Annotated in this window: 113 protein-coding genes, 2 tRNA genes and 2 pseudogenes (2 of these 117 running past the window's edge); 47 read left to right on the plus strand and 70 right to left on the minus strand. The window is 63.1% G+C overall.

The features are described 5' to 3' along the window. On the plus strand, positions 1–151 hold the end of the coding sequence (locus FJ941_RS16890; RefSeq protein WP_140507285.1) for a hypothetical protein. Its footprint begins 257 nt before the window's first position; 151 of the gene's 408 nt are visible here — the last part of the coding sequence; its start codon lies beyond the left edge, outside the window; the stop codon is at positions 149–151. 100 nt (positions 152–251) lie between these two features. Here the strand turns inward: FJ941_RS16890 and FJ941_RS16895 are convergent, their stop codons facing one another. Further along, a complete protein-coding gene (locus FJ941_RS16895) occupies positions 252–2,297 on the minus strand; it encodes an NADH:flavin oxidoreductase (RefSeq protein WP_140507286.1) in 2,046 nt (681 codons plus the stop codon). 56 nt (positions 2,298–2,353) lie between these two features. On the opposite strand from FJ941_RS16895, the gene queF reads away from it, so the two are divergent. Continuing rightward, on the plus strand, positions 2,354–2,815 hold the full coding sequence (queF, locus tag FJ941_RS16900) for a preQ(1) synthase (RefSeq protein WP_140507287.1): 462 nt from the start codon (positions 2,354–2,356) through the stop codon (positions 2,813–2,815). Positions 2,816–2,823: 8 nt separating this feature from the next. Here the strand turns inward: queF and FJ941_RS16905 are convergent, their stop codons facing one another. The 5 genes from FJ941_RS16905 to FJ941_RS16925 form a co-directional block, all read right to left on the minus strand. Beyond that, positions 2,824–3,432 (minus strand): hypothetical protein, encoded by a 609-nt coding sequence (locus tag FJ941_RS16905; RefSeq protein ID WP_140507288.1) that lies wholly within the window; start codon positions 3,430–3,432, stop codon positions 2,824–2,826. Between the two features lie 4 nt (positions 3,433–3,436). Next, the gene (locus tag FJ941_RS16910) at positions 3,437–3,916 is read right to left on the minus strand and encodes a DUF3828 domain-containing protein (protein WP_140507289.1); all 480 of its coding nucleotides are present in this window, start codon (positions 3,914–3,916) and stop codon (positions 3,437–3,439) included. A 145-nt stretch (positions 3,917–4,061) separates the two neighbouring features. After that, the gene (locus FJ941_RS16915; RefSeq protein ID WP_140507290.1) at positions 4,062–6,044 is read right to left on the minus strand and encodes an FAD-dependent oxidoreductase; all 1,983 of its coding nucleotides are present in this window, start codon (positions 6,042–6,044) and stop codon (positions 4,062–4,064) included. Between the two features lie 117 nt (positions 6,045–6,161). Further along, entirely contained in the window at positions 6,162–7,811 is a 1,650-nt protein-coding gene (locus FJ941_RS16920) for an ABC transporter substrate-binding protein (RefSeq protein ID WP_140507291.1), read from the minus strand. Positions 7,812–7,857: 46 nt separating this feature from the next. After that, positions 7,858–9,408, minus strand: a complete 1,551-nt coding sequence (locus tag FJ941_RS16925; RefSeq protein WP_140507293.1) for a trimethylamine methyltransferase family protein — start codon at positions 9,406–9,408, stop codon at positions 7,858–7,860. Between the two features lie 91 nt (positions 9,409–9,499). Here FJ941_RS16925 and FJ941_RS16930 point away from each other — a divergent pair, with 91 nt between their 5' ends. Both FJ941_RS16930 and mutL read left to right on the plus strand, forming a co-directional pair. Further along, positions 9,500–10,402 carry a LysR substrate-binding domain-containing protein gene (locus FJ941_RS16930; protein ID WP_140507295.1) on the plus strand — a complete coding sequence of 301 codons (903 nt, stop codon included), beginning with the start codon at positions 9,500–9,502 and terminating at the stop codon, positions 10,400–10,402. 43 nt (positions 10,403–10,445) lie between these two features. Further along, on the plus strand, positions 10,446–12,335 hold the full coding sequence (gene mutL / locus FJ941_RS16935) for a DNA mismatch repair endonuclease MutL (RefSeq protein ID WP_140507297.1): 1,890 nt from the start codon (positions 10,446–10,448) through the stop codon (positions 12,333–12,335). A 22-nt stretch (positions 12,336–12,357) separates the two neighbouring features. Here the strand turns inward: mutL and FJ941_RS16940 are convergent, their stop codons facing one another. Next, a complete protein-coding gene (locus FJ941_RS16940) occupies positions 12,358–13,176 on the minus strand; it encodes a hypothetical protein (protein ID WP_140507298.1) in 819 nt (272 codons plus the stop codon). 50 nt (positions 13,177–13,226) lie between these two features. Continuing rightward, positions 13,227–14,120: a DMT family transporter gene (locus FJ941_RS16945; RefSeq protein WP_140507300.1), complete on the minus strand. Its 894-nt coding sequence runs from the start codon at positions 14,118–14,120 to the stop codon at positions 13,227–13,229. 90 nt (positions 14,121–14,210) lie between these two features. On the opposite strand from FJ941_RS16945, the gene FJ941_RS16950 reads away from it, so the two are divergent. Continuing rightward, on the plus strand, positions 14,211–15,137 hold the full coding sequence (locus FJ941_RS16950; RefSeq protein ID WP_140507302.1) for a LysR substrate-binding domain-containing protein: 927 nt from the start codon (positions 14,211–14,213) through the stop codon (positions 15,135–15,137). 62 nt (positions 15,138–15,199) lie between these two features. Here FJ941_RS16950 and FJ941_RS16955 read toward each other — a convergent pair whose 3' ends face one another. Further along, complete coding sequence (locus tag FJ941_RS16955) at positions 15,200–15,802, minus strand: hypothetical protein (protein WP_140507303.1); 603 nt, start codon at positions 15,800–15,802, stop codon at positions 15,200–15,202. A gap of 114 nt (positions 15,803–15,916) precedes the next feature. Here FJ941_RS16955 and FJ941_RS16960 point away from each other — a divergent pair, with 114 nt between their 5' ends. Further along, the gene (locus tag FJ941_RS16960) at positions 15,917–16,150 is read left to right on the plus strand and encodes a DUF2093 domain-containing protein (protein WP_027143200.1); all 234 of its coding nucleotides are present in this window, start codon (positions 15,917–15,919) and stop codon (positions 16,148–16,150) included. On the opposite strand, the gene lpxK is transcribed toward FJ941_RS16960, so the two are convergent. The 6 genes from lpxK to FJ941_RS16990 all read right to left on the minus strand — a co-directional run bounded on the left by lpxK (position 16,147) and on the right by FJ941_RS16990 (position 21,739). Then, positions 16,147–17,172 (minus strand): tetraacyldisaccharide 4'-kinase, encoded by a 1,026-nt coding sequence (gene lpxK / locus FJ941_RS16965; protein ID WP_140507305.1) that lies wholly within the window; start codon positions 17,170–17,172, stop codon positions 16,147–16,149. The genes FJ941_RS16960 and lpxK overlap by 4 nt on opposite strands. A 1-nt stretch (position 17,173) precedes the next feature. Next, the gene (gene waaA / locus FJ941_RS16970; RefSeq protein ID WP_027143202.1) at positions 17,174–18,490 is read right to left on the minus strand and encodes a lipid IV(A) 3-deoxy-D-manno-octulosonic acid transferase; all 1,317 of its coding nucleotides are present in this window, start codon (positions 18,488–18,490) and stop codon (positions 17,174–17,176) included. Then, entirely contained in the window at positions 18,487–19,278 is a 792-nt protein-coding gene (locus FJ941_RS16975) for a lysophospholipid acyltransferase family protein (RefSeq protein WP_140507306.1), read from the minus strand. Before FJ941_RS16975 ends, waaA begins: the two co-directional genes overlap by 4 nt. 5 nt (positions 19,279–19,283) lie before the next feature. Next, positions 19,284–19,529 (minus strand): DUF4170 domain-containing protein, encoded by a 246-nt coding sequence (locus tag FJ941_RS16980; protein ID WP_015318348.1) that lies wholly within the window; start codon positions 19,527–19,529, stop codon positions 19,284–19,286. A gap of 76 nt (positions 19,530–19,605) precedes the next feature. Next, positions 19,606–20,409, minus strand: a complete 804-nt coding sequence (locus FJ941_RS16985) for a 3'(2'),5'-bisphosphate nucleotidase CysQ (protein ID WP_140507308.1) — start codon at positions 20,407–20,409, stop codon at positions 19,606–19,608. After that, complete coding sequence (locus tag FJ941_RS16990; RefSeq protein WP_140507310.1) at positions 20,396–21,739, minus strand: TldD/PmbA family protein; 1,344 nt, start codon at positions 21,737–21,739, stop codon at positions 20,396–20,398. The genes FJ941_RS16985 and FJ941_RS16990 overlap by 14 nt, the downstream gene beginning before the upstream one ends. 173 nt (positions 21,740–21,912) lie before the next feature. On the opposite strand from FJ941_RS16990, the gene FJ941_RS16995 reads away from it, so the two are divergent. Then, the gene (locus FJ941_RS16995; protein ID WP_140507312.1) at positions 21,913–22,323 is read left to right on the plus strand and encodes a VOC family protein; all 411 of its coding nucleotides are present in this window, start codon (positions 21,913–21,915) and stop codon (positions 22,321–22,323) included. 25 nt (positions 22,324–22,348) lie between these two features. On the opposite strand, the gene epmA is transcribed toward FJ941_RS16995, so the two are convergent. Next, positions 22,349–23,395 (minus strand): EF-P lysine aminoacylase EpmA, encoded by a 1,047-nt coding sequence (gene epmA, locus FJ941_RS17000; RefSeq protein ID WP_140507314.1) that lies wholly within the window; start codon positions 23,393–23,395, stop codon positions 22,349–22,351. 183 nt (positions 23,396–23,578) lie between these two features. Here epmA and efp point away from each other — a divergent pair, with 183 nt between their 5' ends. Continuing rightward, a complete protein-coding gene (efp, locus tag FJ941_RS17005; protein WP_084636569.1) occupies positions 23,579–24,148 on the plus strand; it encodes an elongation factor P in 570 nt (189 codons plus the stop codon). Between the two features lie 119 nt (positions 24,149–24,267). On the opposite strand, the gene FJ941_RS17010 is transcribed toward efp, so the two are convergent. The 7 genes from FJ941_RS17010 to FJ941_RS17045 all read right to left on the minus strand — a co-directional run bounded on the left by FJ941_RS17010 (position 24,268) and on the right by FJ941_RS17045 (position 34,269). Beyond that, on the minus strand, positions 24,268–26,946 hold the full coding sequence (locus FJ941_RS17010; protein ID WP_140507315.1) for a class I SAM-dependent methyltransferase: 2,679 nt from the start codon (positions 26,944–26,946) through the stop codon (positions 24,268–24,270). Next, a complete protein-coding gene (locus FJ941_RS17015; protein ID WP_140507317.1) occupies positions 26,943–27,719 on the minus strand; it encodes a TylF/MycF/NovP-related O-methyltransferase in 777 nt (258 codons plus the stop codon). Before FJ941_RS17015 ends, FJ941_RS17010 begins: the two co-directional genes overlap by 4 nt. Positions 27,720–27,887: 168 nt before the next feature. Further along, on the minus strand, positions 27,888–28,751 hold the full coding sequence (locus tag FJ941_RS17020; RefSeq protein ID WP_140507319.1) for a patatin-like phospholipase family protein: 864 nt from the start codon (positions 28,749–28,751) through the stop codon (positions 27,888–27,890). Then, positions 28,748–30,133, minus strand: coding sequence for a pitrilysin family protein (locus tag FJ941_RS17025; protein WP_140507497.1), 1,386 nt, complete (start codon positions 30,131–30,133; stop codon positions 28,748–28,750). The genes FJ941_RS17020 and FJ941_RS17025 overlap by 4 nt, the downstream gene beginning before the upstream one ends. A gap of 122 nt (positions 30,134–30,255) precedes the next feature. Next, complete coding sequence (locus tag FJ941_RS17035) at positions 30,256–31,644, minus strand: pitrilysin family protein (protein WP_140507322.1); 1,389 nt, start codon at positions 31,642–31,644, stop codon at positions 30,256–30,258. A 118-nt stretch (positions 31,645–31,762) separates the two neighbouring features. After that, positions 31,763–32,317, minus strand: a complete 555-nt coding sequence (rsmD, locus tag FJ941_RS17040; protein ID WP_140507324.1) for a 16S rRNA (guanine(966)-N(2))-methyltransferase RsmD — start codon at positions 32,315–32,317, stop codon at positions 31,763–31,765. Beyond that, a complete protein-coding gene (locus tag FJ941_RS17045) occupies positions 32,314–34,269 on the minus strand; it encodes a pseudouridine synthase (RefSeq protein WP_140507326.1) in 1,956 nt (651 codons plus the stop codon). Before FJ941_RS17045 ends, rsmD begins: the two co-directional genes overlap by 4 nt. A gap of 180 nt (positions 34,270–34,449) precedes the next feature. Between FJ941_RS17045 and FJ941_RS17050 the strand changes: the two genes are divergently transcribed. After that, positions 34,450–34,899 carry a nucleoside deaminase gene (locus FJ941_RS17050; RefSeq protein ID WP_140507328.1) on the plus strand — a complete coding sequence of 150 codons (450 nt, stop codon included), beginning with the start codon at positions 34,450–34,452 and terminating at the stop codon, positions 34,897–34,899. A gap of 36 nt (positions 34,900–34,935) precedes the next feature. Here the strand turns inward: FJ941_RS17050 and FJ941_RS17055 are convergent, their stop codons facing one another. The 3 genes from FJ941_RS17055 to FJ941_RS17065 form a co-directional block, all read right to left on the minus strand. Next, the gene (locus FJ941_RS17055) at positions 34,936–35,613 is read right to left on the minus strand and encodes a hypothetical protein (RefSeq protein ID WP_140507330.1); all 678 of its coding nucleotides are present in this window, start codon (positions 35,611–35,613) and stop codon (positions 34,936–34,938) included. A 302-nt stretch (positions 35,614–35,915) separates the two neighbouring features. Continuing rightward, positions 35,916–38,900: an isoleucine--tRNA ligase gene (gene ileS, locus FJ941_RS17060; RefSeq protein WP_140507332.1), complete on the minus strand. Its 2,985-nt coding sequence runs from the start codon at positions 38,898–38,900 to the stop codon at positions 35,916–35,918. A 281-nt stretch (positions 38,901–39,181) separates the two neighbouring features. Beyond that, positions 39,182–39,994 (minus strand): MipA/OmpV family protein, encoded by an 813-nt coding sequence (locus FJ941_RS17065; protein WP_140507334.1) that lies wholly within the window; start codon positions 39,992–39,994, stop codon positions 39,182–39,184. Positions 39,995–40,182: 188 nt separating this feature from the next. Here FJ941_RS17065 and FJ941_RS17070 point away from each other — a divergent pair, with 188 nt between their 5' ends. Next, a complete protein-coding gene (locus tag FJ941_RS17070; RefSeq protein ID WP_140507336.1) occupies positions 40,183–40,737 on the plus strand; it encodes an HdeD family acid-resistance protein in 555 nt (184 codons plus the stop codon). A gap of 30 nt (positions 40,738–40,767) precedes the next feature. Here FJ941_RS17070 and FJ941_RS17075 read toward each other — a convergent pair whose 3' ends face one another. After that, complete coding sequence (locus tag FJ941_RS17075; protein ID WP_140507499.1) at positions 40,768–41,748, minus strand: bifunctional riboflavin kinase/FAD synthetase; 981 nt, start codon at positions 41,746–41,748, stop codon at positions 40,768–40,770. 6 nt (positions 41,749–41,754) lie between these two features. Further along, positions 41,755–42,615: a TIGR01459 family HAD-type hydrolase gene (locus FJ941_RS17080; protein ID WP_140507338.1), complete on the minus strand. Its 861-nt coding sequence runs from the start codon at positions 42,613–42,615 to the stop codon at positions 41,755–41,757. Between the two features lie 258 nt (positions 42,616–42,873). On the opposite strand from FJ941_RS17080, the gene FJ941_RS17085 reads away from it, so the two are divergent. Both FJ941_RS17085 and FJ941_RS17090 read left to right on the plus strand, forming a co-directional pair. Continuing rightward, the gene (locus FJ941_RS17085; protein WP_181169840.1) at positions 42,874–44,868 is read left to right on the plus strand and encodes a TadE/TadG family type IV pilus assembly protein; all 1,995 of its coding nucleotides are present in this window, start codon (positions 42,874–42,876) and stop codon (positions 44,866–44,868) included. 124 nt (positions 44,869–44,992) lie between these two features. Next, positions 44,993–45,625 (plus strand): LysE family translocator, encoded by a 633-nt coding sequence (locus tag FJ941_RS17090; protein ID WP_140507340.1) that lies wholly within the window; start codon positions 44,993–44,995, stop codon positions 45,623–45,625. A 4-nt stretch (positions 45,626–45,629) separates the two neighbouring features. On the opposite strand, the gene FJ941_RS17095 is transcribed toward FJ941_RS17090, so the two are convergent. Further along, entirely contained in the window at positions 45,630–46,454 is an 825-nt protein-coding gene (locus tag FJ941_RS17095) for a DUF2189 domain-containing protein (RefSeq protein ID WP_140507342.1), read from the minus strand. Positions 46,455–46,684: 230 nt separating this feature from the next. On the opposite strand from FJ941_RS17095, the gene FJ941_RS17100 reads away from it, so the two are divergent. Beyond that, entirely contained in the window at positions 46,685–47,908 is a 1,224-nt protein-coding gene (locus tag FJ941_RS17100; RefSeq protein WP_140507344.1) for a TadE/TadG family type IV pilus assembly protein, read from the plus strand. A 78-nt stretch (positions 47,909–47,986) separates the two neighbouring features. Continuing rightward, a complete protein-coding gene (locus tag FJ941_RS17105) occupies positions 47,987–48,502 on the plus strand; it encodes a CAP domain-containing protein (protein WP_140507346.1) in 516 nt (171 codons plus the stop codon). Positions 48,503–48,512: 10 nt separating this feature from the next. On the opposite strand, the gene FJ941_RS17110 is transcribed toward FJ941_RS17105, so the two are convergent. From FJ941_RS17110 to FJ941_RS17130, 5 genes are all read right to left on the minus strand, one after another. After that, positions 48,513–49,490: a 2OG-Fe(II) oxygenase family protein gene (locus FJ941_RS17110; RefSeq protein ID WP_140507348.1), complete on the minus strand. Its 978-nt coding sequence runs from the start codon at positions 49,488–49,490 to the stop codon at positions 48,513–48,515. A gap of 119 nt (positions 49,491–49,609) precedes the next feature. Further along, on the minus strand, positions 49,610–51,145 hold the full coding sequence (locus FJ941_RS17115; protein ID WP_027143226.1) for a DHA2 family efflux MFS transporter permease subunit: 1,536 nt from the start codon (positions 51,143–51,145) through the stop codon (positions 49,610–49,612). A 302-nt stretch (positions 51,146–51,447) separates the two neighbouring features. Beyond that, positions 51,448–52,623 (minus strand): HlyD family secretion protein, encoded by a 1,176-nt coding sequence (locus FJ941_RS17120; protein WP_140507350.1) that lies wholly within the window; start codon positions 52,621–52,623, stop codon positions 51,448–51,450. Further along, positions 52,620–53,099, minus strand: coding sequence for a MarR family transcriptional regulator (locus FJ941_RS17125; protein ID WP_140507352.1), 480 nt, complete (start codon positions 53,097–53,099; stop codon positions 52,620–52,622). The genes FJ941_RS17120 and FJ941_RS17125 overlap by 4 nt, the downstream gene beginning before the upstream one ends. A gap of 113 nt (positions 53,100–53,212) precedes the next feature. Next, a complete protein-coding gene (locus FJ941_RS17130) occupies positions 53,213–54,238 on the minus strand; it encodes a LacI family DNA-binding transcriptional regulator (RefSeq protein WP_140507354.1) in 1,026 nt (341 codons plus the stop codon). Positions 54,239–54,432: 194 nt separating this feature from the next. Between FJ941_RS17130 and FJ941_RS17135 the strand changes: the two genes are divergently transcribed. The 6 genes from FJ941_RS17135 to FJ941_RS17160 all read left to right on the plus strand — a co-directional run bounded on the left by FJ941_RS17135 (position 54,433) and on the right by FJ941_RS17160 (position 60,425). After that, entirely contained in the window at positions 54,433–55,464 is a 1,032-nt protein-coding gene (locus FJ941_RS17135) for a Gfo/Idh/MocA family oxidoreductase (protein WP_140507356.1), read from the plus strand. After that, positions 55,461–56,369, plus strand: a complete 909-nt coding sequence (locus FJ941_RS17140; RefSeq protein ID WP_140507358.1) for a sugar phosphate isomerase/epimerase — start codon at positions 55,461–55,463, stop codon at positions 56,367–56,369. The genes FJ941_RS17135 and FJ941_RS17140 overlap by 4 nt, the downstream gene beginning before the upstream one ends. A 97-nt stretch (positions 56,370–56,466) precedes the next feature. Further along, a complete protein-coding gene (locus FJ941_RS17145) occupies positions 56,467–57,474 on the plus strand; it encodes a substrate-binding domain-containing protein (RefSeq protein WP_140507360.1) in 1,008 nt (335 codons plus the stop codon). Between the two features lie 86 nt (positions 57,475–57,560). After that, on the plus strand, positions 57,561–58,358 hold the full coding sequence (locus FJ941_RS17150) for an ATP-binding cassette domain-containing protein (RefSeq protein ID WP_140507362.1): 798 nt from the start codon (positions 57,561–57,563) through the stop codon (positions 58,356–58,358). After that, positions 58,355–59,407 carry an ABC transporter permease gene (locus FJ941_RS17155; RefSeq protein ID WP_140507364.1) on the plus strand — a complete coding sequence of 351 codons (1,053 nt, stop codon included), beginning with the start codon at positions 58,355–58,357 and terminating at the stop codon, positions 59,405–59,407. The genes FJ941_RS17150 and FJ941_RS17155 overlap by 4 nt, the downstream gene beginning before the upstream one ends. Before the next feature lie 184 nt (positions 59,408–59,591). Further along, entirely contained in the window at positions 59,592–60,425 is an 834-nt protein-coding gene (locus FJ941_RS17160; protein ID WP_140507366.1) for an AraC family transcriptional regulator, read from the plus strand. A gap of 7 nt (positions 60,426–60,432) precedes the next feature. Here the strand turns inward: FJ941_RS17160 and FJ941_RS17165 are convergent, their stop codons facing one another. From FJ941_RS17165 to FJ941_RS17180, 4 genes are all read right to left on the minus strand, one after another. Continuing rightward, on the minus strand, positions 60,433–61,383 hold the full coding sequence (locus FJ941_RS17165) for a helix-turn-helix domain-containing GNAT family N-acetyltransferase (RefSeq protein WP_140507368.1): 951 nt from the start codon (positions 61,381–61,383) through the stop codon (positions 60,433–60,435). 73 nt (positions 61,384–61,456) lie between these two features. Beyond that, on the minus strand, positions 61,457–62,602 hold the full coding sequence (locus FJ941_RS17170; RefSeq protein WP_140507370.1) for an alanine racemase: 1,146 nt from the start codon (positions 62,600–62,602) through the stop codon (positions 61,457–61,459). Between the two features lie 2 nt (positions 62,603–62,604). After that, positions 62,605–63,900, minus strand: a complete 1,296-nt coding sequence (locus tag FJ941_RS17175) for a D-arabinono-1,4-lactone oxidase (protein ID WP_140507502.1) — start codon at positions 63,898–63,900, stop codon at positions 62,605–62,607. Positions 63,901–63,905: 5 nt separating this feature from the next. Beyond that, positions 63,906–65,093, minus strand: a complete 1,188-nt coding sequence (locus FJ941_RS17180; protein ID WP_140507372.1) for an MFS transporter — start codon at positions 65,091–65,093, stop codon at positions 63,906–63,908. A gap of 124 nt (positions 65,094–65,217) precedes the next feature. On the opposite strand from FJ941_RS17180, the gene FJ941_RS17185 reads away from it, so the two are divergent. Continuing rightward, positions 65,218–65,844 (plus strand): TetR family transcriptional regulator, encoded by a 627-nt coding sequence (locus FJ941_RS17185; protein ID WP_140507374.1) that lies wholly within the window; start codon positions 65,218–65,220, stop codon positions 65,842–65,844. Between the two features lie 17 nt (positions 65,845–65,861). Here FJ941_RS17185 and FJ941_RS17190 read toward each other — a convergent pair whose 3' ends face one another. Beyond that, the gene (locus FJ941_RS17190; protein WP_140507376.1) at positions 65,862–66,713 is read right to left on the minus strand and encodes a hypothetical protein; all 852 of its coding nucleotides are present in this window, start codon (positions 66,711–66,713) and stop codon (positions 65,862–65,864) included. Between the two features lie 88 nt (positions 66,714–66,801). On the opposite strand from FJ941_RS17190, the gene FJ941_RS17195 reads away from it, so the two are divergent. From FJ941_RS17195 to groL, 3 genes are all read left to right on the plus strand, one after another. After that, positions 66,802–67,599, plus strand: a complete 798-nt coding sequence (locus tag FJ941_RS17195) for a class I SAM-dependent methyltransferase (protein WP_140507378.1) — start codon at positions 66,802–66,804, stop codon at positions 67,597–67,599. Positions 67,600–67,763: 164 nt separating this feature from the next. Next, positions 67,764–68,060 carry a co-chaperone GroES gene (gene groES / locus FJ941_RS17200; RefSeq protein WP_006203049.1) on the plus strand — a complete coding sequence of 99 codons (297 nt, stop codon included), beginning with the start codon at positions 67,764–67,766 and terminating at the stop codon, positions 68,058–68,060. A 65-nt stretch (positions 68,061–68,125) separates the two neighbouring features. Beyond that, positions 68,126–69,781 (plus strand): chaperonin GroEL, encoded by a 1,656-nt coding sequence (gene groL, locus FJ941_RS17205; RefSeq protein ID WP_015318388.1) that lies wholly within the window; start codon positions 68,126–68,128, stop codon positions 69,779–69,781. A gap of 100 nt (positions 69,782–69,881) precedes the next feature. On the opposite strand, the gene FJ941_RS17210 is transcribed toward groL, so the two are convergent. Further along, complete coding sequence (locus tag FJ941_RS17210) at positions 69,882–70,490, minus strand: TetR/AcrR family transcriptional regulator (protein WP_140507380.1); 609 nt, start codon at positions 70,488–70,490, stop codon at positions 69,882–69,884. Between the two features lie 98 nt (positions 70,491–70,588). Here FJ941_RS17210 and FJ941_RS17215 point away from each other — a divergent pair, with 98 nt between their 5' ends. From FJ941_RS17215 to FJ941_RS17225, 3 genes are read left to right on the plus strand one after another with little or no spacing between them, the layout of a single operon-like run. Continuing rightward, positions 70,589–71,602, plus strand: a complete 1,014-nt coding sequence (locus FJ941_RS17215; protein ID WP_140507382.1) for an NAD(P)-dependent alcohol dehydrogenase — start codon at positions 70,589–70,591, stop codon at positions 71,600–71,602. A 30-nt stretch (positions 71,603–71,632) separates the two neighbouring features. After that, positions 71,633–72,067, plus strand: coding sequence for an OsmC family protein (locus FJ941_RS17220; protein ID WP_140507384.1), 435 nt, complete (start codon positions 71,633–71,635; stop codon positions 72,065–72,067). Positions 72,068–72,087: 20 nt separating this feature from the next. Then, complete coding sequence (locus tag FJ941_RS17225) at positions 72,088–72,474, plus strand: nuclear transport factor 2 family protein (protein ID WP_140507386.1); 387 nt, start codon at positions 72,088–72,090, stop codon at positions 72,472–72,474. A gap of 105 nt (positions 72,475–72,579) precedes the next feature. On the opposite strand, the gene FJ941_RS17230 is transcribed toward FJ941_RS17225, so the two are convergent. The 7 genes from FJ941_RS17230 to FJ941_RS17260 form a co-directional block, all read right to left on the minus strand. Beyond that, positions 72,580–73,191 carry a LysE family translocator gene (locus FJ941_RS17230; RefSeq protein ID WP_140507388.1) on the minus strand — a complete coding sequence of 204 codons (612 nt, stop codon included), beginning with the start codon at positions 73,189–73,191 and terminating at the stop codon, positions 72,580–72,582. Between the two features lie 88 nt (positions 73,192–73,279). After that, positions 73,280–73,615 carry a YkgJ family cysteine cluster protein gene (locus FJ941_RS17235; protein ID WP_246672747.1) on the minus strand — a complete coding sequence of 112 codons (336 nt, stop codon included), beginning with the start codon at positions 73,613–73,615 and terminating at the stop codon, positions 73,280–73,282. 52 nt (positions 73,616–73,667) lie between these two features. Beyond that, positions 73,668–73,826 carry a hypothetical protein gene (locus FJ941_RS17240; protein WP_140507392.1) on the minus strand — a complete coding sequence of 53 codons (159 nt, stop codon included), beginning with the start codon at positions 73,824–73,826 and terminating at the stop codon, positions 73,668–73,670. 1 nt (position 73,827) lies between these two features. After that, positions 73,828–74,235 carry a hypothetical protein gene (locus FJ941_RS17245; protein ID WP_140507394.1) on the minus strand — a complete coding sequence of 136 codons (408 nt, stop codon included), beginning with the start codon at positions 74,233–74,235 and terminating at the stop codon, positions 73,828–73,830. Beyond that, entirely contained in the window at positions 74,235–74,462 is a 228-nt protein-coding gene (locus FJ941_RS17250) for a hypothetical protein (RefSeq protein ID WP_140507396.1), read from the minus strand. Before FJ941_RS17250 ends, FJ941_RS17245 begins: the two co-directional genes overlap by 1 nt. 343 nt (positions 74,463–74,805) lie before the next feature. Then, positions 74,806–75,015: a cold-shock protein gene (locus FJ941_RS17255; RefSeq protein WP_010915421.1), complete on the minus strand. Its 210-nt coding sequence runs from the start codon at positions 75,013–75,015 to the stop codon at positions 74,806–74,808. A gap of 264 nt (positions 75,016–75,279) precedes the next feature. After that, positions 75,280–75,948 carry a glutathione S-transferase family protein gene (locus tag FJ941_RS17260; protein ID WP_140507398.1) on the minus strand — a complete coding sequence of 223 codons (669 nt, stop codon included), beginning with the start codon at positions 75,946–75,948 and terminating at the stop codon, positions 75,280–75,282. A gap of 165 nt (positions 75,949–76,113) precedes the next feature. On the opposite strand from FJ941_RS17260, the gene FJ941_RS17265 reads away from it, so the two are divergent. Further along, positions 76,114–76,293 carry a CsbD family protein gene (locus FJ941_RS17265; protein ID WP_140507400.1) on the plus strand — a complete coding sequence of 60 codons (180 nt, stop codon included), beginning with the start codon at positions 76,114–76,116 and terminating at the stop codon, positions 76,291–76,293. A 33-nt stretch (positions 76,294–76,326) separates the two neighbouring features. Here the strand turns inward: FJ941_RS17265 and FJ941_RS17270 are convergent, their stop codons facing one another. Continuing rightward, positions 76,327–77,460, minus strand: a complete 1,134-nt coding sequence (locus FJ941_RS17270; RefSeq protein ID WP_140507402.1) for a metallophosphoesterase — start codon at positions 77,458–77,460, stop codon at positions 76,327–76,329. A gap of 133 nt (positions 77,461–77,593) precedes the next feature. Further along, positions 77,594–78,226, minus strand: coding sequence for a TetR/AcrR family transcriptional regulator (locus tag FJ941_RS17275; RefSeq protein ID WP_181169842.1), 633 nt, complete (start codon positions 78,224–78,226; stop codon positions 77,594–77,596). 148 nt (positions 78,227–78,374) lie between these two features. Between FJ941_RS17275 and FJ941_RS17280 the strand changes: the two genes are divergently transcribed. Further along, entirely contained in the window at positions 78,375–79,136 is a 762-nt protein-coding gene (locus FJ941_RS17280) for an NIPSNAP family protein (RefSeq protein ID WP_140507406.1), read from the plus strand. Here FJ941_RS17280 and FJ941_RS17285 read toward each other — a convergent pair whose 3' ends face one another. Both FJ941_RS17285 and choX read right to left on the minus strand, forming a co-directional pair. Beyond that, positions 79,137–79,970, minus strand: a complete 834-nt coding sequence (locus FJ941_RS17285; RefSeq protein WP_181169844.1) for an alpha/beta hydrolase — start codon at positions 79,968–79,970, stop codon at positions 79,137–79,139. It abuts the gene before it with no gap. Beyond that, positions 79,967–80,905, minus strand: a complete 939-nt coding sequence (choX, locus tag FJ941_RS17290; RefSeq protein ID WP_140507408.1) for a choline ABC transporter substrate-binding protein — start codon at positions 80,903–80,905, stop codon at positions 79,967–79,969. The genes FJ941_RS17285 and choX overlap by 4 nt, the downstream gene beginning before the upstream one ends. 81 nt (positions 80,906–80,986) lie before the next feature. On the opposite strand from choX, the gene betI reads away from it, so the two are divergent. Next, positions 80,987–81,625 carry a transcriptional regulator BetI gene (gene betI / locus FJ941_RS17295; protein WP_140507410.1) on the plus strand — a complete coding sequence of 213 codons (639 nt, stop codon included), beginning with the start codon at positions 80,987–80,989 and terminating at the stop codon, positions 81,623–81,625. Positions 81,626–81,662: 37 nt separating this feature from the next. Here the strand turns inward: betI and FJ941_RS17300 are convergent, their stop codons facing one another. Then, entirely contained in the window at positions 81,663–82,652 is a 990-nt protein-coding gene (locus tag FJ941_RS17300) for a LysR family transcriptional regulator (RefSeq protein WP_348640748.1), read from the minus strand. Between the two features lie 91 nt (positions 82,653–82,743). Between FJ941_RS17300 and FJ941_RS17305 the strand changes: the two genes are divergently transcribed. The 4 genes and pseudogenes from FJ941_RS17305 (at position 82,744) to FJ941_RS17320 (ending at position 85,968) form a co-directional block, all read left to right on the plus strand. Continuing rightward, positions 82,744–83,223, plus strand: coding sequence for a cupin domain-containing protein (locus tag FJ941_RS17305; protein ID WP_140507414.1), 480 nt, complete (start codon positions 82,744–82,746; stop codon positions 83,221–83,223). A 151-nt stretch (positions 83,224–83,374) separates the two neighbouring features. Then, positions 83,375–84,772 (plus strand): class II fumarate hydratase, encoded by a 1,398-nt coding sequence (fumC, locus tag FJ941_RS17310; RefSeq protein WP_140507416.1) that lies wholly within the window; start codon positions 83,375–83,377, stop codon positions 84,770–84,772. 236 nt (positions 84,773–85,008) lie between these two features. Further along, positions 85,009–85,425, plus strand: a complete 417-nt coding sequence (locus tag FJ941_RS17315; protein WP_140507418.1) for a DoxX family protein — start codon at positions 85,009–85,011, stop codon at positions 85,423–85,425. Positions 85,426–85,547: 122 nt separating this feature from the next. After that, positions 85,548–85,968 (plus strand): annotated as a pseudogene (locus FJ941_RS17320) (DoxX family protein). On the opposite strand, the gene ppx reads toward FJ941_RS17320, so the two are convergent. Next, positions 85,969–87,504, minus strand: coding sequence for an exopolyphosphatase (ppx, locus tag FJ941_RS17325; protein WP_140507422.1), 1,536 nt, complete (start codon positions 87,502–87,504; stop codon positions 85,969–85,971). Then, entirely contained in the window at positions 87,504–89,696 is a 2,193-nt protein-coding gene (locus tag FJ941_RS17330; RefSeq protein ID WP_140507424.1) for an RNA degradosome polyphosphate kinase, read from the minus strand. The genes ppx and FJ941_RS17330 overlap by 1 nt, the downstream gene beginning before the upstream one ends. 168 nt (positions 89,697–89,864) lie before the next feature. On the opposite strand from FJ941_RS17330, the gene FJ941_RS17335 reads away from it, so the two are divergent. From FJ941_RS17335 to FJ941_RS17350, 4 genes are all read left to right on the plus strand, one after another. Next, positions 89,865–90,110 carry a zinc-finger domain-containing protein gene (locus FJ941_RS17335; RefSeq protein WP_015318409.1) on the plus strand — a complete coding sequence of 82 codons (246 nt, stop codon included), beginning with the start codon at positions 89,865–89,867 and terminating at the stop codon, positions 90,108–90,110. Between the two features lie 10 nt (positions 90,111–90,120). Further along, positions 90,121–91,380 carry an FAD-dependent monooxygenase gene (locus FJ941_RS17340; protein WP_140507426.1) on the plus strand — a complete coding sequence of 420 codons (1,260 nt, stop codon included), beginning with the start codon at positions 90,121–90,123 and terminating at the stop codon, positions 91,378–91,380. A 33-nt stretch (positions 91,381–91,413) separates the two neighbouring features. Then, complete coding sequence (locus FJ941_RS29750) at positions 91,414–91,575, plus strand: BrnT family toxin (protein WP_348640749.1); 162 nt, start codon at positions 91,414–91,416, stop codon at positions 91,573–91,575. A gap of 181 nt (positions 91,576–91,756) precedes the next feature. Further along, positions 91,757–91,951: a BrnA antitoxin family protein gene (locus tag FJ941_RS17350; protein WP_210243280.1), complete on the plus strand. Its 195-nt coding sequence runs from the start codon at positions 91,757–91,759 to the stop codon at positions 91,949–91,951. 17 nt (positions 91,952–91,968) lie between these two features. On the opposite strand, the gene FJ941_RS17355 is transcribed toward FJ941_RS17350, so the two are convergent. The 7 genes from FJ941_RS17355 to FJ941_RS17385 form a co-directional block, all read right to left on the minus strand. Next, positions 91,969–92,634: a TIGR02117 family protein gene (locus tag FJ941_RS17355; RefSeq protein ID WP_140507428.1), complete on the minus strand. Its 666-nt coding sequence runs from the start codon at positions 92,632–92,634 to the stop codon at positions 91,969–91,971. Positions 92,635–92,752: 118 nt separating this feature from the next. After that, positions 92,753–93,556 carry an amino acid ABC transporter ATP-binding protein gene (locus FJ941_RS17360; protein WP_013532420.1) on the minus strand — a complete coding sequence of 268 codons (804 nt, stop codon included), beginning with the start codon at positions 93,554–93,556 and terminating at the stop codon, positions 92,753–92,755. Positions 93,557–93,581: 25 nt separating this feature from the next. Then, positions 93,582–94,739, minus strand: a complete 1,158-nt coding sequence (locus tag FJ941_RS17365; RefSeq protein WP_140507430.1) for an amino acid ABC transporter permease — start codon at positions 94,737–94,739, stop codon at positions 93,582–93,584. 4 nt (positions 94,740–94,743) lie between these two features. Next, positions 94,744–95,931: an amino acid ABC transporter permease gene (locus FJ941_RS17370; RefSeq protein WP_140507432.1), complete on the minus strand. Its 1,188-nt coding sequence runs from the start codon at positions 95,929–95,931 to the stop codon at positions 94,744–94,746. A 62-nt stretch (positions 95,932–95,993) separates the two neighbouring features. Continuing rightward, on the minus strand, positions 95,994–97,022 hold the full coding sequence (locus FJ941_RS17375) for an amino acid ABC transporter substrate-binding protein (RefSeq protein ID WP_027144474.1): 1,029 nt from the start codon (positions 97,020–97,022) through the stop codon (positions 95,994–95,996). 437 nt (positions 97,023–97,459) lie between these two features. Beyond that, entirely contained in the window at positions 97,460–98,320 is an 861-nt protein-coding gene (locus FJ941_RS17380; protein WP_140507434.1) for a DUF2182 domain-containing protein, read from the minus strand. 9 nt (positions 98,321–98,329) lie between these two features. Next, complete coding sequence (locus FJ941_RS17385; RefSeq protein WP_140507436.1) at positions 98,330–98,965, minus strand: DUF1326 domain-containing protein; 636 nt, start codon at positions 98,963–98,965, stop codon at positions 98,330–98,332. 344 nt (positions 98,966–99,309) lie between these two features. On the opposite strand from FJ941_RS17385, the gene FJ941_RS17390 reads away from it, so the two are divergent. The 5 genes from FJ941_RS17390 (at position 99,310) to FJ941_RS17410 (ending at position 103,548) form a co-directional block, all read left to right on the plus strand. Further along, complete coding sequence (locus tag FJ941_RS17390) at positions 99,310–100,497, plus strand: cystathionine beta-lyase (protein ID WP_140507438.1); 1,188 nt, start codon at positions 99,310–99,312, stop codon at positions 100,495–100,497. A gap of 207 nt (positions 100,498–100,704) precedes the next feature. Then, positions 100,705–101,784: an HPP family protein gene (locus FJ941_RS17395; protein ID WP_140507440.1), complete on the plus strand. Its 1,080-nt coding sequence runs from the start codon at positions 100,705–100,707 to the stop codon at positions 101,782–101,784. Positions 101,785–101,910: 126 nt separating this feature from the next. Then, positions 101,911–102,597, plus strand: a complete 687-nt coding sequence (locus FJ941_RS17400) for an RNA polymerase sigma factor (RefSeq protein ID WP_181169846.1) — start codon at positions 101,911–101,913, stop codon at positions 102,595–102,597. Between the two features lie 106 nt (positions 102,598–102,703). Next, positions 102,704–103,228, plus strand: a complete 525-nt coding sequence (locus tag FJ941_RS17405) for a DUF4142 domain-containing protein (RefSeq protein ID WP_027144478.1) — start codon at positions 102,704–102,706, stop codon at positions 103,226–103,228. Further along, positions 103,225–103,548 (plus strand): cupredoxin family copper-binding protein, encoded by a 324-nt coding sequence (locus tag FJ941_RS17410; RefSeq protein WP_181165964.1) that lies wholly within the window; start codon positions 103,225–103,227, stop codon positions 103,546–103,548. The genes FJ941_RS17405 and FJ941_RS17410 overlap by 4 nt, the downstream gene beginning before the upstream one ends. A 21-nt stretch (positions 103,549–103,569) precedes the next feature. Here FJ941_RS17410 and FJ941_RS17415 read toward each other — a convergent pair whose 3' ends face one another. The 5 genes from FJ941_RS17415 to FJ941_RS17435 all read right to left on the minus strand — a co-directional run bounded on the left by FJ941_RS17415 (position 103,570) and on the right by FJ941_RS17435 (position 108,799). Beyond that, the gene (locus FJ941_RS17415; RefSeq protein ID WP_027144480.1) at positions 103,570–104,796 is read right to left on the minus strand and encodes an anion transporter; all 1,227 of its coding nucleotides are present in this window, start codon (positions 104,794–104,796) and stop codon (positions 103,570–103,572) included. A gap of 151 nt (positions 104,797–104,947) precedes the next feature. Next, entirely contained in the window at positions 104,948–105,910 is a 963-nt protein-coding gene (locus tag FJ941_RS17420; protein ID WP_140507444.1) for a glycosyltransferase family 4 protein, read from the minus strand. 211 nt (positions 105,911–106,121) lie between these two features. Beyond that, positions 106,122–106,910 (minus strand): GGDEF domain-containing protein, encoded by a 789-nt coding sequence (locus FJ941_RS17425; RefSeq protein WP_140507446.1) that lies wholly within the window; start codon positions 106,908–106,910, stop codon positions 106,122–106,124. Positions 106,911–107,110: 200 nt separating this feature from the next. Then, complete coding sequence (locus FJ941_RS17430) at positions 107,111–107,332, minus strand: hypothetical protein (RefSeq protein ID WP_140507507.1); 222 nt, start codon at positions 107,330–107,332, stop codon at positions 107,111–107,113. Positions 107,333–107,926: 594 nt separating this feature from the next. Next, positions 107,927–108,799: a ferritin-like domain-containing protein gene (locus tag FJ941_RS17435; protein WP_140507448.1), complete on the minus strand. Its 873-nt coding sequence runs from the start codon at positions 108,797–108,799 to the stop codon at positions 107,927–107,929. Between the two features lie 80 nt (positions 108,800–108,879). Here FJ941_RS17435 and FJ941_RS17440 point away from each other — a divergent pair, with 80 nt between their 5' ends. Next, positions 108,880–109,188: a hypothetical protein gene (locus FJ941_RS17440; protein ID WP_140507450.1), complete on the plus strand. Its 309-nt coding sequence runs from the start codon at positions 108,880–108,882 to the stop codon at positions 109,186–109,188. A 77-nt stretch (positions 109,189–109,265) separates the two neighbouring features. Continuing rightward, positions 109,266–110,461: pseudogene (locus FJ941_RS17445) on the plus strand (IS481 family transposase). A 37-nt stretch (positions 110,462–110,498) separates the two neighbouring features. Here the strand turns inward: FJ941_RS17445 and FJ941_RS17450 are convergent. Then, positions 110,499–110,575 (minus strand) — tRNA-Arg (locus FJ941_RS17450). Positions 110,576–110,622: 47 nt separating this feature from the next. Beyond that, entirely contained in the window at positions 110,623–110,928 is a 306-nt protein-coding gene (locus tag FJ941_RS17455; protein WP_015318428.1) for an ETC complex I subunit, read from the minus strand. A 124-nt stretch (positions 110,929–111,052) separates the two neighbouring features. Here FJ941_RS17455 and FJ941_RS17460 point away from each other — a divergent pair. Then, a tRNA-Pro gene (locus FJ941_RS17460) sits at positions 111,053–111,129 on the plus strand. A 121-nt stretch (positions 111,130–111,250) separates the two neighbouring features. Next, positions 111,251–111,532, plus strand: coding sequence for a hypothetical protein (locus FJ941_RS17465; protein WP_140507452.1), 282 nt, complete (start codon positions 111,251–111,253; stop codon positions 111,530–111,532). A 30-nt stretch (positions 111,533–111,562) separates the two neighbouring features. Here FJ941_RS17465 and FJ941_RS17470 read toward each other — a convergent pair whose 3' ends face one another. Both FJ941_RS17470 and FJ941_RS17475 read right to left on the minus strand, forming a co-directional pair. Continuing rightward, complete coding sequence (locus tag FJ941_RS17470) at positions 111,563–111,946, minus strand: type II toxin-antitoxin system VapC family toxin (protein WP_140507454.1); 384 nt, start codon at positions 111,944–111,946, stop codon at positions 111,563–111,565. Continuing rightward, positions 111,943–112,020: the 3' end of a type II toxin-antitoxin system prevent-host-death family antitoxin gene (locus FJ941_RS17475; protein ID WP_140507456.1), read on the minus strand. 180 nt of this gene lie beyond the right edge of the window; the window shows 78 of its 258 coding nt (coding positions 181–258); its start codon lies beyond the right edge, outside the window; it ends in the stop codon at positions 111,943–111,945. The genes FJ941_RS17470 and FJ941_RS17475 overlap by 4 nt, the downstream gene beginning before the upstream one ends.

The following is a 112,020-nucleotide window of genomic DNA, read 5'->3' on the forward strand; positions in this document are numbered from 1 at the left end:
CGCGCTTGTGGGCTCCTCCAGCAGGCAGCTAGCCGGCGCCGATGCCGCAACCCAAACAGAGCTGCGCGCAAAGATGACCAGGGGCGAACGCATCGCCGGCGGGCTGCTGGTCATCACCGTGCTTTGCATGGCGACCGCCAAGATGTTTTAGAATCGCACGGCCGGTGAAAGCCGACCATGCGCGGCGCGCAAAGGACCAGAGCGGTAGGTGGCTCTCCTTGCAAAGGCCGTTGCGCGCCATCTGGTCGTGATCAAATCCTGATCCCGAACCTTATGCCGTCATAGATGGCGGCGTGGATGTTGCGCGAGGCGACCGCATCCCCGATGCGGAACACGACGAAACCACCTTCCGAATTGCGTGATGGGAAGATATCGCCGCCGCTCACCAGCCGCTCATAATCGATCGCGCCGCCATTCCTCGACAGCGGCTTTAGCGACAGATAGAGGTCGTCAAGCGGCGCCGTGCCGTGCTCGACCACCACCTGGTCGACCCTGCGCTCCCCGCGCCAGCCATCGGCAAAATCCGAAGCGAGTTCCGCGACCAATTGATTGCCCTCGCGCCGCACAGAGCGCAGGCGTGTGTTGATGGTGATGGTGACGCCCCTTTCCTGGAAGGCGCGCATGTACGGCACGTGGTTCATGCCGCCCATTTCGGGGGCGAAGAACCGCTCTGGCGAAACCAGTTCCAATTTCGAGCCGCCGTTGGCAATCAGTTCGGCCGCGCCCATGCCCTGATGGCCGCCATTATCGTCAAAGAGAAGAACATTCTCGGCCGGCTTGACGCTGCCGGCCATGATATCCCAGCTCGAGATGACGAGATTGTCGCCGGAGGCCAGCGGCGGGTTCTGCGGCAGGCCGCCGGTGGCGACGACCACCACGTCAGGGCCCAGGGCCAGGACGTCGTCCTGCTCGGCCCAGGTGTCGTAGCGGATCTCGACGCCGAGCCGTTCGAGCTCGGCCAGACGCCAGTCGATGATGCCGATCAACTCCTTGCGGCGTGGGTTCTGGGTCGCCAGGCGGACCTGGCCACCCGCTTGTGATGATGCTTCCAGGATCGTGACCTGATGGCCGCGCTCGGCCGCGACGCGCGCCGCCTCCAGTCCGCCGGCGCCGGCGCCGACGACCACGACTTTCCGCCTAGGCCCTTCCGTCTTGGCGATGATATGTGGGATATCCGCCTCGCGGCCGGTCGCCGCATTGTGGACGCACAGCGCCTCGCCGCCTTCGTAGATGCGATCCAGACAATAGGTGGCGCCGACACAGGGACGGATCTCGTGCTCGCGGCCCTCCATCACCTTCCTGATGATGTGCGGATCGGCGATGTGGGCGCGGGTCATGCCGACCATGTCGAGCTTGCCGGTGGCGATCGCATGGCGCGCGGTGGCGACATCGGAAATGCGCGCCGCGTGGAAGGTCGGGAATTTCGTCGCCGCCCTCACCTCGCCGGCGAAATCGAGATGCGGCGAAGACCGCATGCCGGTCACCGGGATCACCTTTGTGAGCGCCGCATCGGTCTCGATCGAACCACGGATGATGTTGAGGAAATCGACCTTGCCGGAGCCGGCCAGCCACCTGGCGATCTCGACGCCCTCCTCCTTCGACAGGCCTTTCTCGAAATCCTCGTCGGCGACCATGCGGATGCCGACGACGAATTTCTCGCCGACCGCCGCTCGCACCGCATCAAGCACCATGTTGGTGAAGCGCAGGCGATTGTCGAGCGAACCGCCATATTCGTCACCGCGATGATTGGTGGCAGGCGACCAGAAGCCGTCCATCAGATGGCCGTAAGATTCGAACTCGATGCCGTCGAGCCCGGCTGCCTGGCAGCGCTGGGCCGCCGATGCATAGTCGGCGACGATGCGCTCGATATCCCACTCCTCGATGCTCTTGGGGAAAGCACGATGCGCCGGCTCGCGCACCGGCGAGGCTGACAGCACCGGCAGCCAGTCGGCCTTGTTCCAGCCGGTGCGGCGGCCAAGATGGGTGATCTGGATCATCACCTTGCAATCGTGCTCGTGGCAGGCGTCAGCGAGTTCGGCCAGCCACGGCACGATGCGGTCGTCATAGACATGCAAATTGCCGAAGGCGGCTGGGCTGTCGCGCGAAACGATGGCCGAGCCTGCGGTCATGGTCAGCGCCATGCCGCCCTTGGCCTTTTCGGCATGGTAGAGCCGATAGCGCTGCTTCGGCATGCCGTCCTCCGAGTAGGCCGGCTCGTGGCTGGTCGACATCACCCGATTCTTCAGCGTCAAATGCTTGAGCTGGTAAGGTTGGAGAAGCGGGTCGTTGCTGATCATCGTCTTCCTGCCGTTTTAATTTGTGCTAATGAGCGGCAAATCCAAGGAAACCGCTTATGATCGATACCAAAACCCTCACCCAGCTCGGCACGCACGTCGAGACGCCACAGAGCCCCGAAGCTGCGGTCCTGGAAACCGTGCCGTTTTCTCGCGGCGACGGACCGCCGGCGATCGTGCGCTTCACCTGCCCGGAATTCACCTCGCTCTGCCCGGTGACCGGACAGCCGGATTTCGCTCATATCGTCATCGACTACGCACCCGATGCCGCCCTGGTGGAATCGAAGTCGCTGAAGCTGTTCATGACCTCGTTTCGCAACCATGGCGCTTTCCATGAAGACTGTACGGTGATGATCGGACGTCGCATCGTGGCCGCGACCAAGCCGCTCTGGTTGCGCATAGGCGGCTATTGGTATCCACGCGGCGGCATTCCGATCGACGTGTTCTGGCAAACCGGCTCTCCGCCGGAAGGCGCCTGGCTGCCGGACACCGGCGTCGCCCCCTATCGCGGGCGCGGCTAGTTCGGCCATCATTCGCACTGGTACTGGCTTAACGCCCATTCGCCAGTCACCGACAAAAGGTCCGATATCTTCCATTCGCCGCCGACCTTCTTAAACTTCCATTCGAGGCGGTGCGGGTTGCCGCCGACGACGAAGGCGACGATGACCTTGGCCTGATCGCCATTGATCGCTTCGAGCGTCTTCAGGCTTTTGTCGATCTCGGCCTTGTCGTAGTCCGCATTGTCGAGCGCCATGTTGGGGTCCAGGCACTCGCCCTGCCCGGATTTGCGCAAGGCATCGCTCTTGTCGAGCACGGTTTTAGCCGGGTCGGTGAAATGGCCGCGCTGGGCCGGATCGACCTCCAGGCCGACCTGATCGTAAAACGGCCGCACCACCGCTGTCGGCGATCCCGGCTGGATGGGGGCGGCAGGCTCGCTCGGCGGCCATGCGACGGGCGGCGTCGCCGGCTCCGCGGCTCCGCCAGGCGCGGTTGCCGGCGGTGTCCGGCCGTCATCAGGCGCGGTCCCGGCAGGCGCATTTGCCGGCGGCGCGCCCAACAGGCCCTGAGCGGATGCGCCGTTCAAGCCAGCCGCCAGCAGGCACATGGCCGACAATGACAGGAGCGCGCGACCGGCCATTGCTTCACTCCGGATCTTGGCCCGCCATGCATTCGAGCTGGCTCAGCGTCCAGTCGCTGGTCTTCGATGCAATGTCCGATATCTTCCATTTGCCGTCGACCTTCTTCAGCGACCAGTGCATTTCGCGCTGCGCATCGTCTCCTTCCGGAAAAAGACTGAAGTTCGCCACCACTTGCGCCGTGTCGCCATCCACCGTCTCGGACAGCTTCAGTGTCTTGGAAAGGGTCTTTTGGTCGAAATCCTGCGCATCGAGGCCGGGGTCGAAGTCGATACAGGCGACCTGGTCCGGATTCTTCTTGGTCGCCTGGTCGTTGAGGTCGAACAGTTTCGTCACCGGCTCGGTGAAGCGATCGCGGTATTGTGCGTCGGCCTCGAACTTGACCTGCGGGACATAGAAGAACTTCACGGCGTCGGAAGCCGGACCGGCCACGGCGGCGGCGGGCAAGGCTATCGAAAGGGCGGCAAGGAGCACTGTCAGTCTCATGCAGAATCTCCGGCTTTTCATGGCTTGAAGCAACCAATACCACGCATCCTGCATATCGGCTTTTTTGCGGTTCATGAAGCCCGCCTGCGCACGCATCACGGCTGAAGCGGGTCATCTCGACGGGACGTGCAGGCGAAGCTTGCATTCAGAGGCCGAGCGCTGCCTTGCGTCCGTCATGGATGGCGAATGCCACCTGCCTGGAAGCGGTACAATCACCGATCGAAGTGTGGGCAATCTTGCGCCTTTCGAGTTCAATGGAAAGCATGTTGGCGGCCATATTCGTCGTGGCGAAGACCAGCGCATCGGCTTCGATCTCCTGCTCCGTTTCATCGAGCAGCGAAGCGACCCTGGCCATCCTGCCATCCCAGTGAACGACGGCGCTCTCGGTCACAAACCGCACCTTCAGCTTGGCGAGCGCCCGCCGCAGCGGCGCGTCGACGGCCATTCGCTGAAGCTCTTTGCCAACCAGGGCGTCCGGTGTCACAAGCGTCACATTGTGACCGTCCTCGGCGAGTTTCCAGGCGGTGCCGCAGCCTTTCCAATTGCCGCCATCGTCCAGCAACAGAACATTTTTTCCCGGCCTCGCCTCACGGGCCATCACCGCTTCGGCCGAGAGCACCGGCCCGCCGCCTGGAATGCTGTCCCACTGTGGCAAGGCCCGCTGGAAAGCGCCGTCTGGCGGCATCGAGCCGGTCGCGACGATGACGTGATCCGCGCCTTCGCGCTCGACATCGTCGGCTTCGACATACTGTCCGTAGCGGATGTCGACCTGAAGCTGGCCGAGCTGGCGCTCGTACCAGTCGATCAGATCCACAATCTGGGCACGGCGCGGCTGCAGTCCCGCAAGACGGAACTGCCCCCCAAGGCGGTCGGACGCCTCGGCCAGTGTCACCCGGTGTCCGCGCTCGGCCGCGGCGCGCGCCACTTCGAGCCCGGCCGGGCCGCCGCCGACGACCAGCACGCGCTTCGGCTGGGCGGCCGGAGCGAAGCGATCTCCGCCCCACTCCCATTCCCGCCCCGCGGATGGATTGATGACGCAGCTGATCCAGTAATCACGGCTGCGCCGGCCCCAGCACATCTGGTTGCACGACAGGCAGCCGCGAATGTCCTGCGGCCGTCCGGCGGCGGCCTTTGCCGCAAGGTGCGGATCGGCGATCTGCCCGCGCACGATGGAAACGAGATCGGCGCGGCCTTCGCTCAACACGCTCTCGGCGTTCTCGGCGGTGCGGATATGGCTCTCGGCGGTGATCAGCGCATGACGCACGGTGGATTTGAGCACGGACGCCAGGTCGGCACCGAGCTTTTCGGGATAAACAAAGGTCGGCATGATCTTGTAGAAGTCGAAGTAGGAACCCGTTCCGCAAGTCACATAGTCGATCAAGGTATCGCGGTCGTGGAGGTCGATTATTTCGGCCAGCGCTTCGCGCTTCAGCGCCACTTCGACTTCCGGCTCATCACTGATCGCAAGACCGATGATGAAATCATCGCCGCATTCCCGGCGAATCCTGGTCATCACCTCACGGCTCATCCGGGTGCGGTTTTCAAGGCTGCCGCCCCATCGGTCGTCGCGGCGGTTCGACCAGGGTGTCCAGAACTGGTCCAGCATCGAATGGTACGCCGCCCAGACCTCGACGCCGTCGAAGCCGGCCTCGCGGCAACGGCGCGCCGCCTGGACAAAGCCGTCGATCGTTTCTTCAATCTCGGCTTCGTACATCCGATGCGAACCGTCGGAATCGTGGTAGCTCGGCAGGCCGGAAGGCGACCAACCGGGGTGAAACGAGTTGTCCGCGTCCGCGTGCTGGCCGACGTGGTAGAGCTGCTGGATGGCGACGGCGCCGTTGCCGCGAATTGCCTCCGTCACCTTGCGAAAATGCGGGATGACGCGGTCATCGGACGGGCTGAAGTTGCCACGGGTAAGCACGGCGGCCTGATGCACGGGCATTGGCTCGACCACGATCATGCCGGCGCCGCCGATGGCGCGCTCCGCGTAATAGCCGACATGCCGCGCGGTCGGCAGCCCCTCCACCGCCATGTTGGCGGTATGGGCTCCGAATACGATCCTGTTGCGTAACGTCTTGCCGCGCAGAGTGGCCGACGTGAACAGCCGGTTGAAGACCCGCCCAGACATGCACCGCTCCTTCAAAGCTTTGGCGGCGGCACCCAGGCGCCAGCGCTCGCAACCAAAGTCGATTCTTGCCGGAAAGCCGGCACCTCGGGGGTGCCGGCTTTGCCGCGATCCTTGAAGCTAGGCGTCCAGCCAGACGTTCTGGAGATCCATTTCGAAGGTCTGGTGGACGCCGTAGTTCTTCACCTTCTTGTTCGTATGGCTGTAGAGCTTCTGCCAGAACGGCTGGATGATGACGCCGGAGTCCTGCAGGATCTGCTCGACATCCTTCATCACCTCCTTGCGCTTGGCGACGTCGATCAGCGAGAGCGCCTGCTTGAGCTTGGCGTCGAAATCGGGATTGGAATAAGCCGATTCATTCCACGCCTCGCCGGTGCGATAGCCCAGCGCCAGCACCTGGACGCCGAGCGGGCGCATGTACCAGATGGTCATCGAATAGGGATATTTCGTCCAGTCATTCCAGAAGGTCGAGCCAGGCAGCACGGTGCGCTTGACCTTGATACCGGCGTCGCGCAGCTGGCCGGCGATCGCATCGCCGGTGTTCTTCTGCCAGTCGTCCTCGATGGTGATCAGCTCGTGCTCGAAGTCGGCTTGGCCGGCGTCCGCCATCAGCTTCTTGGCGCCCGCGGCATCGCGCTCCTTCTTGGGCAGGGCATAATATTCGGGATGGATCGGGCTGACATGGTGGTTCTCGCCGACCGTGCCCCGGCCATTATAGCCGAGTTGCAGCACCGCGTTGTTGTCGACCGCCATCTGCAGGGCATTGCGAACGCGCTGGTCGTCATAAGGCTTGTGCGTGATGTTGGTGCGGGCAACCAGCGTGGTGGCGGTCGCGACCTCCGATTTCTGCAGCCCCATCTTGTCGAGTATGTCGATGAAGTCGGCGGGCGACTCGAAGTTGAGGTCGATTTCACCGGAATCGAATGCATTGACCGTGGCGTTGAAGTCGGTGCCGTAATCGATGAACTCGACGCTGTCGAGCGGGGCTTCGCCACCCCACCACTTGCCGTTCTCGCGGCGCTTGACCACCGCCTTCTGGCCGACGTCGTAAGAGACCAGCTCGAACGCTCCCGTGCCGATCGGCTTCTTGATCGGATCGGCGCCATCGGCATCGAAATTCCGGTGCACGATAAGGGCGGGGTAATCGGTGAAGTTCGGAATGAGCGAAATGTCGGGCTCGCTGAGCTTCAGCTTGACCGTATTGTCGTCGACCTTGGTGATGGCACCGTCCCTGGCCTTGCCGGTCTTGGCATCGATCAGCGCACCGACGCGCGCCGCCATCGAGTTGCCGGCGACGCCCTTCTCGCACCAGCGCGTCACATTGTGCACCACGTCATCGGCGTTGAAGGCATCGCCATTGTTCCAGGTGACGCCCTTGCGCACATGCAGCGTGTATTCGGTGGCGTCGTCGTTGATGTCCCAGCTTTCGAGCAGCACCGGCTCGAAGGTGAATTGTCTGGTGTAGCGAACCAACGGCTCCAGCCAGCTGCGCGAGATGTTGGCCAGTTCCACCCAGTCGTAAGTGCGCGGATCCTTCTGCGCCTTCACCGCCATCGAGACGTGCAGCGTCCCGCCCTTCTTCGGCTCCTCGGCCAGAGCTTGCGTCGGCGCGGCGAGGCCGATCATGCCATAGGCAAACGCCGTCGATGCACCAAGCGCGCTGGCCAGCGCCAGGAACTCGCGCCGGTCCAGGCGACCCGCCCGCGCCTCCGTTGCCATCGCTTCGATAGCCTGCGGCACACGATCGCCATTACTTTTGAAAACCGTCATGTCACTCTCCCCTTGTTGTTCCCGTCAGGTCTTTGTCTGTTGTTTTTCAACTAACGCTGTCGGGCAATTTTTCCTCGCGCCGCGCGATCATATCCTTGAGACCGTCGGCGATGCCTTCGTCGAGTTTCGGCTCCTCATAATCGGCGAGCATGTTGCGCGCCTTCTCGCGGCCGCGCGTATCGTGGTCCTTCGCCCCTTCCGCCTTCCATTGTTCGTAGGAGTTGAAGTCCATGATGCTCGGCATGAAGAAAGCCTTCTCGAAATGCTCGAGCGTGTGCTGGGTGCCGAGGAAATGGCCTTGCGGCCCGACCTCGCGGATCGCCGCCATCGCCTCCTTGAAATCGTCGAAAGGCAGGCCGCCCGCGTATTTGTACCAGCCGACGAGCTGTTCGCAGTCGGTGGCGAATTTCGAGTAACCGCAGGTGAGACCTGCTTCCAGCCAGCCGGCCGAATGCCAGATGTAGTTGGCGCCGGCAAGGATGGCGGCATGCATCAGCATGTTCGCCTCGTAGCCGGCCTGGGCATCGTTGAGCTTCGAGCCGACATGGAAGCCTGACGTGCGCCAGGGCAGTTTGTATTTCCGCGCCAGCGCACCCATCAGATACATCATCTGGGCGGCCTCCGGCGTGCCGCCCATCGGAGCGCCGGTCTTCATGTCGACCGTGACCATGAACTGGCCGTAGATCTGGGGTGAACCCGGGCGGATGAGCTGGGTGAAGGCCACCCCGGCAAGCGCCTCGGCGTTGACCTGCGCAACCGCGCCGACGGCCGACGCCGAGGTCGAGGCGCCGCAGAGCGCGAAGGGCGCCAGGATCAGCGGCTGATTGTGGCGCGCATACACCCTCATGGCGTCCAGCATGGTGGCGTCCCAGACCAGCGGCGAATTGCAGTTGGTGATTGCAACCAGCACCGGATTGTCGCGGACGAACTCCTCGCCGAACACGATGCCGGCCATCGCCATCGTATCTTCCGCCCGCTCCTTGGACGTCACAATGCCCATGAACGGTTTGTCGGAATATTTCAGCGCCGAATGGATGATGTGCAGGTGCCGCTTGGGCACGGCAATTTCCATTGGCTCGCAGATGATCGAACTCGACGAGTGCAGCGCCGGCGCCATGTAGGCGAGCTTGTGGAAATTGTTCAGGTCGGCAAGCGTGCCGTAGCGCCTGTTGTTGTCGAGGTCGCGCACATAGGGCGCGCCATACATCGGCACGAAGATCGAGTTCTTGCCGCCGACGCGCACCGTGCGCTGGGGATTGCGCGCGTTGAGCGTGAACTCGGAGGGAACCTTGGAGACGAGTTCCATCAGCAGCGCGCGATCGATGCGGACCCGCGTTTCCCGGACATCGGCACCGGCCGCCTTCCACAAGGCGATGGCCTCGTCGTCGCGGAATTCGCAGCCGACCTCTTCCAGGATCGAAAGCGACTCCTCGTGGATCAGTTCCACCGCCTCATCCGGAACCATCTGGTACACCGGGATCTGACGAACCAGGGTTGGGAACGAGGCGACCGGTGCCCCACGGAGCGCCTTGCGCCCGAGACGGCCACCGCCACGGCGATGGGTCGGTTCGGTCAATTCAGCGGCGGGTGCGTTCATGAGACCTCCTGGCGTCCGTTCCAGCCAAGTTAGCGAGGCGAAACATGGCTGTGACGCTGGAAAATCCTGATCTCTTGTATAAGCTGTGCTTATGCGAAGCCTGCGCCACCTCCTGCCGTCCGCCGGCAGCCTGATCGTCTTCGAGGCGGCGGGCCGGCTGTCGAGCTTCACCGCCGCCGGGCGGGAGCTTGGCATGACGCAGGCGGCCGTCTCCTATGCGGTGCGCGGGCTGGAAGAACAGCTCGGCGCCAAGCTGTTCCAGCGCCGCCACCGGCAAGTCAGCCTGACGGAAGCCGGCGAGCGGTTCCATGCCGACGTCTCGCTGGGCTTGTCGCATATCCGCAAATCCGCCGAGGATCTGCGCCTGCAGGCGACCGGTGGCCATGTGACGCTTGCCGCCTCGACCGCTTTTGGCTCCTTCTGGATGATGCCGCGCCTGCAGCAGTTCCGCGACGAATTGCCGGGCATCGACCTGCGCATCCAGACCGCCGACCGTGATCTCGACATCATCGCCGAAGGTATCCCGCTGGCGGTGCGCGGCGGCGAGCCCAGGGAATGGCCGGACTACCACTCGCTGCCGCTCGCCGATGAGGAGATCTTCCCCGTCGCCGGAACCAGCTACTTGGCCAAGTTCGGCATGCCGGGAACCGTCGAGGAACTGGCCACGCACCGTCTCATTCACCTCGAGGAGCCGTATCGTGAAGCGGCAAGCTGGGACGAATGGTTTCAGTCGGCCGGCGGCAGCCTCAGCAATACCGCGCGAGGCCTGCGCATCAATGATTATGGCCTGGTGATCCAGGGGGTCATGGAGGGGCAAGGCATTGCGCTGGGCTGGCGGCACCTTGCCGAGCGGCTGCTGGCGACGGGCCTGCTGGTACCGGTGACGAACCACGTGCTCAAGACCGGCAAGGCCTTCTATGTCGTGTGGCCGAAGAACCGCGAGCTCTCGGACAATGCCCGCAAGGTAAGAGACTGGCTGGTCGCGCAGGCGTAAAGTAGCCTCGCACGCACCGACCGAATCCGTGTAAGATCTGATCATGCCCATCCGACAGCTTTCCGAAACGATGATCAACCAGATCGCCGCCGGCGAAGTCATCGAGCGTCCGGCGAGCGTGGTCAAGGAACTGGTCGAGAACGCGCTCGACGCCGGTGCGAGCAAGGTAGAGGTCGTCACATCGGGCGGCGGGCTGAACCTTATCCGCGTCACCGACGACGGCTCCGGCATTCCGGAGCAGGAGTTGGCGCTGGCGATCGCGCGTCACTGCACGTCCAAGCTTGCCGAGGACATCCACGACATCCGCTCGCTTGGTTTTCGCGGCGAGGCGTTGCCGTCGATCGGCTCGGTGTCGCGGCTGTCGATCCGCTCGCGTACGGCTTCGGGCGACAGCGCCGCCGAGATCGGCATCGAGGGCGGCCGCGTCCTGCCCATCAGGCCGGCTGCAGCCAATCGCGGCACCACCGTCGAGGTGCGCGACCTGTTCTTCGCCACGCCGGCACGGCTGAAATTCATGAAAGGCGAACGCGCCGAAAGCTCGGCCATCAGCGACGTGGTCAAGCGCATCGCCATCGCCTTCCCCACAGTGCGTTTCACCCTGGCCGGGTCCGACCGCACGACGCTGGAACTGCCGGCGACCGAGGACAGCGCGGAAGGCAGCCTGCGCCGGATCGCGCAGGTGATGGGCGCCGACTTTCCCGACAATTCCATTGCAATCGACGCGATGCGCGAAGGCGTGCATCTGACCGGCCATGTGTCGATCCCGTCCTTCACCCGCGCCAACGCGCTGCAGCAATACGCCTATGTCAATGGCAGGCCGGTGCGCGACAAGCTGATCGCCGGCGCCATTCGCGGCGCCTTCGCCGATGTCCTGCCGCGCGACCGCCACGCCGTGACCGTGCTGTTCCTTTCGCTCGATCCGACCATCGTCGACGTCAACGTCCATCCGGCCAAAGCCGATGTCCGCTTCCGTGATCCGGGCCTCGTGCGCGGCCTGATCGTCGGCGCGATCCGGCAGGCGTTGGCCGATGCCGGCATCCGCTCCGCCACCACGGGTGCCGCAGGCATGATGGCTGCGTTCCGTCCGGGCGCCGCGCCCTATGACCACGGCGGCCCGACAAATGGCCATCGCAGCTACGAAGCAGCTTTCCGCGCGTCCGGCCCCGCGGGTTTCGATCCTTCTCGCTCACCGCAGCGGCCGCTCGACATGCAATTCGCAGGAGCAGCTTTTGAACGCGGCAACGCAAGAACCGGCGGCTTCGGTGAACCCGACCAGGGGGCATTCGATGCCGGCCCGCTCGCCAGCGCCGATGCGCGCGCCGGGCAGAATGAGGCAACCGAGACGCTGCTCGGCGCGGTGCTGGGTGCCGCGCGCGCCCAGGTGCACGAGAACTACATCGTCGCCCAGACCAGGGATTCGCTCGTCATCGTCGACCAGCACGCGGCCCATGAGCGGCTGGTCTATGAAGCGCTGAAGAACGCCCTCCACTCGCGGCCAGTGCCCTCGCAGATGCTGCTTCTGCCCGAGATCATCGACTTGCCGGAAGAGGACGCCGAGAGGCTCGCCATGCATTCCGAAACGCTCGCCCGCTTCGGCCTCGGCATCGAGCGTTTCGGCCCGGGCGCGGTTGCCGTGCGCGAGACGCCGTCGATGCTGGGCGAGACCAATGTCCAGCAATTGGTGCGCGACCTCGCCGACGAGATCGCCGACAACGACACGGTCGAGACGCTCAAAGGTCGGCTGGACAAGATCGCGGCGACCATGGCCTGCCACGGCTCCGTGCGCTCCGGCCGGCTGCTCAAGGCCGAGGAGATGAACGCGCTGCTGCGCCAGATGGAGGCGACGCCGGGCTCAGGCACCTGCAATCATGGCCGCCCCACCTATATCGAGCTGAAGCTGGCGGATATCGAAAGGCTGTTCGGGCGGCGGTGAACCGGCCCCAACGGGCCAGCTCTCATTTCCTCTGCTGATATTTCCTTGTCCGTGAATTGAAGACGTAATCGACCGCGGTTCCGGCGCCGCCGCCTTGAAAATTCACGGAAATGATGTCCTTGCCTTGTTCCACCCATTTCTGGACGTTCATGTAGATGGTCGTCATCAGCATACCGGCACTGCAAACGTCGTCATCGGCGAAGGTAATTTCCTGGACAACCTTGCGGCTGCTCTTTTTGATGACCTGCACTTTTTCCATGCAAAGACCGGCGCTGGTATTCGTGTAGATTCCCGAAAACCTGTCGGTGGCTGTCTGCGCCCAAAAGGGAATCTCGACAGTGCCGTCGATCTTTGCCTCGCCGGTGTCATCCAGGCTCGCTATTTTCTTGAGGGTGACGGGATATCTGTCCGTGCCTTTGCTCCAGCTTCCTGTCACAGCGTTTCCCTTGAGATCGAGGGAGAATGGGCACCTTGCAGCGTTGATGGGGGGACTCTGATAAAATTCCTCGTCGTTTGAAAACTCGCAAAGCACGAACCTGGTGCCGCTGACCGTGCCATACAGCGCAATCGGGATTTGCTTCGCGTCGTAGAAATAGCTTCCATCGACCTTCGGCGCGCTGCCTAAGCTGTCATATGTCTGGATGGAGAAATGGATAGGAGATGCCCCGAGGAAACCCTCGTAGTTTTCCACGTGGTACCAACCCGCAACGGCTTTTGCGTTGAGCAGCAACAAGCAAACGACCGTTGAGATAAAACGTCTTCCCATCCCAACCCCGCTGCGCTCCGCGACGGCAATCCGCCAAGACTGCGTGACAGTTGCCTGCGTCGCGGCAGCCGTCAACTGAAATCCGTGGTTCCTGATAAGTCAGGGAAAGATCGCAACCTTTTGAATTAGCGTTTCAAATTCACCACGATAACGCCGCCGAGCGCCAGCGCGCCGCCGAGAATGCCGAGCAGCGTCGGCACCTCGCCCAGCCAGAAGAAGCCGATCAGTGCCGACATCGGCGAGACGAGATACAAGAAGTTCGAGGCACGCGCCGCCGGCAGACGCGACAGCGCAGTCGCCCAGGCCGCATAAGCGATCAGGCTCGGCACGATGCCGAGATAGATGACGGCGCCGAGGCCGGCGGTGTCCGCGACCGCGGCCTGCTGCAGAGCAGCGGGCAGGAAGGGCGCCAGGCAGAGCGCGCCGAGCACCATGTTGGACGCCGCGATGGTCAGGGGATTGTGGCGGGCAAACAGCGGCTTCTGGACGATGGTGTTGACGGCCGAGCAGAGTGCCGAGCCAAGCACCAGCAGCGCGCCGGCATTGAAATGAAGGCCATGCCCGTCGGCGATGGCGATGATACCGATGCCGGCGAAGGAAATGACGGTACCGATCCAGGCCAGGCCTGAGAAGCGCTCGCCAAGCAGGGCCATCGCCATGATGGCGGTGAAGATGGGACTGACATTGATGATGAAGCCGGCTGCTCCGGCCGAGACGGTCTGCTCGCCAAAATTGAGCATCGCCGTGTAGAGCGCGACGAAAATGGCGCCGCCGAAGGCGAAGCGCCAGAAATCGCCGATCCTGGGCAGCGCCGGACGCTTGACGGCAAGGAAGATGGCAGCCGGCACGGCGGCTATGGCAAAGCGCAGGGCGCCAAGCTCCAACGGCTGGAAAGCGGCGAGCCCGGCCCGGATCGCCGGGAAGGCAGAGGCCCAGCCGATCACCGTCAGCGCCACGGCGATGGCGGCCGTGGTGTCCATCCGCTGTGTCGAATTCAACGTGCCTGTGGTTGCGCTCATCTCATTGCCCTCGGATACTTCGGTCTCGGCAGCAGAAAACGCCCTTTCAGGTCAATTGACAAACGACCAAATCAAGGGTCACCTGTGAGCATGGATCACATCTCGAACAGTATGCTGCCGCTGGAGACATTGCGCGCCTTCGACGCGGCGGCCCGGACGGGAAGCTTTTCGGCCGCCGCTGAAAAACTCAACCTCACCCATGGCGCCGTCAGCCGGCAGATCGCCAAGCTCGAGGACTGGCTTGGCCTGAAGGTTTTCGAACGCGGCGCGCGCGGCGTGTCGCTGACCAGCGAAGGCAATCGCCTGCATCTCAGGACCACCGAAGCCTTCGCGCTGATATCGGTCAATTCGGATCGGTGGGTGGAGCCGCGCGGCACCGCCGTGGTGCGCCTGGCCTCCATTCCATCGGTGAGCGGCTTGTGGCTGATGCCGCGCATGGCAACGCTGGAAAACGACCCTACCCGCCTGCGCATCGTGCTCGACGTCGACAACCGCCAGGCCGATCTCGCCGACGAAGGCATCGATCTGTCGGTCCGCTGCGGTCGCGGCCGCATTCCGGGCCGCGTCTCGGTGCAACTGTTCGAAGAACATCTCTTCCCGATCGCCTCGCCGGGCCTTGCAAGAGAGATCGGCGCTGGCGACCCGGCCCGGTTGCTCAAATTCCCGCTGATCAACGATTCCGACGCTTCGGGCTGGCGCGCCTGGTTCGCCGCGCAGGACATGGATTACCGGCCGCGCCCGCAAGACCGCCGCTTCGAAGACTACAATCTGGTGCTCGATGCCGCAGCCCATGGCCTCGGCATCGCGCTGGCGCGGCCGCCGCTCACCGAGCACCAGATAGAATCGGGGCGCCTCGTCGCCGTCGACGATCGCACCGCGCTCAATCCCGTTTCCTACTGGCTGGATCGTCCGGTCGGCCGACCGCGCGCGGCCGCCGCCGATCTCGCCAGGCGCATTGCCGAACAGGCCGGGCTTGCTTCGGCAAGGCTGGAAGCTTTCCTGCAGGATGACGATTAGGCTGCGACACGTCTCGGAGACAATGCGTGGCGGTCCCCTGTCGGAAATCGCGTGATACCTGCTTAACGGAACAGAAAAAGCACAATCATGGTAGTCACGGCCGAGACGATGGCCGTCACGATCGATATCGTCCACAGCGACGACGGAGCTGGCTCGGATCGTGGAGCATGGCCCGCCGGTCGGATGGAGGCGCCGCGCGGTTGCGGCGCGTTGGCGTTGGCCGCGACCAGCACCGCGGCGGAAGCGACCGCGGGCGAAAATGTGGACGAGGCCGAGGCCGGCGCCAGTTTGGGTGTGCTGTCGGTGACCGTTAGCTGCGGCGGGGCGAAGCCGCGCGAAGCCTGATCGGTGTCCGTCCCTGTCCCACCCGTCGAGGCTCGTGGCGGTGCATGGTGGGTGGCGGCGTCAAGTTCCATGACGGCCCGGTAAGCATCCTCGATCTCGGAGGATGACAGGCGTTGCGACGTCTGAGCGGCCGGTCGCGGCAGCGAGCCTTGCAGCGCCTGGGCGGCGAACTGCGCCGATTGCACCATCGCGGGCGCCGGCGGCTGGACGAGCGCCTTGACCAGCGCCGCGGTCGTCGGGTCGGCCTTGAGGGAAGGCACCGGCTGGGGCGTGAGTGCTTCTTTCAGCAAAGACGGCATGCTTGCATTGGCGATGTCCATGGCGCTTCCTGACAACCATTGTGCCGAAGGGCAATATTACATGAGCATTGCGCCAAGCTTGACCTTGCCCACGATTTATGGCGATTGAATCCCAATGAACTCAAGTACCACCGCATGATGAACCGTTTCGAAGGCCCGGGCGGCAAGGAAGCCCGCATCCGCTATCTCGATGGCGATTTCCAGGTCACCAGCCCCGGCTCGTTCGTGCGCTGCGCCGTGACGGGCGAAAACATCCCACTGGACGAGCTGAAATACTGGAGCGTTGCCAGGCAGGAGCCCTACGTGAACGCGAGCGCATCGCTGCGCCGCGAAATCGAGGTGCATCCGGAACTGCGCAAGCGGGGTTAGCCTCTCAGCTTACGCTGGCGCCAGGCATCGAGCGTTTCCTCGATAATGCGCTCGGGAACGTGATCAAGCTCGAAAATCGTGTCGATTTCCAGCACGTCGAGACGGTCGAGAAAATCCTGCGGGGCGCCATGGCGCAACCGGGCGGCGTCCTTGGCGGTGGTGATCAGGCCAAGGCCTTCGGCCCGCGCCGTCGCGGCCAGTTCGGCGAGCTCGTCCTCGGCGTAGAAGTGATGGTCCGGAAAGGGCCTGGACAGGATCACTTCGCCGCCGGCCTCGCGCACCGTGTCGAAGAACTTTTCGGGATGACCGATGCCGGCAAAGGCCAGAAACCGCTTTCCGGCAAGCCCCGCCTCGCTGCTCGGCTCCGTGTGGGCCTCGAAGATCGGCCGGCCGGCACGCGCTGCCCGGCGGACCACGGCATCGGCGGCGGTGCCCTCGCCCATCTTCAGCAGCCCGCTGGTGAAGACCAGTTGGTCGACGATTTTGGCCCTGAGCGGACCGCCCGGGATGACGCGGCCATTGCCGATCCCATAACGGGCATCGACCACGACCAGCGCATAATCGATGTGAATGCGCGCGCTCTGGAAGCCGTCGTCCATGATCAGGAAATCACAGCTGTGCTTTTCCAGCAGCAGCCGGGCGCCGGCGGCACGGTTCGGCGTCACTGCAACCGGGGCATGTTCAGCCAACAGAAGCGGCTCGTCGCCGACGTGCTTGGCGCTGTCATGACTGATATCGACGACATGCGGTTCGGCGAAGGAACCGCCATGGCCGCGCGACAGGAAACCGGGCTTCAGCCGCATGCGCTTGGCCTGTTGGGCGAGCGCGATCGCCACCGGCGTCTTGCCGGTGCCGCCAACGGTGAAATTGCCGACGCACAGAACCGGCGCCTGGATCTTCTCGCGTCGGGCCCGCCGCATGCCGCGACCGGCGACCAGCGCATAGACAGCCGACAGCGGCGATAGCGCCAAGACTTTCCAGTCCGGCTCTTCCCACCAGAATGGTGGTGCTTCCGAGGCCACGCTAACGCCCGTTCGCGCCCTTCAGGCGCGCCTTGACCACCAGCGGCTGGATATAGGGTTCGAGCGATTTGAGTGTGCGTGCCAGTGCGCCGCGCATCTCATCGACAGTCGCGATTCCCGCCGCCATCATCTCGTGGCGAGCCACTTCGTTAGTCAGGAGGAAATTGACGGCGCCAGCCAGCATGTCGCGGTCGCGCACCAGCTTGGCGCCGCCGCTGTCGAGCAGGCGTTGATAGGCCTCGCGAAAATTCTGCACGTTGCGACCGGCGAGAACCGCCGTGTCGAGCATGGCCGGCTCGAGCGGGTTCTGGCCGCCTTCGGAGGTCAGCGAACGGCCGACGAAAGCGATTTCGGTCAGGCGGAGATAAAGCCCCATTTCGCCGATCGTATCGCCAAGCAGGATATCGGTGTCGGGACCGATACGGTCACCCTTGCTGCGCCGCGCGACCTTCAGTCCCATGCCGGAAATCTGCGCGGCAAGGGCTTCGGCCCGATCGGGATGGCGCGGGACGACGATTGTCAAAAGGCCGTGGTGACGCTTGTGCAGCGTCGCGTGGACTTCCGCGGCGACCACTTCCTCGCCATCATGGGTCGAGATCGCCGCCCAGGTCGGGCGACCGCCGATCTGCCGCTGCAAAGTGGCAAGCGCCCGTTGGTCGACCGGCGGCGGGTTGGTGTCGACCTTGAGATTGCCCGACACCGTGACCGGCCGGGCGCCGAGCGCTCGAAAACGCTCGCCGTCGACGTCGGACTGGGCAACGACATGGGCCAGATTCTCGAACAACGCCTCGGCGATGTTGGCCCGCTTCTTCCACGAGGTGAACGAGCGATCGGAAAGCCGGCCATTGACCAGCACCTGCGGCACGTGGCGCGCACCGAGTTCGAGGATGGTCATCGGCCAGATCTCGGATTCGGCGATGATCGCCAGATCAGGTTTCCAGTGATCGAGGAAGCGGCTGACCGCCGGCTTCAGATCGAGCGGCACATATTGGTGGATGATGCGGTCGCCGAGCCGCTCGTCCACGACCTGGGCGGAGGTCACCGTGCCGGTCGTCAGCACGATGTTGACGCCATAGTCGAGGATGCTTTCGACCAGCGGCACGACGGCCAAGGTCTCGCCGACGCTCGCGGCATGGATCCAGATCACCGGCCCCTCGGGGCGCGGGCGGCCGGCGACGCCATAGCGCTCGCGCCTTCGGTTGCGGTCTTCCTTGCCGCGCGAGGTGCGCCAGGCGACGTAAGGCCCGACCAGGGGATAGGCGGCTGCGCCGGCAAAACGGTATGCCGACAGCATGGTACGTGCCCAGCGGCCGCTCACCGCGGACCATCCACGAGACGGTAGGCCTCGGCGGTCGCGGCGTTGAGAGCGGCCGTCACTTCCTGGCGCTTGCGCTCCATTTCGGCATCGTCGGCATCCGCCGCCACAAAGATCGGCGTGCCGATGGTCACGGCAGAGCGGCCGAAGGGCAGGTTGATGGTGGTTTTGTCCCAGCTCTTTTCCAGCACCTTGCGGCGGCTGGTGGCGATGGCGACGGGCAGCAGTGGCCGGCCGGAGAGGCGAGCCAAAAGAACGATACCGAGCCCTGCATCGCGAGGGGTACCGTGGGGAATGTCTGCGATCATGGCGACGTTCTTGCCTGCGGTGAGCGACTTTTTGAGGGCGATGAGGGCCTTGGCCCCGCCCTTGTCGAGATGCCTGGCATTCTCGCGCCCGCCCGAACCGCGCACTGCCTCGATGCCGAATTTCTCCAGCATCAGGGCGTTGAGTTCGGCATCGGCGCTGCGCGACACCATGGCGACCAGCGGCTTGCGCTTGGGGTAATAGGCCGGCGTCAAAAGATGCTGGCCATGCCACAGAGCAATGATCCCCGGCTCGAACTCGGCATAGGCGCCGCCCGCAAAGCGGGCCGATCCGGCGACCAGGGGGCTGGTCAGGCGAACCAGCCGCACGAACTGCGCGAGCAGGCTGGCAATGGCGTTCTTGACGAATCGGGATTGCGCGAGCGGCTCGCGAATCCTGCGCCAGAAGGCCTTGGTCGTGCGGTTGCCGCCCCTGCCCGTGGGCGCGGCCTCGCTGGCTGGCTCTTTCGCCAGATCACGCTCCATCGAAGTCAACCGGCGGCCTTGCTATCGGGATCCAGCAGACGGTGCAGATGAACGACGAAATAACGCATATGGGCATTGTCCACGCTGGCTTGTGCCTTGGCTTTCCACGCGGTGTGCGCGGATTGATAGTCGGGATAGACACCAACGATGTCGAGCGCGTCGAGATCGCGGAACTCGGTGCCGCCAAGCTTCTTGAGTTCGCCGCCGAACACCAGATGCAAAAGCTGTTTCTTTCCGTCTTCCGCGGCCATGTCGGTCCTTCACATATCGTGAGTTTGTCACAGGTCTAGACCAAAGCCGCCGACTTTGGAACCTTCGAAAATGCTTTCAGCCATCCAGCCCGGCGATGACATCGACAAGCACCGCCAGCAGGTCCCCGCTGCCGGCGGCGAGCGCGCCGTGACGGATCACCTCGCCGGCATAGAGCGGCGCCCGGCCATTCGGGTCGAGCAGCTGGCCGCCCGCTTCGCGCAGGATGAGATCGGCGGCGGCAATGTCCCAGTCATGCGCGTTCGGCTTGACGAACGTTGCGTCGAGCGTCCCGTTGGCGATCATCGCCAGGCGGTAGGCGAGCGAGGGGATGTAGGGTGCCCGCTGCAGCCGCTTCTGCCAGCCGGCAGGCACCATGTCGATCAACTGCTTCAACCCTGAAATTTCAGCCTTGTCCTCAGGCTTGCGTACCGCGATGCGCTTGTCGTTGCGGAAGGCGCCCTGGCCGGGTAGCGCCCAGTAAGTCTCATCCATCGCCGGACATTCGAGCACGCCGGCGAGCGTGCGGCCAAGCTCAACGACGGCAACGCTGACGCACCAAGTGGGCTGGCCTTCGAGGAAGCCGCGCGTCCCGTCGATCGGGTCGACAACGAAGGTGCGGCGCGCCGAAAGCCGTGCCGGATCGTCGGTCGTCTCTTCCGACAGCCAGCCATAATCCGGCCGTGCCGCAAGCAGCGTCTGGCGCAGATACGCATCGGCGGCATGATCGGCTTCACTGACCGGCGAGGTACCGCCCTTCATCCAGACCTGCGGACTGTTGCCGAAGTAGCGCATGGCGATAAGACCGGCCTCGCGGGCGGCGTCGAGCAGCAGCGGCAGGTCCTGATCGGCACCGGCAGTGGTCAGGTCATGCTCCGGCAAGGGTCATGCCTTCGATCAGGAGTGTCGGGGCGGCAGTACCGAAATTGCGGTCGAGGTCATTCGCCGGCACCATGTTGAGGAACATCGTCTTCAGGTTCGAGGCGATGGTGACTTCGGCGACCGGATAGGCTAGAGCGCCATTTTCGATCCAGAAGCCGGAGGCGCCGCGGCTGTATTCGCCGGTGAGCATGTCGACGCCCTGGCCAAACACTTCGGTGACGTAGAAGCCGGTCTTGAGCGAGCCGATCAGGTCTTCCGGCGAGCGCTCGCCCGCCTCGATGGCAAGGTTCGTCGACGACGGCGAGACGGAGGAGCCGCCGCGTGCGCCACGACCGTTGGTGACGAGGCCGAGTTCCCGGGCCACCGATGTCGACAGGAACCAGTGGTTGAGGACACCCTTTTCTATCATCAGGAGCTTCTCGCCCTCAATGCCTTCGCCATCGAATGGGCGCGAGGCCTGGCCACGGCGCCGCAACGGGTCGTCGGTGACGGTGATGGCGGCAGCGGCCACCTGCTTGCCCATCATGTCGCGCAGGAACGAGGTCTTGCGGGCGACGGAAGCGCCGTTGATGGCGCCGGCGATATGGCCGGCAATGCCGCGCGCGACGCGCGGGTCGAACACCACGTCGACCGGTCCGGTCGCCGCCTTGCGCGCGCCAAGGCGGCGCACCGCCCGTTCACCGGCCTTGCGGCCGATGTCCTCGGGTGAGTCGAGATCGGCAAAATGCTGGCGCGAGGAGAATTCATAGTCGCGCTCCATGCCGGTGCCCTCGCCGGCGATCACGCTGGCCGAGCGCGCAAAGCGCGAGCCGACATAGTGGCCGAGAAAACCGTGCGAGGTGGCCAGAACCAGCCCGCCAAGCCCGGCGCTGGCATTGCTGCCGGACGAATTGGTCACGCCCTTGACGGCGAGAGCCGCCGCTTCGGCCGCAAGCGCGGCTTCTTTCAACTGGTCGGCCGACACTTCGGTCGCGTCGAACAGGTCCAGATCGCGCGTCTGCCTGGCGAGCAGCGCAGGGTCGGCAAGACCCTGGTAGGGATCCTCGGGAGACACCTTGGCCATGGCGACGGCACGCTCGGCAAGCGCCTTCGGATCGGACGCGGCGGTCGCCGATACGCTGGCCACACGCTGGCCGACGAAGACCCGCAGCGAAACATCGTCGCCCTCGGAAGCCTCGGTGTTTTCGACTTTGCCAAGCCGCACCGAGACGCCGGTCGAGCGGCCACGCACCGCGACGGCGTCCGCGGCATCGGCGCCGGCGCGTTTGGCGGCCTCGACCAGGGCCGCGACGCGGTCCGTCAATTTCGCGGCGTCCAGCTTGTCGGTCATGCACTTGATCCTGTTTCTTCAGCCTGTCCGGAAGGCAGGTGCTGCCGCACCATCTATTGTTCCAATGCCGCTTGTGCAATGGCAGAAGGGCAATCAGGATGTCGCGACCAACCGCCATCGAAGCGCCCGCAAAGAGCGGACGGCGCGGTTTTTGCCTATCTGGAGCCTTCGCCATGACGCCTTTCCATCTTGCCTTTCCAGTTCGCGATCTCGATGAAACCCGAACTTTCTATGGCGAGGTGCTGGGGTGCGCGATCGGCCGCTCGTCAGCGACCTGGGTCGATTTCGACCTTTACGGTCACCAGATGTCAGCGCATCTGCGCCCCGCGCAAGCCGCCAGTGACGGCAAGGTCGACGGTATCACCGTGCCGATCCCGCATTTTGGCGCTGTGCTCTTGATGGACGACTGGCAGCGCCTTGCCACTCGGCTGGAAGCGCGCGACGACATAGACTGGCTGGAGCGGCCAATGGTGCGTTTCAAGGGGGAGCCCGGCGAACAGGCGACATTGTTTATCCGCGACCCCTCTGGCAACGCCTTGGAATTCAAGGGCTTTCGCTCGCTCGAGCAGGTTTTCGCGCATTGAAGTCAGAGGGGCAGCAGCCTGTCGCTCAAGATGCCGCGACCGGCGTCCAGATCACGTCCTCGATCTTGTGAGCGCCGGTCGCCAGCATCACCAGCCGGTCGAAGCCGAGCGCAATGCCGCTGGCCTGCGGCATGATGGCAAGGGCGGCGAGAAAATCCTCGTCCAGCGGGTAGCGCTCGCCATAGACGCGCTCTTTCTCGTCCATCTCGATGATGAAGCGCCGGCGCTGCTCGGCCGCGTCGGTCAACTCGCCAAAGCCGTTGGCGAGCTCGACGCCGCAGCAATAGAGCTCGAAACGTTCGGCGACGCGTGGATCTCCGGGGCCCGGCCGGGCGAGTGCCGCCTCGGCGACCGGATATTCGCACAGGATGGTCGCCCGCCCCTGCCCGAGAAGCGGCTCGATCTTTTCCACCATCACGCGGCTGAACAAATCCGCCCAACTGTCGTCGGGCGCGGTGCGCAAGCCGGCCTGGATCAGTGCGGCATGAAGCGCGTCCCGGTCCGTGCCGCCATCGACGGCGACCGTGGCCAGCAGATCGATGCCGGCATGGCGGCTGAAGGCATCCGCCACGGTCAACCGCTCCGGTTCGGCAAACGGATCGCAGTCGCGGCCCCGGAAAGAAAAGCGCGCGGCTCCTGCCCTCGTCGCGGCCAACGCCAGCAGCGCGGCGCAATCGCGCATCAGCCTCTCATAGGTCTCGCCCACCCGGTACCATTCGAGCATGGTGAATTCGGGATGATGCAAGGGGCCGCGCTCACGGTTGCGATAGACCGGACCCAGGCTGAAAATGCGCTGTTCGCCTGCGGCGAGCAGCTTCTTGCAGGCGAATTCCGGCGAGGTGTGGAGATAAAGCGGCGATCGGGCGCCATTCGGCCCGACCGCCTCCGTCGCGAAAGCCGCCAGATGCGCCTCGTTGCCGGGCGAGACCTGCAGCGCGGCCGTCTCCACCTCGATGAAGTCGTTGCGGGCGAACCAGTCGCGCAAGGCAGCCGTCAGCCCGTTGCGCAGCATCAGGCGCGGACGGCGGTCGGCATGGACATGCGGCGTCCACCAGGGCGACGCGGCGGTCATGAGCGGATTGAAGGCATGCAGGTGCCCCCCATGTCAGTTCGCCCCATGTAAGTTCGCCCCAGGCCAGTTCGCCCGGGCCAGTTCGCATTGGGGGGCTGGCGGTTCGCGCCAAGATGCGCTAGGCCCCCATCCAGCGCCGCACAAACCGGCAAACGCCAGTCAAACCTCGCAGGATTTAAAACCGTGGTGAAAGTCATCGCCAGTTCGCTCCGCAAAGGCAATGTCGTCGACAAGGACGGCAAGCTTTATGTGATCCTCTTTGCCGAAAACATCCACCCAGGCAAGGGGACGCCGGTGACGCAGCTCGACATGCGCCGCATCGGCGACGGGGTGAAGGTTTCGGAGCGCTACCGCACCACCGAACAGGTGGAGCGCGCCTATGTCGAGGAGCGTGAGCACACCTTCCTCTACGCCGACGGCGAAGGCTATCACTTCATGAACCCGGAAACCTACGACCAGGTGGCGGTGTCGGAAGCCGTGGTCGGTGACGCGGCGCCCTATCTGAAGGAAGGCATGCCGGTGCAGGTGTCACAGTTCAACGGCATCGCGATCTCCCTGGTGCTACCGCAGCGCGCCACCTTCGAAGTGGTCGAGACCGAGCCGACGACCAAGGGCCAGACGGCATCGTCCTCCTACAAGCCGGCCGTGCTCTCCAACGGCGTGCGCACCACCGTGCCGCCCCACATCGCGCCCGGCACCCGCGTGGTGGTGATGACGGCCGATGGGTCCTATGTGGAGCGGGCGAAGGACTGAGGGGCAGTTTTTGGTCAGGTACGGGCGGCCGGCGTTTTCTCAGACCCCTTTTTGCGCCGATTGATTGCTTTGCTTGAAAGTATCTCTGTTGTTCTCGGAACGGGACGGCTGGGATGGATTTATTCCCTGCCGGTTATCAAGGTTTGGCGTTTGCCCTGCGGCCGTTTCTCAAAGACGACAATGCTGTCATAGACACAGATCGAGTCCGTTGAATTGGTGAACGCGTTCGCCGGCAACGCGCCGCGCGAGTGGTGTGCGTTTATCTCGTCGAGCTTCCCCTTGGCGAATTCCATGAACGAACCTGGCCTGCGGAGTCCACCGCCGTAGGCGTCCCAATAACTCGTATGCGTGTCCTCGACCAAGTAGACACCGTTCGGCTGCACGTGTTGGTAAAGATGCTCGAATGTCGCGATGACGTGATCCATCATATGACTGCCGTCATCGACCACAATGTCGATAGGTCCATATTTCTCGACTATGCGATCGAGGAGTTCAGGGTCGTCCTGGCTGCCAATGAAAACCTCAACCTGCTCCGACTCGTGCACCTTGCAGGCTGGGTCGATATCGATCCCGACAATTCGCGCGCCCTCGCCGAAATAGGCTCGCCACATTTCGAGCGATCCTCCTTTGTACACGCCGACTTCAACGACGACTGGCTTTCTATTTCTGAATCGCTCGAAGTGGCGTTCGTAAATGTCGAAATAGTGCAGCCATTTGTATATTTCCTTGCCGCTGTTGTTCAAAAAATACTGATGCAAGAACCCGCCCATCGTAGCCTCCTCAGCTTCGCAATCCGCCGGCTGTAGAAATTTTGATTGTGGTTGCCGTCTCCCTTTGTCGCCGAGGTTCGCCTTGAGCCGCGCAAACACCGGCTCCCATTCATTTGCAACAAGGCAAAGCGCTTCGCCAAAGTTTGCCTCGATCTCGGCAAACTCCATGTTTGCAAAACGTCTACCCGCTTCGATGATCCATGAACGATCGTATCCACCACTGCCAAAGCCGGATATTACGGTGAGCCCGGTCCAGGGCGTGGCAATGGTGAACACGTCGAGTTCTGGGCGCATCGCCTTGAGTGCCGGAACCAGCTTCCAGACATCGCCGGTGTGGAATTGCGTCGTCGGCGGAACCTTTTGCGTCGCTTCGTCCAGGGCGGCAGTGTCGTGCACGAGCAGAACCGAGCCGGCATCGCAGTAGCGCTCGAGGTTCGCAAAATCGCGCAACACCTGATCGAACGTGTGCAAGCCGTCGATGAACCCGACACCAACCGGACGGCCGGCGAGCAGCGCACCCGCTCCGCCGCGATCAAAAAAGGCGTCACTCGTCTCTGGAAAAATGTGCGTTTGCGCACTGAGCGCCACGGTGGCGCGTGGATTGGGATCGATGCCTATTGCAAGAGTTGGAGCCTTGACCTTAGAAAGCGATACGCCGTCATAGACCCCTATCTCCACCACGACAGCGGGCTTCAACTCTGCGTAAAGACGCTCCAGCCAGTCGTAGTAGAAAGGCCCCGACATCCGCATGCTGGCGAGGCCGATATGGGCGCCAGTGCTATTGGCGGCTTGCGCCAATGCGTTGCGGTATTGAACCTCAGCCGTTTCGTTCTCGCCGACGACACGGTGCGCATCGCCGATCGCCGTAAAATACGCGGCATCTCGATCCGGACTCCGCCGCGAAAGAATGCCGGCGGACGCAAGGAGGCGGGACCCTGCAAGCTCGGCGGGTGCATGGCTGCTTGCCATGCGGACGATGTCCGCCGCCGCGTTGTAATTCCCGATCTCGAACTGGGCCTTGGCCACGCCGACCAGTGCCGCAGCTGCCGGGTGCGTCGGCACGGGCTCCTCGGGTGGTTTCAATTGCGCTCTGAGGCCCGCGGCCACGGCAGGGCCGACGCCGTGTGGAGTTGCGATCATGGCGCGGGCAAGGTGCGGCACAAGTGCTGGAGGCAACGATCCCACGAACGCTGAGGGGATGTGAAAGATAAAGTCCCCTGCTCCCCGCAAGGCGTCCCTTTCAGCCTTCCAGATTGCCCAGTTCTTGGACTGTTGCTCGAGGGGCGCGTTGGTGGATATCCCTCCGTGCAACTGGTGAAATGTAGCCTCTCCGAGCGTGAGGATGAGTTGTGCCTGCGGCAGCGCCATCGCGCGTTCGAGCGTGTCGAGATTGACGAGGCCGCCTCCAGGATGGTTGAAGCGCTCGTCCATGCCATTGATGGCATGCCAATTCTCGCGATTCAAAAAGAGAGCATTCGCTTCGGCCAATGGCGAGAACCACGGATCGATCGACGACTCATCCATCGTCCCGACCTCGAACAGCCGATACCCATCTTCCGGCCACCGGATCGATTGCAAAAGCGAATCTTCGATGGCCTTTGTGTAGCCGTTCGTCGGCGCATTTGCCTGGATATCGCTTCCAAGATACCAGCCCGGCGCAGCCACGACCGCCGTTGGGGCCATGTCCAGGCCGATGCCGGCGAAACGCACAAATCCCGGCGTCACAATGCGCGCGCCGTCGATCATGACGCCGATCTTGTCACCCTTCGCCTCTCTTATCCCACGATTGACGGCAGCCGCGGGCGAGGGAGACGCGTCATCGATGCGCAGCACGCGAAAATTCGGCCCATATTCTCTGATCAGACTCTCACTCACGGCAGGTGAGGATCCGTTGTCGACGACGATGACCTCGTAATCGTTCGTGGTCACACCTTGCTGGTAGGGCGTAGCCAGCGAAAGTAAGGTTCTAGGCAGTTCAGTAGGGATGTTGAAGGCGACAACGACAATGGAGATGCAGTTCTGTTTCATCGCGTTTCCGTAGGCTGGTTGCCGGCAATTGGCTTCTGCCACCAACAACCGGTCCAATCTATGTCGTGTATCGTCGCTCCGATACGGTGACGCGCGCGGTAATCCTCAACCGCCTGCCGGCAAGGCGGAAGCGCAAAGTCGTCGATGATCGCGAAACCGCCCGGCGACAGCCTTGGATAAAGCGCCTCAAGGCTGTCCATGGTCGATTCATACATGTCGCCGTCCAGTCGAATCAGGGCGAATGGACCAGCTTCCAGGCCAGGCAAGGTGTCGCCGAACAAGCCTTTGACGAAGACCACCTGGTCATCCAGTAGATCGTAAGCAGCGAAGTTGGATTCCACCTGAGCCTGGTCGATCGCCAACTGGCGATATTCGTGCAGCGTGTCTCCCCTGTCGGCCGGATAGTTTTCGGCGTCCGGCTGTGGTAAACCGTCAAAGGAGTCGGCGACATAGACTTTCCTGTCGGTGACCTCGTTGGCGGCCAGCACCCCCTTCATGAGAATACAGCAGCCACCGCGCCAGACCCCGGTCTCAATGAAATCCCCAGGCACGTTCTCATCGATGACCCTTTGGACGAGGTCTCGCACATTCGACAAGCGCTTGATGCCTGCCATCGAATGAGCAACCGTCGGCCAATCGCGACCCTGGAGGCGATCCTCGCGATTGAAGGGGGTCGACTCTCCCATTTTCGCGGGATCGATCACCTGCGAACCGGAGCCATAAATTGTGTTGGCAATGATCTTGATCAGGAGATCTGTGTAGAGACGGTTCATGGTCGATCTTTCGAGGCGTCAAGGTTTTGAATCGAAACATGCTGTTGCGGATATCGATCCAAAGAGCAAGGGAACGACCGACATTGTGAGGCCACCCGACCAAACGGCGCTGGGCCACCTCAGGGTTTCCGTAGCTAGAGCCAGGTCACCGAAGCTCCCGGAACCAACTCACTCGGCCGCCGGTTTCCTGCTCTTGCGTTTGCCGGCTCGCTCTTCCACCGCCTTTTCCACCTCGCGCTTCAGCTTATCCTTGATGTCGGCCGTCTCGTTCATCAAGGCATCGATCTTCAGGAAATCGAGCACCCGGTATTTGGACACCGCCGGGCGGACCAGTATATCGGGCTGGCACTGTTTCAGCTTGTTGGCGATGATCGACTGCATCATCAGCTGCGTGGCGCCGAACATCAGGTCGACGGAGGTCGGCTGTTTTCGGTCGGCCTCTTCCGGCGCGCCGACCACGTCGACGCCGATGATGATGTCGGCATCCTTCTCGATCAGATCGAACGGCACGGGGTTGTAGATGCCGCCGTCGATCAGCAGTCTGCCGTCACGCATCACCGGGCGGAAGACGGCGGGGATGGCGGCCGAGGCGGCAAGGGCCGAGTGCAGGTCGCCATCGTCGAACACGGCGAGCTTGTGGCCGAAATAGTCCGTCGCTGTCACCTTCAGCGGGATTTTCAATTCGGCGAAGGTTTCGGGAATGGCTTCGGGCAAAAAGGCCTTGAGGATGCGCTCGACATTGAACTGGCTGACCCGGATGCCATTTTGCATGGCTTCCGCGATCGTGCCTGGCCGCGCCCGCCACATTCGGCTCGCCACCTGGGCGCGCCGACCGAGGATCGAGCGGGCGTAGTCGTGCATGTCCTTGCCGGTCATACCCGAGGCCATGCCGGCGCCCATGACGGCGCCGATCGAGGAGCCGGCTATCGCCACCGGCTTGATGCCGAGCTCGTTCAGAGCCTCGATGACATGGATATGCGCCAAGCCGCGCGCGCCGCCGCCACCGAAAGCTATGCCGAAAGTCGGGCTCACCCCTTGCCGGCTCCCGCCAGCGGCGGTCCGACCACCATGATGGTCGGCTCGGCGGTCAGCAGCTTCTTCGCCGCCGCCTTGACCTGATCGAGCGTCACCGCGTTGATATAGCCGGTACGGCGCTGCATGTAGTCGATGCCGAGATCGTCGAGCTGCAACTCGACCAGCGTCGCGGCGATGGCACTCGACGAATCCAGATTGCTGATGGCATAGGCGCCGATCAGATATTTCTTGGTCGCCGCCAGTTCGGCCTCCGTCGGGCCGTCCTGCGCTAACCGCTTGACGACGTCGCGTACGATGCCGAGCGTCTCGGCGGCGCGGTCGGAACGCGTTCCGGTGGTGACGATCAGCGCGTCGGCGTGGTCTTGGTTTACCAGCGAGGAATTGACGCTGTAGGCCAGCCCGCGCTTTTCGCGCACCTCCTGGAACAGGCGCGAGGTAAAAGTGCCGCCGCCAAGGATCTCATTCATCAGCGCGGTCGGGAAGAAGTCCGCCGACTTGCGCTTCACGCCGGGCCAGGCGAGCTGCAGCGAGGTCTGCGGCAGGTCGTAATTGACCTCGATATGCTGCGCCAGCCTGGGCTCGATATCGGCGACAGGGGCGAGCGTCTGGTTCTGCGGCAGATCGCCGAACACCATGTCGAGCTTCTTCTTCAGCGTCTCGGCGTCGATGGCGCCGACCACGGCAACATGCAGGCCGCCCCGCCCGAACACCGCCTTGTGCAGGGCCTCGAGATCGGCCTGGGTGATGGCGGCGATGCTCTGCCTGGTGCCCTGATCGGAGCGCGAATAGGGGTGGTCGCCATACACGGCGCGCGCCCATCGGTTCTGTGCCACCGTGTCCGGGTCGTTCTCGTTGGCGATGATGCCGGACAGGACCTGGGCGCGGATGCGGTCGATCGGCGCCTGGTCGAAGCGCGGCTCGTTGACCGCCAGCCGCAACAGGTCGAAGGCTTCGTCGCGCTGTTCGGCCAGCATACGCATGGAGCCGTAAATGCCATCGCGGGTCGCGTCGAAGCTCATTTCGGCGCCGGCATCGTCGAGCTTGATCTGGAAGGCTTCCGAATCGAGCGGGCCAGCGCCCTCGTCGAACAGGCCGGTCATCAGATTGGCCAGGCCTTCCTTCCCCACCGGATCCTGAGTCGAGCCGCCGCCGAAGGCGAAACGGACGGCGACGATCGGCACGGAATAGTCCTCCACCAGCCAGGCCGTGACGCCCTTCGGCGAGGTGACGGACTGGATCTCCATGGCGTGGGCGGCAAGCGCCGGCAGGATCAGGAAGAGGATGGAGAGGAATAGGGTGACAAGTGGCGCGAGGAAGCGAGCCTCCTTCCCTTCTCCCCTTGTTGTGGGAGAAGGTGGCCGAGCGAAGCTCGGTCGGATGAGGGGTGCTCCAGCTTGCCGCCCGCGCTCCGTCCAAGACCCCTCAACCGTCTCGGCGCTACGCGCCGATCCACCTTCTCCCACAGGGAGAGAAGGGAAGACATGGTGGTGCTGGCTCATCATCAATTCCCCGCCTGTTGCTGCGGCAAGAGATAACCGGTGGTCGAGCGGGCCAGCACCAGATAGCGCGCGGCAACGGCCTTGACCTCGTCGGTGGTGACCTTGCGGATGCGGTCCGGCCATTGCTGCACGTCCTGGACATTGCCGCCGGTGGCGAGTGTCGAACCATAGATGTTGGCCATGGAGTCCTGCTTGTCGCGGGCAAAGATCATTGACCTGACATAGCGGTCCTTGGCTTTTTCGAGCTCATCCGGGGTCACGCCGTCGCTGGCGATGCGCGCCACCTCGGCATCGACCGCGACTTCGACGTCGGCCAGCTTGGCGTCGCCGCGCGGCGAGCCGTAGACGGTGAAATTGGTGTCGTCGAGCATGGTGCCCTGGAAATACGCGCCGGCGCTGGAAGCGATGCCCTGCTTGATGACGAGCGCCTGATAAAGCCGGCTGCGGTTGCCGCCGCCAAGGATCTCGGCGAGCAGATCGAGCGCTTCGGCCTCGCCAGGCTTGGCGGTGTGATAGGAGGGCACGACCCATTGTGTCGAGAAACTCGGCACGCTGACGCGGGCGTCGGAGAGCGTCACGGTGCGCCTGGTGTTCTGCTCCGGCTCGACCGGGCGGACGCGCGGCGGCAGATCCGGCCCGCGGGCAACCTTGCCATAGGTCTTTTCGGCCAGCGCCTTCACCGTTTCCGGTTGGATGTCGCCGGCCACGATCAGCACGATGTTGTTGGGCCGGTAATATTTATTGTAGAAGGCGACGGCGTCGGTGCGGTTCAGCTGTTCCATCTCCTGCATCCAGCCAATAACCGGAATGCGATAGGGCTGGTTCTGCCACAGTGTGGCATCGACTTCCTCGTCGAGCACGGCCTGCGGATTGTTGTCGATGCGCGAGCGGCGCTCCTCCAGGATCACATCGCGCTCGGTCTTGATGACGTCGTCGGTGAGGATGAGGTTGCGCATGCGGTCAGCCTCGAAGCTCATCATCAGTTCGAGATCCGACGGCGCCACCGTCTCGTGGAAAGCGGTGTAGTCGTAGGAGGTGAAGGCGTTGTTGGAGCCGCCAATGTCGGAGACGGCGCGGTCGAACTCGCCGGCTTCGTGATGGGCCGTCGCCTTGAACATCAGATGCTCGAAGAAATGAGCGATGCCGGATTTGCCCGGCGGCTCGTCGGCGCTGCCGATCTTGTACCAGACCATATGGGTGACGATCGGCGCGCGATGGTCGGGAATCACGACCACTTCCATGCCGTTGTCGAGCAGGAAGTCCGTGACCTTGAACTCGGCCGGCACAGTGTCTGGCAATACGGCGTTGTCCGCCAGGACAGGGTCGGTCATGAACAAAGCCAGCGACGTCGCCAGCAGCGTTGGCCTCAGCCACTCAGTCCTGGATGTCATCGATGGCTCCGGTTTCATGCAGCGACGATAGGCAAGGCGCTGGCGACAAGCAAAGTGATTTGTTGGCCATGTTGCCGGCAAAGGCGGCGGCAAAGAGGCCACTGCTGAAAGAGGCCTGTCAGGCAGCCTCGATGAAGCGGATGACAGTCTCGCCGTAGTTGCGCTCATCAAGCACGGAAAAGCCCGGGCCTGGCTCGAAGGGAACCGACGCCGTCTCCTCGACCACGCAGAGCGCCCCGGGGCGCAGCCAGCCGCCGGCCATGGCCGACCGCAGAGCGCGCTCGCCAAGGCCCTTGCCATAGGGCGGATCGGCAAAGACGAGACCGAACGGCGCCAGCGTGCCCGCCTCGCCAAGGCCCGTTGCATCGCGGCGGAAGATCTTGGTGCGTCCGGTCAGGCCGAAGGCCTCGACGTTGTCGCGGATCAGGCCACGGCCTTCGGCCGATTCCTCGATGAAGACGCCATAGGATGCGCCGCGCGACAGGGCCTCCAGACCAAGCGCGCCGGTGCCGGCGAACAGGTCGAGCACGCGCGCGCTCTCCAGTTGCCCGGCAAAGCGATGCGCCAGAACGTTGAAGACGGCCTCGCGGGTACGGTCGGTCGTCGGGCGGATGGCGCCGCTGCGGGGCGTCGCCAACGGACGCCCGCGAAACTCACCGCCGACGATTCTCATCTTGTCCGAGGACCCTTGGGGCCGCGCGGCCGCTCACCGCCACCGGCGCCTCCTGGACGCTCGCCACGCGGCTTGCCGAATGGCCTTGCGTCGCCTGGTTTGCCGGCGGGCTTGCCGTAAGACGGCTTGAACGAGGCCTTGCGCGCCTTGGCCTCGGCCGCCTTGGCCGCATCGGCCTCCGCCCTGCCCTTGCCGATCGGCCGGGCTCCCGGTGCCATCCAGACATTAGCCTTGCGCTGGCCTGGCGGCTCGATCGGCCGCTGCTCGCGTTCGGATTTCTTGCCGCCGCCACGAGGCTTGTCACCGAAACCGCCGCGCGGCTTGTCGCCGAAGCCGCCACGCTCCGGTCGCGGACCGCGTTCGCCGAAGCTCTTTTCTGGCCTCTCGCCCCTGTCAGGACTTGTCGACAGTTTGCCGAGCGCCTCGTCGCGGCTGCCTTCCCGGCGTTTGCGGTTCTTGATCAGCCCGCCCTCGCCGATCGGCCGCCGCTCGCCGTCTCTCGTAAATTTCGGCCGTTCCGGCTCGGCCTCACGGACTTCGGTACGCCGGACCGGCTGGTTGGAAAACGGTTTTGTTATCTCGGCATCGAAATTGGCACCGGATTCCTCGACCAGGCGCTCGCCAAGCTGGTCGCGCAGCACCCGGCCCTTGATTTCCAGCACGTGACCTTCGGCGAGGTCCTCGAGCTGGAACGGACCATAGGAGATGCGGATCAGCCGCGTGACGTCGAGGCCGAGCGCGCCAAGAATGTTCTTGACCTCACGGTTTTTGCCCTCGCGCAGGCCGATCGTCAGCCAGGCATTGGAGCCCTGCTCGCGATCAAGGCTGGCTTCGATGGCGCCGTAGAAGACGCCGTCGACGGCAATGCCTTCGCGCAGGCCGGCAAGCGCGCTTTCCTCGACCTTGCCGTGGACACGCACACGGTAGCGGCGCAGCCAGCCGGTGGCCGGCAGTTCTAGTACGCGCGACAGGCCGCCATCATTGGTCAGCAGCAGCAGGCCTTCGGTGTTGATATCGAGCCGGCCGATGGTCATCAGCCGCGGCAGTTCGGCCGGCAGCACGTCGAAGACAGTCTTGCGGCCTTCGGGGTCGCGGTTGGTGGTGACGACGCCGGCCGGCTTGTGGAACAGGAACAGGCGCGTGCGTTCGATCGGCGGGATTTCCATTCCGTCGAGATGGATGATGTCATTGGGCATGACGTTGAACGCCGGCGAGGCCAGCACCCGACCATTGACTTTGACGCGGCCGGCGGCGATCAACTCCTCGGCGTCGCGGCGCGAGGCGAGCCCGGCACGTGCCAGACGCTTGGCGATGCGCTCGCCGGCTTCTTCCGTTGCTTCGGTTGTTCGCGGACGTGGCTTGAAGCCGCCGCCCGATGCGCCCTGTGGCCGGTCTCCGAAATCACGTTTGGGTCTGTCGCCTCCAAAGTCTCGCTTTGGACGGTCGGCAAAATCCCGCTTCGGACGATCTGCGAAATCACGCTTGGGACGGTCGAAGCGCTTTTCGCCGCCCTCCGCCGAGGCAGAAACCGGACGGTCGCCACGTGGCGCGTAGGGCTTGCGCGGCCCTTCGCGCTTTTCATACGGCTTGCGTTCGCCTTCCGCCGCCATCGGCCGGTCGCCGCGTGGCGCGTAGGGCTTGCGCGGCCGTTCGCGCTTTTCATACGGCTTGCGTTCGCCCTCGGCCGCCATCGGGCGGTCGCCACGTGGCGCGTAGGGCTTGCCTTCGGGGCGCGGTCCCTTGCGGAACGGCTTGTCGCCGCTCTTGAAGTCGCGCTTCGGGCGCTCGCCTTCAGCGGCGGCCGGCCGGTCGCCGCGTGGGGCATAGGGCTTTTTCGCACCAAAGGACGGCTTCCCGCCCTTGCTGGCGTCGTGGCCACGTGACCCTGCCGATTTCGGGCCACTCCTGCCTGGACCGCCTTTGCGCGGAGATTTCTTGTCGCTGTCGTCCATGTGGCCTTTGTCCGTTTGCGCTGCTACAGCGTGGCGCATCCGTTCGGCGCGCAACGAACGCTGTAGCATTTTTGATTTGGCGCATGATCATTCCCGAAAATCGAGTCCGATTTTCAGGTTGATGCGCTCCATAACAGGATCACCGCCGGGTGGCGAGGATATAATGGGAAGACAAACCGCTTGAAGAGGCCGGATTTCATGGCGCTGGCGCTAAAAGAGGCCGAAGCGGCAGCCTTGCGCGGCGAAGTGCCGGTCGGCGCGGTCATTGCCAATGGCGGCACGGTCATTGCCAGTGCCGGCAACCGCACGCGCGAGCTTGCCGACCCGACGGCGCACGCCGAAATTCTGGTCATCCGTGAAGCCTGCGGCAAACTCTCGAGCGAGCGGCTCACCGGCCACGATCTCTATGTGACGCTGGAGCCCTGCGCCATGTGCGCCGGGGCAATCTCATTCGCCAGGCTGCGCCGTCTCTATTTCGGTGCCGCAGACGAAAAGGGCGGCGCCGTGGTCAACGGTGTGCGCTTCTTCGCTGCACCGACCTGCCACCACACGCCCGACATCTATCCGGGCATGGCCGAGACCGAAGCAGGCCTGCTGCTGAAGGATTTTTTCAGGGGACGTCGAGACTGAGCCAAGGCCGCCGCAAGATCAGCGGCGCGACTGTTCCTACAGCGACGGCAACCAGTCGAACCAGCCGCCCTTCTTGCCCTCGGCCTTTGCCTTGAGGCGGCGCTCCTTCTTGTACTCGTCTTCGCCGAGTTCATTCTGCGGCGCGGCACCGGAGGCGGTGCGGTAGGCCAATGGCGGCTCGCTAAGGTATTTGCGCGTGTTCGGATCGCCCTGCTTGCTGTCGGCAAGGCGGCGTTGGATCTCCGCAGCGCGGCCCTTGTCGGAATCGGCGGGTTTCCACGCCGGCGGATGGCTTGAGCCGGACTCTTCCATTGCCTTCTTCACCGAAGCGGGATCCGTCTGCACATCATCGACGATCTCCGACTGGTAGGCCGGATCGTTCTGGTGGGCGGTGGCGTCGGCGCGCAGACGCGCGCGGCGCTGCTCGGGCGATTCGGGCCACCCGGCGTTTGCCGTCTGGATGCTTTCCTGGGGGGCAGGCAGCGCTTCCTTCTGGCCGGGTGCCGGCTTCACCAGGGTGGGACGCGGCTTGTAGTCGATCGGGTCCTTGCGCTTCGGCGCGAAGGAAACGGCGCCTGTAAGATCGCCGGCCAGCTGTTCGGCGGCGGTCTTGTCGGTGCCATAGGTCGGAGAGCCCATGCAGCCGGATAAAGCGAGGCCCGAAGCGACAAGCGGCGCCAACAGCGCAAGGCGCGCGTTATATCTCTCGGTCATGCCAAAAAGTCCCACTCTAGACAGCCTCTCGATCGCACCGGCTTTGTATCCGGTCCCCATCATGCAAGCACTTGCGACGGAAATCCGGCGACAATTTGTCTTCCGGAGTTTCGCGTGTTTACCTCAACCACTCGTTAAGGGCAACGCCGGGCGGATTTGTACCGCCCGGCGTTCTATTTGCGCACTTCTTTGATCTGATGCCGGTCGTTTAAACCGCCACGCACTTTCGGGCGACAGGAACTGGCTTGATCTGGTCCCTGTCGTTTGTCCCAAAACCGCTACGCACTTTTGGGCGACAGGAACTAAAGCCTTCCCAGCGCCTTCAACTCGTGCAGCACGGCTGCGTCACGTGCCGAAACATCCGGGAAGTCCGGATCCTGCCCGACATCGGCCGTGTAGCGCCAGGAACGCGCGCATTTGACCAGCCCTCGGTCCTCGGCTTTCTCGATCACCACGGCGACGCCCTTGACATCGTCGAGGGCAAAGGCGGTTTGCGGCGCCTGGCCATGGGCAATGACGAGATCACTGGTGATCGCCATTTCAGCCATGTCGACGTCCGATATCGCCGCCTCGAGCGCCGCGTCGTTGATTGTGACCACCGGTATAGCCTCCAGCGAGGAGCCGATCACCTTCTGGGCACGGGCGATCTCGAGTGCGCCGGTGACGACCCGGCGCACCTGCCTGACCTTGCGCCACTTCTCCGCCAGCGCCTCGTTCTTCCAATTCGCCGGGATTTGCGGGAACTGGTCGAGATGCACCGAGACCGCGTCGGGATGACGGTCGAGCCAGGCCTCTTCCATGGTGAAGGGCAGCATCGGCGCCAGCCATTTCACCAGGCAGTCGAAGAGATGGCGTACCACCTGGACCGAGGCCTTGCGCTTCGCGCTCGACGGGCCGTCGCAGTAGAGCGCGTCCTTGCGGATATCGAAATAGAAGGCCGACAGCTCGACCACCATGAAGTCGAGCAGAGCTCGCGTGATGCGCTTGAACTCGAAGGCGTCGTAGCCCTGGCGCACCACCTCGTCGAGCTCTGCCAACCGGTGCAGCATCAGCTGCTCCAGCTCCGGCATCGTCTCCAGGGGAACGACCTCACCATCGTCATGGGCGAGCGTGCCCAGCATCCAGCGGATGGTGTTGCGCAGCTTGCGATAGGCGTCGATGTTGGTCTGCAGCACGTTCTTGCCGAGCCGCTGGTCTTCCCAATAGTCCGTCGTCACCACCCAGAGCCGCAGGATGTCGGCACCGGACTGCTTGATCACATCCTGCGGCACGACCGTGTTGCCGAGCGATTTCGACATCTTGCGGCCATCCTCGTCCATGGTGAAGCCATGGGTGACGACGGTGTCGTAAGGCGCCCTGCCCCTGGTGCCGCAGCTTTCGAGCAGCGAGGAGTGGAACCAGCCGCGATGCTGGTCGGAGCCTTCGAGATAGACGTCGGCCGGCCACTTCAGGTCGGGCCGGTCCTCCAGGGTGAAGACATGTGTCGAGCCCGAATCGAACCAGACGTCGAGAATGTCCGTCACCTGCTTCCATTTGGAGGCATCGTGATTGCCGAGGAAGCGCTCGCTGGCACCGGGCGCGAACCAGGCGTCGGCGCCCTCCGCCTCGAAGGCGTCCATGATGCGCTGGTTGACCGCCTCGTCCTTCAGCACATTGCCATACTCGTCGGCAAAGACGGCGATCGGCACGCCCCAGGCACGCTGGCGCGACAGAACCCAGTCGGGGCGTTCCTCGATCATGGCGCGGATGCGGTTCTGGCCGGCGGCCGGGACAAAGCGAGTCTCGTCGATCGCCTTCAGAGCGCGGCCACGCAGCGTGGTGCCGTCGCCGAGATCCTTGTCCATGTAGACGAACCATTGCGGCGTGTTGCGGAAGATGACCGGCTTCTTCGAACGCCATGAATGCGGGTAGCTGTGCTTCAGCCGACCGCGCGCGAACAGCGCGTTGCGCTTGATCAGCTCGTCGATGACCGCCTGGTTGGCATTGCCCTTCTTGCCGTTGTCGTCGATGACGCGCGCCGGTCCGCCTTCGCGGTCCGGGCCGAAGCCCGGCGCGTCCTTGGTGAAGAAGCCGCCGTCGTCGACGGCAAACGGGATTTCAGTATCGATGCCGCGTTGACGCAGCGCGGGCGCGGCATCCATCCAGGCATCAAAGTCCTCCCGGCCATGACCGGGAGCCGTGTGCACGAAGCCCGTGCCGGCCTCGTCGGTGACATGGTCGCCGGCAATCATCGGAACCGGGAATTCGTAGCCGCCACCGAGACCCTTGAAGGGATGCGAAAGCACAAGATTTCCAAGCTGTTCGGCGCTGACGCCGTGAAGGCGCTTCAAGATGATCTTGGCTTTGGCCTGGCTTTCCTCGGCCAGCGCATCGGCAAAGATCAGCTTCTCGCCTGGCTGCGGGCCAAATGCGTTCTCGGCCGCCGTCACCTCGTAGAGGCCGTAGCCGACGCGCGGCGAATAGCTGACGGCGCGATTGCCAGGGATGGTCCATGGCGTCGTCGTCCAGATGACGACATGGGCATCCAGCAGGTCAAGCGACCGCCCGCTTAGGTCCGGATCGAGCTCCGCCGGCAGCCCGTCCACGACACTGGCGACGACGAGATTGGCCACCGGAAACTTCGCCCAGATCGTGTCGGACTCGTAATCCTGGTACTCGATCTCGGCCTCGGCGAGCGCCGTGCGCTCAACGACGCTCCACATCACCGGCTTCGAACCGCGGTAGAGCTGGCCGGACATGGCGAATTTCAGCAATTCGCCTGCGATGCGCGACTCGGCGTGGAAGGCCATCGTCGTATAAGGGTTCTTGAAATCGCCGACGACGCCAAGCCGCTGGAACTCGCCACCTTGCACGGAGATCCAGTGCGCGGCGAATTCACGGCATTCCTGGCGGAATTCGTTGACCGGCACCTCGTCCTTGTTCTTGCCCTTGGCGCGGTACTGCTCCTCGATCTTCCATTCGATGGGCAGACCGTGACAATCCCAGCCGGGCACATAGTTCGAGTCAAAGCCGCGCATCTGGAACGAGCGGGTGATGACATCCTTGAGGATCTTGTTCAGCGCGTGGCCGATGTGGATGTTGCCGTTGGCGTAGGGCGGACCGTCATGCAGCACGTATTTCGTGCGGCCCGCCGCGCTCTCGCGCAGCTTGCGGTAGAGGTCCATGTCCTGCCAGCGCTTGACCAGCACCGGCTCCTTCTCGGGCAAGCCGGCGCGCATCGGAAATTCCGTCTGCGGCAGGTAAAGGGTCTTCGAATAGTCGATCGTTGATTGGTTTTCGTCGTTCATTGGTCTGCCATGTGCATGCCGGGCCACGTGGCTTGCGGCGAATTCTACTTTAGACGCATGCCGTTTTCCCAAACCGGGCCACTTGTGGGCGACATGCTTTGATGATCTGGAAAAGCGCGAGAGGCCGCGCGCGATATTCCCGGCGGCTCCTACAGCCTTCAGGCTGCTGGGAACACCGGGCTGGTAATTCGTATCGTCGGCGCGTGAAGGCGCGAAAAGCTCGTCATTGCTGGGCTTTTAGCGGAGAAGAGCGCAGGAATAAAGCGTCTCCTTCGATTCACTTACATCTTGAAGTCGAAGCGATAGGTGGTCGACACGCCGACCATGAACTGGTTGCGGTCGCCGCGCTCCTTGACCAGGCTGGAATCGGCGGCCGGACCCTCGAGGCGCGAATATTCGCCAAACAGGCTGGCGGTCATCGGATCGGTCACCTTCCAGGTCACGGCGCCGCCGAGGCCGACGGATTTCAGGCCGCCGCCGGGATTGTACTGGCTCAGCCCCGAGGCCACGGCTTCCTGTGCGTTGACGCCATAATAGGCATCGAAATAGTTCGCCGAGGCAAAAGACACGCGCGGACCGCCCGAAATCCTGACGGTTGGCGTCACGTCGTAGAAAGCATCGGCGGCGATGTCGGCGACAAAGCCGTTATGGGCACGAATGCCATGCCGCAATTCGGCACGCGCCCGCATCCAGTCCGTCGGATAGAATTCGAAAAAGCCGCCGACCTCGCCGCCCCAGCGGACCGGGTCCAAGCCCCTGAGTTCGTCGGCATCGCCATCGTCGCGCGAGAACAGGAACTTGCCGGTCAGGCCTGCACGGACGCTGCCATCGTCGACAAGCGCCAGCGAAATATTGTCGTTGCGCGAGGTGAAGCGAGCAGCAGAGCCGGCCTTGCCCAGCGAAATGATGGGCTGGGCGCTCAGCATGTACTTCTTGCCGCCCTCGAAATTGGGCGCCACCAGGCCGGTCGCGCCGACCGTCAGATACCAGTCGCCGGACAGCCAGCCGAAAGCGCCATCACCGGCTTCGGCCGCGCCTGACGTCGCCAGCACGACGCTAGCCAAGGCTATAGAAATCTTCCCGACCTGACTCATGGTCACTCCACTAACACGTCAAAGCTGTCCTGCCGCGCAGCTTTGACGAGGCTTTGGTAAAATTTGATTTAAGGACGAGACATCCAGCGCGTGTTGCTTGCACCATCGCGCCCGCCATCGGCTGGACGCGGGTCGGCGCCGAGGGTAACCTCCCTTGCATTCTGGCGGTCTTCAATGGAGGTGGCGACATGACCTTGGACGGCGATACATTGAAGAACGTGATCGGCCAGACGCGCGACAAATGGGGCTGGTTTGTCGGGCTGGGCGTGGTGCTGCTGGTCCTCGGCGGCATTGCCTTCGGCAATCTGTTCATCGCCACGGTGGCTTCCGTCTATGTCGTGGGATGGCTGATGCTGGTGGCCGGCATCATCGAGATCATGCACGCTTTCGGGGTCAAGACCTGGGGTCGCTTCTTGTATTGGCTGCTCAGCGGACTGCTCTATGCGGTCGCCGGATTCTTCGCTTTCGACAATCCGCTGCTGGCCTCAGCGGTGCTGACCTTCCTGCTGGCCGTCGCGCTCGTCGCTTCGGGCGCCCTGCGGGCCTGGGTCGGCTATAGCCACCGTCCGGAGCGGGGCTGGGGCTGGATTGTCGCGGCTGGGGTCATCAGCGTACTTGCCGGCCTGATCATCGCCATGGGGTGGCCGGTCAACAGCCTGTGGGTGCTCGGACTGTTCCTGGCGATCGACCTGATCTTCCAGGGCTGGACCTTCATCGCCGTCGGTCTTGCGCTAAAGAAATAGGAAACTCGTTCCCCTTTTCGGGATCACGCTTCAGAACGCCACAGCGGCGTCCAGACCGGACAGCGGCTTGACGCCGCCAAGCAACGCGCGTGCCTCGGCTTCATCGCGCTTCATCTGCACCACCAGTGCATCGAGCCCCTCGAACTTGATCTCGCTGCGCAGGAAGCCGAAGAACGACACTCCGCAGATCTCGCCATAGAGATCGCCGGAAAAATCGAAGACGAAGGTTTCCAGGAGTGGCGCGCCATTGTCGTCGACGGTCGGGCGGCGGCCAAAACTGGCGACGCCGTCGTGCAGCGTACCGTCCTCGCGCCGGAAGCGAACGGCGTAGATACCTTCCTTGAGCGTGGCTTCCGCGGGAAGCCTCATGTTGGCTGTGGGAAAGCCGAGCGTTCGCCCGAGCTGTTGGCCGCCGACGACCTCGTTTTCCACCGTGAAGCGATAGCCAAGCAGACCGGCTGCCCCGGCCACCCCGCCCTCGCAAAGCAAGGCACGGATGCGGCTCGACGAAACCACCTCGGCGCCTTCGTCGCGAAAGGCGTCGACGAGGGTGACACCGAAGCCATGGCGCTCGCCAGCAGCCATCAGATAGGCCGGCCCGCCCTGGCGGTCCTTGCCGAAATGGAAATCGAAACCGGTCACGGCGTGGCTGATGCCCAGCGTCCTCTCCAGCACGTCGGTGACGAAGGCTTCCGCCGACAGCGAGGCGAAGTCGCGCGTGAAAGGCTGCTCGACGAGCGCGGCAAAGCCCAGAAGCGACAGGAGCCGCGCCTTCATCGGCGGCGGCGTCAGCACGAAAAGCGGCAAATCAGGCCTGAAAACCGTTCGGGGATGCGGTTCGAAGGTCAGCACCAGGGCCGGCACGCCGCGCCGCGTGGCCTCCGCCAATGCCCGTTCGAGCACGGCCTGATGGCCGCGGTGGACGCCATCGAAATTGCCGATCGCCACGACGCCGCCTCGCAGATCGGCGGGCAGCGGCACGGTTGTCGTAAGATGCTGGAACGCGACCATTGTCACCTACTGCAGTCTTGCGATGACGGCCACCGGACGATAGCCGTGCCGTTCCAGGAAGAGCCCGAGCCTGGCCGGATCCGGCCGGGAGGGATCGCCATAGTCGCGGGCATGAATGCCGCCGGAGACATAGAGGACGTCGAAACCATTGTCGGCCGCGCCCTTGACGTCGGTAAACATCCCGTCGCCGATAGCCAGTATTTGCGGACGCCCGACCGGCCGGCCGAGGATCTCGGCCACCTCCTTCATCGCGACCTCGTAGATTGGCGCATAGGGTTTTCCGGCGATCAGCGTGCGACCGCCGAGCTGCGCGTAGTCACGCGCGAGCGCACCGGCGCACCAGATGATCCGTTCGCCGCGTTCAACCATGATATCGGGATTGGCGCAGATGAACGGCAGGTTCCTGGCCCGCAACCGGCGCAGCAGTTCCGTATAGTCCTCGGGTTTTTCGATCTCGTCGTCGAACAACCCGGTGCACACGACGCCGGCGGCCTCGAATTCCTCGACGAGTTCGACATCGAGACCATCATAAAGGGTCAAATCGCGGTCGGCGCCGATGTGGAAGACTTTGCGAGGGCCCTCCGCGATCAGATCACGGGTCACGTCACCCGAGGTCACCACACGGTCATAGGCCGACGGCGGAACGCCGATCACGCTCATCTGCGCCACGACGTCGGCGCTGCGGCGCGGCGAATTGGTGATCAGAACGACAGGAGTGCCGGCCGCCCTTGCCGCCACCAACGCGGCCGCGGCCGCCGGAAAATGCCATTCGCCATTGTGCACCACACCCCATACGTCGCACAGAATTGCCGAATAGGCTTTCGAGACGTCTTCGAGCGAGCCGACGATTTCAGGCGAATCCGCCATGCCGTTTCCTTCAGTATGATCGTTGCGGGTGCGGCGGCCGACGGTTCGCCGCAGCCGGTTCGAATTATCCGAACCGGCCCATGCTGTCACCAGCTTTCGCCCGCATCGGCACGAATTGCCGCGCAACCGGCGGCTTTGATTGGTTAGCGGTTGGTGAAGCGCCGACCAAGCAATAGAGCGGTTTCCCAAACCCGTCCTTCAGCGTTTTGTGGAAAGCTGGCGCTGACCGAGAATCCGTCGGCGGGGGCCGCTCCAAGCATGTTTGAAATCTGGCGTCAGTTCCGCCGCGACAGGCGTGGCAATTATGCTCTTATGACGGCTGTGGCGATGGTACCGCTGATGGGCGGCCTGGCAATCGCGGTCGACTACACGGAAATGAACCGTGAAAAGCAGATGCTGATGAACGCGCTCGACGCCGCCAACTTCGCCACCGCCCGCCGGCTGACGGAAGGCGCGACCGACGACCAGTTGAGAGCCTATGCGCTCGATTTCTTCAATGCCAATTTGAACGATATCGATCCCGCGAGCACGACGCTCAACGTCACCTTGCCGAGTAACAGCAGCAGCGGCGGCGGCGGCGGCCTGCTGACGATGACCGCCCAGCTCAACTACAAACCCTATTTCTACCCCGCCTTCGCCCAACTCGTCGGCAAATCGGCGACCGATGCGAACCAGAGGCTCAGCTTCAACGTCACCTCGCAGGTGCGGTTGAAGAACACGCTGGAAGTTGCCATGGTGCTCGACAATTCCGGATCGATGACCACGCTCGGCACGGGCTCGGGGCAAAAGCGCATCGATCTTCTCAAGACTGCTTCCAAGCAGCTGGTCGATACACTGGCCCAGCAGGCGGTCATGATCAAGCAGGTCGACAAGCCGGTGCAATTCAGCCTCGTGCCTTTTGCCGCCTCGGTCAATGTCGGCCCCGGGAATGGCAATGCTTCGTGGATGGACACCGAGGGGCTTTCTCCGGTCTCGAATGAGAATTTCGACTGGTCGACGCTGAACGCCGCCAACAAATACGCCCAGCGGACCAACGGCATCTGGTACAAGCGCGGCACTGGCTGGGGAACCGAGGACGGCCAGATGCTGACCCGGTTCTCGCTCTACCGCGACATGAAGGTCGTCACCAACCACGAGCGTGTCGTCAACAGCAAACGGGTCGTGTGCGACCAATACAATTCGAACAACACCTGCAAAAGCAGCCACGACGAATATGACTATATCGATTCCTATGGTCCGTTCGCCAGTTGGCAGGGCTGCGTCGAGGCCCGGCCCTACCCTTACAATATAAACGACGCCACGCCGTCCGGCGGCTCGGCCAACACCGGCATCGGTGTCGGCGATCCGGCAACGATGTTCGTGCCCATGTTCGCCCCCGACGAACCGGGCAATCATTGGAAGCTCACTCAAGACCCCGACGAGGCCGCGCCGGTAACTTATGGTGCCGTCAACAGCTGGTGGAACGACGATCCGTCGAGCAGCAGCGGCCAATCCCGGCTGCGCAACATGGCCAAGTACTTCCAGCCGCGGCCGATCGATGCGCCGGCGCTGCCCGCCGGCAACGGGCCGAATTACAGCTGCACCACCAACCCGATCACGCCGCTGACCGATGTCAGCGTCGCCGAAGGGGTCACCTCGATCAAGGCGGCGATCGACCTGATGCAGCCGAATGGCGGCACCAATGTTCCCGAGGGCATGGCCTGGGGCTGGCGGGTGGTTTCGAGCGGAGAGCCGTTCACGCAAGGGCGCCCGGAAACGGAAAGAGGCAACGACAAGGTGGTGATCGTGCTAACCGACGGCGCCAACACCTATTATACGCCTTCGTCGCTGGGCTACTCGGATCCCGCCAATTCGAAATCGACCTATGCGTCCTACGGCTATCTCAACCCCGGATACAACGGCACCTCGGTCGGCCGCCTGTTCATGGGCACATCGAGCGCCATCGGTCAGCTAGACTATTCGAACGGCAACTACACCAACGCGCTCAACGAGCAGATGGCCACGCTGTGCAACAACGCCAAGGCAGCCAACATCATGGTGATGACGGTGGCGCTCGACTTGTCGATGACCAAGGCCAGCGACAAGCTGGCCATCGATGCGCTGAAATCCTGCTCGTCGGAGTCGCGCTTTCGCAAGGATGCCGCGGATCCGAGCAAACCGGCGAAGCTGTTCTGGAATGCGACCGGCGCCAGCCTGGCAAACGATTTCAAGGAAATCGGCAACGAGCTGTCGAACCTGCGCGTGGTCGGCTAACCCGGGATCATCCCTCTGGCGCAACGCCTGGCGCCGTCAAGCTCTTGCAGCCACTTGTCGGGATAGGCACAGATTGGCCGCTCGCGAGATCGCGAATCCATCGCGGCATGCTGGGGAACGAACAATGCCCGATACCGCCAACCACCTCGCCTTCGCGCTGGTCTGCCTCGGCATGGTGCTGACGCCAGGCCCGAACATGATCTACCTGATCTCCCGCTCGCTCTCGCAAGGGCCGAAGGCCGGACTGATCTCGCTTGGCGGCGTTGCGGTCGGCTTCTTGTTCTACGTGCTGTCGGCCGCGTTCGGCATCACGGCGCTGCTGCTCGCCGTGCCCTATGCCTATGACGTATTGCGCTTTGCCGGCGTGCTTTATCTCCTGTGGTTGGCCTGGCAGGCGGTGAAACCCGGCGGACGCTCGCCGTTCCAGGTGCGCGACCTGCCGAAGGACCGGCCGCGCAAGCTGTTCGCTATGGGATTGATGACCAATCTGCTCAATCCCAAGGTGGCCGTTCTCTACCTGTCGCTGCTGCCGCAATTCATCAGCCCCGGCAAGGGCCATGTCCTGTCACAGCTTCTGGTGCTGGGCGTGACGCAGATATCGATCAGCCTCGGCGTCAATGCCGTCATCGCGCTGACGGCCGGCTCGATCACCACCTTCCTCGCCGGACGCCCGCTGTGGCTGGTGATCCAGCGCTGGATGATGGGAACCGTGCTGACGGCACTCGCGCTGAAGATGGCGACCGACGCGCAGCGCTGAGTGCTCACATCGGACGGCGCGGGGGCCGGATATGGGCCGGTTCGACCACCTTTCGGTAGAGGTGCCAGGTCGCGTGACCGAGGATCGGCATGACGACGGCCAGTCCGGCAAACAGCGGGATAGAGCCGATCACCAGAAGCACCGCGACGATCAGACCCCAGAGCGCCATCTGCAGCGGATTTGTCATGACCGCGCGCGCCGAGGTCTCTATTGCCGAAATGGCGCCGACATCGCGATCAAGCAAAAGCGGGAAGGCAACGACCGTGGTCGCCAGCACAACCACCGCGAAGACCAAGCCGGCCGCGTTGCCGAGAAGGATCAGCGTCCAGCCCTTGCTGGTCGTCAGCACATCGCGCAGGAAGGCCCCGACCGAAGCGGGCGGCTCGCCGCCAAAAAGGCTGGTGTAGATCGACTGCGCCGTGAACAGCCACAACAGGAACAGCGCGACCAGCATGATGCCGATGACCGCTATCGAGGGTAGCGCCGATGAGCGGCGGACATCGAGTGCGTGCCGCCAGTTGGTGTTCATGCCGAGCTCGCGCCGGCGGCTGATCTCATACAGTCCGAGTGCGGCGAACGGACCGACCAGGGCAAAGCCCGACATCAAGGGGTAGACGAGCTGGATGGCGTTGGAGCCGGACGTCCACTGCGTCAGGACTAGGCCGACGATCGGATAGATCAGGCACAGGAACACGTAATGCGAGGGCTTGGCCCAGAAGTCCTCGGCGCCAAGCCTGAGCGCGCCCCAGAGGTCTGTCGTGGAAATGCGGCGGACCGCGGGTTGCACATGCATTCCGCGCGCGTCCGCCATGACATGAAAGCCGGCCATAACCTACCTCCGTTTTTCTCGGGGGGCGGTCACCGCCTAGGGTGGCCGCCCGTAGCTGCCACTTCAACAACGCTGGCATCATATCCGATCTTCCCGGAATTGTCGCCGCGTCCTTCGTTTGGAGAACCACTGACTTCATCTTAAAATCTATGCATTTTAGTTATTGCTTAAATTACTCGTAGAGACCCCCGGGCGTATCACCTGAGCTTTACAAACCTTGGCGAGGGACGATGTTCACATTGAAGGGCTTCTGGTCTTCGGAGCGCGGAAATTTTGCCATGGCGACTGCCATAGCGATGCTGCCGATAATGGCTGTCGTCGCTGGCACCCTCGATCTGACGGGCACGAGCGACGACGCGGCGCAATTGCAGAACTCGCTGGACGCGGCTGGGCTTGCCGTCGGCACAAAGTACCTGCCCAGCATGAGCGCGAGCGATGTCCAGGGGCTTGGGCTGACATTCTTTGCTGCCAATATGAACGTCGCCGACCAGCAGGAATATTCAGACAGCATTACCGCCTTTTCGGCCACCGCCAGCGGCGACCCGAGCGCCTATTACATCTCGCTTTCGTCAGGCATAAACCGTCCGAGCTTCATCAATGGCGCTGCCCCCTGGCCGGCTCACAGATCGGCGACGGTCAAGATGCACCCGGGCGCGCAGGCCTGCGTGCTGGCGCTCGATCCGCATGCGTCGTCCGCGGTAAGCCTGCAAGGCTCGACCGATGTCGCCATGAGCAACTGCGTGATCGCGGCAAACTCGGACGCGTCCGATGCTGTCAGCAGAGGCGGTTCCGCGCAGGTTTCGGCGGGCTGCGTCTCGACCGTCGGCGGCACTTCCGGGCTTTCACCGCCCAGTGCCAATCTCACCTGCGGCGCGCCGCTCGAACATCAATATGCGTCCTTCGATCCCCTGGCCGATATCGTGCCTCCCCCCTATACATTCTGCATGCCGGTCCCGAACGGCAAAACCTACACGCTGTCGCCCGGCACCTATTGCGACAAGACATTGTCGGGAAACATCACGCTCAGCCCGGGCGTCTACATCTTGCGCGGCGTCACCCTGAAGCCGGGGGGGAACGGCAGCCTGAGCGGCCAGGGCGTGACCATATTCCTCGTGGAGGGAGCACAGATCATCATAAATGCCAATGAAACGGTGAACCTTTCTCCGCCAACCAGCGGGCCTTACGCCGGCATCACCATCTTCCAGAGCCGTGGGAACATTTCAGCATTGACCCTGAATGGCGGTGCAAATTCCGTGATCAGCGGATTCGTCTATGCGCCTGACGCGGCCGTTTCGTTCGCCGGCAACTCGGATATGAGCGGTCAGGGCGATTGCCTGAGGCTTGTTGGCTTGACCGTGCAGATGACAGGCAACTCATCCATCAAGACCGACTGCACGGCCGTATTCGGAAATCGCGAGATGTACGCCAGCCGCCGCATCACGCTTGTGAGATAGCCGCTAACTGCCGCTTCAATTCGAAAATTTCACCGCCCTGCCCGGCAAAAGCCATGATCGCGATCGAGTCAGGCCTGCATGACCATTTCGAGAATCGATTGCGACCGGACCGCGGACTTGAACAGGCGCACCTGGCTCAAGGCGGCCGGCCTAGCGGCATTGCTCGGGCTTGCCGCCTGCAGCACCGTCTCGCTGCCGACCGGGCAAGGCGCCGGGGTTTCCTCCTCGGCAACCGGCACGCTGGCGAGCCTGCGTGTCACGGCTGGGCTCGGACCGCTGGTCCCCGATACACAGCTGGAGCAAGCAGCACTGCAGCAGGCCGGCTATATGGCGCGGCGTGAAAACATGAGCCACACGACCGGCTGGGGCAAGGATTTCGCCTCGCGCATGAGGGACAATGGTGTACACGGTGCGGCGGCCGAGAACATCGCGGCCGGCCGCTTCGACCAACAGAAGCTGTTCGATATCTGGATGCATTCGCAGGGACACCGGCGCAACATGCTCGATCCGGACTTCAGCCGCTTCGGGCTTGCCTATGTCCGTGACGGCCGCGACCCCAACCTGCGCTACTGGTCGCTGGTGCTCGGGAAATAAGGGCTCCAGCCTATTTCGTCGTCGCCTTGAATTTCGCCATCAGGTAGGGACCGGAGCGCACCGGGCCGTATTTCGGCGGCTCGCCGTCTGCAAGGCAGGCCTCCAGCACCTTGATCTCGGCATCCCAGTTCGGCTGGTGGAAGAAGGCCATGGACTGGCGCCTGTCCCGGCCGCCCGCGGCTGGATTGACGACACGATGCACGGTGGACACCCAGCGGTCGTTGGTCCAGCGCGCCATCAGGTCGCCGATGTTGATGACGAAGGCTCCCGCGATCGGCGGCACCTCCGTCCATTCTCCGTCGGGCGTGACGATCTGAAGGCCGCGCGACCCGGCCTGCGGCAGCAGAATGGTCAGGCTGCCATAGTCCGTGTGGGCGCCGGCTCGGATCTGGCCGGGCTTCGGCGCGACATGCTGTTCGGGATAATTGAGCGCCCTCAGCGCGCTGATCGGCGCATCGAGATAAGTGTCGAAATAAGTCTCGGGCAAGCCGAGCGCGGTGGCGAAGACGCGCATGATCCGCAGCGCCAAATGCTCCAGTGCGGCGTAGTAGGCTTTCCAGGCATGGATGAAACCGTCCGGTGCTTCAGGCCAGATCGTCTCGGCATAGCAGAAGGCGAGTGCCTCGGGATCAGACATGCCCGGTGGCACACTGAGCGGTCCGCCGTTGAAGCTCTCCTTGAGGTCCGGCGGCGTGTCGACATTACGGGACTTGGCCAGCGCTTCGAGTTCGGGGCCGAGATAGCCGTAGGGATAGCCCTTATAGGGCGCCTTGGAGCGCTGCTTTTGTTCCGGCGGCAGGTCGAAGAAGGCGCGGGCCTTCGACCAGGCGGCGTCGATCACCGCCTGCGAAATGCCGTGGTTCTTGACCGCCAGGAAGCCCGTATCGCGGCAGATGCGATCGACCTCGGCGCCGCGCGCGGCCTTCTCCTCAGGGCTCGCTTTCTCGAATTGTCCGAGATCGAATACCGGAAATGTCGGGTTCTGCATCGTCTTTGCACTCGTCCGTCAACTTGCGAAACGATGCCGGCTTGCCCGGCAACCGGCTAGGACCAACCGATGTGGCAGTGTAGTCCATATCGAAGGCAGGCGATGTGCCTGCCGTCGGCCTAGTCCATATGGGCGGCAGGCGCGCCGCCGCCAGCCGGCGCCGTCTTCGGCTTGCGCAGCAGGAAGACGAACGGAATGGCGACCAGCGTCATCACCATCAGGATTTTGAAGTCGTTGACGTAGGAGATCATCATCGCCTGGAGATTGACCATGCGGTCGACCTGCGACAGCGCCGTCGGATCGCCGCCGGCGGCCGCCGGCGAGACCGCCCAGAGATTGGGATTGAACGGGTTGATGAAGGCTGAGAGCTCGGCATGATTGACCTGCGTGTTGCGCACCAGCAGCACCGTCACGACCGATACGCCGATCGACGAGCCAAGGTTGCGCACCAGGCTGAACAACGAGGTTGCATCGGTGCGGTAACGGGCGTCGAGCGTGGCGAAGGCAACCGTCGACAGCGGCACGAACACCATTCCCATTCCCAGGCCCTGGATCACGCCGGAGCTGATGATCAGCCAGTTATCCATCTGCGGCGAGAAGCTGGCCATGGTGTAGAGCGAATGCGCGGTCAGGAGGAAACCGATGACGACGAGAATCCTGGCATCGATCTTGCCCATGATGCGCCCGACGACGAGCATGGAAATCATGGTGCCGACGCCGCGCGGCCCGATGACGATGCCGATGGTGACGGTCGGATAGCCGAAGATGGTCGACAGCATCGGCGGCAGCAGCGACATCGAGGCCAGGATCAGCACGCCCATGACGAAGATGAACGCCAGCCCGGTGACGAAATTGCGATCGAGGAAAATCTTCGGATCGATGAAGGGATGTTCCGACGTCACGGTGTGAATGATGAACACCCAGAAGCCGGTAATCGAAAGGCCAAGCTCGATCCAGATCTCGACCGAGGAAAACCAGTCGACCTCGCCACCGCGATCAAGCATCAGCTGCAGGGCGCCAACGCCGAGCGATATCATGGCAAAGCCGAAGAAATCGAAGCTACGCACCCGCCGGGCAACGGCCGGCAGATAGGCGGCCATGCCCAGGAAGGCGAGGATGCCGACCGGCAGGTTGATGAAGAACACCCAGCGCCAGTTGAAATTCTCGGTCAGCCAACCGCCAAGCGTGGGGCCGAGGATCGGTCCCAGCATGATGCCGGCGCCCCATATGGCCATCGCCTGGCCATGGCGCTCCTTGGGATTGATGTCGAGCAGGAAAGTCTGCGACAGCGGCACGATCGCGGCGCCAAACACACCTTGCATCAGCCGGAAAAGCACGATCGTTTCCAGGCTCCACGCCAGGCCGCACAACATCGAGAAGATGGTGAAGCCGACCACCGCCGTCAGGAACAGTTCCTTGCGGCCGAAACGGTCGGCGAGCCAGCCGGTGACAGGCGTCATGATGGCGGCGGCGACGATGTAGGAGGTCAGCACCCAGTTGATGTTGTCGGGCGAGGCGCCGAGGTCGCCGGTCATGGTCGGCAGCGCGACGTTGGCGATCGTGGTGTCGAGCGCCTGCATGATCGTCGCCAGCATGAGCGCGACGGTGATCAAGCCGCGATGCGGCACTTCTTTGAATGGTTCGGACGTGCTCATGGCGTAGAACTTCCAGAAGGTACTGAAACATGTACAACGGGTTTCCGGGCGGCAAAGCCTGCCGTTGAGAGGCCTTCATCGCGGTGGGACGCGATTATCGATGTGGGGGTTACATCGACTGAAAGTCTCTGATGAGCGGATGCATGCCGCCCGGAAACCTGAGGACCGACGGGTCCGTGTCGAGACTTCAGCTTCGGCCTGACCGCGACGCGGCTCTGCCCAAACGCTGATCCTTCCCACCCCCCATCAGTCCAATCCTGCAACTCGCTTCCCCACCCTGGTCCCCGCGGGCTTCCGCTGACTTACTGCGCGGGCTCGCCGGCCGTGGCGTGACCGAAGATCGACGGCCAGCCACGTGCCACGCCGGTGTCGACGGTGACGGAGGCGCTCATGCCGGTACGCAGCGCCATCTTGGCATCGGGATCGGTCAGTTCCAGGCGTACAGGAATACGCTGGGTGACCTTGACCCAGTTGCCCGTGGCGTTCTGGGCCGGCAGCAGCGAGAAGTCCGCGCCGGTGCCGGCACCGATAGCCTTGACGGTCGCCTCGAAGGTCCTGCCCGGATAGGTATCGACCACGATCTCCGCCTTCTGACCCGGCTTCATGTTGGTCAGTTGGGTTTCCTTGAAATTGGCGTCGATCCAGGTATCGCCGGTCTCGACCAGCGCAAACAACGGTGTGCCGGAGCCGACATACTGGCCGACCTTGAAGGACGCGGCTTGATAGACAAGACCATCGGCGGGCGCCTTCACCGTGGTCTGCGCCAGGTCATAGGCAGCCTTGTCGCGCGCGGCGAGTGCCGACATCACGGTCGGATGCTTGTCTGTCTCGATATCGGGATTGCCGCCAAGCGCCGCCTTGGCGCTGACGATGCCCTGTTCGGCAACGGCGAGCTGCTGCTTGGCCTTGTCGAGATCATTCCTGGCTTCATCCAGCGAAGACTTGGCATTGATCCCTTTCTGGGCAAGATCGGCGGCGCGGTCATATTGCGACTGCGCATAGGCAACTTCGCTGCTGGCGGATTTCTCCTGCGCCATCGCCTGGCCGTAGGCGGCGCGCAACTGCTCGACATTGAGGCGCGCGGCAGCCACAGCGGCATCGGCCTGGGCAAGCGCGATGCGGTAGGGCTCTGGATCGATGGCGAACAGGAGATCGCCCTGCTTCACCGTCTGATTGTCCGATATGGCGACCTGGACGATACGACCAGCAGTGTCGGAGGCGATCGACACCTTGGCCTGCTGCAGATTGGCGTTTTCCGTTTCCTGGTAGCGCCCGCCCGTCACCCAGACATAGCCGCCGCCGACGATCAATGCCGCCGGCAAGACGAACATCAAAAAGAAGCGACCGATGCGGCGCTTCTTCTTCGGCGCCGGCGCCGGCTGCACGAGAGGAGCGACCGCGACAGGGGCAGCCGGCTGGGCCGGCGCTTCCATCTCCACCTTGGGAGCGTTTTCTTCTACTTTAGCTACCGCGTTCATGCTGTCGCACCTTCCGCACTCTTGATCTTTTCAAGCGACGAAGCTTCGCTGTCCGTCAGATTTTGTACGATTACATCCAGCGCCCGGATCAGGACGCGCCGGTCTTCCGGCGAAACGCCGCTGAGCGATTCCTCATAGACTTCGCCAGCAAGGCTCTTGACGTCTGCATAGGCCGCGTTCGCCTTCTCGGTTGGGAATATCATGCGCACGCGCCGGTCCGCCGCGTCGGAGCGGCGTTCGATCCAGCCGCCCTCCTCCATCCGGTCGACCAAGCGTGAGACGCTGATCGGCTCGATTTCGAGCAGTTCGGCGAGCCGCGCCTGCGCAACGCCCGCCTCCTTGGCAACGCGGACCAGAAGCCGCCATTGCGCCGAAGACAGGCCGAGCCCGCTGGCGCGCGCCTCAAAGCGCTTGCGCATCAGGCGCTGCACGTCGTGGATCAAAAATCCCAGTCTGTCGATGCCATCTGAAACCATGAGCGGTATATATAATAAGCGTGCTTACTATTCAAGGTGTCAGATCGCGATGGCCGCGCGCGGCGGCGAGGCAAGGCGACCGTTTGTTCTGTTATAACAGAACAAACAAATGGTCAATCGCTGTCGCGGGCGATCAGTTCCAGCGGCCAGACCTCCCTGATGGTCTCTGGCCCGGCGGCCCCCGCAAAAGCCGGCAGCGACGCCAGCAGCATTTCGGCGAGCCGCCGTCCCATCGGCTGCAGCGCCGGGCGGAAAGCAGTCAGCGCCGGCGAGAAGTAGCGGCAGAGCGGCGTATCGACGATGACGGTCACCGCCATGTCGTGACCGGGCTTGATGCCCATCTCGGCCAGCGCCTTGCAGCCGCCAAGCGCCATTGCGTCATTGTTGAAGATAATGGCTGTCGGCGGGTCCTTGCGGCGCATCACCTGCGGTGTCACTTCGTAGCCACCGGCCTCATTGATGAAGCCGTCGGCAATCAGGCCGGGATCGACGGCGATGCCATGCCGGCGCAAGGCCTTGCGGTAGCCGTCGAGGAACAGATAGCCGAAATTCAGATCGAGCGATGGGCGGATGGCGGCGATCCGGCGATGGCCGCGCGCCACCAGCCGATCGACCGCGTCGGCGCCTGCTTTTTCGAAATCGAGATCGAGCGAGGGGTAGGCCTTGTCGCCGGAGCGGCTGCGGCCGAGCGTGGCGAAGGGGAAGCCGGCCTGGGTCAGATAGTCGATGCGCTCATCCTCGCGCCGCGTCCAGGCCAGCACAACCGCGTCGGCACGGCGCGTCTCGACGACACGCCGCAGGCGCTCCTGCTGATAGTCGCCCGGCGCGCCCATCACCACGATGAGATCCAGCCCGCTTTCGGCGAGCCGGCCCTGCAATCCAGTCAGGAACGGAATGAAGAAAGGCTCGCCGTATTCCTGGTCGCCCGGATGCGGCTGCAGCATGAAGGCGATCGAGTGGGTAGCGCCTTGCCTGAGACTGCGACCGGACTGGTTCGGCGAATAGTTGAGAGCCCTGGCCGCCTCGAGAACGCGCTGGCGTGTGTCGGCATTGACGTCGGCGCGGCCGTTGAGGGCGCGCGACACCGTGCCGATCGAAATGTTCAGGTGACGGGCAAGGTCGTGAATGCTGGACGCCAAGTGACTGTTCTCCCCCTTGCTTGGCTAGCACCGGTGGCCGCCCGGGCCAAGGCGCAACGACGATTTTCATGGGCGGCCGATTGACATTCTACGCCTTCGGGTGTGTTCTCGTAAACGTTTACGGAAAAACGTTTACGGTCACGCCGTGAACGCCGGGACGATCGGCCTGGAGGGGCCGAGAGGAGGAGCGCTGGATGATCGACGCCGTTCTGGTCGGCTGCGGAGCGATGAGCAAGGCCTGGCTCGATGCCGCGCGGCAAATCGACGGGCTCGCCATTGTCGGCCTTGTCGATCTCGATGCCGACAGAGCAAAGGCCAGGGCTCGCGAATACGACCTTGGTGGTGCCGTCATTGGCACCAGTCTCGACGCCGTGCTCGACCAGACCCGACCGCAAGCGGTCTTCGATGTGGTGGTTCCCGCCGCCCGGCGCGACGTTGCGTTTTCCGCCTTTGCCCATCATTGCCATCTGCTGACGGAAAAGCCGCTCGCCGATAGCCCGGAGAATGCCCGCGCCATCGTCGAGGCCGCCCGCCAGGCCGGGCGCATCCATGCCGTCGTCCAAAACCGCCGCTATGTCGCCGATGTCAGGCGCATCCGGAGATTTCTGGACTCCGGCGCCATCGGCAAGCCGACCAGCATCCACGCCGACTTTTTCGTCGCACCACATTTCGGCGGTTTTCGCGAGGAGATGGCCCATGTGCTGCTGCTCGACATGGCGATCCACGCATTCGACGCCGCCCGTTACATGGTCAATGGCGAGCCGGCCGGCGTCCATTGCCAGGAATGGGAACCGGCCAATTCCTGGTACCGACAGGGCTCGTCGGCCAGCGCGGTCTTCGATCTCGGCGGCGGCAAGGTCTTCACCTATGCGGGCAGTTGGTGCGCGGCCGGCTTCCGCACCAGTTGGGAGGGCAGCTGGCGCATCGTCGCCGAGCGCGGCAGCCTGATCTGGGACGGCCATGAAGGGTTGAAGGCGGAAATGGTAGTGCCGGGCCGCGACGGCATGTTCGACAAAATTCAGCCAATCGAGGTGCCCGCGCTCGATCCCGCCGACCGCGTCGACGGCCATCTCGGTATCATCAGGGATTTCATGCGCGCCATCGAGACCGGCACCGAGCCGGAAACGCGCGGCGCCGACAATATCAAGAGTCTGGCCATGGTCTTTGGCGCCATCGAGAGCGCCGAAACCGGACGCCGCGTGATGATCGCAAAGGAAGCACAATGATGCCAAACCCGCTCCTCGACATCAGGATCGGCACCATGGTGCGGGCCAACCTCGACGACCCGGCCGCCTATATCAAGGCAATCCTGCCGCTCGGCTTCGAGAGCATCCAGCCCTTCTTCTGGCAGACACTGGGTGGCAAGGACCTGCCCCGGCTGGCGGGCCAGATCCGCGAGGCGATCGGCGATGCCGATGTCACGGTGTCGTCGCTCGGCGTGTTCGGCAATCCGCTGGAGGGCGGCGATGTCGACCGTGGCGTGCTCCAGGCCTGGGAGACGGTCATCGACAATGCGCATTTGTTCGGCGCCTCGATGGTCTGCGGCTTTACCGGCCGGCTCCGCGGCAAGCCGCTGACAGACAGCCTGCCGCGCTTTCGCGAGGTGTGGGGGCCGCTGGCCAAGCGCGCCGACGACAAGGGCGTTCGCATCGCCTTCGAGAACTGTGCGATGGACGGCAACTGGGCTGCTGGTGACTGGAACATCGCCCACAATCCGGACGCCTGGGAGCTGATGTTCAACGAGTTGCCTGACGACAATCTCGGCCTCGAATGGGAGCCTTGCCACCAGCTCGTCTATCTGATCGATCCGATGCCGCAGATCCGCAAATGGGCGCCACGCATCTTCCACGTCCATGGCAAGGACGCGACGGTGCGCTGGGACGTCATTCGCGAGCACGGCGTGTTCGGCCGTCTGCCGTTCGTACAGATGCGCACGCCAGGCTTCGGCGACAGTGACTGGACGCGGGTGATCAGCGAATTGCGGCTGGCCGGATACAAGGGTGCGATCGACATCGAAGGCTGGCACGACCCGGTCTATCGCGGCGACCTCGAGATCACGGGGCAGGCACGCGCGCTGGAGTATCTCAAGCTATGCCGGGGAGGTGCGAGCTACCTGCCAAATCCGGCGTGAGGACCGGTCGGCGGGAGGAGCCGGCCGCAAGTGGTACTGCCAAAGCAATCGTTCAAAGGCCCCTCGGCTGACGAGGGAAACAATGGGAGGAACGTGCATGAGCATCGCGATCAGAACGACACTTCTGCGGACGACCGTGGTGGCGGCCGCCACGGCGCTTACCGCCGCAATCTCCACCTTGCCGGCGCAGGCGCTCGATGGCCAATGGTGCAAGGACGTCCACATCCGCTTCTTCGTCGGCGGCGCCGAGGGCGACGCCTTCGGCACCATCGTCTATAATGGCGCCAAGCAGGCCGCGGCCGATCTCGGGCCGAAGGTCGACTACATCTTCTCGGGCTGGGACATCGAAAAGATGGTGCAGCAATTGCGCGAGGCGGTGGCGGTAAAGCCAAACGGCATTGCCATGATGGGCCATCCCGGCGATTCTGCCATCATGCCGCTCGCTGAAGAGGCGCATAAGGACGGCATCAAGATGATGTACCAGAACGTCCCCGTACCGACCGTCGTCGCGGCATTCGGCGGCGGCTATGTCGGCGCCCAGCAGGAGCAGCAGGGCCGCGCACTCGGCGCCGAAGCTTTCAAGCTGGCCAAGCTGAAGGCCGGCGACAAGGCGATCATGATCGGGCCGTTCGACAATGAGAGCCGCGGCGCGCGCGAGCGCGGCACGGTCGCGGCACTGAAGGAGGCCGGCATCGACGTGGTTCAGATCAGTTCGGCGACCGAATGGGCGGCGGATCCCAATCTCGCGATACCGGTGATCACCGCGGCTCTGTTGAACAACCCGGATGTGAAGATGGTTGGTTACCCCGGCGGACAGATGCTCGGCAATGTCCCCACCTACATGCAGGCGGCGGGGCGCAAGCCCGGCGATATCTTCAACTTCGGTTTCGACACCAGCCCGCAGATCGTTGAGGGCTTCAAGGGCGGCTGGGTGCAGCTGACGGCCGACCAACAGCCATTCCTGCAGGGCTATCTGCCGATCCTCAGCCTGTGCCAGCAGGTGGTGCTGGGTCTGGCGCCGATGAATGTCGACACCGGCGCCGGTTTCGTCACGCCCGAAAATTACGAGATTGTCGCAGAACTCGCCAAGCAGGCGCTGCGCTGACCTCCCAAGCCGTCGGCCGGGATCAGGCCCCGGCCGGCGGGACCGCTGGCGAGAAAGCTGGTGCGAGACAATCAAGCGAGGATCCGATGGCCGAACGTCTCATAGAACTGCGCGACATCGCTAAGTCCTACGGCCACGTCTATGCATTGGGCGGGGTCAATCTCAGCGTCGACCGCGGCGAGGTGGTCGGCCTCATCGGCGACAACGGCGCCGGCAAGTCGACGCTGATCAAGATCCTCTCCGGCGTGGTCCAGCCGACCAGCGGAGAGATCCTCATCCGCGGCAAGCCGGTGACCGGATGGAGTGCGGCACGTTCGCGCGAGGCCGGCATCGAAACGGTGTTCCAGGACCGGGCGCTGGCGGTGCAGCAGACGATCGTGCGCAACATCTTCATGGGCCGCGAACTCACCGGTTTTCTTGGCTGGCTGAAGGTCAGCAAGGAAATCGAGGAGGCGAGTCGGCTGATGCGCGAGATCGGCTTCACCTCGAAAGTATTCACGCCGCACTCGATCGTCGGCCAGCTATCGGGCGGCGAGCGCCAGGGCGTGGCGATCGCGCGCGCCATATACAAGCAGGCTGAACTGATCGTCCTCGACGAGCCGACCACGGCGCTGTCTCTGACCGAGACCGCCAAGGTCTTCCATTTCGTGCGCCAGGTGCGGGCGAGCGGCCGCTCGATCCTGTTTATCGGCCACAACATCCATCATGTCTTCGACATCGCCGATCGCTTCGTGGTGCTGGACCGCGGCAAGGTCGCGCTCACCGCCGACCGGAGCGAGGTCAAGTCGGCCGAAGACCTCATCAATTTCATGGAAGACGTCGCGCATCCGGGCGGGTTGGCCGGACTGCACGACACCGGCGACGCGGAGCAGAGAGCACGATGAGCAAGACCATGGAGCCCGATCTGCACGAGCCGGCGGCCGGCATTTCCCGCCAAGGCAGTTCCCAGAACGAGTGGAAGCACCCGTCCGATCACTGGATGCGCGGCTTCATCCTTGACAACCGTGCATCGCTTGGCACGCTCGGCGTGTTCATCGTCATGATGGCGGTGTTCATGATCGCCAACCCGACCGTCTTCACCACCTGGTATCTCTACAGCTCCGTACTGACGACGCTGCCGGTGGCGCTTTTCGTGGTGGTACCGCTGGTCTTTGTCGTCACCTGCGGGGAGATCGACCTGTCGTTTCCCGCGACGATGGGTTTTGCGTCGTGGGTCTTCGCGCTGGTCGTCCAGGCCGGCTACGATCCGTTCCTCGGCATCATTGCGGCGATCGTCACCGGCATGCTGCTCGGCTTCCTCGTCGGGTCGCTGGTCGTCTATGGCGGGCTGTCGTCGCTCATCGCTACGCTCGGCATGAATTTCCTGCTGCGTGGCCTGATCCAGATCATCAACGAGGGCAAGTCGCTGGCGCTAACCGGGCTTGCAGACAGCTGGGCCTACAGGATCTTCTCCAGCCAGTTCTTGGGCATTCCGGTGCAGATCTTCTGGGCCATCGCCTTCGTCGTGCTGTCGGCGATGCTCTACAACCGCCACCGCTTCGGCGCGCAGGTGAAGGTGGTCGGTGACAATCCCGACAGTGCCCAGCAGATGGGCATCGACGTCAAGCGCGTGCGGGTGAAGGTGTTCGTCTTCGTCGGCATCGGGGCCGCGATCGCCGGCACGTTCTCCGTAATGATCAACTTCACCTGGTGGCCAACCGCCGGCGACGGTTATCTCTTGCCGGTGCTGGCCTCGGTGTTCGTCGGCGGCACGCCCACCTGGGGTGGCATCGGCACCGTGGCCGGCGGCGCGATCGGCGCCGTCACGGTGTCGTTTATCCAAACCGGCGTCGTGGCGGCTGGGCTCAGCGGCTTCTACGTCCAGTTCTTCAACGGGCTGATCATCATCCTTTCGCTGCTTGGCCACAAATGGAACCAGGCGCGCTACCGTTGAACCAGTCTGCTCTTTGAACCAGTCGGCCTTCAAGGCAATTTTCCGGCTATCCGAGCCACCAATAGACGATAGGCCACGCGGACGAGACCGCGCGGCCCGATCGCCCATTTGCGCCATGCGCAATTTCGATCAAACTGGCGCGGCAACGAGGCGCCAGAGTGAGGACGCCACATGCGAGGAACCCATGAACCCGACCGAGAAAGCGCTATGGTTTGTCGAAAGCCATCTGCCGGAAGCTGTTACGCTCGACGACATCGCCCAAAGCAGCGGCGTGTCGCGCTTTCATGTGACGCGCGCCTTCGGCGCCGCCACTGGCCGCTCTGTCATGGGTTACATGCGCTCGCGCCGGCTGACCGAGGCGGCGCGCAGGCTCGCCGGCGGGGCGCCCGACATCCTGTGCGTCGCGCTCGACGCCGGCTACAACTCGCATGAGGCTTTCACCCGTGCCTTCCGCGACCAGTTCGGCACCACGCCGGAACTGGTGCGCGCGCAAGGTTCGACCAAGACCCCTGATCTCGTGGAGCCTATCCTGATGGACCACACCCTGCTCGCCAGCCTCGAACCACCGCGCTTCGAGACCAGCCGCCCCTTCCTCATCGCCGGCTTCGGCGAGCGCTACAGCTGCGAATCGAGCGCCGGCATTCCGATGCAGTGGCAGCGTTTCAGCCCCTACATCGGCAACATACCCGGCGAAGTCGCCGGCGTTTTCTATGGTGTCTGCCTCAATGGCGACGATGCCGGCAATTTCGACTATGTCGTCGGCGTCGAAGTGCGCGACTTCGCGGATCTGCCGAAGGAATTCTACCGGGTGCGGGTTCCGGCGCAGAAATACGCCGTTTTCACGCATCGCGAGCACATCTCGACCATCCGGCGTACGATCAACACGATCTGGAACAGCTGGCTGCCGGCCTCCGGCCACGAAATCGCCGACGCGCCGGAATTCGAGCGCTATGGGCCCGAATTCGATGCACGCACAGGTAATGGCGGGCTGGAGATCTGGGTGCCGGTCAAGGCATGACGCGCCGCTACAGCTCCAGATCCCAGTTCTGTCCAACCAGATCCTTGCCGAAGGAATGGTGAGGCTCTTCCGCGATCAGCTTGAAACCGGCCGCCTGGTAGATGTGCCGGGCCGCGGTCAAAATGTCGTTGGTCCATAGGGTCAGCGTCTTGTATCCCCTGGCGCGGGCAAAGCCGATGCACTCGTCGACCAGGCGCTTGCCGATGCCGAGGCCGCGCGCCGAAGGTTCGACATAGAGCAGCCGCAGCTTGGCCACCTGGTCCGACTTGCGCACGACGAAGACCGAGCCGACGACCTCGCCTTCCCGCTCGGCGATCCAGCCTCGCTCCCATTTCGGATCGAAGGATTTCACGAAATTTGCGAGGATTTCGGCGACCAGCGCCTCATAGGTTTCGTCCCAGCCATAGTCCTGCGCGTAGAGCATCCCTTGCCGGCGGATGATCCAGCCAATGTCGCCGACCTGCAACGGCCGCAGCAGATAAGGGATTTTCGGCTCGCCACTGTCATCCAGCAGACGCTGCACCGTGCGCATGGAATTGACCAGCCGGTCCTGCTCCGACGCGGGCAGCCGATCGAGCAGCGCCGCGACCTGGTCGTGCGAATCCTTGTTCAGCGGTGCGAACGCGTTCCTGCCCGCCGGCGTCAGCGCGATCGACGATTGCCGCGCGTCCGAAACCAGGGTGACCCTGGAGATGAGATGAAGGCGCTCGAACTTCTTCAGCAAACGGCTGACATAGCCGGCGTCGAGGCCGAGATCGCGCCCGAGGTCGGTCGCGGTCAGTCCGTCACGATGCGCCAGCTCGTAGAGCACGCGCGCCTCGGTCAGCGAGAAGGCGCTCTTCAGCAGCCCTTCGTCGAGCAGTCCGATCTGACGGGTATAGAAGCGGTTGAAGGCCCGCACCGCATCGATCAGGTTTTTGCTGGGTGCAGCCTTGTCGGGTTGATGGTGGATTGTCATCGAGTCATCTCCTGCTGGCACAGGATCAAACATTTACTTGACTAAGTCAACTATCAGGAGATGGCCCGGACACTTACATCATCGGCAGCACCGGCCAGCGGTCGACGATCCTGCCACCGGAAAGCACCGCGATCGGCCCGAGCTGCTGCAGCACGGCTTCGCTCTGCGTCGGTCGCAGGAACGCGCAGTCGCCCGGCCTGACGGCGGCCGCGGCGGGCAAGCCCATGAATTGCTGGTTGGAGGACAGGCCAAGCAGGCCGTTCGTCGTCAGGCCTTCGGGAAACACCGGTTCGGCCATCCATTTGCCGCCATAGAGATAGCAGCCCTTGCGCGGAAACCGGCCGAGCGCCTGGAGCAGACGCGAGACCGCAGGTGGGCCGGGCAGCATTGGCTCGACCACTTTCAGGATCGGCGTCGCGATGAAGGCCGCCGGCCGGAAGCCATCGAGGCCTGGCGTGTCGAAATCGCGGGGCAGCACGAAGGCCGACCCGATCGACACTTCATTGGCAGCACCGCCATGATGAAGCAGCGCGGTCTTGCTGCCACCGATGTTCAAGATGTGGCGCTGGTCCATACCGAGGCGCGCGATGAAAGCGGCGGCCCGTTGCGAGGCTTGCGCCAACGCCTTGGCCGGCCCGCCGAACAGGGCGGGTATGTGCGGCGCATGCGCCTCATAGGCCATGACGCCTTCGCAGCGCAGCCCTTTGTGGGCCGGCAGCGCCTTCAGCGCCCGCGACAGAGCCTCCGGTTCGGCAAAGCCGCCGCGATGCAGTCCGACATCGATTTCGAAAACAATGCGCAGCTCGACGCCGAGTTCGTCAGCGAGAGCGCCATACTCAGCCAATCTCTCCTGTGTGTCGATCAGCCAAGATACTCGCGACCAGACTGCATCGCCTCTGGAAAGCGCGGCCTTTGCCGCGCCGACCGGCATCGGTTTGCCGTACAGCAGATCCGCATCCGCAAACGCGCTCAGCACCGCCTCGCTGATCGGCGGATGGAAGGTCATGAAGCGTTGGGTTCCAAGCGCCTTGCCGACATGGGAGAGCAGCGGCAGGCAAGCGAGCGACTTGTCGACCAGTCGTACGGCAAGGCTGGCATCAAGCCTCTCCTTCACCAGGGCGATGTTGCCATCCAGCCGGTCGAGGTCGAGCAGCAGGCAGGGTTGGAGGATGCCCGCCTGCTTCAGCGCATCCGAAAGCGTGGCGAAATAAGCCTTCATCGCTAGATGCCAAAAGGACTGGGTTCAATGCCGAACAGGTCGGCCATGTAGGGCGAGACGAAACGGTCCTGCGGATCGATGTCGCGGCGCACCGCCATCGCATCGTCCCAGCGCGGATAGAGCTTTTTCAGGTCGGCCGCTTTCAGGCTGTGCATCTTGCCCCAGTGCGGCCTGCCGCCATGTCTGCGGAAGATCGGCTCGGCCGCACGCATGAACGGCAGCGGATCGTTCGCCGCGTCATGATGGATGGCAATGGAACAGGTGAGCCTTTTGTGAAAGGGCGAGAGCCAGAATTCGTCTGAGGCCACCGACCGCACCTCCATCGGAAAATAGACTTCCGGAAAATGCTTCTCGGTCAGTTCGATGATCTCGGCCAGCGCCTTCGGCCCCTCCTCGAAGGGAAGGTGATATTCCATTTCGTTGAACCTGGTCTGCCGGTCGCTGGCATAGACGTTGAACCAGTCCTGCACATAATCCTCGGCCGGCACCTTGGCGACGGCGCCGAGGATCAGCCGGCGGCGCAGCGCCGGCAGCCAGGCAAGCCCGGTGCGCAAGCGACGCAGCGTGCGCAACGAGCCTTCATCATCGTCGGTCGGGCGCACCGTCGTGGCTTCGGCGCTGAAGTCGCTGGCGATGAACTGGGCGTAGCCGGAGAAGGGAATGTAATAGAATTCAGCCGAACGATGCGCGGCCATCATCGTCTCGAAATCGCGCAGCATGTCGACGATCGGCAGCACCCATTTGCGGCGGCGCAGCCGGTAGCTCGCGATGTTGTTCAGCGTCACTTCGCTGAGCACACCGAAGGCACCGAGGGCGACGCCGATGGCATGGATCGTCTCCTGATCCCCTTCCCGCTTGAATTCGCGGACCTTGCCAAGCCCGTCGACGATCTGCACCGTTTCCAGCTGCGTGTGATAGGCACCGAGCGTCGGCCCGGAGCCATGGGTAGCCGTGCCCAGCGCGCCGCCTATGGCCTGGCGGTCGATGTCGCCCATGTTGGGCAGGCCCTGGCCGATGCCTTGCAGGATGTGCATGAGCGAACCAAGCCGCGTCCCTGCCCGTACGCGCGCCTGATGTTTTTTCGCATCATGCGAGACCAGCCCTTCCAGCTTCTCCAGCGACAGGATGGTGCCTTGGGACTTCACCAGCGGCGTGAAGGAGTGACCGGCGCCGACGACGCGGACCGGGCCGGGCGCGGTGCGAATGAGATCGCCGAGTTCGCCCGCATCGGCCGGACTGGCAAGCAGCCGCGGCTCGGCGGTGACAAAGCCGGACCAGTTGCTCCAGCTGTTCGACATGGTGCTCACGCAATCGCGCGGCGACGCCGCGCCACCAGGACAAACAGGCCAAGCAACGCCACGCTGGCGACGGCGCTTGCGGCGGCGAATTCCGGAACCGGGCGAAAATCCTTGCCCTCGATGAGCAGCGACGCCGCGACCGGCCCGGTCGCAAGGCCGAAAAGCTGGGCAGCCGGTATCAGCAGCACGGCGGTGCGTGTCTCGTCGGCGGTGATCGCCAGCCGGATCTGGTAGGGCACGATGAAGAGCAGGATAAAACCCATGACCAGGGCGGCGACCCAGAATGTCGTGAGGCCAGGTCCACTGGCAAGCACGAGCGAGGCGACGAGCGCGACGATGCCGATCGCCACGATGGCAACGCGATAATCGACGCGCGCCTCGAACACGGTCGCCGTCATCGCGCCCAGAACCTGCGCCGCGAGGCTGGCCGAGACGATCAGGCCGATGGTGCGGCCATCGATGCCGAATTGGGCGCCGAGCGGCTCCAGAAAGGCCCAGACGGCGCCGAAGAACATGAAGTAGCAGAAGACCGACAAGAGCGCGGTGACCGAAGGAACCGTCAGCACATTGGCGAGGTTCTCTTCCTTCGGCAGGTCGGCATAGTCGGCGGGGACAATAAAGGCGACGACGAGCGACAGGACGCAGACGATCGCGAGAACGAGGAAGCCCCCCGCCGATCCGGCGGCGGGGATGACATAGAGCGCCAGCAGCAGGGCAAGAGCGCATTGCGCCAGCGTCTGCATGGTGACGAAATAGCCGCCGATGCGTTCGGCGCGCCGCGAACGGGCGATCAGTTCGGTGGCGACCGCGACAAGGCCGCCTTCGGCAAGACCGGCCAGCGCGCGCGCCGCCATCAGCGTGTTGGCCCCGGCGGCATAGGCCGTCCAGACATTCGCCACCGCCAGCAGCAGCAGGAGGACCGCGCCTTTCCAGCGCATATTGCGGGCGGAAAGCAGCATCGCGACGCTCGCCGAGCCAATAGCGATGGCGATCATCTCGGCTGTGGCGACCAGTGCCAGTTCGTCGCCGCTGACATGGCCCTCGGTGTAGAGGGCACCAAGCAGGACGGGCTGCAGGCCTAGGATGAGCAGGCCGACCGACCCGATCCACAAGGCCGAGGCAAGCTGCCCGCCGGTCGGATTGCCAACCAGCCAGTCGCCATCGCCCTGAAGACTGGTACTTGTCGAAGTCAAAGGCGCCTCCCCAACGTCCTTGCCGCGCGGCAGAAAAGCTGACACTCTGTCAGCATTCAGAACCTGATACTTGATCATATTTCTTGTCAACCGGAATTTGGGAACCTGTGCGAAAGATCGGCGCATGACGGAAGCAAGTCGAACGGCCACCGAGCCAAGGCGCAGGCCCAAGCAGGAGCGCAGCCGCGAGCGCATCGACGCCATCCTGTCGACGACCATGCGGCTGATCGGCGAGAAGGGCATCGATGCCGTCACCATGAAGGAGGTCGGCATGCTGGCGGGCGGGCCGATCGCCACCGTCTATCACTACTTCCCCAACAAGTCGGCGATCCTGGCGATGCTTTATGAGCGGTTTTCGGAGGTCAGCCGGGCGCGCCTGGCGGCGATCATCGCCGATGTCCGCGAAGCCAAGGACGTCATCGTCGCGGCCGACCGGCTGCTTGACGACTATCTCAGCCGTGTCGCCGGCGATCCGGCCATCCAGGATCTGCAGAACGCCATCCAGGCCGACAAGGCGCTCAAGAATCTCGACATCGCCGAAACCCGGAATCAGGCCAAGATGTTCTGCGACCATGTCATCGCCTTGCTCGAGCCGGAGAAGCACGAGCAGTTCGAACGCATGGTCCTGCTGATCTTCCAGCTCGCCGGCGGCGTCGTGCGCCTGGCGCTTGCGCAAGGCGAAGCGGAAAGCCGGCGCACGATCGAGGATTACCGGTCGATCATCCACACCCAGTTGCGGTTGTTTCTCTAACCAATGCCGACCGGAGACTATCTCGCCCGGCGGATGAGGCCTTCGAAACCGTCGGCCAGATCGGCAGCGCCGGCCGCGAACATCTTCACCAGATTTTGGGGACGGCCGGGAGTCTTGTTGGCATCGAGGAGGATGGCCCTGCCTTCATGCATGACGAAATCGAATTTCCCGTAGTCGAAGCCGAGTTTACGCCGCCGCTCGCGCAGTTCGTCGGGAACCGGGACAGGTTCGCGTCGGATCGTTTCCGATGCCTTGACCAGGCTGTTGGGCGAGACGTAGCGGGTGCAGCGTTCGCGCTCTCCGCAAAACACCCAGAAACGAACGGCAAAGCCGTCGGGCTCCGGTTCCGGAATGAACTTTTCCACGACGAGATCATCGCAGTCGAAGACGCCATCTGGAACGTCGCCGAGAGTTCCATGGACTTCATAGGACCGCAGGGCCGGCAGATGCGGAAAAGGCAGCGACTTGCCGGCACGCGCTGATCGCCGATTGAGGAGCGTCTCCGGAATGCCTCGATTGTTGAGGTTGCTCTTGACGATGACGGGGCCTTGCCAGGTGTCGCCCTCGCCTATCAGCGCTCCGCTGATCCGTCGTTTCGATATGTCTCCCGCCCCTACATTGAGGCAGAATGGGAAACTCCTGGCATAAGAGAGATAGTCTGCCGGCATTATCGTTGCATCGACATGCAGAACCGCGATATCGGCATTGTATGTTTTCGACAGGCCTTGTTGAATCCGCACCGAATGGCCGCGCCTTTTCAGGTTCTCCAGAACATCGAAAAGCAAATAGGGGCTGCCCCTGCGCAACATAAGATTGCGCTTGCCAAGGAACCGGTCATGCTCATGCGTTATGACAGTGACCCGCGCCACGGCTATCCCCCTTTGGCTTCCATGCCCGCTTCTATTAAGCGGCTCTAATCAGGCGATGCCAGACCTTCCTGAGCTCCGACGGGTTTGAATGACGAATCATTGGGACAATTATCATCGGCACTGGAAGCTCCTGGACGCCCCGCTGCGGCCAACTCCGGAAACCGTCGGCATATTCGATCGCGAACTTGATCTCGGGAACGCCGATGTCCTCCTCCTCGGCGTAACCCCCGAACTGGCAAGCCTGGGCAGGTCTATCTTGGCGATCGATCAATCGGCAACCATGATTTCCGGCGTATGGGCCGGCGACAGCGTCTCGCGAAGGGCGATGGCCGGCAACTGGCTTGACCTACCCGTCGAGCGGGCAAGTTTCGACGCCGTCATCGGCGACGGATGCCTGTCGGCCGTCGATTCCAAAGTCGCGCGCGGTTCGCTGTTCGGCGAAATCGCAAGGGTGCTGAAACCTGGCAGGCATGCGGCGATCCGCGTTTTCGCGCGGCCGGAAGCAGCGGATGACCTGTGCCGCATCGAAGCGCTGGTCCTGGCTGGCGGGGTCGAGAATTTCCACGCGCTCAAATGGCGGATCGCAATGGCGTGCACGACCGACGACTGCGACAACACCGTCAGTGTGCAGGCAATCCGTACGGCATTCGACGAGCTGTTTCCGGATCGGGAAGCCCTTGCCGCACGCACGGGATGGAGCATGGCATCCATCGACACGATCGACGTCTATGCGGGCTCCGAAACGAGGTACAGTTTCGCGACACTAGCCATGCTGAAGGACGAGGCAGGTGCCTGGTTCGACCAGGTGCGTGTCGTGCCAAGCGGCAGCTATCCCCTGGCGGAGCGTTGCCCGCTTCTGGTGCTCGGTTCGGCCAGGCTTCGATAAGTTCATCGCCATCGTGCCAAGAGGCGTCCGCGTGCCTTGACTCTCGCAGGTCGGCGGCCTATTTCAGCGCCACGTTAGCACTCGCCTTTGGTGAGTGCTAACCACGTGTCCGGCACCGCCGGACGGAGGAACTGTTCTCACCGTTCTCATTCGAGGAAGAAAAAATGGCAAAGTCGAAGTTCCGCCCGCTTCATGACCGCGTGGTCGTTCGCCGGGTCGAATCCGAATCCAAGACCGCCGGCGGGATCATCATCCCGGATACGGCAAAGGAAAAGCCGCAGGAAGGCGAGATCATCGCCGTCGGTTCCGGCGCTCGTGACGAAGCTGGCAAGCTGGTCCCGCTGGACGTCAAGGCCGGCGACCGCATCCTGTTCGGCAAGTGGTCGGGCACCGAAGTCAAGCTCAATGGCGAAGACCTTCTGATCATGAAGGAATCCGACATCATGGGCATCATCGGCTGATCATCGGCCTCATCTTCAACTTGAATTTTTCGGGCTCTATCCGAGCCCCTGCCAGGAGCTAAAACATGGCTGCCAAAGACGTAAAATTCTCCCGTGACGCCCGCGAGCGCATGCTGCGCGGCGTCAACATCCTCGCCGACGCGGTGAAGGTCACGCTCGGCCCCAAGGGCCGCAACGTCGTCATCGACAAGTCGTTCGGCGCCCCGCGCATCACCAAGGACGGCGTCACCGTCGCCAAGGAAATCGAGCTTGAAGACAAGTTCGAGAACATGGGCGCGCAGATGGTCCGCGAAGTTGCTTCGAAGACCAACGACATCGCCGGCGACGGCACCACAACCGCGACCGTTCTGGCGCAGTCGATCGTCCAGGAAGGCCACAAGTCGGTTGCCGCCGGCATGAACCCGATGGACCTGAAGCGCGGCATCGATCTGGCCGTCACCGAAGTGGTCGCCGCTCTCGGCAAGGCCGCCAAGAAGATCAAGACCTCCGAGGAAGTCGCCCAGGTCGGCACGATCTCGGCCAATGGCGACGAGTCGGTCGGCAAGATGATCGCGGAAGCGATGCAGAAGGTCGGCAACGAAGGCGTCATCACGGTCGAGGAAGCCAAGACCGCCGAGACCGAACTCGAGGTCGTCGAAGGCATGCAGTTCGACCGCGGCTACCTCTCGCCCTACTTCGTCACCAACGCCGACAAGATGGTTGCGGAGCTCGAGGACGTCTACATCCTCCTGCACGAGAAGAAGCTCTCCAACCTACAGGCCATGCTGCCGGTCCTCGAAGCCGTCGTGCAGACCTCGAAGCCGCTGCTCATCATCTCGGAAGACGTCGAAGGCGAGGCCCTGGCCACGCTGGTCGTCAACAAGCTGCGTGGCGGCCTGAAGATCGCCGCCGTCAAGGCGCCGGGCTTCGGTGATCGCCGCAAGGCCATGCTGGAAGACATCGCCATCCTCACCGGTGGCCAGGTCATCTCCGAAGATCTCGGCATCAAGCTCGAGAATGTCGGCCTCAACATGCTCGGCCGCGCCAAGAAGGTGTCGATCTCCAAGGAGAACACCACCATCGTCGACGGCGCCGGCAAGAAGGCCGAGATCCAGGGCCGCGTTGCCCAGATCAAGCAGCAGATCGAGGAGACCACCTCGGACTACGACAAGGAGAAGCTGCAGGAACGTCTGGCGAAGCTCGCCGGCGGCGTTGCGGTGATCCGCGTCGGCGGTGCGACGGAAGTTGAAGTCAAGGAAAAGAAGGACCGCGTCGATGACGCCCTCAACGCGACCCGCGCGGCCGTGGAAGAAGGCATCGTTGCCGGCGGTGGCGTTGCCCTGCTGCGCGCTTCGGCCAACATCAAGGTGACCGGCGTCAACGCCGACCAGGCCGCCGGCATCAACATCGTTCGTCGTGCACTGCAGGCTCCGGCCCGCCAGATCGCGGCCAACGCCGGTGCGGAAGCATCGATCGTCGCCGGCAAAATCCTCGAGAACAAGGGCGCGACCTTCGGCTACAACGCCCAGACCGGCGAATATGGCGATATGATCGTCATGGGTATCGTCGACCCGGTCAAGGTCGTGCGCACGGCCCTCCAGGACGCGGCCTCGGTCGCCGGCCTGCTCGTCACCACCGAAGCCATGATCGCCGAAGCTCCTAAGAAGGACTCGGCTGGCGGCGGCATGCCTGGCGGCATGGGCGGCGGCGGCATGGGCGGCATGGGCGGCATGGACTTCTAATCCAGCCACCTTCGCAAATTTTTCGAAAGGGCGGCCGAAAGGTCGCCCTTTTCTTTGCATGTTGAGGCTGGTGCTCCACCGCGGTCGGTTGGACCCAGCGTCAGACAGCAGTCTCCGCACGCTGCGCCACCTTGCCGACGAGCACGGCCTGTTCGATAAGTGCAGCCACTTCATCAGCCACTGCCAGCAGCGGGGCACGGTCGCGGGTGGCGCGGGCAATCACCATCAGGCCTTCCAGCGAAGATTCGACCAGCAGCGCCAGCGCCTGCGCGCGACGCTCCGGGACCCCTGCCCTGATGAAGGCATCCCGCAGCAAGCCTATCCACTGCTCGAAAGCTGAACGGCAGATCTCTTCGAGGTCGGGCACGTCGTTCGGCGCATCCAGCACGACGGGCGCGATCGGGCAGCCGAGCGAAAACTCGTTGTCCTCCAGCATGCGGGCGACGGACTGGTAAATGTGGTGGACGGCGACCGCCGGATCGCTTTCCGCCGCAAGTTGGGCACCCAGCCGCTCGGTCACGTCGGCCACGCTGGCGCGCGTCACCTCGACGACCAGTTGGTCCTTGCCACCCGGGAAATGGAAATAGAGCGAGCCACGCGGCGCGGCGCTGGCACTCAAAATGTCGTTCAGCGAAGTGCCGTGATAGCCGCGCCGCCGCAAAAGCAGTGCCGTCGCCTCGATCATCCGCGTGCGTGTGTCCGTCGCCATGTCAACCTCTGTCAGGAGTGCGCATTATAGGGCTTGCGCGGAATATGACAATCGGTCTACATAATATGTAAATCGGTCTACATATTGCGGAGGCAGTGATGCAAAAGTATCGGCTGGAAGGAGAGGACGGCGGCCTCGACAGAGTGGTGATGCGCGAGGAAGCGGTCCTCCAGCCGGGTCCGCATCAGATCCTGATGCGGGTGCGCGCCACCTCGCTTAATCGCCGTGACACGATGATCCTCAGCGGCGCCTATCCGCTGGCGCCGCGGGCCGGCGTCGTGCCGCTGAGCGACGGCGCCGGCGAAGTGGTGGCCATCGGCGATGGTGTCACCCGCCTTGCCGTCGGCGACCGCGTCACCGGCAGCTATTTCGCGCGCTGGATCGACGGCCGTATCAACGCCGGGCTCATCGACCAGCTCGGCTGCACGCTGGACGGCATGCTCGGTGAATATGCCTTGCTCGACGAGCAATGGGCGGTGCGGCTGCCTGAGCATCTCGACTGGCATGAAGCCGCGACCTTCAGCTGCGCGGGGGTGACGGCCTGGAGCGCTTTGACCGGCTCCGAGGTCCCAAAACCGGGGCAATGGGTGCTGGTTATCGGCTCGGGCGGCGTCGCGCTGTTTGCGCTGCAGTTTGCCAAGCTGATGGGCTGCCGCGTGGCGGCTGTCACCTCACGTGTCGAAAAATCCGGCCGGTTGCGCGCGCTCGGCGCCGACCTCGTCATCGCAACGGCCGAGAGGCCGGATTGGGGCACCAAGCTGCGCGAGGCGACGGGCGGCATCGATCTGACCGTCGAGACCGGCGGGCCGGCGACCTTTACGCAATCGCTGATCGCAAGCTCCCTCTACGGACGCATCGTACTGCTGACGGTCCAGGACCAGAAGGGCAGATCGGTCGAGATCCCAGCCGCCGTCTACCAGCGCAGTCTTGTCACCATCGGCCGCGTCTTCGTCGGCAGCCGCAGCGGCCTGGAGGCGATGCTCGCCGCCGTCGCGGCGCATCGCTTGAAGCCCGTCATCGACAAGGTCTTCCCGTTTACCGAAGCGCGCGAGGCATATCGGCATTTCATGCAGGGCGACGTGTTCGGCAAGGTCGTTATCGACGGCGCGTGAGCCCCTATTCATCAACCAAAGGAGAGAGCAATGACAATTCGCGACGCATCGGCCGAATGGCACGGCACACTCAAGGAAGGATCCGGCCGGCTAAGGCTGGGCAGCGGCGTGTTCGAGGGCGCCTACTCGTTCCCGTCCCGCTTCGAAAACGGCCCCGGCACCAATCCGGAGGAACTGATCGCGGCCGCCCACGCCGGCTGCTTCTCGATGGCGCTCACCGCCATTCTCGGCAGCGAAGGTCATATCGCAAGCGATATCCACACGATCGCAAAGGTGCATCTGGGCGCCACCGCGGCCGGGCCGACGATTACCCGCATCGAGCTTGAGACGGAAGCGAACGTCGCCGGTCTCGCCGCCGCCGACTTCGAGCGGCTGGCGCAGTCGGCCAAGGCGGGATGCCTCGTCTCGCGGGCGCTGGCCGGCGTCGCCGCGATCACCCTGAAAGCGAACCTCATAACCCACTAAGAACGGAAGGAGAAAATCCGATGACCCAGGAATCGATCATCGACATCGCCGCGGCCAACCGATCCGGCGAAACGGCTGAAATCATGCGGCGCTATAACGACGTGTTCCAGCGTCACGACCCCTCGGCTCTCGACGAGCTGGTGGCGCAGGACTGCGTGATCGAGAACACCACGCCGGCGCCGGACGGCGCGCGCCGCGTCGGTAAGGCAGCCTGTGTCGAGCTGTGGTCGGCGATCGCCACCGCACCCGGTACGCGCTTCGACCTCGAAGAGACTTTCGTGGCCGGCGACCGCGCCACGATCCGCTGGCGCTACTGGATGGCCGACGGCAATTCGCTGCGCGGCGTCAACCTGATGCGCGTCGCGGGCGGGCGGATCGTCGAGGCCATGGGTTACGTCAAGGGCTAATGCATGTCGCCGGAAGTGTCCTCGGTCCCGGGACGTGCATAAAATGAGAAGCTTACAGCAGGTCGGGCGAACCCTATTCGCCGCGACATGCTGTGAGCCGCGCGATCACCTGTCCGCCAGTGCCAACTTGGCGCCGAGCATGACGAAGGCGCCGGCAAACGTCCGGCGCATCCAGGTCAGCACCATCGGCCGCGACCCGACATGGCTGCGGATCGACGCCGCGAAGATGCCGTAGCCGACGAAGACCACGAAGGTCAAAAGCATGAAGACCGAGCTGAGCTCCAGCATCTTCGACAGCGCGTTGGGCTCGGTGGTGCTGACGAATTGCGGCAGGAAGGCGAAGAAGAAGATCGACAGTTTCGGATTGAGCACATTGACGAGGATGCCGGTGGCGATCACCTTGCCGGCCGAGCGTGGCGCGACATTGTCCTCGACGCTCAGGCCGCCCTTCTCCTTCAGCGTATTCCAGGCCATGTAGAGCAGATAGGCGACGCCGAGATATTTCAGCGTCTCGAAAGCAACCGCACTGGTGTGCAGCAGCGCCGCCAGACCGGTGATGGCAGCGGCCATATGTGGGATGATGCCAAGCGTGCAGCCGAAGGCGGCAATGATCGAGGCCCGCGCACCGCGCGAGAGTCCGGCGCTCAGCGTGTAGAGAACGCCGGTGCCGGGCGAAGCCACGACGATCAGCGATGTCAATAGAAATTCGATGCTCACGATGATCTCCTCCAGCGCCCTGCCCTGACGCAGCCTAGCCAGCAAACGGGGTGCGCACAAGCCATGGCATTCGCCGCCAGGAGGCGCGCTAAACGGTGGAAAATCCGAGCGCCCGGCGCGCCATGAGGCACTCGTCATCGCCGGGCATACAGGCGCGGCAGACATCCGGTCGCATTTCGTAGATGGTGCAAGCGGTGGACTTGCCGACTTCGCCGGACAGGGCCGAACAGCGCACGCCGTCACAGCGCATGCCCGACAGGTCGGCCGCCACGTATTTTTCCGGGATGCGGTCGAGCTGCGCGTCATCCTCGGTCGAAAAGCGCGGCCATTCGGCCGAATAAGAACAGCAGGCGCCGCAGCTCTGGCAATCGAACACAGGAGCGATGCCTGCTTGACAGGAAGCCAGGGTGGTCGCGGCTACCACGGCAACCGGCTTCAAAGCAGCAAGATTGCGATCGGCGTCCTCAGGCAAGGCGCTACTTCTTCTTGCCGGTCTTGCCCTTCGGTGCGTCCGCTGGCGACTTGAACAGATCGGTCGCTGCCTCGGCCGCCTTTGGCGCGGCAACCGGCTTGGCCGGCTTTGCGGCGGAAGCCGGCGCTGCCGGCTGGTCCTTGGCGGAGAATTTTATGGCCATGTCAGTCCTCGTCGGCGAAACGCGATGATGGTGCGCGCGGATTGCGCAGGCGGCCGATCAGCGCCGAAACCGCCGTGATGTTCATTTCCTCGGGCGACCAGTTCCTGGCTTCCGCGATGTGATGAGCCGCCAGCTCACGATGCGTGCTGCCGCTATAGGCGGCATCCTGATAGGTCACCCGCTCATGGGTCTTGGCGTCTTCGCGGACATATTCGATGAGGTAGTTCGGGCACTCGGCACGGCCGCGCACGCCGATGCGCACCTGGGCATCGCCATGGGCGCGCTTGCAGCGTTCGAGTTTCTCCAGCACGCGACGGACATATTCGACCGGCTTGTCGAGGGTTTCGACCATGTCGGCGATGGTCGCATCGGCGGCGATCGGCGTTGACGGTACGCGCTTGGTGGCCATCAGCGTTTTCCGGCTCGTTTCGGCAGCAACGCGAGTGCTGCGGCGGCCGCCATCTCGTCGGCCTCTTTCTCCAGCCGCAACTCGCGCAAGCGCGCGGTCTTGGCTTCCCGCGCCTGGCTGACGGCATCGCGCTCGGAATTGATGCGATTGAGCGACATCGACTGGGTTTGCGTCTTGCTGAACAGCGACACGGCCGTATCGACGGCTGTCTTCGAATGAGCGGTCAAAATCTTTCTCCTGTCAGGAGCCTGGTGCCGATAGGGCGAGACCGGGTCTTCGGTCGGGACCATGCACAAAGCAATGCGGCAGCGGATTCAAATTGCTGGAGCGTCCCTTAGCACGTTCAGCCCAATGCGCAGCGCATTTTCAGCGGCAACAAGCGGAAAATGAAAAAGGCCAGGCACCGCCTGACCTTCCCTGGGAGCGCCGCGCATCCAACTGGATGCACCAGGCTAGCTCCTGATGGGCAGCACAAACCTTGGAAACTCAGATCCCCATGGCCATGCGCCCGAATTCGCCATTCACCGGTGCCAGTACATCCGTGGTCACCGGGACGGCTGAATTCTTTCTTCAGGCCGCCTTCAACTGGTCGGCGGACATCTTGCCCGACTTGTTGTCGCGGACCATCTCGTAGCCGAGCTTCTGGCCCTCGACGATGTCGCGCATGCCGGCGCGTTCCACGGCCGAGATGTGGACAAAAACGTCGGCGGAGCCGTCGTCAGGCTGAATAAAACCAAAACCCTTGGTGGCGTTGAACCACTTAACTGTGCCGGTGCTCATGACGAACCCTTTCCATGGCAAATATTCGTTCGCCGCCGTGCGGATGCACAACGTCGTTTGTCTCGATTTTTGATGTGGGAAGTTCGTCAAAGGCGCGCCCGAAAGCGCGGATAACAAAAGTCAGTCAAACAAATATCGACAGATTTGTTGTATCCGTGTTTCAGCCGCCTGTCAAATATTGCGCTATCGGCCCGAAATCCGCCAGTTGAGAGCACCTCACGCGGCCCGTCCCGATCCCTGGGTAAAACCGCTTCACGGACAGCCCTATTCGTCGGGACCCGGCTCCGGCCATGTCTCCTCGGCGGCTTCGGCATACCATTGGCGCATGGCCGGTATAGCCAGAACCGCGTCCACATAGGCCCTGGTGTCGGGCGCCAGCTCCCCGCCATAAGTGTCGAAACGGGTGACGACAGGCGCATACATGGCATCGGCCGCACTGAAATGACCGAACAGAAACGGGCCGCCCTTGCCGTGTTTCTCACGGCACTCGCGCCACAGCGCCTCGATGCGGGCACGTTGGGCCTCGCCCTCGGCATCGAGCGGCTTGTGCCCCTTTGGCCGGCGCAAATTCATCGGCCAGCCATAGCGGACTTCGCGAAAACCGGAATGCATCTCGGTCGCCGCCGAACGCGCCAGTGCCCGGGCGCCGATATCGGCCGGCCAGAGCTTTTTCCCAGGAAAAAGGTGGGCGAGATATTCAAGGATGGCAAGGGTTTCCCAGACGATCCTGCCATCGCGATTCAAGGGCTTGTGAACCAGGACGGGCACCTGACCGGTCGGCGAAACTTTCGCCAGATTGGCAAAGGTCTCGGGCGTGCGCAGCCGCACGAATCCTTCTTCGAACGGTATCTCCAGGTACCGCATCGCCACCCAGGGCCTGAGCGACCAGGACGAAAAGCATTTGTTGCCGATATAGAGCGTGAATTCAGACATCTGTCCCCCTTGGCGGTGTTGCTCCTTGCGGACTGCGCCGGCCGGCACCCTAGCCTGCCGGCCCAGCCGCCGAAAGGCACTGTTTGCCGACACAGGGAGCGGCTGCTGGAACCGACTCGGTGCCGGCTCGTTTGCTCAAGCGAACAAGATCCGGGAGATGCGGAAATGGTGAACAAGGATCAGGTCGCCGGCGTGGCCAAGCAGGTGAAAGGATCGGTCAAGCAAGCCGCCGGCAAGGCGACCAGCGACAGGCGGACGCAGGCCGAAGGCGTGGCCGACAAGACCACAGGCAAGGTACAGAAGGCCTATGGCGACGTGAAGGACAAGGTCAAGAAATCTGTTTGATCGCTGTGGAAGGGCCATATCGAGCGGCCCTTTTCACGTCTTCAGCGATTTGCTGAAGGCGTTGGTGAAAATCACGTCGCCATGATCGTCGCTGGCTTGCCCCAACACGACGTCCAGGCTGTCGTCGGTGACACGTGCCAGAGCGAAGCCGCCCATGTAGGCCGCTTTCGGCTTGAAGAGATCGAGGCCGTCGCATTGATAGATCATCGGCACCTCGTGCTGATGACCATGGAAGACGGCAACGACGTTGTAGCCCTTCAGGGCCGCCAGCAATGCCTGGCGGTCCGCATCGCTCCACCAATGCGGCGCTCCCTTGCCGCCGTCGTCGAATACTCTCTTGACGGTATCCCACCGCTCCATCGAAAAACTGTCCCAGCCATAGTGCTGGAACAGGATGACCGGGCGGCCGTCCGCCGCATAGGTCGCCAGATCCTGCTTGAGCCAAGGCAGGCTGTTGTCGGCGCCGTGGCCGGTGTCGCCGGCGAAACGATGGGTCTGCACCAGATGCAGGCCACCCCAGTCCCATGAATAGCAGTCGGTGTCGACGTCGTAGCTGGTGGCCGGCACCGGCGGCTTGAAGAACACGCCGGCGCGGTGATTGACCTCGACATAATCGCGCATTTCGCGCCGGTACCAGTCGACATGATGTGGCGGACCGTTCTGATCGAGGTCATGATTGCCGAGGCCGACATAAACCGGAACATGCACGCGGTCGGGCCCCATGCCTTGCTGATAGCGCTGGCTGAACTGCAGGAGTTGGGTGCCTTCGCTGGGCTCGGTGATCTGGCCGCCGCCGTCGTCGGTGATGTCACCACCGACGGCAAGTCCGAGCGGCGTGCCGATGCGGCTGCCGGCCGACCGCAAGCCCGTGGCGACGCCGTTGATCTCGACCGGCCACTTCTTGTCACCGATGGCGTTCAACGCCGCGACATTGCGCAACAGCGCCGCGTCCGTCTTGCCTTCCTGCTGGCAATTGGGGCTCAAACCGCTCGCCATGCGGCAGGCATGGACATCGGCGACGAACAGGAAGGTGGCGTCGACGGGCTGGATGCGCTGCCCGGTCTGACCGAGCGCCGGGCGTGAAAGCGCACTGGCCGCGGCAAGACCGGCGGCCTGCACCAGAAAACCACGCCGCGACAGCAATAGGGACGAAGGGCGATTCATCATCGGGGAATTTCAGCATGGAGAGCGGGCGGCAGTAAAGTTCAGCGGTTACGAGACGATCAAGCCATTGGCCGAGTAGCAACCGGCTTTCCACGCTCGTCGCGGCATCGGCGGCAAGCTCGGCTGTAGCTTGCCCTCAAGTGCTGCCGAACCGCCGCAGCACTCTGCGACGTCGCCTCGCCCCCGGACCGCCCTGCGATGATGCCGCGTGGGCGGCGCTCCGCTCGAACGCCGCAAGGCAATCGCGCAACGGGCCGGCGTGCTGCTCTGTCTTGGCCAGCGACATGGCGCCGGAATAGGTGGCGACGGCAACCAGCGCAAGATGCTCGGGATCCGTGCCTTGCTCCCTGCCCTCCCGCTGGTCGGCCCTGATCTTGTCGGCGATCGCCTGGCGCCATGCCGCAAAAATACCGGCAAGGGCAATCCGGAATTCGGGATCGGCGAGCGAGAGTTCATGCGCCAGATTGTTGAGCGGGCAGCCGCGTACGAAACCTTGCCGTTCCAGTTCGGCTGCCACGGCTTCGAACACCTGACGCACGCCTTCGCGCGCCGAAGCCGCCTGCCGCACCGGCGCTATCCACGTCTCCTCGACCGCCGCCGCCACGCGTTCGTCGATGACCGCCAGCGCCAATGCCTTCTTGGTCGGGAAATGATGATGCAGCGCGCCACCGCTGACGCCTGCCGCCGTCATGAGGTCGCCCAGGCTGGAAGCATGGTAGCCGCGTGCCTGAAACGCGACTTCCGCGACATCGAGCACTTTCCTGCGCATGCCTTCGGGGTCGTTGAAGCGTTTGCCTCGGGCTCGCCTTGGCCGGATGTTTATCTCTGCTGACATTGCCGAAGGATAGCATGTTGACAAAACAGGGCAACCGGTCTGTTTATAAACAGGATGATCAACCTGTTTTGGAGAACGCCGGATGAAGCCGACCCTGAATGCCATGCCGGAGCCCGCTGCACTCGCCTCGCCGATCGTCGAATTGCGCCAGTACACATTGAAACCCGGCCGGCGCGAAACGTTGATCGAGATCTTCGACACGGAGTTCATCGAAAGCCAGGAAGATGCGGGGATGACGATTATTGGCCAATTCCGCGACCTCGATCGTCCCGACATGTTCGTCTGGATGCGCGGCTTCGACAGCATGGATGCCCGAAAGGATGCTCTCGGCGCATTCTATGACGGCCCTGTATGGGCGGCGCACCGTGATGCCGCCAATGCGACGATGATCGATTCCGACGATGTGTTGCTGCTGCGACCGGCCTGGCCGGACGCCGGCTTCGATCTGTCGGGACCGCGTCGGCCAACGGCGCCCAAAGGCACAAGCGATCGGAATTGGTTGCCTGGCCTGGTTGAGATTTCGATTCATCATTTGCTGCCGGGCACCGGCGCCGACTTCGCCGGGCGTTTCCGGGCGGAGATGGTTGTGCGAATTGCGCAGAACGGCGCGCGTCTGCTCGGCGCCTTCCTGACGGAGCCGGCCGCAAATACGTTCCCTCGACTTCCCGTGCGCGCCGGAGAAAACGTCTTCGTCGCCGTTACCGCCTTCCACAACGCCGATGCCAGCCATCGCCTCGCCGTTTCGCCGGCGTGGCGGGCGCTCGGCCAGAGCATGCAAGCCGTCAGCACGAAGCCGGCCGAGACGTTGCGGCTGGTGCCCACGGCCCGATCGCTGTTGAGGTGATCAGCGGCCGGACAACATCCCCGAGATCGCGGAGGCGACAAAGGCCGGATCCTCCCAATGCGGATTGTGACCGCAATTTGGCGCCCAGACGAGACGGGATCCGGTCAGCGCCTCGGCCAAAGCCTGCTGGTGCGCTTCGCCGAAAAGCGGGTCGCAGGCGCCGGCGATGATCAGCGCCCTGGCCCGCACGGTCCGCGCCTCGGCTATCAGGTCCGTGATGCGGACTTCCTCCAGAATGGCGCGCCAGCGGGCCACCGGCATGGCGGAAGCTTCCCTCGCCAGGCCAGCGAGAAACGGCCGCGGCACCGAGGACCGGCAGGCATGCCACCAGTCGTAGAACGGGTCGGCCGGCGATAGCGGGTCGCGCAAATCCTGGATGCCGACCGGCAGCGGATGGTCCGGCGTGAAACCGGGCTTCAGCGTGCTGGCCAGCACGACCAGGCCACCGATGAGGTCCGGCTGCCGCACGGCCAATGCAATCGCCACCATGCCGCCCAGGGAATGACCGACGACGACAGGCTGGTCCAACCGCAGATGCCGGATCAACCCTGCAATATCCTCGGCGAAATCCGCGACGCGGCAGCCGTCGCCCGCCTGCGAGGCACCATGGCCGCGCAGATCGGGCATGATCAGCCGGCGTCCGGCTAGGTGCGGCGCCAGCAGCGAAAAGCTGCGGCTGGTATCCGTGAAACCATGAACCAGCAACAGCGGCGGCCCGGCGCCGGCGATCTCGACATAGGCGATGTCAAGATCGCCGGCATTGATCCATTGCTTGCGGCCAGCCCAGGCGTCCTGTTCCACTCCGGCAATGGGCAAGGCGTCCGGTGGTCTCACAGGCCGAGCTTTTCCTTGACGGTGGCAAGACCAGGTTTGCCATCGAAAGTCGTGACACCGGCGAGCCAGGCATCGAGGCGGTTCTTGTTCAGCGTGATCGCCTTCAGCGCCCCGTCCTCCGGCTTCATGCCGTCATTGATGAGGTAGCCCATGCCGACATTCTCGAAGTCGATGTCGAAGGCGAGGTTCCTGAGGAACTGCGCTACGTTCGGACATTCCTGCAGGTAGCCCTTGCGCACCTGCGTCGTCACCGTCGCGGCGCCGAAATTCGGGCCGAAGAACTTGTCGCCGCCGGTCAGGTACTTGAAGTCATATATGGTGTTCATCGGATGTGGCGCCCAGCCCTGGAAGACGATGAACTGCTTCTCCTTGATCTCGTAACCGACCTCCGACAGCATGCCGGCTTCGCTGGACTCGACCACGTGCCAGCCATCGAGGCCGAAGGCCGGATCGGCGATGGCATCCATCATCAGCTGGTTGGAGCCGGGCTCGATGCCATACATCTTTTTGCCGAACTTGTCGGCGAACTTGTGCAGGTCGGAGACGTCCTTGACCCCTGCCTCCCAGACATAGGTCGGCACGGCGAAGGTGTATTTGGCGCCGACGAGATTGACACGCACATTCTCGATCGAGCCGTCCTTCTTGTAGGGCTCGTAATAAGTGACCATCGCCGGGTCCCAGTAACCCAGGAACAGGTCGAGATCCCGGTTCTTCATGCCTTCGTAGATGACGTTGATGCCGAGCACCTCGCTCTGTGGCTGATAGCCGAGCGCTTGCAGGAGCACGTTGCCCACCCCCGTGGTGAAAGCGAGATCGTTCCAGCCAGGCTCGGCCATGCGGACCGCCCGGCATTGCTCGGGGTCCGCCGCCTGGGCCGCCTGCGAGGCCAAGACCAGCGCGGCAAGACAGGCACCACCTGCAAGGATGCGCAACATTTCCGTTCTCCTCATTGCTCGAATTGACCAATCGGTCTTTTTATTATCCCACTGGTCAATGATTGATCTCGCGGGACGAAAATGTCAACGTGGATTCGTGATGCATGGAACAATCTCGTGAAACTGAAGCGGCTTGGCGACATACGCCGCAAGGAATTGCGGCAGGCGGCCTTCGCGGTTCTGGAGCGCGAAGGCATTGCGGGGGCCACGCTGGAAAAGGTCGCTGCCCATGCCGGCGCCTCCAAAGGCATCGTGCTGCACTATTTCCGTAACAAGCAGGAATTGTTCGAGCACGCGATGCGCGAGGCCAACGCGGTCCTGTGCAATGCGGTGGTCGCAAGGCTTCGCCAGGCACGGACGTCGATGGAACGCCTGGATGCGGTGATCGAGGGCAATTTCGAGGAGCATCTCTTCCTGCCGCCTCTTTGCCATGCCTGGCTTTCGCTCTGTGCCGAGGTGCCGCGCGATGAAAAGCTGGCGCGCATCCAGAAGGTGATCCACGGGCGCATGCGCTCGAACCTGTTATCTGGCCTGCGCGGCCTCGCCTCACCCGGCGAGGCCGACGACATCGCGCTTGGCGTCACGGCCTTGATCGACGGACTTTGGCTTCGCCTTGGCCTGCAGCCGGGCAGCGTCTCGCGCGAACAGGCGATCCGGCAGGTCAAGGGCTATGTCGCCGCGCGGCTGGCAACCCAAAAGCGCTCGACCACCCACGGGTGATTTTGCGGTGGATGGCGGTTACACGGCTGGATGAAGCCTAGGTCCGGGAACCGGTCGTTTCATCGCCGTCGAGATCCCTGAAGCCGAGCGCCTCGACAGCTTCGAGGATCTGATTGCGAATCCAGCGGTGCGGCGGCTCATCGTCATGGCGGGCGTGCCAGTACATCCTGACTTCCGGCACCGCAATCGCGAACGGCGGTTGGTAGATCACGACCGGCAAGCTCTTGACCGCTGCTACCGCGAACTGTCTGGGAACGGCGGCAAGGTGGTTTCCGCTGGCTACCGCCAGTGCGACTGCCTGAAAATGCGGTAAGGCGAGGCTCACCCGGCGCTTCAGCCCGATCTTGTCCAGCGCCGCGTCGGTAGAGCCCGACATCGAACCGTCGATGGAGCGAAGAACATGCGGCAATTCGCAGAAAAGCTCTATCGGCAAAGGCTCGCCGTCCGCGATCCCGGCTTGCTTGATCGCGGTATTGTCCCTCGCGGCAATGATTGCGAATGGCGAATCGAACAGTGGCGTGCTGGAGACCCAGTCGGGAATCTCCAGCGGGCGTTCGAGGGCAGCGTCGATTTCATCGTCCTGGAGCAACCTCGAAACGTCGCCGCGCGCGCTGTCCAGAAAGCGAAACGACACGCCGGGCGCCATCGCCGCGATGCGCGCCGCCAGCGGCGGCATCAGCAGCATGGAGAAGAAATCCGCGCCCATGAAGGTGAAGGTTCGCTCCAACCCGGCAGGATCGAAGTCCTTGCCAGTCTGGAAAACGCGTTCGATCTCGCGCAGTGCCGCGCGCACCGGCTCCGTCAGGCTTTCGGCGCGCGGGGTCGGCACCATGTCGTTGCCGCGCCGCACAAACAGCTGGTCGTTGAGGACATGACGCAGGCGATTGAGCGCCGCGCTCATGGCGGGCTGGCTCAGCCCGATCTGCTCGCCGGCGCGCGTCACGCTTCGTTCACGTAAAAGCGCATCGAGCACCCTGACGAGATTGAGGTCGAGCGCATTTAAATTCATGGCATCAATCCGCCCCATACGATCATTCGATTTCCATCGCCCGCCAATCCTTGGTCAGGTAGCCGCAGACGCCGCTCGGTCGGCACCGCAAGCACAAGGGAGAGCCGTCATGACAATGATCAACAGCACGATCGCAGGCAAGGAACTCTTCTGGTTCAACAACACACTGGTTGCCATTCGGCTCTCCTCGGCGGAGGGCGAGGACGGCATCTGTGTCGTCGAGCACCGCATGCCCCATGGCGATTCTCCGCCGCTGCATGTGCATCGGCACGAGGACGAGGTGTTTCATGTCCTGGAGGGACAGCTGCGCTTTCGGATCGACGGCCACGACCAGATCGCCGGTCCTGGCGAAATCATCATCGCGCCGAAAGGCCTACCGCACACATACAGGGTCGAATCCCAGGACGGCGCGCGCACCTTGACCATCACGCGCGGCTCCGATTTCGAGACGATGCTGCGTCAGACCAGCCGTTCCGCCCAACAGCCGCAATTGCCGCCGCCGTCGGAGCCGACGCCGCAGATGATCGAGGCTCTGGTGCGGATCTGCGCGGAAAATGGCATCGACATTGTCGGTCCGCCCTTGAGTTGAGAACGCGAAACTGCCGATCTCTCCTCCAAGGCTTCCAGTGGGGAGATCGGAAGCATCTTCAACCGATTTGCATCTCAGTCGCACACATTCTCCGCTTGAAGCCCGTTGTGCAACGCGATACGCCGTTGCCGGCTTCGACAGGAGAGACCCAGTGAGCGCTGAAAAAACCAGAACCGAAACCGATACGTTCGGCCCCATCGAGGTTGCCGCCGGCCGGTATTGGGGCGCCCAGGCGCAGCGTTCGCTGGGCAATTTCAAGATCGGCTGGGAAAAGCAGCCGGCTTCGATCGTGCGCGCGCTGGGTATCGTCAAGCGGGCGGCGGCTGAAGCCAATATGGAGCTCAAGCGGCTCGATCCGGTCATCGGCAAGGCAATCATCGAGGCCGCGCAAGAGGTCATCGACGGCAAGCTCAACGACCACTTCCCGCTGGTGGTCTGGCAGACCGGTTCGGGCACGCAGTCCAACATGAACGCCAATGAAGTGATCTCGAATCGCGCGATCGAAATGCTGGGCGGCGTCATGGGCTCGAAAAAGCCGGTGCACCCCAACGACCACGTCAATATGAGCCAGTCGTCGAACGACACCTATCCGACGGCGATGCATATCGCCTGCGCCGAGCGGATCGTGCACGACCTCTTGCCGGCGCTGAAGCACCTGCATAAGGCGCTCGCCGCCAAGAGCCGGGACTTCAATCACATCATCAAGATCGGCCGCACCCATACGCAGGATGCCACGCCACTGACGCTGGGCCAGGAATTCTCCGGCTACACGGCGCAGGTCGCATCGTCGATCAAACGCATCGAATTGACGCTGCCCGGCCTGCAGGAATTGGCGCAAGGCGGCACTGCCGTCGGCACCGGCCTCAATGCGCCGGTCGGTTTCGCCGAGCGGGTGGCCGATCGTATCGCCGCCATATCAGGCATCGCCTTCGTCACCGCGCCGAACAAGTTCGAAGCGCTGGCGGCGCACGATTCCATGGTGTTCTCGCACGGCGCCATCAACGCGGCGGCGGCGGCACTGTTCAAGATCGCCAACGACATCCGCTTGCTCGGCTCCGGCCCGCGCTCGGGCCTCGGCGAATTGTCGCTGCCGGAAAACGAGCCCGGCTCCTCGATCATGCCGGGCAAGGTCAACCCGACGCAGTGCGAGGCGATGACGCAAGTTTGCGTGCAGGTCTTCGGCAACAATGCGGCACTGACCTTCGCCGGCAGCCAGGGCCATTTCGAGCTCAACGTCTACAATCCGCTGATGGCCTACAACTTCCTCCAGTCGGTGCAGTTGCTGGCCGACGCATCGGTCTCCTTCACCGACAATTGCGTCATCGGCATCGAGGCGCGAGAGGACAACATCAAGGCGGCCCTCGACCGTTCACTGATGCTGGTGACGGCGCTTGCTCCCACCATCGGCTACGACAACGCCGCCAAAATCGCCAAAACAGCGCACAAGAACGGCACGACGTTGCGGGAGGAAGCACTGGCAACCGGGCTGGTCAGCGAGGCCGACTATGACCGCCTGGTGCGGCCGGAGGACATGACGCATCCGGGGTGAAGCGATTCCAGGAAAAGTGCAAAGCGGTTTTCCGTCGGAATTGCGTCAGACCACGGCTGACATTTTTCGGCGGGAGAATTTACTCCCGCCACCACATCGTCCGACACGAATTTCGCGCCTCCTGCCCGATCACGGGAATGTATGTCCCGTGAACAATGTGTCGCCGCATAGCTGTCTTTGGTGAACAGTCGGCATCGTCTATCTGAGTGGCCATTCAAACCAATCGGAGAGCCACCATGTCCATCAACACTTCCGCCGCCGGCACCGCGTCCAACAGTTCTGTCACCATCCTGCTCGGCCGTATCCTGCTCGCAGTCATTTTCCTGCTTTCCGGATTCGGCAAACTATCCGCCATTTCCGGCACGGCCGCCTATTTCGGTGGCCTCGGCCTGCCGGCACCAACGGCGACAGCCGTCATCGTCGGCCTGATCGAGCTGCTTGGCGGCCTTGCCGTCCTCGTCGGTTTCCAGACCAGGATCGCCGCCTGGGTGCTGGCGATCTTCACAATCGCAACCGGTCTGGTCGCCCACACCGGCTGGGCCGACCAGATGCAGATGATCCAGTTTCTCAAGAACGTCGCCATCACCGGCGGCTTCCTGCTGCTGGCCTCCTCGGGTGCAGGCGCGTATTCGATCGACGCCAGGCGCGGCTAAGGCTTCCCCTACCAAGGGCCCGAAACAAGCGGCGCGGAATTTTCCGCGCCGCTTTTTCGTTGTGTGATCATAGGCGTAGACTGCGATGGTCGCCGGTGACCGTGCCGGCAAGGGAGGGTGCCATGGGTCGCAATGCATTGCTTATGGTTTCGCGGCTGCTGTTTGCCGTGCTGTTCGTGCCGTCCGGCTTCCAGGCGCTCGCCAACGTTGCTGGGACCACCAGCTATTTCTCCGGCCTTGGCCTGCCGCTGCCCGCGCTCGCCGCCTGGGCCACCGGCCTGTTCGAACTGATCGCGGGGCTGCTGATCCTCGTTGGCTTCCAGACACGGATCGTGGCGCTGCTGCTGGCCGCCTTCTGCATCGTGGCGGGCTTCATCGGCCATTACGGCCAAGGCGCCGGCGATGCGACGCTCGCCTTCATGCATCAGCAGATGCTGATGAAGGACATCGCCATCGCGGGCGGCTTCCTGGCGCTTGCCATGGCCGGCGCTGGCGCATGGTCGGCCGACGGGGGGCTTCGGCATCGGCGCCGACGCGACTTGACTATTTGACCGACACGCTCTGCCCGCCCTCGATCGCCAGTTCCAAGCGGCGGTTGGTGATGCGCGCCAGCTGCGCCAGCCGGCCGGCCGGGCGCTCGCCGTAGAGGTCGGAAAGCGAAGCCGGCAGCACCAGCGCCAGCGCGCCGTTGGGGCGACTTTCCCATTTCAGCCTCGGCATGATGCCAGGCATCGCGGCCGTCAGCAGGTAGACGACGCGCATCATCGCCGCCAGCACGCGGGCGCGCTCCAACAGGCGCGGCGGCGCCAGCGCCTTGATTTCGGGCGCCACCAATTCATTGAAGACGCCGTCATGACGGTAGGCGTTGGTCAGCGCCAGATAGGCGCGGCCGGGATGATCGACACCGATGAAGGACGCATGCGCGATGATGTTGAGCGACTGCTTGCCGCGATATTCCGGATGAGCGCGCCAGCCGATATCGGCGAGCAGGCAGGCGGCGTGGCGATAGCGCGCTTCGTCTTCCGTCTCGTCGATGCCGAACGCCTTGAAGGCCTTGCCTGTCCATTCGACCAGATCATGCGCGTGATGGACCGAACGCGAGCGCAAAAGCGCAAGCTCCTCGGCGGCCGAGATCAGCGGATCGGCCTTCTGCTCGGCCGCGTCGAGCAGCGAATAGAGAAAACCTTCGCGCACGCCTTGCGCCGAAACGACAATCCTGGACGGCTGCATCGCCGTCATGATTTCCTGCAGCACGAGAGCGCCGTATGGCAGCAGCGAGCGGCGGTTCTTGGACACGCCCTCGATACCCGTCACCTTTTCGATCTCGCCCCTAGCTACCTGCTTGAGGAAGGTTTGAGCACTTTCGGCCGATATTTCGTAGTGGTGCATGACGCCGAGCGGATAGTTGTTCATCTCCATGTGCAGCCTGGCAAGATTTCGCCAGGTGCCGCCGACAGCGTAAAAAGTCCTGCCCTGCCCACCCTTCAAGAGCTTGGCCCGGGCCAATTCCTGGCGCGCGATCTTCTGCGCCTGGACGAGCGAGTTCTTCGCCATGTCCTGCAGGCGCAGGCCGCCAAGCGGCAGCGTGATGCCGTCGCCGATCGCCTCGCCGTCGATATCGATAAGCTCCAGGCTGCCGCCGCCAAGGTCGCCGGCAATGCCGTTGGCCGGATGGAAACTGGAGATGACGCCAAGCGCGGAGTAATGCGCTTCCTGGCGGCCGGAGAGCACGCGGATTTCGGTCTTGAGCACATCCTCGGCCCGATGGATGAAATCGGGACCGTTGATCGCCTCGCGGGCGGCGGCGGTCGCCAGCACGTACATGTGTTCGGCACCCGCCTGGTCGGAGAGCGCGCGGAAACGGCGAAACTCCTCCATCGAGCGCGCCACCCCCTCGGGGTCGAGCTTCCCCGTCGACACGATGCCGCGGCCGAGGCCCGCCAGCATCTTTTCGTTGAACAGCGTGGTCGGCGAACGCGCCAGCCCCTCATAGACGACAAGACGGATCGAATTGGACCCGATGTCGATGATGGACAGCGGTCGGCGGTCCTGCAGCCGGCCCTGGGAATTGGACAGCATCAGCTGGCGGCGTTCTTCTTGCGGCGCTTGAACTGCGCGATACGCTTGGGCGCATGCGATTTCAGCGCGTCACCCCGTCCCGACAGGCTCGGATTGGTCATGAAATATTCCTGCGCGTTGAACGGTTCCTCGCCCTCCTCCAGCACCACGCGCCGGGAGGTTCCATCAGCCAATACGTCGAAACTTTGCTGATTGTCCATGATGTTGCCGAGCATGATCTGGCCCAGAATCTGTTCATGCACAGTTGGATTGGTGATCGGCACCATGGTCTCGACGCGGCGGTCGAGATTGCGCGGCATCAGGTCCGCCGAGGAGATGTAGACAATCGCCTCGTCCGAGGGAAGGCCATGGCCGTTGCCGAAGCAATAGATGCGGCTGTGCTCGAGGAACCGGCCGACGATCGACTTGACCCTGATGTTCTCCGACAGGCCCGGCACCTGCGGCCGCAGACAGCATATGCCGCGCACGACAAGGTCGATTTCCACACCGACGCGGCTGGCGTCGTAGAGCGCATCGATGATGATGGGATCGACGAGCGCGTTCATCTTCATCCAGATGCGCGCCGGCCGTCCCTCCAACGCATGGGTGACCTCGTCTGAAATGTGCTTGAGGATGCGGCTTCTCAGCGTGAACGGCGAGATCGCCAGCCGCATTTCGGCGGTCGGCTCGGCATAGCCGGTGATGAAATTGAACAGCTGGGCGACGTCGCGGGCGATCGTCGGATCGGTGGTGAAGAAGGAAAGGTCGGTGTAGATGCGCGCGGTCACCGGATGGTAGTTGCCGGTGCCGAGATGGACGTAGTTGCGCAGCTTGCCGTCCTCGCGCCGCACCACCAGCGACATCTTGGCGTGGGTCTTGAGTTCGAGGAAACCGAACACGACCTGCACGCCGGCGCGTTCGAGATCGCGCGCCCAGCGGATGTTGGCCTCCTCGTCGAAACGGGCCTTGAGCTCGACCAGCGCCGTCACCGACTTGCCGGCCTCGGCCGCGTCGACAAGCGCACGCACGATCGGGCTGTCATTGGAGGTGCGATAGAGCGTCTGCTTGATTGCCACCACTTCGGGGTCAGCCATTGCCTGGCGCAGGAACTGCACCACCACGTCGAACGACTCGTAGGGGTGATGGACGACGATGTCCTTCTCGCGGATGGCGGCAAAACAGTCGCCGCCATGCTCGCGGATGCGCTCGGGAAAGCGCGGATTGTAGGGCGTGAATTTCAGGTCGTCGCGGGGAACGGAGACGATCTCGGATATCTGGCTGAGCGCCAGCGGGCCCGTGAGTACGCTGATGCGGCTCGACGAGACGCCAAGCTCGCCGGCGACGAAATCGCGCAATTCTCCCGGCATCAACATGTCGAATTCGATGCGGATGACCGAACCGCGGCGGCGACGCTTCAGCGCGGTTTCGAACAACCGCACCAGGTCTTCCGATTCTTCCTCGACCTCGATGTCGCTGTCGCGGATGATGCGGAACGTGCCGGAGCCCTTGACCTCGTAGCCTGGGAACAGCTTTCCGATGTAAAGGCCGACCGCCTCCTCCAGCGGAATGAAGCGGACATGGTTCTTGCGGTCCGGCAGGCGGATAAAGCGCTTCAACGCCACCGGCAGGCGCAGCAGCGCGCTCATCTCCTCGCCATTCTTGCGGTGGCGAAGCTGCAGCGCCATCGAGAAGCCCAGATTGGGAATGAACGGGAACGGATGCGCCGGGTCGATCGACAGCGGCGTAAGCACCGGAAACACCTGGTCCTGGAAATGCTCTTCCAGCCAAGCCTTCTCGTCCTTGGTCAGCGCATCACGGGTGATGCTCTCGATGCCTTCCTTGTTGAGCAGCACCGTGAGTGCCGAAAGGCTCTTCTGCTGGTCCTCCTGCAGCCGCTCGACCTCACGCAGCAACTGTTCGAGCTGCTGTTCTGGGGTGCGTCCGTCCGGGCTCTTCAGCACGATGCCCTCGCGCACCTGGCCGGCAAGGCCGGCGACACGCACCATGAAGAATTCGTCAAGATTGGCGGCCGAGATCGACAGGAAGCGGACGCGCTCCAGCAGCGGGTGATGGGTGTTCAGCGATTCTTCGAGAACGCGGCGATTGAACTGCAACCAGGAGAACTCGCGGTTGACGAAACGGTCCGGATTGCCTTCCGGGCTGGCTGCCGTGATGTTGTTGAATTCGCTCTGTACCGGCTTCAGTTCGTTCATGATTCCTGCTCTTCCGCCCGCCTCGGCCGGTTAACCGGCTTAACTTATCCTGTGGCAGGCTTTTGCGACAGTTCTCTGACAGGCTTTTGCGACAGTTTGATTTCATCGACCTTGCAAAGAGGTTTGATATGATCCAGATGCAGAAGAGACTGCGTTAAGGAGACGACGATGGCAGGCGGTTCCATTCCCCATTTCCAGAACGATGCGGGCCATCCGGCAATCGACATCGGGGTCAAGGAATTCATGTGCACGGGCGCCAACCCGCCTTTCGATCATCCGCACGTGTTTCTGGACATGGGCGACGACAATGAGAAGGTCTGCCCCTACTGCTCGACCCTCTACCGCTATTCGCCGAAGCTGAAGGCGACGGAAACGCTGCCGGCGGGCTGCCTCTATATCGACCAGGCCGCCTGACCTCCCGATCATGAGCGAGACGCGGTCCCGGCAGATGGTGATTGCCGGGGCTGGCATCGCCGGGCTGACGGCGGCGATCGCTTTCGCCGAACGCGGCTACCCCGTGAGGGTGTTCGAACAGGCCAAGCGCCTCGAAGCGGCGGGCGCCGGCATCCAGCTCTCGCCAAACGCGACGCGCATTCTGCGCCGGCTTGGCGTCCTCGACACGCTTCTCGCCAATGCCGTCAAGCCGGAAGCCGTGGTGCTGAAGGACGCCGCGAGCCTGCGCCAACTGGCACGCGTGCCGCTTGGCGGCGCCGGCGAGGAACGCTGGGGGGCGCCCTATCTCGTGGCGCACCGGGCGGATCTGCAAGACGCTCTGATGGCGCGCGTTGTGCAAATGCCCGGCATCCAGCTCACCACCGGCGCGCGCGTCGGCAACATCGCCGCCGGCACGCACGGCGTCACCGTGACTGCCGAGGTGGACGGCAAGCCCGTCCAGGCAGCGGGTTTCCTGTTGGTTGGCGCCGACGGCGTCTGGTCGTCGGTGCGGAGACTTGCCGGCCCAGGCGGCGGAGCCGGCCTCGCGAACAGCCAATTCTCCGGCGAACTGGCCTGGCGCGCGACGGTGAGCGCGGACAGTGAAGCCGGGCGAGCCTATGCCGCGATCGGCGCCCCCGACTGCGTCACCACCTTCCTGCACCCCGGCTTCCATTTGGTGGCCTATCCCGTGAGCAAGGGTGACGCGTTCAATCTTGTCGCTTTCACCAAAGGCGAGCGCATTGCCGAGGGCTGGTCCGGACACACCGATCCCGGCATCCTCGCCAGCGCCATGCGTGGCACGGCCGCGGGCCTTGCGAGACTGGTGGAATTGGCTGGCCCATGGCTGACCTGGCCACTCCATACAGTCGAACGGAAGCAGCCCTGGACGATGCCAGCCGGCATCGCGCTGATCGGCGACGCCGCACATGCGATGACCCCGTTCGCGGCGCAAGGTGCCGCCATGGCGATCGAGGACGCCGCAATGCTTGCTGATTTCCTTGCCGACTTCCCCGGCGACCTGACGCAAAGCCTCACCATGTGGGAGAAGCTGAGACGACCGCGCATCGAAAAGGTGCTGAAACGCGGCGCTCTCAACCGCCTCGCATGGCACGCCCGGGGACCGGTGGCATTGGCGCGCAATCTGCTCCTGGCGACGCGGCCGGGAGAGAAGCTCGCGGCGGATTTGGACTGGCTATACGGGTGGGAACACCAGAACATCATGAAGCGGCCCGACGATCCGCCGCCTTGACGTAAGGCTAGGTCGAATCTGCGCAAACATGGTGTGAGTTTCGAGACGGCCATTCGCGTTTTCACCGATCCCTTTGCGGTGACCGAGCAGGACAGAGTCGAGGACGGCGAGTACCGATGGCAAACAACGGGCGTAGTCGAGGGTTTCCTTTGTGCTGTTGGTCGCCCATGCCGATCGAGCAGAAGACGGGATTGACGTGATCCGCATCATTTCCGCGCCGAGGGCCACAACAACGGAAAAAAGACGTTATGCGCAAAATCGTTCGATATAAGTTTGACCCGACAAATCCGCCTCCCCTGACGAAACTCAGAACGCGGAAATCGCATCGCTGAGCGCGCTACCCGAAGGCAATGTCGATACAAGCGATATTCCCGAATTGACCGAAGATTTCTGGCAGAACGCTGTTCGAAATCCCTATTTCAAGCCAATCAAGCAGCAGCTAACGCTTCGTCTCGATTCCGATCTTGTCGCTTGGTTCAAAACACGCTCGCCGGACGGTCGCGGCTATCAGAGCGCGATCAATAAAGCACTGCGCGAGTATGTTGCGAAACAGGATCGCAAGGCCGGCTGATCGAGTCGAACGATCTCTCAATTATACAGCCGCATCGACAACCCAAGCGATGCCGGCAGCGGGTTCCACCAGCCGGTGCGCAGGCCGGCGGTGCGCAGTGCCGCCGCCGTCCAGGTATTGCAGCCGATCAGCGCGTTGAAACGGCCATTGGCCTCATAAAAGCGGTCGAAATTGGAGTAGGCGGCATTGTCGATGACGATCGGGCCACTCGGTCCCTGCTGAAAACTCGCTTCGATGAAGTCGAGCAATGCGGCGAAACGGTCCTTGTCCACATCGAAGCCGGCGACATCGGGGAGCGCCTCGGTGATATCGCCAGCGACGTCGACATGCATCACCGAAGCGTCGAGCGTCAGCGCCTTGAATATGGGCAGCGCCTTCACTTGCGACCATGTCGGCGTTTCCAGGTAAAAGGCCCGCCCACCCCAGCCGAAGACGATATAGCGCACTTCAGGTGCGCCCGAAGGCAGGCCGGCATCGGTCAGGAAACGGAAGCGCCGGCGCGTCTCGTCGTCCACCGGAATGGCGATGTCGGTGTGGATCAGGTTCTTCAGCACCAATATGCGCCGCGTGCCCTCATCCGCGGCGGCCGCCGGCCAGAGCGGCCGCGGCACCAGCGTACCGAGCGCCACGGCGAGCACCACTGCTGCAACCAGCAGGGCCAGGAAACGCTGGAGTTTTCTCATCGGTGCGGCTTCGCGATTCCGTTCGCGGCTCAATGGAGAAGATCATTACCTGACGAGCCAGACGCAAAAAAGCCCGGCAATGGCGCGGCCGGGCTTTTTCGAATCGGCGTCAGTCCGCTCAGTGCAGGATCTGCGACAGGAACAGTTTCGTGCGTTCGTGGCGCGGATGGTCGAAGAACTCAGCCGGCGTGTTCTGCTCGACGATCTGGCCCTGATCCATGAAGATCACCCGGTTGGCGACTTTCCGCGCAAAGCCCATTTCGTGGGTGACGCAGAGCATGGTCATGCCTTCCTCGGCGAGGCCAACCATGGTCTCCAGCACTTCCTTGATCATTTCGGGGTCGAGTGCCGAGGTCGGCTCGTCGAACAGCATGATGCGCGGGTTCATGCACAGCGAGCGGGCGATCGCCACGCGCTGCTGCTGGCCGCCGGAAAGCTGGCCCGGATATTTGTTGGCCTGCTCGGGAATCTTGACGCGCTTGAGGAAATGCATGGCGATTTCCTCGGCCTGCTTCTTCGGCGTCTTGCGCACCCAGATCGGCGCCAGCGTGCAGTTCTCCAGGATGGTCAGATGCGGGAACAGGTTGAAGTGCTGGAACACCATGCCGACCTCGCGGCGCACCTCGTCGATCTTCTTCAGATCGTTGGTGAGTTCCTTGCCGTCGACGATGATCTTGCCCTTCTGGTGCTCCTCCAGCCGGTTGATGCAGCGGATCATGGTCGATTTGCCAGACCCGGACGGTCCGCAGATGACGATGCGCTCGCCGCGCATCACCTTCAGATTGATGTCCTTCAGCACATGGAACTCGCCATACCATTTGTGCATGGCGATGATGTCGATGGCGACATCGGTGGTGGAAATCTGCATCTTGGCGGCGTTGACCTTGATCTCTTCCGCGCTGACGGCGTTTTCGGTGGCCATGGCTGGGGTCCCCTTGTTCTTTTGTTTAGCGTTTGTAGCCGGTGTCGAGCCGGCGTTCTGTGTACATTGAATAGCGCGACATGCCGAAGCAGAACAGCCAAAAGACGAAGGCCGCGAAGACCAGACCGGATTTCGCGGTCTGCGCCGTTGCCCAATTGGCATCCGAGAAGTTCTGCTTGACGATGCCGAGCAGGTCGAACATCGAGATGATGAGGACCAGGCTGGTGTCCTTGAACATGCCGATGAAGGTATTGACGATGCCGGGGATGACCAGCTTCAGCGCCTGCGGCAACACGATCAACCCCATCTTCTGCCAGTAGCCGAGGCCGAGCGAATCGGCGCCTTCATACTGGCCCTTGGGGATCGCCTGCAGGCCGCCGCGCACCACTTCGGCCATATAGGCTGCCGCAAACAGCGACACACCGATCAGCGCCCTCAGATACTTGTCGAAAGTGACGCCGGCCGGCAGGAACAGCGGCAGCATGACGCTGACGAAAAACAGAACGGTGATTAGCGGTATGCCGCGCACGGCTTCGATGAAGATAACGCACAGCATCTTGACGATCGGCATCTTCGAGCGCCGCCCGAGCGCCAGCACGGTCCCCAGCGGCAACGACACGGCGATGCCGACGAAGGACAGGCTCAGCGTGATCAGCAGCCCGCCCCAGCGCGAGGTTTCGACATGCGGCAGGCCGAATATGCCGCCGACCAGAAGGAAGAAGGAAACGACCGGCAGCACCAGGAAGAGCAGGATGGCGTTCAGCCCCTTGCGCGGCACACGCGGCATCAGCATCGGCACCAGCAGTACCACGAACAGGATGGCGACCAGGATCGGCCGCCAGCGCTCCTCGACCGGATAGGTGCCGAACATGAACTGGCCGAACTTGGCGTTGACGAAAGCCCAGCAGGCTCCGCTCCAGCCGTCGGGCTGAATGCCGCCTTGCGCAACGGTCGCGCAGACCGTTCGGTCCGGCCCGGTCCACTGTGCGTTGATGAACGCCCAATTGATGACCTGCGGCAGAATCCAGGCGACGATGACGATGCCGAGGATGGTGAGGATGGTGTCGCCGGCCGAACCGATCAGATTCCTGCGCACCCAGGCGATGGGGCCGCTGACGCTCGCCGGCGCGGGCTGCGCGAGCGCCATCTCGGTACGCACCCAGGACATGTCATGTTCCTGCATGGCTCTACCTCTCCACCAGCGCCATTCTGGCGTTGACCACGTTCATGACAGCCGAGGTCACAAGGCTGAGTATGAGATAGGCGATCATCATGATCAGCACGCCTTCGACCGCCTGCCCGGTTTGGTTCAGAACCGTGCCGGCTGTCGCCGTCAGGTCGGGATAACCGATGGCGATCGCCAGCGAGGAGTTCTTGGTCAGGTTGAGATACTGGCTGGTCAGCGGTGGGATGACGATGCGCATGGCCTGCGGCACCACGACCAGCCGCAAGATCGACCCGGATCGCAGGCCAAGTGCCGCCGCCGCCTCGGTCTGGCCCTTGCTGACGCCCCTGATGCCGGCGCGCACGATTTCGGCGATGAAGGCCGCCGTGTAGCAGGACAGCGCCAGATAGAGCGACAGGAATTCCGGCTTGACCTGGAAGCCGCCGGTCAGGTTGAAGGTTGACTGTTTCGGCAAATCAAAGCTCAGCGGAAAGCCGCTCAGCACGTAAGCGAGCAGCGGCAGGCCGACGATCAGCGCGGCGGACGTCCAGAACACCGGAAATTGCTGGCCTGTCGCCATCTGCCGCTGACGCGCCTTGCGGGCGACGAACCAGGACATGGCGATGCCCACCACAAGGGCGACCAGGATCAGCCAGGAGCCGTCGCCCCAGACTGGGCGGGGAAAATAGAAGCCGCGCTGGTTGAGGAAGGAGCCGAAGGGCAGATGATAGGAGTCGCGCGGCGGCGGCAGTACGGCGAGCACGCCGGAATACCAGAAGAAGATGACCAGCAGCGGCGGGATGTTGCGGAAAATCTCGACATAGACCGTGCAGATCTTCTGGATCAGCCAGTTCTGCGACAGGCGGCCGATGCCGATGATGAAGCCGATGATGGTGGCGGTGATGATGCCGGCGGCGGCAACGATGATGGTGTTGATCAGGCCGACGATGATGGCGCGGCCATAGGTCGAGTCCGACGTATAGGCGATCGGCGTGTCCGATATGTCGAATCCGGCGCGCCCCTTGAGGAAGCCGAAGCCGGAGGCGATGTGCAGGCGATGCAGGTTGTCGATGACGTTCTGCACGATCCACCAGATGGAGCCGAACAACAAGACGACGACCAGCGTCTGGAAGAAGAGACTGCGTATTCTCGGATCATTGACGAAGGAGCCGCGGCTCGGCTCCTCGCGTAGGATTTCCTGCGATGCCATGTCACGTCCCCTGTGAAAGAGAAACCGGAAGGCAGGTGCCTGCCTTCCGGATCACATTTCGATCAGCGGATCGGCGGCGCGTATTGCAGGCCGCCCTTGGTCCACAGCGCATTGATGCCACGGGCGATCTTGAGCGGGCTGCCCGAGCCGACATTGCGGTCGAACATTTCGCCGTAATTGCCGACGGCCTTGACGATGTTGACGACCCAGTCGTTGGAGACGCCGAGATCGGTGCCGATCTTGGTATCGGCTTCCTGGCCGAGCACACGCTTGATCTCCGGGCTGGCGGAGTTCTTCATCTCGTCGACATTGGCCTTGGTGATGCCCAGTTCCTCGGCATCGAGCAGAGCGAAATAGGTCCACTTGACGATGTGGTACCACTGGTCGTCGCCCTGGCGAACGGCAGGTCCGAGCGGCTCTTTCGAGATGATCTCGGGCAGCACGACGTGATCGGCCGGCGAGCCGAGCGTCAAGCGAATGCCGTAAAGGCCCGACTGGTCGGTGGTGTAGACGTCGCAGCGGCCGGCATCATAGGCGGCGTTGACCTCTTCCAGTTTCTCGAAGACGACCGGATTGTACTCCATCTTGTTCGCCTTGAAATAGTCGGCGAGGTTGAGCTCGGTGGTCGTGCCACTTTGCACACAGACGGCGGCGCCCGAAAGCTGCAGCGCCGAATTGACGCCCGGCAGCTTCTTGGCGTTGATCATGAAGCCCTGGCCGTCATAGTAGGTCGTGCCGATGAAATTCAGGCCGAGCGCGGTGTCACGGTTGATCGTCCAGGTGGTGTTGCGCGACAGGATGTCGACCTCGCCGGACTGCAGCGCGGTGAAGCGCTCCTTGGCGCTGAGCGGCGTGAACTTGACCTTGGTGCCGTCACCGAAGACGGCGGCGGCAACCGCGCGGCAGAAATCGGCGTCGATGCCTTGCCAGTCGCCCTTGTCGTCCGGCGCGGAGAAGCCGGCCAGACCGGTCGAGACGCCGCACTGGATGAAGCCCTTCGCCTTGACGGTGTCGAGCGTGCCTGCCGACGCGGCCGACGCCATCAGTCCGAGCGTGGCGACGCCAAGAATGCCGATAGCAATGTGTTTCATAACCCACAGACCCTTTTCTGTTTTTTCAGGCAAAACCCTGATCTTTTTTCCCTTGTGAACGCAGCTCCCATCCCGGCCCATTCCCGAAACCCCGCATCGCAAACCGACGCGCCGCCTCCCATTCACGAACAGCATCGAAGGCGATAATTCCCGTGAGGTCAAGGAAAATGACCGAATTGCAACGGGTTTGAAAATCGATTGCCTGAAATGCCTGAATTGCAGACAGATGCGCCGGCGATTTAGTCAAAAGCGCAAATTAACTCGGCAAAGCTCATTTGACGCGGATGTGACCCGGTGCGGTAAAATCCGTTCCGGGCTATACCTTAGCGTTACTGCCCTCAGCACGAAATGCATTGACGTTACGTGATACCCTTCGGCCGACGATTACCCCGTGATTGCCGGTCAATATTGCTTGTGGACAAAGTTGGTGCGCACTCTCAAAGCGCCGGAAAGATGAGAAAGACGCCGACCGCAACCATCAATGCACCGGAGACCCGCGGGATCAATTGCCCAGTTGGGACCACCTTCTCCAGGAGAACAAGGAAGGCGATGCCGGCGATCCACAAGAGGTTCATGACACCGCCGACAAACAGCAGGGCCATCAGCGCCCAGCAGCAGCCGAGACAATAGGCGCCGTGATCCATGCCGAGCCGAAGCGCGCCGGGCGCGGTGGTGCGGAACCCGCCATGGCTTGCCAGGAACGCTATCGGCGCCTGGCATTGGCGCAGGCAGACGCCCTTGATCGGCGTCCATTGATAAAGGCCGGCGGCGATGAGGACGAGGCCACCTACGACCGCACTGCCGGTCGCCATCGCGGGGTTGAGCAAGGCGAAACGGGCGAGCAGCCATTGCGCACCGGTGGCCACGATGCTGAAGACGACCCAGACGATGAGATAACCGGTAAAAAACCATGCCGTCGAAGCGACAGGCCGGCCATCCGCCAGCGCCTTGCGGCCGACGCCGGCATAGAGCAGCAACATCGGCGCGACCGACGGCGTCATCATGCCGACCATCATCACAGCCCACATCGTGAAGATGAAAACGAAATCAGCCGAAGCCCAAGCCCGGAAACCCGGCGCCACGGCGGCACCCATATCCATGCTCCCCATGTCCAGGTTCGACATGTCCATCCCGGCCACGCCGCCTGCCGCACTGTCCGATACGAGAGCACCAGACATGACCATGTCGGTGGAGAGCCAAACAACATAGGCCCAGGCGAGAACGGCAATCACGACGAGCGCGGCCGCCACGACCGCGCGGTCGCGCCGCAGCACTGCCTCGAGAGCCGTCTCGCCCATTACATCAGGTCAATGCACGATGCCGCTCTGCGTGAGATGCAGATTGGCGAAATGGCTGTGCGTGTCGGCCACCTCGAACTTGATCGGGCCCGTTGCCTTGGTCCAGCCGCGCCCGACCTCGGCAATCGCGTATTCGAAGCCGCGCGGCAGGTCGATGCGCGCCCGGTGCTCGGCGCCGGTGACCGGGTTCTTGATCGGTTCACCATGGCCGTCGGTTACGCCGTTGACATGCAGCCGCCCGGTTCGCGCGTCGACGTCGACCTTGAAATCGATCGCGGCGAAGATCGGATCGTGGAATTTCTCCAGCGTGGTCGAGAAGACCTGGAATATCGTCGCGCCCGGTTCGGTGTCCTGACCGCCCAGTATTCGAAGCAGGGCATTACGCTGGGCCTCGCTGGCCCGCTCGTCGATAACCACCGCGGCCTCGCCCCTGCCCTGGTGGATCGCGCCGGGCCAGCTGAAAATGCCGACGAAGCGCAACCCGTCGAGCTTGGTGTCGCCGTGATGGCCGGTCTCGATCTCCATGCCGGCGACGGCCTGGCAGAATCCATATGTCGGCATGGCGTTGAACTGGCACGGGCAGCCATAGGCGCAATTGCAGTTGATGAATTCGCGCGCCTTCATTGTCCATTTGGTGTCAGGCATGGCATTCCTCCCCTTGCCGCACTCTCGATGAGCGCGATATCCGGATCGGGACCAGGAGGTTACCGGCAAGAAGCATCCGGCAGCTGATCGAAGCATCCGGCGATTGATATTAGCAGTTTAGCATATACTTTTCACGGCCGGCTACAATAGGTTCACCAGCTGACGACCAAGCTTCCGACAAGGCACGGTCGCACGTGTGGCCGGTCCGATTCAGGAGCAGGCCCTGGCTGTCTTCCGGGCCCGGGAATTGGCATATTCGAAGTCCATTCCTGGCGGACAGTGGGCTGTTGCACGGCCCACGACGCCGCACTATGGCTACCGCCTTGTCAACAAGGCGACCAAGAATGGCGAAAGACGGCAGCGAGCAGGGTTCCGGCAAGGTGGGCATCAACACGCGGCTTGCCCATTCGGGCAACAACCCGCACGACTATTTCGGCTTCGTCAATCCGCCGGTGGTGCATGCCTCGACCGTGCTGTACCCCAATGCCGCCGCGATGGCCGCACGCAGCCAGAAATACACTTACGGCACGCGCGGCACACCGACGACCGATGCCCTTGCACTGGCGATCGATGCGCTGGAAGGGTCCGCCGGCACCATCGTGGTGCCATCGGGCCTGGCGGCGGTGACCATTCCGCTGCTCGCCTTCGTATCGGCGGGCGACCATCTGCTGATCGTCGATTCCGTCTATCACCCCACGAGAAACTTCGCCGACACGATGCTGAAGCGGTTGGGCGTCGAGGTCGAGTATTATGCTCCCAATGTCGGCGCCGGCATCGCGGCGTTGATCAAGCCGAACACCAAAGTGGTGTTCACCGAATCGCCGGCCTCCAATACGTTCGAGGTGCAGGATATCCCGGCAATCGCCAAGGCGGCGCATGCGGCCGGCGCCATCGTGATGATGGACAACACCTGGGCGACGCCGCTCTATTTCCGGCCGCTCGACCATGGCATCGACATCTCGATCCACGCGGCGACGAAATATCCTGCCGGACATTCGGACGTGCTGCTCGGCACGGTCTCGGCCACTGAGGCCTGTTGGACGCAGCTCTACGAGAGCTTTTGCACGCTTGGCTGCTGTGCGGGCCCCGACGATGTCTATCAGGTGCTGCGCGGCCTGCGCACAATGGGCGTGCGCCTGGAGCATCATCAGCGCAGCGCACTCGCCATCGCGTCGTGGCTCGAAGGCCAGAAGGGCGTGGCGCGCGTGCTCCACCCCGCCCTGCCCAGCCATCCGGACCACGCCCTATGGAAACGCGACTTCTGCGGTTCGAGCGGCATCTTTTCCATCGTGCTTGCCGGCGGCGGCCAGAAGGAGCAGCACGCTTTCCTGGACGCGCTGCAGATCTTCGGTCTCGGCTACTCCTGGGGCGGCTATGAGAGCCTCGCTGTGCCGGTCTGGCTTGGCGACCGCGTCGTTGCGAAAGGCCCTTACGAAGGTCCGTTGATCCGCCTGCAGATCGGTCTCGAGGATGTCGACGACTTGAAAGCCGACATCCTGCGCGGACTTACGGCGGCGGCACGCACGGGCTGACGTCAAACAGACTCGGCAAAGGGTCGCAAGCCCTTGGCGCTGATGACAAAGCGGGAGCCGCAGTCAGCACTCCGGCGAAAGCCGGCGCGCAATATTATTCTCCTGCGCCGTGACTTTACGGATTTGTTTGACTTTCAAATCGGCGAATTCGGCTGCATTGCGTGCCGCACGCATCCTCGACAGATCCATTCCTCGCAAAGTTTCTCGATGGCCTTTCGTCTTTTTGTCCCCATCCTCGCCGGCGCGACGCTGCGTGAACGCATCCTGGCGTGTATCGGCGCCACGATCGGCATCGCGCTGACCGGCGTGATCAGCGGGCTGGCGATGGGCGGCGGCCCGCATGTGGCCCTGCTGGTGGCGCCGATGGGCGCATCCGCCGTGCTTCTGTTCGCTGTGCCCGCGAGCCCGTTGGCGCAGCCCTGGTCGATCATCGGCGGCAACTCCATATCGGCGCTGGTCGGCGTGACCGTCGCGCATTTCATCCGTGATCCGGTGATGGCTTCGGGCCTCGCGGTGGCATTGGCCATCGCCGCGATGTCGTTCACGCGCTGCCTGCATCCGCCAGGCGGCGCCGCCGCGCTGACGGCGGTGCTCGGTGGGCCGGCCGTCATCAGCGCGGGCTTCCTGTTCCCGTTCGTGCCGGTCGCCTTGAATTCGACCATCCTGGTGGCGCTGGGTTTCCTTTTCCACAAGCTGGCGCGGCGCAACTACCCGCATGTCGTGGCACCGGCCGCCAACAGCCACGGTACCGCCGATCCCCCGCCTCAGCAGCGCGCCGGTTTCCGGCCTGAGGACATCGACGCGGCGCTGACGGCGCTCGACGAGACTTTCGATATCGACCGCGACGACCTCGAACGGCTGCTTCGACAGGTCGAATTGCAGGCCATGGTGCGGTCGCACCGGACGCTGCTGTGCAAGGACATCATGTCGCGCGACGTGGTTTCGGTGCCCGAACAGGCCATCGCCGACGAGGCACGCCGGCAACTGCTTGATCACAATATCCGCACCTTGCCGGTGGTTGATGCCGAAGCAAGGCTGGTTGGCGCCGTCGGCCTACGCGAGCTGACGAAAGCCGTCGACACGGTGAAGAGCGTGATGGCAAAAGCCGGCACCGCCTCGCCCGAGACGCCGGCGATGAGCCTGCTTCCGGCGCTGACCGACGGCCGCAGCCATGCCGTGGTGATCGTCGACGGCGAGCGGCGCATTCTCGGCCTGATCACCCAGACCGACCTGCTGGCGGCCGCCGCACGCGTGCAGACAGCAGACAAAGGATTGGCGGCGGCCTAGAATAGCGAGCCCGGATCCCGCTGATCCGGGAACCTTTTGCCGGCAGGCGCATCCAATGTGCAGTCAAGCGCATGTTTGAAGAGGCGCCTGTTCGAAGAGGCGCCTGTTCGGGGAGATCCGGTCGCGATGAGCAAGCTCGCAACGCCCGCCACGGCACCCATGGTTGCCGAAAGCCTTTCAGGCGACATGCTGCTCGTCCACAAGGCGCAGGCGCGCGAGCCGAATGCTTTTCGCGCCATCATGAAAATACACAACCAGAGGCTCTACCGCATCGCGCGCGGCATTCTGCGCAACGACGCCGAAGCCGAGGATGTCGTCCAGGAGGCCTATGTCCGCGCCTTCGCCAACCTGGCGGCGTTTCGCGGCGAATCCACGCTCGCCACCTGGCTGTCGCGCATCGTCATCAACGAAGCGCTTGGCCGCCTGCGCAAGAAGCGTCGCACAGTGGATATGCCTGATAATCCGGAGGCGCAAATCATCCGGTTTCCCCTCAATTCCAACGATGATCCGGAGCGCGCGATGGCGCAGCGGCAGATTCTCGCACTTGTCGAACGAGCGACCGACAACTTGCCCGACATTTACCGCATGGTCTTCGTCGCCCGCGTCATCGAGGGCCTGAGCATGGAAGAAACCGCCGATTTGCTTGGCGTCCGGCCGGAGACCGTCAAGACGAGGCTGCACCGTGCCCGTGTCCTGCTACGCAAGGCGCTGGACGATGAAATCGGCCCTGTGCTGCTCGATGCCTTCCCGTTCGCCGGACGGCGCTGCGAGCGACTGACCCGGGCGGTGATGGAACGGCTGGGCTTCGAATGATGCGGTCCTGATTTCCGGGAACGTTTCTCTCCGCCCCGCATCCAATGAGCGTCAACTGAAAGATTTGAGCCCGGCGCCTCTTCGCGGCCGGGCCAAGGAGGATGCCATGTTCACCCGATATACCGTTGCCCTTGCCGCCCTGCTTCTCGTCGGCGCTGCCCCGGTCTCGCAAGCCGCCGACAAGCCGACCGACCCGCAGATCGCCCATATCGCCTATACGGCAGGCGTCCTCGACATCGAGGCGGCCAAGCAGGCGATCAAGACATCGAAGAACAAGGAGGTCGTCGATTTCGCCAAGGACATGGAGCGCGACCACGAAGCGGTGAACAAGCAGGCGCTCGACCTCGTCAAGAAGCTGAAGGTGAAGCCCGAGGACAACGCCACCAGCCAGGCGCTGACGAAGGCTGCGAAAGAGGAACGCGCCAAGCTCGCCAAGCTGAAAGGCGCGGCCTTCGACAAGGCCTATATCGAAAACGAGGTCGCTTATCACAAGCAGGTCGATGGCGCGCTCGAAACCCTGCTCATTCCCTCGGCCAGCAATGCCGAGCTGAAGAGCCTGCTTGAGACCGGCCTCAAGATCTTCCAGGGCCACGAGCAGCATGCCGAACACGTCGCCGGCATGCTGAAATGAAAGCGGGCGCCTTGGATCATCTGGCGTGGCTGGCAATGCTGGCGCTGACCTTTGCGGCGGCGCCGGCGGCGGCCGCAACCATCCAGGTGACGATCGACAGGCTCGTCTATTCGCCGGCAAGCCTCCAGGCCAAAGTCGGCGACACGATCGAATGGGTGAACAAGGACGTGGTCGCCCACACGGCTACCGTGAAGGGTGGCTGGGACGTGATGATGCCGCCGAAATCCAAGGGACAAGTGACCCTCAAGACAGCGGGCGCGGTGGATTATTTCTGCCGCTTCCATCCGAACATGAGGGGCCATCTCGATGTGGCGCCCTGACCGGTCCAGCCGCAGGACCGGTCAGGACATCATAGCCAGCCAGGCAGTGCCGAACGCGAGCGTGATCAGCGTCAGCGGCAGCCCGACCTTGAAGAAGGCACCGAAAGACAACGGTGTGCCTGCCGACTTGGATTGTTCGGCGACGATCAGGTTGGCGACCGAGCCGAGCAAGGTGAAGTTGCCGGCCAGCGTCGAACTCATGGCCACCACCAGCCAGGCGCGCTCGGGGTTCTCCAGGCCGGGGATAAATGGCCTGAGCGCCAGCACGGCCGGAACATTGCTCATGATGTTGGACAACACCGCGGTGAAACCCGACAGCCTCCAGACATCGTCGAGCCCGATGTTCTTGGCCGAGGCGATCATGTCTGATGTCAGCAGCGTCTTTTCCGCGCCCGCAACCACCACGAACAGACCCGCGAACATGAACAGCAGCGGTCCGTCGATCTCGCGGTAGATGCGCGATGGCTTGATGGCGCGGGTGAGCAGCAGAATGGCGCCGCCAATGAGCGCCGCCTTGGCTACGGGAACACCGGCGAAGAAGGCGATCGCCAATCCGATGCAGACGACCACCGCTTTGAGCACCTGGCCGCGATGCATGCGGCCGCGCGAGATGTGTGGCGTCAGTTCGCCGTTGCGGGTGAATTCGGCGCGATAGACGATGCGCACAATGACGATGACGGCGACAAGGCCAAACAAGGCCACCGGCGCGAGCGCCGCCGAAAAGGCCGGATAGGAAATGCCAGATAGCGCGCCGATGACCATGTTCTGCGGATTGCCGGTGATGGTGGCGACGCTGCCGCAGTTCGAAGCGGTGGCGGTGGCGATCAGATAGGGGATGGGGTTGCGGTTGATGACGCGGGTGACGTGAACGACGATCGGCGCCATGACCAGGCAGATGGCGTCGTTGACCAGGAAGGCCGACAGCACGCCGGTCAGGAGCGTCACCATTACCAGGAGCATGAACGGCGCATGCGCGTGCTCGATGGCGATTGCGCCGAGACCGCGAAAGGCGCCCGACACCTTCAGATGCGCCACCACGATCATCATGCCGAGCAGAAGCGTGATGGTGTCGAAATTGATGGCGCGATAGGCGTCTTCCATGCTGAGCGCGCCGATGGCGATCATCGCCGCGCCGCCAAGCAGCGCAATGCCTGCCCGGTCAAGCCTTAGGCCAGGTATGCGGCCGATGGCGACTCCGGCATAGGTGAGGACCAGGATCAGCAGTGCCGCGGCGCCCGTCAACGTCATCGGTAAGAAGCCCTGCTTGATCTGTCCGCGCACCGATGCCGGCCGCCCGCGATTCACGTGATGCCAGCTTTAGCGCGATGTCGGGATTGATGCCAAACGGCTACGTGGACTATTGGCGGAGAATATCTGAAGGCCGATGGCGCGGGTGCCGCTAGCGTCGGTAGAAATCCAGCCGCTGTTGCAACGCCTGGGGTGAAAACAGCTGCTCGACTGTCTGCCGCGCCTTGCGGCCGACCGTCGCCCGCAGGCCCGGGTCGGCTTTGAGATCCGCCAGGATCCGCGCCGCCTGTTGCGTCGTTTCAAACAGGAAACCGTTTTCGCCATGCCTGATGTGGTCGGCGTAGCCGCCATTCGCATGGCAAACCACGGGCAAACCGCAGGCCATCGCCTCGAACACCACACGGCCGAACGTCTCCACATGGGAGCCGGAGCGATAATAGAACACGTCGAGCGTCGGCAGGAACTGTTCTGCGACAAATTCACCCTGCGGCAGGAGTTCGAGTTGCGGATGCGGCGCAAGCCTGTCCTTGAGTGGCATGCCGCCCTGAATCCGCACCGCGATGCCATCGCCAAGCAACGCCTCATAGAGCGCCACATCGTCGGCGTGATGCTTGTCCGCCGTGTCGCGGCTCAGCCGCCCCACGGTGAACGGACCGTTTGGCTTTGCCGGCAGTGGCGAGAAGCGCTCGATCTCGATCGGCGAGGCATGGACGACGCCTTCGACCTCCAGCATGCGCCTCTGAAAGTCGGAGATCAGCACCAGTTCGGCAGCGGGCCAACCCAGCAGGCGCGGCCTGCGTGTCGTCAGAGCGATGATCTTGGGATGAAAGGTGTTGAAGACATAGATCAGCCGGTGCGGCCGCGGGACCAGATAAGGCCACATCTTGTTGCGCCAATGCGCGCCAAGAAAGACATAGGTGCCGCCATCCGGCACATTGCGTGTTGCCGGTGAGACGCGGCGTATCGGAAATTCCCGCATCAGGTCTTCGGATAGGCGCGACGAGGTTGCCCAGAGGCGCACCTGCGAGCCGGCGCTCAACAGCCGATACAACTCCAGGGTTTCGCGCTCACTGCCGCCAAACGGGTTCTGAAAGCCGTTGAATAAATGGATCATGATCGCGGTGCTTACTGGCTTCTATCCCGGCGCGTTTCGCCATTCATTGCCTGCACCCAAGGGTCGTGCCGTACCCGCGAACCGCACGATCGAGGGACTTAAGAGGCAGGACTATTTCCGGCGATACTTCCTACATTGCTTGCCCGGAGGAAGCACACAGACAAGCAAGCGTCAAGGAAGCGGCCGGTGCGAGCTCACTGCGAGGCCGCAGTCAGTGGACGGTAGCGATGCTGGGCAGAGACACCAGGGAGGCTTCCGCCGGATCGAAGCTGACCTGATCGCGCCCGTTCGACTTGGCGGCATAAAGCCGTCTGTCGGCGGCGGAGAATATTGCCTCGTAGGTGGTCGGCCCGCTGAAGCTGGTGCCGCCGATGCTGACCGAAAGCGGGCAGGAGCGGCCGCCCGGGGAAAAGTCCATTTCGCGTATCCGTCGGCGGATGCCTTCGGCAACCAGCCAGGATTGCGAGGGCTCGACACCGGGAAGGAATACGCCGAACTCCTCGCCGCCGATCCGGCCGACGATATCGCCGCCACGCAGCTGGCCCTTGATCGCCTGCGCGATCAGTTTGAGCGCCTGGTCGCCGCAATCATGGCCGAGGCGGTCGTTGATCGACTTGAAGTGGTCGGCATCGATGATCAGCAGCGCGCCGGAACGGGTCTCTTCCTGCTTCCTGGTCTGCTCGAGATAGGCCTCGACCAGCATCGAGAAGGCGCCGCGGTTCAGCACCGCCGTCAGGCTGTCCGTCGCGGCGATGACGCTGAGGTCGCGCTGGGCTATCGCCAGCTGGCGGATCTTCCACATCAGGAAAAACAGAAACGAGCCACCCAGCACCAAGGGCAGCAGTAGGTCGGTCAGCTTCGCGCGCCAGACAGATTCGGGCGAAAGATAGGGGAAATTGAACGAATCGACGAAAAACGCCACGGCGATAAAGAATGCCGTGCCGGCGCCGGTGACGGCGATCACCCTGCCCCAGCTGGTCGGCGACAGGTCCAGCTTCATCCCTTCCACTCCGTTAGCCGTCCCTACTATGACGTGCCAACGCAAACAAAATGATAAGACTTTCCTTTCAATTGGACATCGGATGACGGGGAGACGAGATCAGATTCCGGGAGCGGGGCACGATCGCCCAATCGCGGCCGTGTCCCGGTCGTGGAAAGCAAATTTACTCTCCGCATTTCGGAGCGGGAGCAATTCCGAAGTCAGCGGGTGGACGCCGGCCCAACCGCCTCGGCGACGAAGGATGCCGCGATCAGGTCGTCGGCATCCAGTTGCAAGGAATCGCCGCCAGCTCCCATGATGGCCGCGACCTTGTGAAAGATTTTCATTTCATGGCCGGAAATTTCGGCATCCTGCATTCGGGCCCTGAGGTCGGCGATACGCCGCCCCAAGGCAGGGGACGTTCCAATCTCACGTTTCGACATAACCTGGTTTCTCCTCCCCCAACCCGTGCTTGTTTTGCCCACCCATTCGCTTGCCCGCACATTGCCCTTTATGAGGCTCCACGAATACAAGCCCCCGAACGCGCAGTTTTGGCCAAGGTTCCAACACGGCGAGATCACGAAATATTCCAGAGCCCTAAGGGCCCGAAACTCCTGTTCCAGCTTCCATCACACGGCGTGGCAGCACTGACAGGCAAGGGTGAAGGTCAAGTGGCGGCGTGAGGTCATGCGGCGTAAGCCATTGAAATAATGGTAATCCCGACAGAATTCGAACCGGTGACCATCGGCTTAGAAGGTCGAAAGAACATGAAGCTTTGTCAGCAGTGTTCCAACTTGCGACACTGTGCAGCATGTGGAGCAGAATAAGAAACTTGGAACTATACGACGAAGCTAAACGCCCTTGGCCTTCGCATAACCGTTCGGTATGGAATTGGCGATCAGGAGAATGACTGTGACGTTATGGCTGCAGTGTTCACATCGTCAGACGGCGGTTGAGCGGCGGCGCGCCATGAGGAAGGCGCGCCCCGAGTGCCGCTCCTGAGCTCGCCTGCGCGATCTGATCCCCTCGTGAACGGCTCAGGTGCTCTTCAGCGTACCGTTCATTCCTTCCGGATAGAAGCCGCCCTTGCTGACGCCGTCCTTGTCGGTGAGATACACAATCCGTAGCACTTCCTGCGGTGTTCTGGTGAACGCGATCGCGTCGGGAGTCGAGGGTACGATGTTGGCTCTGCCATTCACCTGGATGCCCTGGTCCTTGTCTTCCGGCCCGTCGATCTTGTCTCGTGCATCGGAGACAGCGTTGGCGGCCTTCCAGGCCTTCTCTCCCTTCCGGTATAAGGTGGAACGCGCCATTCCCATATGGTAAGCCTCGACCGCCAATATGCCAGCAGCGGCGGCGAGGAATTCCTTGTTCTTCAGAACCGTCGCAGCACCGGCATAGGCGGTGACGCCAACATCCTCGAACAACATGCCGCCGAGAACGAAGTTGGTTTCGTCGCCGAAGGGATCGAAGTCCGGTCCAAGGCCAGCTGCCTCCGCGACAGCCTTGAATCCTGCATCGAAATCGATGGCCGGTCTGTCGACGGCGTTCTTTCCCAGCGTCTTGCGGTAGAACCGAACGTGCGCGAGTTCGTTTTCAGCAACTTCCTGCATGAATTCGCCGATGGCTGGGGTGTCGAACGACACTTTCTTTCCGCCAACGACCTCGCCGGGTTTCGAACCGGCATCGGCGGCGTCAATACCTTTTCCGGTGGTGCCGCGCAGGTAGTATTCGGCCTCCATGTATTCCAAGTTGAGCGCAAAACGGAAAATGTCTTCGTCCTGCATTTTCTCCTGGGCATAGGCGCGAGAAACTGGCGCCACGCCCGTCGTCGCGGCGAGGCTGGCTCCCAGCCCAAATTGCAATGCCCGCCGACGGGAAAGGTGGAGTGAGGGGATGGCACGTATCATAGCTTTCTCCCAAAAGCCCGCCGGCATCACCTGTTGGCACCCGATCGCGGGCCAACTGCCCCAACTCCGCAATAGGAGGAATGTTCCTGAAGAAGCTCGGACTTTGTAGGCATCGAGGATTGAACAGCCCGTTCGGTGCTATGACCGGCATTCTGAAGCGTGCGTGCGGGTTTCAAAATGGTCCGGCTCGATCCGAGACCAGTGCGCATCGGCCGGCGTGCCTCAAGCGATGGGAGCATGGCGCCCGACCCGGCCCGCCGGCCAGCGATCGAGACCGCATCATGGAAGGCGCGGCGCGCTGCGCCACCCTGATCGACACGCGCTGGACGTTCCACAACAGCGGCTACGCGTCCGAGTTGGAACTTTTCACCCACAGCGGCACTAAGTAACTTGAGCGACCCGAGACATAGGTAACAGAACGTACCGGACACATAGGTAACACTTTTTCGCTTTGCGGGAGGTGTTGATGCCGTGGATGGAGTGTTCGGTGATGGACGAGCGTGTGCGCTTTGTTGGCCGTCTTCTGGACGGCGAGGCGATGAGCGATGTGTGTCGATCGTTCGGCATTTCGCGCAAGACTGGCTACAAGATCTTCAATCGCTACAGGGACGAGGGCCTGGAGGCGCTGACCGACCGCTCGCGGCGTCCGGTGCGCTACGCCAATCAGCTGCCCGACCCGATCGAGCGGATGATCGTGACGGTCAAGAAGGAGAAGCCGCATTGGGGCGCCCGCAAGATACGCGAGATGCTGGTGCGCAAGCTGGCCGGCGATGTCCGCATTCCGGCCAAAAGCACGGTGCACGCCGTGCTCGACCGACATGGCCTTGTCGCGCATGCCCGCCAGCGGCGGCAGGGCTGCAAGGCCGCGGGAACCGAACTGTCGCAGGCGATCTTGCCTAACGATCTGTGGTGCACGGATTTCAAGGGCGAGTTCAAACTCGGCGATGGCCGCTACTGTTACCCGCTGACGGTCACCGATCAGGCCTCGCGCTATCTGCTCGCCTGCGAAGCGCTTGAATCGACCAAGGAAGCGCCCGTCATCGAGAGTTTTGTGCGGCTGTTCAGGGAGCGCGGCCTGCCGCCGCGATCCGCTCCGACAACGGCCTGCCGTTTGCCAGTCCGAACGGCCTCTACAATCTCTCCAGGCTGTCGGTCTTCTGGCTCAGGCTCGGCATCGCCATCGAGCGCATCAGGCCCGGCAACCCGCAACAGAACGGCAGGCATGAGCGCATGCACCGAACCCTGAAAGCCGAGACGACAAGGCCGGCCGGCCAAAACAGCCTGCAACAGCAGGCCAGGTTCGACGCCTTCGTCACGGAATTCAATACCGAGCGGCCGCATGAGGCGCTCGACATGAAGGCGCCAGCGGACCTGTACGCACCCTCTTCAAGAGCCTATGCCGGCTTGCAGGACTTGCACTACCCTTTCCACGACCGCGACATTCTCGTCACCAACTGCGGCCGCATCTGCATGCATAGGAAGAAAATCAACATCTCGCATGTGCTCGCCGGTCAACGGCTCGGCATCAAGGAAGTCGACGACGCCATTTGGCTCGTCTCCTTCATGAGCTATGATCTCGGCTACATCGACCTGGAGCAGAGAATCTTGCAGACCATCGACAATCCGTTCGGCACGAGATTGTCACCCATGTCTCCGGTATAAACCGTAACCTATGTGTCCGGAACGGACCCTGAAATTGTGGCGATCCCGACAGGATTCGAACCTGTGACCATCGGCTTAGAAGGCCGGTGCTCTATCCAGCTGAGCTACGGGACCGTCGGCCGGCCAATGGGCCGGCTGAAATATTTGGCGCTGGCCGCCGGTCAATGCGTCCAGGGCGTCCTGCGGTCATAGCGGAAATTCTCCGCATAGGAAATCTGGCGGCGCTTGGTCTCTTTCGGCTCCTCGACGCGGAAGGCAAGCCCTTCCTTTTCGGCGTAGGCGACCGCTTCTTCGCGCGTGTCGAAGGTGAGCCTGATCTGGCTTCTCATGTCTCCCGAGGTGGTGTAGCCCATCAGCGGGTCGATCTTCTTGCGCATCTCGGGATCGAATTCCAGCACCCAATGGCCGGTCTTGGCCTTGCCGGACTGCATCGCGGTTTTGGCTGGGCTGAAAATGCGCGCGGACATGGCCACCTCTTTGTTGTGCGAGGCAGCGTCGCCGCCCGTAGGCCGTCATTACTGCGCATTGGCACCGGCGGCAAGGTTTTTGCACTTGCCATGTAACACCGAAATGAATAGGCAACAGACCGTTCGGAGTGTAGCGCAGCCTGGTAGCGCATCTGGTTTGGGACCAGAGGGTCGGGAGTTCGAATCTCTCCACTCCGACCATTTCTCTCTAAAATGCGATGCCGATGGCACCGAAGGGTTTTGCCCTTATTCGCGTTTCACCATTTCAGGCTCGCTTCCCTCGCCATTGCCGGCTTAAGCTGCGGCAAACGGGGGATTTGCGGTGCTTGGGATCGATGCTTGGGTGTCGCTGTTCGGGCCGGCCTATTTTGCCTATGCGGGCGTGACGGTTCCGTTCATGGTGACGTGGGCGATCGCCTGCGCGGCCTTGGCGATGTGGAACAATCGCGAGAGCCGCAGACAGGCCAGGCTGGCCCCGGGCATAGCCGCCTCCCATTCCTGGCCCGCCAGCATCGGGATGTTCGTGCTGGTCGCGGCCTGTTACATCGCCGCGCATTCCGCCGTCTATGTGGTGGTCCGGCATTTCGTCAGACTATGGCTGTGACCGCAAGCTCACCAGCTGACGGCGCCACGTTCAGAGCACACCCTCGATATCGGTTTTCGAAAAATCGGCCCCGACATACAACAGCCGGCAAGCGTGCTCCTTCGCCACTTCATAGGAGAAGCAATCGCCGAAATTGAGCGCGGCCGGATGGATGCCCTTCCCCCATTGCGCATAAGCCTCCGCGATTCGCCTGGCTGACGCCGGCGTCACCGCAACAACCTCGAAGCCAAGCCCATCAATCAGGCTGGATAGCTCGGCAGCGATGCCACGATGGGCGGCTACGATCAGCGCCTCGGCGACGGTGCCGGCGGAAATCAGGAGGTCATCTTCGGCTTCGATCGCGGCGATGCAAGCGGCGGCCCGAGGCTCATCAAGTACGATCGCCATAAGTGCAGAGGTATCGACCGCGATCACTCGGGCATGCCGTCTTCGCCATAAAGGAAATCCTGGCTACGGGCGGCGGATGGCCCCGCCTTCGCCTTGGCCGC

The sequence above is a fragment of the Mesorhizobium sp. B2-3-13 genome, assembly GCF_006442195.1.
In the GTDB taxonomy this organism is placed as follows: Bacteria; Pseudomonadota; Alphaproteobacteria; order Rhizobiales; family Rhizobiaceae; genus Mesorhizobium; species Mesorhizobium salmacidum.

Excerpts from the sequence above, each read along its gene's own strand:
- FJ941_RS16895 (WP_140507286.1), bottom strand. The coding sequence starts at position 2,297 with ATGATCAGCAACGACCCGCTTCTCCAACCTTACCAGCTCAAGCATTTG.
- queF (WP_140507287.1), top strand. The coding sequence starts at position 2,354 with ATGATCGATACCAAAACCCTCACCCAGCTCGGCACGCACGTCGAGACG.
- FJ941_RS16905 (WP_140507288.1), bottom strand. The coding sequence starts at position 3,432 with ATGGCCGGTCGCGCGCTCCTGTCATTGTCGGCCATGTGCCTGCTGGCG.
- FJ941_RS16910 (WP_140507289.1), bottom strand. The coding sequence starts at position 3,916 with ATGAGACTGACAGTGCTCCTTGCCGCCCTTTCGATAGCCTTGCCCGCC.
- FJ941_RS16915 (WP_140507290.1), bottom strand. The coding sequence starts at position 6,044 with ATGTCTGGGCGGGTCTTCAACCGGCTGTTCACGTCGGCCACTCTGCGC.
- FJ941_RS16920 (WP_140507291.1), bottom strand. The coding sequence starts at position 7,811 with ATGACGGTTTTCAAAAGTAATGGCGATCGTGTGCCGCAGGCTATCGAA.
- FJ941_RS16925 (WP_140507293.1), bottom strand. The coding sequence starts at position 9,408 with ATGAACGCACCCGCCGCTGAATTGACCGAACCGACCCATCGCCGTGGC.
- FJ941_RS16930 (WP_140507295.1), top strand. The coding sequence starts at position 9,500 with ATGCGAAGCCTGCGCCACCTCCTGCCGTCCGCCGGCAGCCTGATCGTC.
- mutL (WP_140507297.1), top strand. The coding sequence starts at position 10,446 with ATGCCCATCCGACAGCTTTCCGAAACGATGATCAACCAGATCGCCGCC.
- FJ941_RS16945 (WP_140507300.1), bottom strand. The coding sequence starts at position 14,120 with ATGAGCGCAACCACAGGCACGTTGAATTCGACACAGCGGATGGACACC.
- FJ941_RS16950 (WP_140507302.1), top strand. The coding sequence starts at position 14,211 with ATGGATCACATCTCGAACAGTATGCTGCCGCTGGAGACATTGCGCGCC.
- FJ941_RS16955 (WP_140507303.1), bottom strand. The coding sequence starts at position 15,802 with ATGGACATCGCCAATGCAAGCATGCCGTCTTTGCTGAAAGAAGCACTC.
- FJ941_RS16960 (WP_027143200.1), top strand. The coding sequence starts at position 15,917 with ATGATGAACCGTTTCGAAGGCCCGGGCGGCAAGGAAGCCCGCATCCGC.
- FJ941_RS16975 (WP_140507306.1), bottom strand. The coding sequence starts at position 19,278 with ATGGAGCGTGATCTGGCGAAAGAGCCAGCCAGCGAGGCCGCGCCCACG.
- FJ941_RS16980 (WP_015318348.1), bottom strand. The coding sequence starts at position 19,529 with ATGGCCGCGGAAGACGGAAAGAAACAGCTTTTGCATCTGGTGTTCGGC.
- FJ941_RS16990 (WP_140507310.1), bottom strand. The coding sequence starts at position 21,739 with ATGACCGACAAGCTGGACGCCGCGAAATTGACGGACCGCGTCGCGGCC.
- FJ941_RS16995 (WP_140507312.1), top strand. The coding sequence starts at position 21,913 with ATGACGCCTTTCCATCTTGCCTTTCCAGTTCGCGATCTCGATGAAACC.
- epmA (WP_140507314.1), bottom strand. The coding sequence starts at position 23,395 with ATGACCGCCGCGTCGCCCTGGTGGACGCCGCATGTCCATGCCGACCGC.
- FJ941_RS17010 (WP_140507315.1), bottom strand. The coding sequence starts at position 26,946 with ATGAAACAGAACTGCATCTCCATTGTCGTTGTCGCCTTCAACATCCCT.
- FJ941_RS17015 (WP_140507317.1), bottom strand. The coding sequence starts at position 27,719 with ATGAACCGTCTCTACACAGATCTCCTGATCAAGATCATTGCCAACACA.
- FJ941_RS17035 (WP_140507322.1), bottom strand. The coding sequence starts at position 31,644 with ATGACATCCAGGACTGAGTGGCTGAGGCCAACGCTGCTGGCGACGTCG.
- rsmD (WP_140507324.1), bottom strand. The coding sequence starts at position 32,317 with ATGAGAATCGTCGGCGGTGAGTTTCGCGGGCGTCCGTTGGCGACGCCC.
- FJ941_RS17045 (WP_140507326.1), bottom strand. The coding sequence starts at position 34,269 with ATGGACGACAGCGACAAGAAATCTCCGCGCAAAGGCGGTCCAGGCAGG.
- FJ941_RS17055 (WP_140507330.1), bottom strand. The coding sequence starts at position 35,613 with ATGACCGAGAGATATAACGCGCGCCTTGCGCTGTTGGCGCCGCTTGTC.
- ileS (WP_140507332.1), bottom strand. The coding sequence starts at position 38,900 with ATGAACGACGAAAACCAATCAACGATCGACTATTCGAAGACCCTTTAC.
- FJ941_RS17065 (WP_140507334.1), bottom strand. The coding sequence starts at position 39,994 with ATGAGTCAGGTCGGGAAGATTTCTATAGCCTTGGCTAGCGTCGTGCTG.
- FJ941_RS17070 (WP_140507336.1), top strand. The coding sequence starts at position 40,183 with ATGACCTTGGACGGCGATACATTGAAGAACGTGATCGGCCAGACGCGC.
- FJ941_RS17075 (WP_140507499.1), bottom strand. The coding sequence starts at position 41,748 with ATGGTCGCGTTCCAGCATCTTACGACAACCGTGCCGCTGCCCGCCGAT.
- FJ941_RS17080 (WP_140507338.1), bottom strand. The coding sequence starts at position 42,615 with ATGGCGGATTCGCCTGAAATCGTCGGCTCGCTCGAAGACGTCTCGAAA.
- FJ941_RS17085 (WP_181169840.1), top strand. The coding sequence starts at position 42,874 with ATGTTTGAAATCTGGCGTCAGTTCCGCCGCGACAGGCGTGGCAATTAT.
- FJ941_RS17090 (WP_140507340.1), top strand. The coding sequence starts at position 44,993 with ATGCCCGATACCGCCAACCACCTCGCCTTCGCGCTGGTCTGCCTCGGC.
- FJ941_RS17095 (WP_140507342.1), bottom strand. The coding sequence starts at position 46,454 with ATGGCCGGCTTTCATGTCATGGCGGACGCGCGCGGAATGCATGTGCAA.
- FJ941_RS17100 (WP_140507344.1), top strand. The coding sequence starts at position 46,685 with ATGTTCACATTGAAGGGCTTCTGGTCTTCGGAGCGCGGAAATTTTGCC.
- FJ941_RS17105 (WP_140507346.1), top strand. The coding sequence starts at position 47,987 with ATGACCATTTCGAGAATCGATTGCGACCGGACCGCGGACTTGAACAGG.
- FJ941_RS17110 (WP_140507348.1), bottom strand. The coding sequence starts at position 49,490 with ATGCAGAACCCGACATTTCCGGTATTCGATCTCGGACAATTCGAGAAA.
- FJ941_RS17115 (WP_027143226.1), bottom strand. The coding sequence starts at position 51,145 with ATGAGCACGTCCGAACCATTCAAAGAAGTGCCGCATCGCGGCTTGATC.
- FJ941_RS17120 (WP_140507350.1), bottom strand. The coding sequence starts at position 52,623 with ATGAACGCGGTAGCTAAAGTAGAAGAAAACGCTCCCAAGGTGGAGATG.
- FJ941_RS17125 (WP_140507352.1), bottom strand. The coding sequence starts at position 53,099 with ATGGTTTCAGATGGCATCGACAGACTGGGATTTTTGATCCACGACGTG.
- FJ941_RS17135 (WP_140507356.1), top strand. The coding sequence starts at position 54,433 with ATGATCGACGCCGTTCTGGTCGGCTGCGGAGCGATGAGCAAGGCCTGG.
- FJ941_RS17140 (WP_140507358.1), top strand. The coding sequence starts at position 55,461 with ATGATGCCAAACCCGCTCCTCGACATCAGGATCGGCACCATGGTGCGG.
- FJ941_RS17145 (WP_140507360.1), top strand. The coding sequence starts at position 56,467 with ATGAGCATCGCGATCAGAACGACACTTCTGCGGACGACCGTGGTGGCG.
- FJ941_RS17150 (WP_140507362.1), top strand. The coding sequence starts at position 57,561 with ATGGCCGAACGTCTCATAGAACTGCGCGACATCGCTAAGTCCTACGGC.
- FJ941_RS17155 (WP_140507364.1), top strand. The coding sequence starts at position 58,355 with ATGAGCAAGACCATGGAGCCCGATCTGCACGAGCCGGCGGCCGGCATT.
- FJ941_RS17160 (WP_140507366.1), top strand. The coding sequence starts at position 59,592 with ATGAACCCGACCGAGAAAGCGCTATGGTTTGTCGAAAGCCATCTGCCG.
- FJ941_RS17165 (WP_140507368.1), bottom strand. The coding sequence starts at position 61,383 with ATGACAATCCACCATCAACCCGACAAGGCTGCACCCAGCAAAAACCTG.
- FJ941_RS17170 (WP_140507370.1), bottom strand. The coding sequence starts at position 62,602 with ATGAAGGCTTATTTCGCCACGCTTTCGGATGCGCTGAAGCAGGCGGGC.
- FJ941_RS17175 (WP_140507502.1), bottom strand. The coding sequence starts at position 63,900 with ATGTCGAACAGCTGGAGCAACTGGTCCGGCTTTGTCACCGCCGAGCCG.
- FJ941_RS17185 (WP_140507374.1), top strand. The coding sequence starts at position 65,218 with ATGACGGAAGCAAGTCGAACGGCCACCGAGCCAAGGCGCAGGCCCAAG.
- FJ941_RS17195 (WP_140507378.1), top strand. The coding sequence starts at position 66,802 with ATGACGAATCATTGGGACAATTATCATCGGCACTGGAAGCTCCTGGAC.
- groES (WP_006203049.1), top strand. The coding sequence starts at position 67,764 with ATGGCAAAGTCGAAGTTCCGCCCGCTTCATGACCGCGTGGTCGTTCGC.
- groL (WP_015318388.1), top strand. The coding sequence starts at position 68,126 with ATGGCTGCCAAAGACGTAAAATTCTCCCGTGACGCCCGCGAGCGCATG.
- FJ941_RS17210 (WP_140507380.1), bottom strand. The coding sequence starts at position 70,490 with ATGGCGACGGACACACGCACGCGGATGATCGAGGCGACGGCACTGCTT.
- FJ941_RS17215 (WP_140507382.1), top strand. The coding sequence starts at position 70,589 with ATGCAAAAGTATCGGCTGGAAGGAGAGGACGGCGGCCTCGACAGAGTG.
- FJ941_RS17220 (WP_140507384.1), top strand. The coding sequence starts at position 71,633 with ATGACAATTCGCGACGCATCGGCCGAATGGCACGGCACACTCAAGGAA.
- FJ941_RS17225 (WP_140507386.1), top strand. The coding sequence starts at position 72,088 with ATGACCCAGGAATCGATCATCGACATCGCCGCGGCCAACCGATCCGGC.
- FJ941_RS17240 (WP_140507392.1), bottom strand. The coding sequence starts at position 73,826 with ATGGCCATAAAATTCTCCGCCAAGGACCAGCCGGCAGCGCCGGCTTCC.
- FJ941_RS17245 (WP_140507394.1), bottom strand. The coding sequence starts at position 74,235 with ATGGCCACCAAGCGCGTACCGTCAACGCCGATCGCCGCCGATGCGACC.
- FJ941_RS17255 (WP_010915421.1), bottom strand. The coding sequence starts at position 75,015 with ATGAGCACCGGCACAGTTAAGTGGTTCAACGCCACCAAGGGTTTTGGT.
- FJ941_RS17260 (WP_140507398.1), bottom strand. The coding sequence starts at position 75,948 with ATGTCTGAATTCACGCTCTATATCGGCAACAAATGCTTTTCGTCCTGG.
- FJ941_RS17265 (WP_140507400.1), top strand. The coding sequence starts at position 76,114 with ATGGTGAACAAGGATCAGGTCGCCGGCGTGGCCAAGCAGGTGAAAGGA.
- FJ941_RS17270 (WP_140507402.1), bottom strand. The coding sequence starts at position 77,460 with ATGATGAATCGCCCTTCGTCCCTATTGCTGTCGCGGCGTGGTTTTCTG.
- FJ941_RS17275 (WP_181169842.1), bottom strand. The coding sequence starts at position 78,226 with ATGCGCAGGAAAGTGCTCGATGTCGCGGAAGTCGCGTTTCAGGCACGC.
- FJ941_RS17280 (WP_140507406.1), top strand. The coding sequence starts at position 78,375 with ATGAAGCCGACCCTGAATGCCATGCCGGAGCCCGCTGCACTCGCCTCG.
- choX (WP_140507408.1), bottom strand. The coding sequence starts at position 80,905 with ATGTTGCGCATCCTTGCAGGTGGTGCCTGTCTTGCCGCGCTGGTCTTG.
- betI (WP_140507410.1), top strand. The coding sequence starts at position 80,987 with ATGTCAACGTGGATTCGTGATGCATGGAACAATCTCGTGAAACTGAAG.
- FJ941_RS17300 (WP_348640748.1), bottom strand. The coding sequence starts at position 82,652 with ATGGGGCGGATTGATGCCATGAATTTAAATGCGCTCGACCTCAATCTC.
- FJ941_RS17305 (WP_140507414.1), top strand. The coding sequence starts at position 82,744 with ATGACAATGATCAACAGCACGATCGCAGGCAAGGAACTCTTCTGGTTC.
- FJ941_RS17315 (WP_140507418.1), top strand. The coding sequence starts at position 85,009 with ATGTCCATCAACACTTCCGCCGCCGGCACCGCGTCCAACAGTTCTGTC.
- ppx (WP_140507422.1), bottom strand. The coding sequence starts at position 87,504 with ATGCTGTCCAATTCCCAGGGCCGGCTGCAGGACCGCCGACCGCTGTCC.
- FJ941_RS17330 (WP_140507424.1), bottom strand. The coding sequence starts at position 89,696 with ATGAACGAACTGAAGCCGGTACAGAGCGAATTCAACAACATCACGGCA.
- FJ941_RS17335 (WP_015318409.1), top strand. The coding sequence starts at position 89,865 with ATGGCAGGCGGTTCCATTCCCCATTTCCAGAACGATGCGGGCCATCCG.
- FJ941_RS17340 (WP_140507426.1), top strand. The coding sequence starts at position 90,121 with ATGAGCGAGACGCGGTCCCGGCAGATGGTGATTGCCGGGGCTGGCATC.
- FJ941_RS17355 (WP_140507428.1), bottom strand. The coding sequence starts at position 92,634 with ATGAGAAAACTCCAGCGTTTCCTGGCCCTGCTGGTTGCAGCAGTGGTG.
- FJ941_RS17360 (WP_013532420.1), bottom strand. The coding sequence starts at position 93,556 with ATGGCCACCGAAAACGCCGTCAGCGCGGAAGAGATCAAGGTCAACGCC.
- FJ941_RS17365 (WP_140507430.1), bottom strand. The coding sequence starts at position 94,739 with ATGCAGGAACATGACATGTCCTGGGTGCGTACCGAGATGGCGCTCGCG.
- FJ941_RS17370 (WP_140507432.1), bottom strand. The coding sequence starts at position 95,931 with ATGGCATCGCAGGAAATCCTACGCGAGGAGCCGAGCCGCGGCTCCTTC.
- FJ941_RS17375 (WP_027144474.1), bottom strand. The coding sequence starts at position 97,022 with ATGAAACACATTGCTATCGGCATTCTTGGCGTCGCCACGCTCGGACTG.
- FJ941_RS17380 (WP_140507434.1), bottom strand. The coding sequence starts at position 98,320 with ATGGGCGAGACGGCTCTCGAGGCAGTGCTGCGGCGCGACCGCGCGGTC.
- FJ941_RS17385 (WP_140507436.1), bottom strand. The coding sequence starts at position 98,965 with ATGCCTGACACCAAATGGACAATGAAGGCGCGCGAATTCATCAACTGC.
- FJ941_RS17390 (WP_140507438.1), top strand. The coding sequence starts at position 99,310 with ATGGCGAAAGACGGCAGCGAGCAGGGTTCCGGCAAGGTGGGCATCAAC.
- FJ941_RS17395 (WP_140507440.1), top strand. The coding sequence starts at position 100,705 with ATGGCCTTTCGTCTTTTTGTCCCCATCCTCGCCGGCGCGACGCTGCGT.
- FJ941_RS17400 (WP_181169846.1), top strand. The coding sequence starts at position 101,911 with ATGAGCAAGCTCGCAACGCCCGCCACGGCACCCATGGTTGCCGAAAGC.
- FJ941_RS17405 (WP_027144478.1), top strand. The coding sequence starts at position 102,704 with ATGTTCACCCGATATACCGTTGCCCTTGCCGCCCTGCTTCTCGTCGGC.
- FJ941_RS17410 (WP_181165964.1), top strand. The coding sequence starts at position 103,225 with ATGAAAGCGGGCGCCTTGGATCATCTGGCGTGGCTGGCAATGCTGGCG.
- FJ941_RS17415 (WP_027144480.1), bottom strand. The coding sequence starts at position 104,796 with ATGACGTTGACGGGCGCCGCGGCACTGCTGATCCTGGTCCTCACCTAT.
- FJ941_RS17420 (WP_140507444.1), bottom strand. The coding sequence starts at position 105,910 with ATGATCCATTTATTCAACGGCTTTCAGAACCCGTTTGGCGGCAGTGAG.
- FJ941_RS17425 (WP_140507446.1), bottom strand. The coding sequence starts at position 106,910 with ATGAAGCTGGACCTGTCGCCGACCAGCTGGGGCAGGGTGATCGCCGTC.
- FJ941_RS17430 (WP_140507507.1), bottom strand. The coding sequence starts at position 107,332 with ATGTCGAAACGTGAGATTGGAACGTCCCCTGCCTTGGGGCGGCGTATC.
- FJ941_RS17435 (WP_140507448.1), bottom strand. The coding sequence starts at position 108,799 with ATGATACGTGCCATCCCCTCACTCCACCTTTCCCGTCGGCGGGCATTG.
- FJ941_RS17440 (WP_140507450.1), top strand. The coding sequence starts at position 108,880 with ATGTTCCTGAAGAAGCTCGGACTTTGTAGGCATCGAGGATTGAACAGC.
- FJ941_RS17455 (WP_015318428.1), bottom strand. The coding sequence starts at position 110,928 with ATGTCCGCGCGCATTTTCAGCCCAGCCAAAACCGCGATGCAGTCCGGC.